100 protein-coding genes, 1 pseudogene and 2 riboswitches (2 of these 103 running past the window's edge) are annotated in these 111,325 nt (G+C 68.2%); of the genes and pseudogenes, 40 read left to right on the top strand and 61 right to left on the bottom strand.

Annotated elements, in window-relative coordinates:
- The 6 genes from ABIA71_RS04160 to pncA all read left to right on the top strand — a co-directional run.
- Positions 1-410 carry the final stretch of a nicotinate phosphoribosyltransferase gene (locus ABIA71_RS04160; protein WP_354283359.1) on the top strand. 1,033 nt of this gene lie to the left of the window's left edge, so 410 of the gene's 1,443 nt are visible here — the last part of the coding sequence; its start codon lies off the left edge, out of view; its stop codon occupies positions 408-410.
- 165 nt (positions 411-575) lie between these two features.
- Positions 576-857: a type II toxin-antitoxin system RelE/ParE family toxin gene (locus ABIA71_RS04155; protein ID WP_354283357.1), complete on the top strand. Its 282-nt coding sequence runs from the start codon at positions 576-578 to the stop codon at positions 855-857.
- Between the two features lie 12 nt (positions 858-869).
- On the top strand, positions 870-1,166 hold the full coding sequence (locus tag ABIA71_RS04150) for a HigA family addiction module antitoxin (RefSeq protein ID WP_354283355.1): 297 nt from the start codon (positions 870-872) through the stop codon (positions 1,164-1,166).
- Between the two features lie 155 nt (positions 1,167-1,321).
- Positions 1,322-1,553, top strand: a riboswitch (cobalamin riboswitch).
- Positions 1,554-1,767: 214 nt separating this feature from the next.
- On the top strand, positions 1,768-4,065 hold the full coding sequence (metE, locus tag ABIA71_RS04145) for a 5-methyltetrahydropteroyltriglutamate--homocysteine S-methyltransferase (protein ID WP_354283353.1): 2,298 nt from the start codon (positions 1,768-1,770) through the stop codon (positions 4,063-4,065).
- A gap of 69 nt (positions 4,066-4,134) precedes the next feature.
- Positions 4,135-4,821: an epoxyqueuosine reductase QueH gene (locus ABIA71_RS04140; RefSeq protein ID WP_354283351.1), complete on the top strand. Its 687-nt coding sequence runs from the start codon at positions 4,135-4,137 to the stop codon at positions 4,819-4,821.
- A gap of 57 nt (positions 4,822-4,878) precedes the next feature.
- Positions 4,879-5,508 (top strand): bifunctional nicotinamidase/pyrazinamidase, encoded by a 630-nt coding sequence (pncA, locus tag ABIA71_RS04135; protein ID WP_354283349.1) that lies wholly within the window; start codon positions 4,879-4,881, stop codon positions 5,506-5,508.
- Positions 5,509-5,598: 90 nt separating this feature from the next.
- Here the strand turns inward: pncA and purU are convergent, their stop codons facing one another.
- From purU to aceE, 4 genes are all read right to left on the bottom strand, one after another.
- Positions 5,599-6,450, bottom strand: a complete 852-nt coding sequence (gene purU, locus ABIA71_RS04130) for a formyltetrahydrofolate deformylase (protein WP_354283347.1) — start codon at positions 6,448-6,450, stop codon at positions 5,599-5,601.
- Between the two features lie 91 nt (positions 6,451-6,541).
- Positions 6,542-7,402: a hypothetical protein gene (locus ABIA71_RS04125; RefSeq protein WP_354283345.1), complete on the bottom strand. Its 861-nt coding sequence runs from the start codon at positions 7,400-7,402 to the stop codon at positions 6,542-6,544.
- 22 nt (positions 7,403-7,424) lie between these two features.
- Positions 7,425-7,940 (bottom strand): hypothetical protein, encoded by a 516-nt coding sequence (locus ABIA71_RS04120; protein ID WP_354283343.1) that lies wholly within the window; start codon positions 7,938-7,940, stop codon positions 7,425-7,427.
- 167 nt (positions 7,941-8,107) lie between these two features.
- A complete protein-coding gene (gene aceE, locus ABIA71_RS04115; protein WP_354283341.1) occupies positions 8,108-10,780 on the bottom strand; it encodes a pyruvate dehydrogenase (acetyl-transferring), homodimeric type in 2,673 nt (890 codons plus the stop codon).
- Positions 10,781-10,960: 180 nt separating this feature from the next.
- On the opposite strand from aceE, the gene ABIA71_RS04110 reads away from it, so the two are divergent.
- Complete coding sequence (locus ABIA71_RS04110) at positions 10,961-11,893, top strand: LysR family transcriptional regulator (RefSeq protein WP_181393875.1); 933 nt, start codon at positions 10,961-10,963, stop codon at positions 11,891-11,893.
- 43 nt (positions 11,894-11,936) lie between these two features.
- On the opposite strand, the gene ABIA71_RS04105 is transcribed toward ABIA71_RS04110, so the two are convergent.
- From ABIA71_RS04105 to ABIA71_RS04085, 5 genes are all read right to left on the bottom strand, one after another.
- Positions 11,937-13,046 (bottom strand): NADH:flavin oxidoreductase/NADH oxidase, encoded by a 1,110-nt coding sequence (locus ABIA71_RS04105; protein ID WP_128095501.1) that lies wholly within the window; start codon positions 13,044-13,046, stop codon positions 11,937-11,939.
- Between the two features lie 99 nt (positions 13,047-13,145).
- On the bottom strand, positions 13,146-13,967 hold the full coding sequence (locus ABIA71_RS04100; RefSeq protein ID WP_354283339.1) for an NAD-dependent protein deacetylase: 822 nt from the start codon (positions 13,965-13,967) through the stop codon (positions 13,146-13,148).
- 41 nt (positions 13,968-14,008) lie between these two features.
- On the bottom strand, positions 14,009-14,422 hold the full coding sequence (locus ABIA71_RS04095; protein ID WP_354283337.1) for an acyl-CoA thioesterase: 414 nt from the start codon (positions 14,420-14,422) through the stop codon (positions 14,009-14,011).
- A 252-nt stretch (positions 14,423-14,674) separates the two neighbouring features.
- The gene (locus ABIA71_RS04090; protein ID WP_128095433.1) at positions 14,675-15,694 is read right to left on the bottom strand and encodes a ribonucleotide-diphosphate reductase subunit beta; all 1,020 of its coding nucleotides are present in this window, start codon (positions 15,692-15,694) and stop codon (positions 14,675-14,677) included.
- 239 nt (positions 15,695-15,933) lie between these two features.
- A complete protein-coding gene (locus tag ABIA71_RS04085; protein ID WP_128095432.1) occupies positions 15,934-18,345 on the bottom strand; it encodes a ribonucleoside-diphosphate reductase subunit alpha in 2,412 nt (803 codons plus the stop codon).
- 582 nt (positions 18,346-18,927) lie between these two features.
- On the opposite strand from ABIA71_RS04085, the gene ABIA71_RS04080 reads away from it, so the two are divergent.
- Entirely contained in the window at positions 18,928-19,746 is an 819-nt protein-coding gene (locus ABIA71_RS04080; protein WP_354283334.1) for a DUF2884 family protein, read from the top strand.
- Positions 19,747-19,926: 180 nt separating this feature from the next.
- Here ABIA71_RS04080 and ABIA71_RS04075 read toward each other — a convergent pair whose 3' ends face one another.
- The 3 genes from ABIA71_RS04075 to ABIA71_RS04065 all read right to left on the bottom strand — a co-directional run bounded on the left by ABIA71_RS04075 (position 19,927) and on the right by ABIA71_RS04065 (position 22,086).
- Positions 19,927-20,187, bottom strand: coding sequence for a hypothetical protein (locus tag ABIA71_RS04075; RefSeq protein ID WP_354283332.1), 261 nt, complete (start codon positions 20,185-20,187; stop codon positions 19,927-19,929).
- Between the two features lie 127 nt (positions 20,188-20,314).
- The gene (zapE, locus tag ABIA71_RS04070; protein WP_128095430.1) at positions 20,315-21,415 is read right to left on the bottom strand and encodes a cell division protein ZapE; all 1,101 of its coding nucleotides are present in this window, start codon (positions 21,413-21,415) and stop codon (positions 20,315-20,317) included.
- Complete coding sequence (locus ABIA71_RS04065) at positions 21,412-22,086, bottom strand: alpha/beta hydrolase (protein ID WP_128095429.1); 675 nt, start codon at positions 22,084-22,086, stop codon at positions 21,412-21,414. The genes zapE and ABIA71_RS04065 overlap by 4 nt, the downstream gene beginning before the upstream one ends.
- A gap of 55 nt (positions 22,087-22,141) precedes the next feature.
- Here ABIA71_RS04065 and ABIA71_RS04060 point away from each other — a divergent pair, with 55 nt between their 5' ends.
- Positions 22,142-23,011 (top strand): EamA family transporter, encoded by an 870-nt coding sequence (locus ABIA71_RS04060; RefSeq protein ID WP_354283330.1) that lies wholly within the window; start codon positions 22,142-22,144, stop codon positions 23,009-23,011.
- A 42-nt stretch (positions 23,012-23,053) separates the two neighbouring features.
- Here ABIA71_RS04060 and ABIA71_RS04055 read toward each other — a convergent pair whose 3' ends face one another.
- The 3 genes from ABIA71_RS04055 to ABIA71_RS04045 form a co-directional block, all read right to left on the bottom strand.
- Positions 23,054-24,499, bottom strand: coding sequence for an ExeM/NucH family extracellular endonuclease (locus ABIA71_RS04055; protein ID WP_354283328.1), 1,446 nt, complete (start codon positions 24,497-24,499; stop codon positions 23,054-23,056).
- A 234-nt stretch (positions 24,500-24,733) separates the two neighbouring features.
- Positions 24,734-25,252 (bottom strand): c-type cytochrome, encoded by a 519-nt coding sequence (locus ABIA71_RS04050; protein WP_128096000.1) that lies wholly within the window; start codon positions 25,250-25,252, stop codon positions 24,734-24,736.
- A 114-nt stretch (positions 25,253-25,366) separates the two neighbouring features.
- A complete protein-coding gene (locus ABIA71_RS04045) occupies positions 25,367-25,972 on the bottom strand; it encodes a TetR/AcrR family transcriptional regulator (RefSeq protein ID WP_038691163.1) in 606 nt (201 codons plus the stop codon).
- 139 nt (positions 25,973-26,111) lie between these two features.
- Here ABIA71_RS04045 and ABIA71_RS04040 point away from each other — a divergent pair, with 139 nt between their 5' ends.
- The 3 genes from ABIA71_RS04040 (at position 26,112) to ABIA71_RS04030 (ending at position 30,941) form a co-directional block, all read left to right on the top strand.
- Complete coding sequence (locus tag ABIA71_RS04040; RefSeq protein ID WP_354283325.1) at positions 26,112-27,275, top strand: isovaleryl-CoA dehydrogenase; 1,164 nt, start codon at positions 26,112-26,114, stop codon at positions 27,273-27,275.
- Positions 27,276-27,284: 9 nt separating this feature from the next.
- Complete coding sequence (locus tag ABIA71_RS04035) at positions 27,285-28,895, top strand: carboxyl transferase domain-containing protein (protein WP_354283323.1); 1,611 nt, start codon at positions 27,285-27,287, stop codon at positions 28,893-28,895.
- 63 nt (positions 28,896-28,958) lie between these two features.
- Complete coding sequence (locus tag ABIA71_RS04030) at positions 28,959-30,941, top strand: acetyl/propionyl/methylcrotonyl-CoA carboxylase subunit alpha (protein WP_354283321.1); 1,983 nt, start codon at positions 28,959-28,961, stop codon at positions 30,939-30,941.
- 30 nt (positions 30,942-30,971) lie between these two features.
- Here ABIA71_RS04030 and ABIA71_RS04025 read toward each other — a convergent pair whose 3' ends face one another.
- Positions 30,972-32,138, bottom strand: coding sequence for a putative peptide maturation dehydrogenase (locus ABIA71_RS04025; RefSeq protein WP_354283319.1), 1,167 nt, complete (start codon positions 32,136-32,138; stop codon positions 30,972-30,974).
- A gap of 198 nt (positions 32,139-32,336) precedes the next feature.
- Between ABIA71_RS04025 and ABIA71_RS04020 the strand changes: the two genes are divergently transcribed.
- Entirely contained in the window at positions 32,337-32,639 is a 303-nt protein-coding gene (locus tag ABIA71_RS04020; protein WP_354283317.1) for an NHLP-related RiPP peptide, read from the top strand.
- Between the two features lie 13 nt (positions 32,640-32,652).
- Here the strand turns inward: ABIA71_RS04020 and ABIA71_RS04015 are convergent, their stop codons facing one another.
- From ABIA71_RS04015 to aceB, 4 genes are all read right to left on the bottom strand, one after another.
- Entirely contained in the window at positions 32,653-35,148 is a 2,496-nt protein-coding gene (locus ABIA71_RS04015; protein WP_354283315.1) for a putative peptide modification system cyclase, read from the bottom strand.
- 16 nt (positions 35,149-35,164) lie between these two features.
- On the bottom strand, positions 35,165-36,208 hold the full coding sequence (locus ABIA71_RS04010; RefSeq protein WP_354283313.1) for a GGDEF domain-containing protein: 1,044 nt from the start codon (positions 36,206-36,208) through the stop codon (positions 35,165-35,167).
- A gap of 260 nt (positions 36,209-36,468) precedes the next feature.
- On the bottom strand, positions 36,469-37,761 hold the full coding sequence (gene aceA, locus ABIA71_RS04005) for an isocitrate lyase (protein WP_128095993.1): 1,293 nt from the start codon (positions 37,759-37,761) through the stop codon (positions 36,469-36,471).
- Between the two features lie 52 nt (positions 37,762-37,813).
- Complete coding sequence (gene aceB / locus ABIA71_RS04000) at positions 37,814-39,463, bottom strand: malate synthase A (RefSeq protein WP_354283311.1); 1,650 nt, start codon at positions 39,461-39,463, stop codon at positions 37,814-37,816.
- A gap of 106 nt (positions 39,464-39,569) precedes the next feature.
- On the opposite strand from aceB, the gene ABIA71_RS03995 reads away from it, so the two are divergent.
- Complete coding sequence (locus ABIA71_RS03995) at positions 39,570-40,535, top strand: LysR family transcriptional regulator (protein ID WP_038691179.1); 966 nt, start codon at positions 39,570-39,572, stop codon at positions 40,533-40,535.
- Between the two features lie 12 nt (positions 40,536-40,547).
- Positions 40,548-41,453: a LysR family transcriptional regulator gene (locus ABIA71_RS03990; protein ID WP_128095359.1), complete on the top strand. Its 906-nt coding sequence runs from the start codon at positions 40,548-40,550 to the stop codon at positions 41,451-41,453.
- A 35-nt stretch (positions 41,454-41,488) separates the two neighbouring features.
- On the opposite strand, the gene ABIA71_RS03985 is transcribed toward ABIA71_RS03990, so the two are convergent.
- Positions 41,489-42,760 (bottom strand): MFS transporter, encoded by a 1,272-nt coding sequence (locus ABIA71_RS03985; RefSeq protein ID WP_354283309.1) that lies wholly within the window; start codon positions 42,758-42,760, stop codon positions 41,489-41,491.
- 132 nt (positions 42,761-42,892) lie between these two features.
- The gene (lepB, locus tag ABIA71_RS03980; RefSeq protein ID WP_354283307.1) at positions 42,893-43,528 is read right to left on the bottom strand and encodes a signal peptidase I; all 636 of its coding nucleotides are present in this window, start codon (positions 43,526-43,528) and stop codon (positions 42,893-42,895) included.
- 179 nt (positions 43,529-43,707) lie between these two features.
- Between lepB and ABIA71_RS03975 the strand changes: the two genes are divergently transcribed.
- Both ABIA71_RS03975 and ABIA71_RS03970 read left to right on the top strand, forming a co-directional pair.
- Positions 43,708-44,115: a hypothetical protein gene (locus ABIA71_RS03975; RefSeq protein WP_354283305.1), complete on the top strand. Its 408-nt coding sequence runs from the start codon at positions 43,708-43,710 to the stop codon at positions 44,113-44,115.
- 3 nt (positions 44,116-44,118) lie between these two features.
- Complete coding sequence (locus tag ABIA71_RS03970) at positions 44,119-44,568, top strand: 3-dehydroquinate dehydratase (RefSeq protein ID WP_128095356.1); 450 nt, start codon at positions 44,119-44,121, stop codon at positions 44,566-44,568.
- A gap of 364 nt (positions 44,569-44,932) precedes the next feature.
- Here ABIA71_RS03970 and dcp read toward each other — a convergent pair whose 3' ends face one another.
- The 3 genes from dcp to arfB all read right to left on the bottom strand — a co-directional run bounded on the left by dcp (position 44,933) and on the right by arfB (position 48,271).
- Positions 44,933-47,089 (bottom strand): peptidyl-dipeptidase Dcp, encoded by a 2,157-nt coding sequence (dcp, locus tag ABIA71_RS03965; protein ID WP_354283303.1) that lies wholly within the window; start codon positions 47,087-47,089, stop codon positions 44,933-44,935.
- A gap of 143 nt (positions 47,090-47,232) precedes the next feature.
- The gene (locus ABIA71_RS03960) at positions 47,233-47,793 is read right to left on the bottom strand and encodes a lysophospholipid acyltransferase family protein (protein ID WP_258223604.1); all 561 of its coding nucleotides are present in this window, start codon (positions 47,791-47,793) and stop codon (positions 47,233-47,235) included.
- Positions 47,794-47,839: 46 nt separating this feature from the next.
- Positions 47,840-48,271, bottom strand: a complete 432-nt coding sequence (gene arfB / locus ABIA71_RS03955) for an alternative ribosome rescue aminoacyl-tRNA hydrolase ArfB (protein ID WP_128095353.1) — start codon at positions 48,269-48,271, stop codon at positions 47,840-47,842.
- Positions 48,272-48,410: 139 nt separating this feature from the next.
- On the opposite strand from arfB, the gene ABIA71_RS03950 reads away from it, so the two are divergent.
- Positions 48,411-48,977 carry a DUF2059 domain-containing protein gene (locus tag ABIA71_RS03950; protein ID WP_354283301.1) on the top strand — a complete coding sequence of 189 codons (567 nt, stop codon included), beginning with the start codon at positions 48,411-48,413 and terminating at the stop codon, positions 48,975-48,977.
- 164 nt (positions 48,978-49,141) lie between these two features.
- Here the strand turns inward: ABIA71_RS03950 and ABIA71_RS03945 are convergent, their stop codons facing one another.
- The 4 genes from ABIA71_RS03945 to ABIA71_RS03930 are packed head-to-tail and all read right to left on the bottom strand — an operon-like array spanning position 49,142 to position 52,805.
- Positions 49,142-49,876 (bottom strand): pseudouridine synthase, encoded by a 735-nt coding sequence (locus tag ABIA71_RS03945; RefSeq protein WP_502960878.1) that lies wholly within the window; start codon positions 49,874-49,876, stop codon positions 49,142-49,144.
- A 46-nt stretch (positions 49,877-49,922) separates the two neighbouring features.
- On the bottom strand, positions 49,923-50,507 hold the full coding sequence (locus ABIA71_RS03940) for an O-methyltransferase (protein WP_354283297.1): 585 nt from the start codon (positions 50,505-50,507) through the stop codon (positions 49,923-49,925).
- Position 50,508: 1 nt separating this feature from the next.
- Positions 50,509-52,167, bottom strand: coding sequence for a ubiquinone biosynthesis regulatory protein kinase UbiB (ubiB, locus tag ABIA71_RS03935; protein WP_128096985.1), 1,659 nt, complete (start codon positions 52,165-52,167; stop codon positions 50,509-50,511).
- Positions 52,164-52,805: a ubiquinone biosynthesis accessory factor UbiJ gene (locus tag ABIA71_RS03930; protein ID WP_128096984.1), complete on the bottom strand. Its 642-nt coding sequence runs from the start codon at positions 52,803-52,805 to the stop codon at positions 52,164-52,166. The genes ubiB and ABIA71_RS03930 overlap by 4 nt, the downstream gene beginning before the upstream one ends.
- 143 nt (positions 52,806-52,948) lie before the next feature.
- Here ABIA71_RS03930 and ddlA point away from each other — a divergent pair, with 143 nt between their 5' ends.
- Positions 52,949-54,055 carry a D-alanine--D-alanine ligase gene (ddlA, locus tag ABIA71_RS03925; RefSeq protein WP_354283294.1) on the top strand — a complete coding sequence of 369 codons (1,107 nt, stop codon included), beginning with the start codon at positions 52,949-52,951 and terminating at the stop codon, positions 54,053-54,055.
- Positions 54,056-54,136: 81 nt separating this feature from the next.
- On the opposite strand, the gene ABIA71_RS03920 is transcribed toward ddlA, so the two are convergent.
- The 3 genes from ABIA71_RS03920 to oleC form a co-directional block, all read right to left on the bottom strand.
- Positions 54,137-54,292, bottom strand: coding sequence for a DUF1328 domain-containing protein (locus ABIA71_RS03920; RefSeq protein ID WP_038691201.1), 156 nt, complete (start codon positions 54,290-54,292; stop codon positions 54,137-54,139).
- A 61-nt stretch (positions 54,293-54,353) separates the two neighbouring features.
- Complete coding sequence (oleD, locus tag ABIA71_RS03915; RefSeq protein WP_354283292.1) at positions 54,354-55,364, bottom strand: 2-alkyl-3-oxoalkanoate reductase; 1,011 nt, start codon at positions 55,362-55,364, stop codon at positions 54,354-54,356.
- Entirely contained in the window at positions 55,361-57,016 is a 1,656-nt protein-coding gene (gene oleC, locus ABIA71_RS03910) for an olefin beta-lactone synthetase (RefSeq protein ID WP_354283290.1), read from the bottom strand. Before oleC ends, oleD begins: the two co-directional genes overlap by 4 nt.
- 103 nt (positions 57,017-57,119) lie before the next feature.
- Here oleC and ABIA71_RS03905 point away from each other — a divergent pair, with 103 nt between their 5' ends.
- Positions 57,120-57,545, top strand: a complete 426-nt coding sequence (locus ABIA71_RS03905) for a YkgJ family cysteine cluster protein (protein ID WP_038691207.1) — start codon at positions 57,120-57,122, stop codon at positions 57,543-57,545.
- A gap of 65 nt (positions 57,546-57,610) precedes the next feature.
- Here the strand turns inward: ABIA71_RS03905 and ABIA71_RS03900 are convergent, their stop codons facing one another.
- From ABIA71_RS03900 to ABIA71_RS03885, 4 genes are all read right to left on the bottom strand, one after another.
- Positions 57,611-58,501, bottom strand: coding sequence for an alpha/beta fold hydrolase (locus ABIA71_RS03900; protein ID WP_354283288.1), 891 nt, complete (start codon positions 58,499-58,501; stop codon positions 57,611-57,613).
- A 62-nt stretch (positions 58,502-58,563) separates the two neighbouring features.
- Positions 58,564-59,580, bottom strand: a complete 1,017-nt coding sequence (locus ABIA71_RS03895) for a 3-oxoacyl-ACP synthase III (RefSeq protein ID WP_038691210.1) — start codon at positions 59,578-59,580, stop codon at positions 58,564-58,566.
- A gap of 114 nt (positions 59,581-59,694) precedes the next feature.
- Positions 59,695-60,012: a DUF4156 domain-containing protein gene (locus tag ABIA71_RS03890; RefSeq protein ID WP_128096979.1), complete on the bottom strand. Its 318-nt coding sequence runs from the start codon at positions 60,010-60,012 to the stop codon at positions 59,695-59,697.
- 171 nt (positions 60,013-60,183) lie between these two features.
- Positions 60,184-63,051, bottom strand: a complete 2,868-nt coding sequence (locus ABIA71_RS03885) for a M16 family metallopeptidase (RefSeq protein ID WP_354283285.1) — start codon at positions 63,049-63,051, stop codon at positions 60,184-60,186.
- A gap of 405 nt (positions 63,052-63,456) precedes the next feature.
- Between ABIA71_RS03885 and ABIA71_RS03880 the strand changes: the two genes are divergently transcribed.
- Both ABIA71_RS03880 and trmL read left to right on the top strand, forming a co-directional pair.
- A complete protein-coding gene (locus ABIA71_RS03880) occupies positions 63,457-63,924 on the top strand; it encodes an XAC0231 family protein (RefSeq protein WP_354283283.1) in 468 nt (155 codons plus the stop codon).
- 43 nt (positions 63,925-63,967) lie between these two features.
- Complete coding sequence (gene trmL, locus ABIA71_RS03875) at positions 63,968-64,444, top strand: tRNA (uridine(34)/cytosine(34)/5-carboxymethylaminomethyluridine(34)-2'-O)-methyltransferase TrmL (RefSeq protein WP_354283281.1); 477 nt, start codon at positions 63,968-63,970, stop codon at positions 64,442-64,444.
- A 75-nt stretch (positions 64,445-64,519) separates the two neighbouring features.
- Here trmL and ABIA71_RS03870 read toward each other — a convergent pair whose 3' ends face one another.
- Positions 64,520-65,683, bottom strand: a complete 1,164-nt coding sequence (locus ABIA71_RS03870; protein WP_137191342.1) for an acyl-CoA dehydrogenase family protein — start codon at positions 65,681-65,683, stop codon at positions 64,520-64,522.
- 116 nt (positions 65,684-65,799) lie between these two features.
- Between ABIA71_RS03870 and ABIA71_RS03865 the strand changes: the two genes are divergently transcribed.
- The 3 genes from ABIA71_RS03865 to ABIA71_RS03855 all read left to right on the top strand — a co-directional run bounded on the left by ABIA71_RS03865 (position 65,800) and on the right by ABIA71_RS03855 (position 68,681).
- Positions 65,800-66,300 carry a GNAT family N-acetyltransferase gene (locus tag ABIA71_RS03865; protein ID WP_354283280.1) on the top strand — a complete coding sequence of 167 codons (501 nt, stop codon included), beginning with the start codon at positions 65,800-65,802 and terminating at the stop codon, positions 66,298-66,300.
- A gap of 225 nt (positions 66,301-66,525) precedes the next feature.
- Positions 66,526-68,202 (top strand): electron transfer flavoprotein-ubiquinone oxidoreductase, encoded by a 1,677-nt coding sequence (locus ABIA71_RS03860; RefSeq protein ID WP_354283278.1) that lies wholly within the window; start codon positions 66,526-66,528, stop codon positions 68,200-68,202.
- A 92-nt stretch (positions 68,203-68,294) separates the two neighbouring features.
- Positions 68,295-68,681, top strand: a complete 387-nt coding sequence (locus ABIA71_RS03855; RefSeq protein ID WP_354283276.1) for a c-type cytochrome — start codon at positions 68,295-68,297, stop codon at positions 68,679-68,681.
- Between the two features lie 15 nt (positions 68,682-68,696).
- Here ABIA71_RS03855 and ABIA71_RS03850 read toward each other — a convergent pair whose 3' ends face one another.
- Positions 68,697-72,290 (bottom strand): ATP-binding protein, encoded by a 3,594-nt coding sequence (locus ABIA71_RS03850; protein ID WP_354283274.1) that lies wholly within the window; start codon positions 72,288-72,290, stop codon positions 68,697-68,699.
- Positions 72,291-72,368: 78 nt separating this feature from the next.
- On the opposite strand from ABIA71_RS03850, the gene ABIA71_RS03845 reads away from it, so the two are divergent.
- The 7 genes from ABIA71_RS03845 to ABIA71_RS03815 all read left to right on the top strand — a co-directional run bounded on the left by ABIA71_RS03845 (position 72,369) and on the right by ABIA71_RS03815 (position 78,726).
- Positions 72,369-73,007 (top strand): response regulator, encoded by a 639-nt coding sequence (locus ABIA71_RS03845; RefSeq protein WP_354283272.1) that lies wholly within the window; start codon positions 72,369-72,371, stop codon positions 73,005-73,007.
- Between the two features lie 164 nt (positions 73,008-73,171).
- Positions 73,172-73,576 (top strand): glycine zipper 2TM domain-containing protein, encoded by a 405-nt coding sequence (locus ABIA71_RS03840; RefSeq protein WP_038691231.1) that lies wholly within the window; start codon positions 73,172-73,174, stop codon positions 73,574-73,576.
- Between the two features lie 116 nt (positions 73,577-73,692).
- Positions 73,693-74,829 carry a phosphotransferase enzyme family protein gene (locus tag ABIA71_RS03835; RefSeq protein ID WP_354283269.1) on the top strand — a complete coding sequence of 379 codons (1,137 nt, stop codon included), beginning with the start codon at positions 73,693-73,695 and terminating at the stop codon, positions 74,827-74,829.
- Positions 74,830-74,868: 39 nt separating this feature from the next.
- Positions 74,869-74,965: riboswitch (TPP riboswitch) on the top strand.
- 65 nt (positions 74,966-75,030) lie between these two features.
- Positions 75,031-77,202: a TonB-dependent siderophore receptor gene (locus ABIA71_RS03830; RefSeq protein ID WP_354283267.1), complete on the top strand. Its 2,172-nt coding sequence runs from the start codon at positions 75,031-75,033 to the stop codon at positions 77,200-77,202.
- Positions 77,199-77,783 carry a nicotinamide riboside transporter PnuC gene (gene pnuC, locus ABIA71_RS03825; protein WP_128095597.1) on the top strand — a complete coding sequence of 195 codons (585 nt, stop codon included), beginning with the start codon at positions 77,199-77,201 and terminating at the stop codon, positions 77,781-77,783. The genes ABIA71_RS03830 and pnuC overlap by 4 nt, the downstream gene beginning before the upstream one ends.
- Before the next feature lie 54 nt (positions 77,784-77,837).
- On the top strand, positions 77,838-78,287 hold the full coding sequence (locus ABIA71_RS03820) for a helix-turn-helix transcriptional regulator (RefSeq protein WP_354283265.1): 450 nt from the start codon (positions 77,838-77,840) through the stop codon (positions 78,285-78,287).
- 22 nt (positions 78,288-78,309) lie between these two features.
- A complete protein-coding gene (locus ABIA71_RS03815; RefSeq protein WP_128095595.1) occupies positions 78,310-78,726 on the top strand; it encodes a VOC family protein in 417 nt (138 codons plus the stop codon).
- Between the two features lie 31 nt (positions 78,727-78,757).
- Here the strand turns inward: ABIA71_RS03815 and ABIA71_RS03810 are convergent, their stop codons facing one another.
- The 6 genes from ABIA71_RS03810 to ABIA71_RS03785 form a co-directional block, all read right to left on the bottom strand.
- Entirely contained in the window at positions 78,758-80,875 is a 2,118-nt protein-coding gene (locus tag ABIA71_RS03810) for a phosphocholine-specific phospholipase C (RefSeq protein ID WP_354283441.1), read from the bottom strand.
- 17 nt (positions 80,876-80,892) lie between these two features.
- A complete protein-coding gene (locus tag ABIA71_RS03805) occupies positions 80,893-83,253 on the bottom strand; it encodes a TonB-dependent receptor (protein ID WP_502960861.1) in 2,361 nt (786 codons plus the stop codon).
- A gap of 75 nt (positions 83,254-83,328) precedes the next feature.
- On the bottom strand, positions 83,329-84,078 hold the full coding sequence (locus tag ABIA71_RS03800) for a carboxylesterase family protein (RefSeq protein WP_354283263.1): 750 nt from the start codon (positions 84,076-84,078) through the stop codon (positions 83,329-83,331).
- 281 nt (positions 84,079-84,359) lie between these two features.
- Positions 84,360-87,437 carry an efflux RND transporter permease subunit gene (locus ABIA71_RS03795; RefSeq protein WP_354283261.1) on the bottom strand — a complete coding sequence of 1,026 codons (3,078 nt, stop codon included), beginning with the start codon at positions 87,435-87,437 and terminating at the stop codon, positions 84,360-84,362.
- Complete coding sequence (locus ABIA71_RS03790) at positions 87,434-88,534, bottom strand: efflux RND transporter periplasmic adaptor subunit (RefSeq protein ID WP_354283259.1); 1,101 nt, start codon at positions 88,532-88,534, stop codon at positions 87,434-87,436. Before ABIA71_RS03790 ends, ABIA71_RS03795 begins: the two co-directional genes overlap by 4 nt.
- 51 nt (positions 88,535-88,585) lie before the next feature.
- Entirely contained in the window at positions 88,586-89,218 is a 633-nt protein-coding gene (locus ABIA71_RS03785; protein ID WP_354283257.1) for a TetR/AcrR family transcriptional regulator C-terminal domain-containing protein, read from the bottom strand.
- 158 nt (positions 89,219-89,376) lie between these two features.
- Here ABIA71_RS03785 and ABIA71_RS03780 point away from each other — a divergent pair, with 158 nt between their 5' ends.
- The gene (locus tag ABIA71_RS03780; RefSeq protein WP_354283255.1) at positions 89,377-90,441 is read left to right on the top strand and encodes a hypothetical protein; all 1,065 of its coding nucleotides are present in this window, start codon (positions 89,377-89,379) and stop codon (positions 90,439-90,441) included.
- 92 nt (positions 90,442-90,533) lie between these two features.
- On the top strand, positions 90,534-91,298 hold the full coding sequence (locus ABIA71_RS03775) for an EAL domain-containing protein (protein WP_502960857.1): 765 nt from the start codon (positions 90,534-90,536) through the stop codon (positions 91,296-91,298).
- 43 nt (positions 91,299-91,341) lie between these two features.
- On the opposite strand, the gene ABIA71_RS03770 is transcribed toward ABIA71_RS03775, so the two are convergent.
- The gene (locus ABIA71_RS03770) at positions 91,342-91,740 is read right to left on the bottom strand and encodes a hypothetical protein (protein WP_354283253.1); all 399 of its coding nucleotides are present in this window, start codon (positions 91,738-91,740) and stop codon (positions 91,342-91,344) included.
- A gap of 245 nt (positions 91,741-91,985) precedes the next feature.
- The gene (locus ABIA71_RS03765; protein WP_354283251.1) at positions 91,986-92,897 is read right to left on the bottom strand and encodes a CPBP family intramembrane glutamic endopeptidase; all 912 of its coding nucleotides are present in this window, start codon (positions 92,895-92,897) and stop codon (positions 91,986-91,988) included.
- Positions 92,898-93,030: 133 nt separating this feature from the next.
- Here ABIA71_RS03765 and ABIA71_RS03760 point away from each other — a divergent pair.
- Positions 93,031-93,165: pseudogene (locus ABIA71_RS03760) on the top strand (IS30 family transposase); the annotation flags it as partial.
- Positions 93,166-93,297: 132 nt separating this feature from the next.
- Here ABIA71_RS03760 and ABIA71_RS03755 read toward each other — a convergent pair.
- The 5 genes from ABIA71_RS03755 to ABIA71_RS03735 form a co-directional block, all read right to left on the bottom strand.
- On the bottom strand, positions 93,298-94,035 hold the full coding sequence (locus ABIA71_RS03755) for a DUF6794 domain-containing protein (protein ID WP_354283249.1): 738 nt from the start codon (positions 94,033-94,035) through the stop codon (positions 93,298-93,300).
- 51 nt (positions 94,036-94,086) lie between these two features.
- On the bottom strand, positions 94,087-95,355 hold the full coding sequence (locus ABIA71_RS03750; protein WP_354283247.1) for a hypothetical protein: 1,269 nt from the start codon (positions 95,353-95,355) through the stop codon (positions 94,087-94,089).
- A 482-nt stretch (positions 95,356-95,837) separates the two neighbouring features.
- The gene (locus tag ABIA71_RS03745; RefSeq protein ID WP_354283245.1) at positions 95,838-96,380 is read right to left on the bottom strand and encodes a GNAT family N-acetyltransferase; all 543 of its coding nucleotides are present in this window, start codon (positions 96,378-96,380) and stop codon (positions 95,838-95,840) included.
- Positions 96,381-96,638: 258 nt separating this feature from the next.
- Positions 96,639-97,118 carry a lysozyme inhibitor LprI family protein gene (locus ABIA71_RS03740; RefSeq protein ID WP_354283243.1) on the bottom strand — a complete coding sequence of 160 codons (480 nt, stop codon included), beginning with the start codon at positions 97,116-97,118 and terminating at the stop codon, positions 96,639-96,641.
- 107 nt (positions 97,119-97,225) lie between these two features.
- The gene (locus ABIA71_RS03735) at positions 97,226-97,507 is read right to left on the bottom strand and encodes a hypothetical protein (protein WP_354283241.1); all 282 of its coding nucleotides are present in this window, start codon (positions 97,505-97,507) and stop codon (positions 97,226-97,228) included.
- A gap of 306 nt (positions 97,508-97,813) precedes the next feature.
- On the opposite strand from ABIA71_RS03735, the gene ABIA71_RS03730 reads away from it, so the two are divergent.
- Positions 97,814-98,386 (top strand): OmpO family porin, encoded by a 573-nt coding sequence (locus ABIA71_RS03730; protein ID WP_038692680.1) that lies wholly within the window; start codon positions 97,814-97,816, stop codon positions 98,384-98,386.
- Between the two features lie 314 nt (positions 98,387-98,700).
- Here ABIA71_RS03730 and ABIA71_RS03725 read toward each other — a convergent pair whose 3' ends face one another.
- The 5 genes from ABIA71_RS03725 to ABIA71_RS03705 all read right to left on the bottom strand — a co-directional run bounded on the left by ABIA71_RS03725 (position 98,701) and on the right by ABIA71_RS03705 (position 101,830).
- Positions 98,701-99,726: an NAD(P)H-dependent glycerol-3-phosphate dehydrogenase gene (locus ABIA71_RS03725; protein ID WP_354283239.1), complete on the bottom strand. Its 1,026-nt coding sequence runs from the start codon at positions 99,724-99,726 to the stop codon at positions 98,701-98,703.
- A 20-nt stretch (positions 99,727-99,746) separates the two neighbouring features.
- Positions 99,747-100,262 carry a protein-export chaperone SecB gene (secB, locus tag ABIA71_RS03720; protein ID WP_137191368.1) on the bottom strand — a complete coding sequence of 172 codons (516 nt, stop codon included), beginning with the start codon at positions 100,260-100,262 and terminating at the stop codon, positions 99,747-99,749.
- A gap of 106 nt (positions 100,263-100,368) precedes the next feature.
- On the bottom strand, positions 100,369-100,806 hold the full coding sequence (locus ABIA71_RS03715; protein ID WP_354283437.1) for a rhodanese-like domain-containing protein: 438 nt from the start codon (positions 100,804-100,806) through the stop codon (positions 100,369-100,371).
- Between the two features lie 88 nt (positions 100,807-100,894).
- Positions 100,895-101,329: a hypothetical protein gene (locus ABIA71_RS03710; protein WP_354283237.1), complete on the bottom strand. Its 435-nt coding sequence runs from the start codon at positions 101,327-101,329 to the stop codon at positions 100,895-100,897.
- 30 nt (positions 101,330-101,359) lie between these two features.
- The gene (locus tag ABIA71_RS03705; protein WP_354283235.1) at positions 101,360-101,830 is read right to left on the bottom strand and encodes a YiiD C-terminal domain-containing protein; all 471 of its coding nucleotides are present in this window, start codon (positions 101,828-101,830) and stop codon (positions 101,360-101,362) included.
- 43 nt (positions 101,831-101,873) lie between these two features.
- Here ABIA71_RS03705 and ABIA71_RS03700 point away from each other — a divergent pair, with 43 nt between their 5' ends.
- The 3 genes from ABIA71_RS03700 (at position 101,874) to ABIA71_RS03690 (ending at position 105,109) form a co-directional block, all read left to right on the top strand.
- Positions 101,874-102,650 (top strand): uroporphyrinogen-III synthase, encoded by a 777-nt coding sequence (locus tag ABIA71_RS03700; protein ID WP_354283233.1) that lies wholly within the window; start codon positions 101,874-101,876, stop codon positions 102,648-102,650.
- 108 nt (positions 102,651-102,758) lie between these two features.
- Entirely contained in the window at positions 102,759-103,742 is a 984-nt protein-coding gene (locus ABIA71_RS03695) for a uroporphyrinogen-III C-methyltransferase (RefSeq protein WP_354283231.1), read from the top strand.
- Complete coding sequence (locus ABIA71_RS03690) at positions 103,739-105,109, top strand: heme biosynthesis protein HemY (RefSeq protein ID WP_354283229.1); 1,371 nt, start codon at positions 103,739-103,741, stop codon at positions 105,107-105,109. The genes ABIA71_RS03695 and ABIA71_RS03690 overlap by 4 nt, the downstream gene beginning before the upstream one ends.
- A 329-nt stretch (positions 105,110-105,438) precedes the next feature.
- On the opposite strand, the gene ABIA71_RS03685 is transcribed toward ABIA71_RS03690, so the two are convergent.
- Complete coding sequence (locus ABIA71_RS03685; RefSeq protein WP_102100653.1) at positions 105,439-106,734, bottom strand: acetyl-CoA C-acetyltransferase; 1,296 nt, start codon at positions 106,732-106,734, stop codon at positions 105,439-105,441.
- Positions 106,735-106,826: 92 nt separating this feature from the next.
- Here ABIA71_RS03685 and ABIA71_RS03680 point away from each other — a divergent pair, with 92 nt between their 5' ends.
- Positions 106,827-107,714: a hypothetical protein gene (locus ABIA71_RS03680; protein ID WP_354283227.1), complete on the top strand. Its 888-nt coding sequence runs from the start codon at positions 106,827-106,829 to the stop codon at positions 107,712-107,714.
- 151 nt (positions 107,715-107,865) lie between these two features.
- On the opposite strand, the gene ABIA71_RS03675 is transcribed toward ABIA71_RS03680, so the two are convergent.
- The 4 genes from ABIA71_RS03675 to ABIA71_RS03660 form a co-directional block, all read right to left on the bottom strand.
- Positions 107,866-108,501 (bottom strand): superoxide dismutase family protein, encoded by a 636-nt coding sequence (locus ABIA71_RS03675; protein WP_354283225.1) that lies wholly within the window; start codon positions 108,499-108,501, stop codon positions 107,866-107,868.
- A 50-nt stretch (positions 108,502-108,551) separates the two neighbouring features.
- A complete protein-coding gene (locus tag ABIA71_RS03670) occupies positions 108,552-109,118 on the bottom strand; it encodes a superoxide dismutase family protein (protein WP_128095463.1) in 567 nt (188 codons plus the stop codon).
- 92 nt (positions 109,119-109,210) lie between these two features.
- Positions 109,211-110,659: a nitrogen regulation protein NR(I) gene (ntrC, locus tag ABIA71_RS03665; RefSeq protein ID WP_354283223.1), complete on the bottom strand. Its 1,449-nt coding sequence runs from the start codon at positions 110,657-110,659 to the stop codon at positions 109,211-109,213.
- Positions 110,649-111,325, bottom strand: the 3' portion of a protein-coding gene (locus ABIA71_RS03660) for a two-component system sensor histidine kinase NtrB (protein ID WP_354283221.1). The gene runs 382 nt beyond the window's last position; 677 of the gene's 1,059 nt are visible here — the last part of the coding sequence; the start codon falls outside the window, past its right edge; it ends in the stop codon at positions 110,649-110,651. Before ABIA71_RS03660 ends, ntrC begins: the two co-directional genes overlap by 11 nt.

Raw genomic sequence — 111,325 nt, 5'->3', positions numbered from 1 at the left:
TCCTGGCCAGTATCACCGACGCCGGCTACGCCGCCGACAACGTCGCCTTCGGCATGGGCGGTGCACTGCTGCAGCGGCTGGACCGCGACACCCAGAAGTTCGCGCTGAAGTGCTCGGCCGCGCGCGTGGACGGGAAGTGGATCGACGTCTACAAGGACCCGGTGACCGACAGCGGCAAGCAGAGCAAGCGCGGCCGCATGCGCCTGCTGCGCCATCGCGAGTACGGCCAGTTCCGCACGGTGTCGGTGCCGGCCGACGCGGAATCGCTGACGGCGGCCGGGCTGCCGCCGGGCTACGAGGATGCGATGGTCACGGTCTGGGAGAACGGCCAGCTGCTGCAGGACGATACGTTGGCCGCGATCCGCAGCCGGGCCGATGATGCGCGGTTGACCGACACATCGAATCGATGACCACCGTCTCGCGGGCGTGACCGCGTCCGCTTTCGCCTGCGCGAAATTCAGCGAGCATCACAGGCGAGGCCCGCTGATCGACTGCCCTGTGCATCAGCGGGCCGGATTGGTCCCGTTTGACGATACTACCGTCACGCGGTAGCATCGTCATTACAGGAAGCTGTCATGTCCATCGTGTCGTTCCGATGCATTACTACCAAGAGTTTGTTCATGGGTAGGCGCATCCGAAGGTTCCAGGATATCCAGCGGGTTGCGATACGGAAGCTCGCCATGCTGGATGCGGCCGTCCGGCTGGAAGACCTGCGCATTCCACCGGCCAACCGCCTGGAACCACTGCGCGCCAATCGTGCGGGTCAGCACAGCATCCGCGTCAACGACCAGTACCGATTGTGCGTCACATGGACCGATGCAGGTCCTGCAGACGTAGAGTTTTGCGACTATCACTGAGGGGCTGCCTACATGCGTTCGATTCCCTACCCGCACCCCGGTGAAATCCTGCAGGAGGAGTTCCTCACCCCTTTCGGGATGACCGCCTACCGCTTGGCCAAGTCCATCGACGTGAAGCAGACGCGTATCGGCGAGATCATCGCGGGCAGGCGCAGCATCACCGCCGACACGGCGTTGCGACTGGCGCGCTTCTTCGGCACCAGCGAGGCCTTCTGGCTCAACCTGCAGATGGCCCACGACGTGGCCAAGGCCAGGGACGAACTGGCCGACGTCCTGGCGCGCATCGAGCCATACCACCACGCGGCCTGAGCGGCCGCCATTCCCCTACCCCTTGCTTCCCGCAAACGCGTGGATGGCCTCCCGCACCCGGCACCCGGCGCGACGGACATTGCTGTCACGTGCGTTGCATCGTCCATGACCTCGTTCGTTGGCGCGACGCCCCTTGACCACCGCCCGCCTTCGGCCTACCTTGTGCGGGCCGAAGGTATCCATCTCTTCATGCAGATGAAGGGATGGGTTTAAACGGGAATCCGGTGAAGGCGCCTCGTGCGCCCATTCCGGAGCTGCCCCGCAGCGGTGAATGGAAACGAATCCTGCCAACAGCACTGGGCATTTGCCTGGGAAGCGGCAGGTACTAGGTGGGCGTTCGCGCCCGTGTCCATCAGCCCGAATACCGGCCCCGGCCGGGGGACACGACCGTCCCCTGATTCGACCTGGAACGTCCGCGGGGAGGTTGCCGGGGCCTGCCGCCATGCCGCCCGCGTGGCGCTGCCCCCGTGCGTCCGCTCCACGACATCCGGTTCGCCCGCGGGGGCGAAGGTCGCTGGCGGGGCGGACACGGCAGCCATGTCGTGCACGGCGCGCGGTTCCTTCGTTCCTCAATGCCGCTACTGCAATGAGGACACGTTCCATGACCACTGTTACCAACCTGGGGTTTCCCCGCATCGGCGCCAAGCGCGAACTCAAGCGTGCGCTGGAAGCGTTCTGGTCCGGCGAAAGCAGCGCTGCGTCGCTGCAGGACACCGCCAGCGGCCTGCGCGAGCGCCATTGGCAGCTGCAGCGCGAGGCCGGCGTCGATGTGCCGCCGAGCAACGACTTCAGCTTCTACGATCAGGTGCTCGACGCGGCTTTCCTGTTCGACGCGATCCCCGCGCGCTACCGCGCCCTGGCCGACGCCGAGCCGCTGGCCGGCTATTTCGCCATGGCCCGGGGCGTGCAGCGCGACGGCTATGACCTGCATGCGCTGGAAATGACCAAGTGGTTCGACACCAACTACCACTACCTGGTGCCCGAACTGCAGGCCGGCCAGGGCTTCGCGCTGCGCGGCGACAAGCCGCTGGCCGAATACCGCCAGGCCAAGGCGCTGGGCATCGAGACCCGTCCGGTGCTGCTCGGCCCGGTGACGTTCCTGCTGCTGTCCAAGACCACCGACGGCAGCCATGCGCTGGACCTGCTCGACGCCCTGCTGCCGGTGTACGTGCAGCTGCTGGGCCAGCTGAAGGAGGCCGGCGCGCAGTGGGTGCAGCTGGATGAGCCGGCACTGGTGCAGGACCTGGACGAGGCCACCCGCGCCGCGTTCACCCATGCCTACGCGGTGCTGGCCGCGGCGGCGCGGCCGAAGGTGCTGGTGGCCACCTACTTCGGCGCGCTGGACGACAACCTGCCGCTGGCCGCCTCGCTGCCGGTGGATGGCCTGCACGTGGACCTGGTGCGCGCGCCCGAGCAGCTGGACGCGGTGATCAAGGCGCTGCCGCCGGGCCGCGTGCTGTCGGCCGGCCTGGTCAACGGCCGCAACATCTGGCGCACCCACCTGGACAACGCGCTGGTGCTGGCCCGCTACGCGCACGGCCACGTGGGCGGCGACCTGCTGTGGCTGGCCCCGTCGTGTTCGCTGCTGCACAGCCCGGTCGACCTGGACCTGGAAAAGAAGCTGGATGAGGAACTGCACAGCTGGCTGGCGTTCTCCAAGCAGAAGCTGCAGGAGCTGCGCGTGCTGGCCGATGCCATCGACACCCCGGCCCGCGCCGAGGATGCCCTGGCGCACTCGCGCGCGTGCATCGAATCGCGCCGGCGCTCGCCGCGCGTGCACAAGGCCGAGGTGGCCGCGCGCCTGGCCGCCCTGACCGCCGCCGACGCGCAGCGCCACAGCCCGTACCCGCAGCGGCACCTGGCCCAGGCCGGCGCGCTGCAGCTGCCACGTTTCCCCACCACCACGATCGGTTCCTTCCCGCAGACCCTGGAAGTACGCGAGGCCCGCGCCAGCAACAAGTCCGGCAAGCTGTCCGACGCCGACTACGATGCGTTCCTGGCCACCCAGACCGAGCACTGCGTGCGCGTGCAGGAGCAGATCGGGCTGGACGTGCTGGTGCACGGCGAGTTCGAACGCAACGACATGGTGGAGTACTTCGGCGAGCAGCTCGACGGCTTCGCGTTCACCAAGAATGGCTGGGTGCAGAGCTACGGCTCGCGCTGCGTGAAGCCGCCGGTGATCTTCGGCGACGTGACCCGCCCACGGCCGATGACGGTGCGCTGGTCGCAGTACGCGCAATCGCTGACCGACCGCCCGATGAAGGGCATGCTGACCGGCCCGGTGACGGTGCTGCAGTGGTCGTTCGTGCGCGATGACCAGTCGCGCGCGGACACCTGCCGGCAGATCGCGCTGGCCCTGCGCGACGAGGTGCTGGACCTGGAAGCGGCCGGCATCGGCGTGATCCAGATCGACGAGCCCGCCATCCGCGAAGGCCTGCCGCTGCGCCGCGCGCAGTGGCGCGAGTACCTGGACTGGGCGGTGGAAGCGTTCCGGATCAGTGCCAGCGGTGTGCGCGATGCCACCCAGATCCACACCCACATGTGCTACTCCGAGTTCAACGACATCATCCACTCGGTGGCAGCCATGGACGCCGACGTGATCTCGATCGAGACCTCGCGCTCGCGCATGGAGCTGCTGGACGCGTTCGTGCGCTTCCAGTATCCCAACGAGATCGGCCCGGGCGTGTATGACATCCACTCCCCGCGCGTGCCCGACAAGGAAGAGATGCTGGCGCTGCTGCGCAAGGCCGCCGAAGTCCTCCGGCCGGAGCAGATCTGGGTCAACCCCGACTGCGGCCTGAAGACCCGCGGCTGGAAGGAAACCCGCGCCGCGCTGGAAGCACTGGTGGCCGCCGCGCGCCAACTGCGCGAGGAAACCGCCGACGCCAACGCCGCCTGACCCACCCTGTAAGGATGCCCCAAGGACCGCACCGCCGCCGTTGCCGGCGGTGCGGTCGACGAGACGTACATGACCACGCCCACTGTTACCCCGATCGACCGCCCCACCCTGTCCCTGCCCGACGGCCATACCCGGCTGCTGCTGCATTCGTGCTGCGCGCCGTGCTCGGGCGAAGTGATGGAGGCGATCACCGCCTCCGGCATCGACTACACGATCTTCTTCTACAACCCCAACATCCACCCGGCCAGGGAATACGACCTGCGCAAGCAGGAGAACATCCGCTTCGCCGAGAAGCACGGCGTGCCGTTCGTCGATGCCGACTACGACACCGACAACTGGTTCGCACGCGCCCGCGGCATGGAAGCCGAGCCCGAGCGTGGCATCCGCTGCACGATGTGCTTTGACATGCGCTTCGTGCGGACCGCGCTGTATGCGCACGAACATGGCTTTCCGGTAATCAGCAGTTCGCTGGGCATCTCGCGCTGGAAGGACATGAACCAGATCAACGACTGCGGCCACCGCGCCGCCGCGCATTACCCCGGCATCCAGTATTGGGATTACAACTGGCGCAAGGGCGGCGGTGCCGCGCGCATGGTGGAGATCAGCAAGCGCGAGCAGTTCTACCAGCAGGAGTACTGCGGCTGCGTGTACTCGCTGCGCGATGCCAACCGCCACCGCCGCGAAACCGGCCGCGAGCGCATCAAGATCGGCCTGTTGTATTACGGCCAGGACAACGACGCGCCCAAAGGCGATTGACGTTGGCACGCGGGGCCGCCACGCTGGTTGCCCCGCTTCCGTTGTGTTGGACCTGCCATGACCGCCGCCCTACCCGCCGATGTGGCCCTGCTGGTGATCGACCTGCAGCCGGACTTCATGCCCGGTGGCGCGCTGGCCTGCGAACAGGGCGACGCGCTGGTGGCCCCGATGGCCGCCTTGCTCGCGCAGCGCGGCTATCGGACGGTGGTGGCTACCCAGGACTGGCACCCGGCCGACCATGCCTCCTTCGCCAGCCAGCACCCGGGGCACCTGCCGTTCGAAGCGATCCTGCTGCATGCGCAGCCGCAGACCCTGTGGCCGGACCACTGCGTGCAGGGCAGCGCCGGCGCAGCGCTGCACCCGGGCGTGGACTGGACCGTGGCCGACCTGATCCTGCGCAAGGGCACCCGGCAGCAGGTGGACTCCTACAGCGCCTTCCGCGAAAACCACGGCCCCGATGGCACCCGCCCGGCCACCGGCCTGGCCGGTTGGCTGCACGAGCGCGGCATCCGCGAAGTGCACGTGTGCGGGCTGGCACGCGACTACTGCGTGCTGTGGAGCGCACAGGACGCGGTCAAATCCGGGTTCCGGGTGAAGTTCCTGTGGGACCTGACCCGGCCGGTGACCGAGGCCAATGACGGCATGGTGCGCGAGGCGTTGGCCAAGGCGAAGATCGCGGTTGTCTGACGGGCGACCTCCGGGGGCCGGCCGGAAAAGCGTACCGACCAACGGTCGGTACCCACGGCGTCGTACCCACCAACGGCGGGTACCTACCGGTCAGCGGAACACCACCGTGCGATGCCCGTTGCGCAGGATGCGGTGCTCCACGTGCCGGCGCACGGCGCGCGCCAGCACCTGCGATTCGGTATCACTGCCCAGCCGCACCAGGTCGCGCGGGGTCATGGCGTGGTCCACGCGGGCCACGTCCTGTTCGATGATCGGGCCTTCGTCCAGGTCTTCGGTGACGTAGTGCGCGGTGGCGCCAATGATTTTGACCCCGCGCGCGTGCGCCTGGTGGTACGGCTGCGCACCCTTGAAGCTGGGCAGGAAGCTGTGGTGGATGTTGATCGCGCGGCCCGCCAATGCCTTGCACAGGCGCGGCGACAGGATCTGCATGTAGCGCGCCAGCACCACCAGGTCGATCTGCTCGCGCTCGACCAGGTCGATGATCTGCTGCTCCTGCACGGCGCGGTTGTCGGCGTTGACCGGCAGGTGGTGGAACGGCACCCCGTACGAACCCGCCAGCGCGGCGAAGTCCTCGTGGTTGGACGCCACCGCCGCGATATCCACCTGCAGCTGGCGGCTGTGCGCACGGAACAGCAGGTCGTTCAGGCAATGCCCCTGCTTGCTCACCAGCACCAGCAGCCGCGCGCGGCGGCGCGCATCGTGCAGTTGCCAGTCCATCTGGAACTCGTCCGCCAGCGTACCCATGCGCGTTTCGATATCGGCCAGCGCCTGGCTGGCAGCGCGATCGAAATGCACGCGCAGGAAGAACCGGCCGCTCTCTTCGTCGCCGAACTGCTGGGCGTCCAGGATGTTGCAGCCCCGCTCGAACAGCAGGCCGGACACGCGGTAGACGATCCCGGTACGGTCCGGGCATGACAGGGTAAGGATGGAATCAGGGCGCATCCGGCCAGTTTAAGCGAGCACCGCCGGTGCGGGGACGATGCTCTCAGATGCAACCAAGCTGTACTCCTGCGGATCCTGGCAGCGCCTTGCCTCAATCGGATCGCTGGAGCTCTCTCCGCAGCGGCTCCAGCGCTTTGCCGTCTCCGCTCCAGCCCTTGGTGCTGATGATCAGTTCGCCATCACGTAGCAGATGAAATATGGGCGTCTCCAGCGTTTCCAGAGACGCCCAACCGGAGCCCATGTCTTGCACGTGCATGGGGTACTCAGGGTGTTGGGTAGACCATTCACGGATAGCGGCCTCCGGCCACACCGATTCCCGGGCAACCACAAGCTGGAGGTGCGGACGCAACCATGCATGCTCAGGATCGTTCAGAAGTGCGTCAAGTGCCCGCGTCGAGAAACCGCAGTATGGATGGACGATCGCGACGACCTGCACGCCGGTGGGTCCATTGATAGGGAGTGAGAGCGCTTGAAATTCATCCACCCCAGTCATCTTGATGACCCCCAGTCCTGCTCCGTTTGAGTCGGGCAACGTCGGCAAGATTGGAACATCGATCGCGTACCTGCGTTGAAGATCATTTGCATCGCCAAACCTGTGAACCGATACGAGCAGGCCATGCAGCAGCCTGTGATGTCGCCGAGCGGCCAAGCCACTTCGATTAAGCGCCCTGTACACGCACACCGTGCGGTCTACCCACTCATCATCTCTGCGATAAATGGCAACCAGTGCCGTCGCATCAAAGATGTCCTCAGCCGAATCGCGTCTGATGCTCTGGCATTCTCCGGACAGGCTGGCCGTATCAATCGATGCAAGGTACGTATCGGACAGCGCTTCCATTCGTTGCTGTGCCGACACGCCCATCAACGCGATCTCTTCTGCTTCCAGCTTCTCATGCAGACTCTCCGCAGATACGACTGCGGCCAACATGGCCACAATGGAGAGAAGCGACATTTGTAGAGCAGCGTGCATTGAATCAGCACCCTGTCATGCAGATATCCTGGCTTGACCTGGAGCAGGTGTGGGGCCCTGTGCATGCATAGTTGTAGTGATCATCATGAAAGGGGGGACCCTTGAGGGTGCGGATTCTTTCATCATCGAGGGTTTCGCTACGCAGGGGCGGCAGCGTTGCAAGTACCCTGGTCACGCCGAAGAGAGCGAGCACGCGATACGCTTCGCTGTAGCTCAGTTCCTCAACGATGTCTTGGTATCGAAGCGTGGTCACTCCGGCCTCATTGAAGCGAAGTGACGCAACGAAGCGCTGACGCGCCGGTACAGAGAAGTACCGCAGTGGTGAGTCCGGCGAGAGACTCTGTAGATGCTCCTGCAACCGTACAGCGCTGTTGATGGGTGCATTTTTCTGCGCGATCGCCAGCGTTTCAGCCTGAGAATCGATAGTGGGAACATCCTGCAGCCCATGGGCGGAGGACGGGAGTGTGCCCAACGAGGCAGCAAAGACGACGAATGACATCACGCCTGGACGTAGCTTCATGACCGAGTCCTTTGAGAGTTGGAGTTGCCGCACCCCGTGCGGCAACGCCAAGCTAGCCAATCACTTTCGTCCAGACCCTGCTTCCCGTCACGAGATAGGGAGAATCCCTCGATTCCTATCTGAAGTAATAGTTTCCTTATGATGAATCGGCCGGGCTGGCGTCTTCCCTACACCGCCGCCGGATCCACCTTGTCCACGTGGATGCCGTATTTTTCGATCGCCACCTGCAGCTGGCTGCGCGCGATACGTCCGTCATCGGCCAGTGCCTTCAACGCCGCCAGCACGATGAAGTGGCGGTCCACTTCAAAGAACGTACGCAGTGACTCGCGCGTGTCCGAGCGGCCGAAGCCGTCGGTGCCAAGCGCGGTGAAGCGGCGGCCATCGACGAACGGCCGAATCTGGTCGGCCACGATCTTCATGTAATCGGTGGCCACCACCAGCGGCCCGGCATGTGCGGCCAGACGCTGCTGCACGTAGGGCACGCGCGGCTCGGCGGCCGGGTGCAGCAGGTTCCAGCGCTCGGCGGCCAGGCCGTCGCGGCGCAGTTCGGTCAGGCTGGTGGCGCTCCAGACATCGCTGGCGATGCCGAAGTCCTGCTGCAGCAGCGCGGCGGCCGCTTCCACTTCGCGCAGGATCGCCCCGCTGCCCATCAGCTGCACGCGCAAGCCGGGGTCGCTGTCGGTCGCGGCCGGGTGCAGCAGGTACATGCCCTTGAGGATGCCCTCCTCGGCACCTTCCGGCATGGCCGGGTGCGGGTAGTTCTCGTTGAGTACGGTGATGTAGTAGTAGATGTCTTCCTGGTCCACATACATGCGGCGCAGACCGTCCTGGATGATCACCGCCAGTTCGAAGTTGTAGGTGGGGTCATAGGAGATGCAGCTGGGAATCACCGAGGACAGCACGTGGCTGTGGCCATCGTCGTGCTGCAGGCCCTCGCCCATCAGCGTGGTGCGGCCGGAGGTGGCGCCCAGCAGGAAGCCGCGGGTGCGGGCATCGGCCGCCGCCCAGGCCAGGTCGCCCACGCGCTGCAGGCCGAACATCGAATAGAAGATGTAGAACGGAATCGTGGCCAGGCCGTGGTTGCTGTAGGCGGTGCCGGCGGCGATCCACGAACAGATCGCGCCGGATTCGTTGATGCCTTCCTGCAGGATCTGGCCGTCCTTGGCTTCCTTGTAATAGCTCAGCTGGCCGGCGTCCTGCGGGGTGTAGAGCTGGCCCAGGTAGGAGTGGATGCCGATCTGGCGGAACAGGCCTTCCATGCCGAACGTGCGCGACTCGTCGGGCACGATCGGAATGACCAGCTTGCCCAGTGCCGGGTCCTTGAGCAGCGTGCCGAGGATGCGCACGAAGCCCATCGTGGTGGACTGGCCGCGCTCGCCACTGCCCTGCAGCTGGGTGGCAAAGGCCGACAGCGGCGGCACCGGCAGCGGCGCGACGTGGGTGACGCGTGCCGGCAGCTGGCCGCCCTGGGCCTGGCGACGCTGCGCGAAGTAGCGCTCTTCCGCGCTGCCCGGCGCGGGGCGCAGGTAGGGCATGTCCTCCAGCTCTGCGTCGCTCACCGGCAGATCGAAGCGGTCGCGGAAGGCGCGCACCGCATCCAGGCTCATCTTCTTGAGCTGGTGGTTGATGTTCTGCCCTTCGCCGGCCTCGCCCATGCCGAAGCCCTTGACCGTCTTGGCCAGGATCACGCTCGGGCGGCCGTTGCCGGCCACCGCCTGCGCGTAGGCGGCATACACCTTCTGCGGGTCGTGGCCGCCACGGGCCAGCGCCCAGATGTCGTCATCGCTCATGTCCGCGACCAGCGCGAGCAGTTCCGGCGAGGTGCCGAAGAAGTGCTCGCGCACGTACGCGCCGCTCTGCGACTTGAAGGTCTGGTAGTCGCCGTCCACGCATTCCATCATGCGCTGGCGCAGCAGGCCGCTGTGGTCCCTGGCCAGCAGGGCGTCCCAGCCGCCGCCCCAGATCACCTTGATGACGTTCCAGCCGGCGGCACGGAAGGTGCCTTCCAGTTCCTGGATGACCTTGGCATTGCCGCGCACCGGACCGTCCAGGCGCTGCAGGTTGCAGTTCACCACGAACACCAGGTTGTCCAGGCGCTCGCGCCCGGCCACGGAAATGGCGGCCAGCGATTCAGGCTGGTCCATTTCGCCATCGCCCAGGAACGCCCACACCTTGCGGCCCTGATGTTCCTTCAGGCCGCGGTATTCCAGGTAACGCATGTAGCGCGCCTGGTAGGCGGCGGTCAGCGGGCCCAGGCCCATCGACACGGTGGGGAACTGCCAGAAATCGGGCATCAGCCGCGGGTGCGGGTAGGACGACAGGCCGTCGCGATCGGATTCGCGGCGGAAGTTGTCCATGCGCTCGGGCGCGATGCGGCCTTCGACGAACGCGCGGCCGTAGATGCCCGGCGCCGAATGGCCCTGGATGTAGATCATGTCGCCGTCGAAGGTGTCGGTGCGGCCACGGAAGAAGTGGTCGAAGCCCACGTCGTACAGCACGGCGGCCGACTGGTAGGTGGCGATGTGGCCGCCCACGTTGGAGTGCTTGCCGGCGCGCAGCACCATCACCATCGCGTTCCAGCGGATCATCGCGTTGAGCCGGCGCTCGATCGCCAGGTCACCCGGGTAGGCCGGCTGGCGCTCCACCGGGATGCTGTTGACGTAGGCGGTCCAGGCGCGCGCATGCAGGTCGCCGTGGTGGGCCACGTCCTGGTCGCTCAGCTGGTCCAGCAGGTAGTGCGCACGCGGCCGCCCGGCCACCTGGGTGACCGCCTGCAGCGCTTCACGCCATTCCTGGGTTTCCTGGGGGTCGGTGTCGAGGGGGGCGAGCGCAGGGTTCATGGTCCATCTCCGGCAAAGGCGGCCAGACCCGGGGCGCTGCGCACGTCGGAGGGGGCGGCGCCGCCCCGGGGCTGGCGGGGACAAACACCTTAGGAGCGGGCCGGGGCGGCCGGTAGATCGGGCCCTGTTGGCTCTTTAGAAAGACAAACTTTGCAATCACAGGCGAGAATGGCGGTCACCATGAATATTCTCCAGTCAATCCGCAGCTTCATCCGCACCGCCGACGCCGGCAGCCTGGCCGCGGCGGCGCGCACGCTGGGCATCAGCGCGGCGGCGGTCGGGCAGAACATCGCCCGGCTGGAGGCGCACCTGGGCGTGCGCCTGTTCAACCGCACCACCCGCCAGCTGGCGCTGACCGAGCGTGGCGCGCTGTACCTGGCCCAGGTGCGCTACATCGAACGCGACCTGCAACGCGCGCAGGCGGCAGTGACCGACCTGGACGCCACCCCCGAGGGCCGGCTGCGGATCGCCTGCAGCACCTCGTTCGGGCGGCACAAGCTGGCCCCGCTGCTGCCGTCGCTGAAGGCGCGTTACCCGCGGCTGGCGATCGAACTGCTGCTGGCCGACCGCGCGGTGGACCACGCGCGCGAAGACGTGGACGTGAGCATCCGCATCGAACCGCAGCTGGAAGAAGGGCTGGTGGCGCGGCCGATCGCGCAGGTGCCGTTCGTGTTCTGTGCGGCGCCCTCGTACCTGGCGCGCACCGGCGTGCCGCGCACGCCCGAGGCGTTGCGTGAGCACCGCTGCCTGCTGTTCCGGCACCCCAAGGATGGCCGCCATCTGCGCTGGGGCTTCGTGCGCGACGGGCTGCGCTTCGATGCCGAAGTGAGTCCGGCGCTGGTCAGCGACGATATCGATGCACTGGCCGCGATGGCGCTGGCCGGCGGCGGCATCACCCGCCTGGCGGCATTCGTGGCTGCGCCCTACCTGGCACGCGGGGAACTGCAGGCCCTGTTCGAAGGCAATGAAGCCGGCGATGCGCAGGCGTTGCCCGAGCCGATGCGGCTGTTCCTGTGTGTCAGCGACCGCCGCGACCTGACCCCGAAGGTGCGCGCGTTGATGACGCACATCGTCGAGGGGCTGCCGGCCGAGTGGCGGGTGGACGTGGCCTGACGGCACACAGGCGATGGCACGGGGCCACCGCCTGCGGTTTGGGTCAGCGCGGCGGTGCGATGAACACGCCGCGGGCTTCGCGCGGTTCGCAGCGCAGGTACTGCGGCGCCGGTTCCAGCGAATCGCCCAGCGCGGCGGCGGCGTGCCACGGCCAGCGCGGGTCGTAGAGGATGCCGCGGGCCAGCGCGATGGCATCGGCATGGCTGTGCCGCAGAATCGACTCGGCCTGGGCCGGGTCGGTGATCAGGCCCACCGCAATCACCGGCATGCGCAGCTTCTGCGCCTTGATCGCCTCGGCGAACGGCACCTGGTAGCCCGGCGACAGCGGAATCTGCTGGCGCGGGTCGTTGCCGCCGCTGGACACATGCAGGAACTGGCAGCCACGGCCATCGAGCACGTGCGCCAGGGTGGTGGTCTGTTCGATATCCCAGCCGCCGGCCACCCAGTCGCTGGCCGAGATCCGCACGCCCACCGCGATACGGTCGCTGACCGCTTCGCGCACCGCGTCGAACACGCGCACCAGCAGGCGCATGCGGTTCTGCAGCGAGCCACCGTATTCGTCATCGCGCTTGTTGCTCAGCGGCGACAGGAACTGGTGCAGCAGGTAGCCATGCGCGGCGTGCAGTTCGATCAGGTCCAGGCCGATGCGTTCGGCGCGCTGGGCGGCCGCCACGAAGGCGTCCACGATCGCATCGATGCCGGCCGCGTCGAGCGCCTGCGGGGTCGGGTCGGCGGGGTGGAACGGAATCGCCGACGGTGCCAGCGTGGTCCAGGCGCGCGGGTCGGTGGCCGGCAGTGCGCCGCCGCCGTCCCACGGCCGGGCCGAGGATGCCTTGCGCCCGGCATGGCCCAGCTGGATGCCGATCGGCATGGGCGACCAGCGCTTCACCGCGTCGATCACCTTCTTGAGCGCCGCTTCGGTGTCATCGTTCCACAGGCCCAGGTCGGCCCAGCTGATGCGGCCTTCGGGCAGCACGGCGGTGGCTTCCAGGATCAGCAGGCCGGCGCCGGACTGCGACAGCTGGCCCAGGTGGATCTGGTGCCAGTCGTTGGCCAGGCCATCGGTGGAGGAGTACTGGCACATCGGAGCGATGACGATGCGGTTGGCCAGCGACAGCGGGCCAAAGGAAACGGAAGAAAAGAGCTGGCTCAAGTGGGGGACTCTGGCGGAAACGGGAAAACCGGGCGTTATTGCACTCCTGCTGCGCGCGCAAGGCAACCGTATCGGTGGATCAGTGTTTCGCGGCGGCGCTCAGGCGGTGCTGGCCGACGGCAGCAGGAAGGCCAGCGCGGCCGCGCACGGCTGCTCGATCTTCAGGCTGAGCAGGTCGTCGGCACGGGTGCGGCCGAGATTGAGCGCGGCCACCGGCACCCCGGCGTTCGCTGCGGCCTGGACGAAGCGGAAGCCCGAATAGACCATCAGCGAGGAGCCCACCACCAGCACGGCGTCGGCCCGGGCAAGGTGCGCGTGGACGGTGGCCACCCGCTCGCGGGGGACGTTTTCGCCGAAGAAGACCACATCCGGCTTGAGGATGCCGCCGCAGTGCGGGCATGCCGGCACCTGGAACGGACTGAAGTCCACCCCGTCCAGGTCGGCGTCGCCGTCCGGGGCCAGCGCCGCGTCGAGCTGGTCCCAGCCGGGGTTGTGGGCCAGCAGCACCTGCTGGAAATCCTCACGCGGGGTGCGGGCTTCGCAGCCCATGCAGCGCACCTGGTCCAGCCGGCCGTGCAGGTCGATAACGTCACGGCTGCCGGCGCGCTGGTGCAGCCGGTCCACGTTCTGGGTGAGCAGCACTTCCAGCTGGCCGCGGGCTTCCAGCGCCGCCAGCGCGGCGTGGGTGCCGTTCGGGCGGGCATGGCCGAAGCGCGGCCAGCCCAGCAGGCTGCGCGCCCAGTAACGCTGGCGGGTCGCCAGCTCGCCCATGAAGGCCTGGTAGGTCACCGGCGGGGTGCGCTTCCACTGGCCCTCGGCATCCCGGTAGTCCGGGATGCCCGAGTCGGTGCTGCAGCCGGCCCCGGTGAGCACGAACAGGCGCTGGGCGCGGTCGATGAAGTCGGCGAGCGGGCGGGTCATGGTCTATAGGTGGGGGCGTGCGGCGGGCAACGCAATCGCGGTTACGGCCCGGGAATGGCGTCGGGCAGCGGCGGCACGGCAATGGGGTGGCCATCGGCATCCAGCGCGATCATCACGAAGTGCCCGCGGGTGCAGAGCTTGCGCTCGCCGGTGTGCAGGTCTTCGGCGATCAGTTCCACTTCCACCTTCATCGAGCTGCGGCCCACTTCGACGATGCGACCGATGGTTTCCACCATCTGGCCGATGCGGATCGGCAGCTTGAAATCGACCTGGTCCGAACGCGCGGTGACCACGGTGCGGCGCGAGTAGCGGGCCGCGGCGAGGAAGGCCGCCTTGTCCATCCAGGCCAGCGCCTGGCCACCGAACAGGGTGCCCAGGTGGTTGGTGTGGTTGGGGAAGACGATCTCGGCCATGCTGATTTCAGTGGGCGGGATGGGGTCTGGGGTGGTGGACATGGGGGTGGCCGGTTGAATGTAGGGTCGGCGCGGATGATACGGCAGGGGGTGGAAGGAAGGTGTCGTAGTGGCGGCGTTTGGCCTGCCATCGCGTGGAGAAGATTGCGCATCTGCTGGTAGAGCCACCCCATGGGTGGCTGCGCGCGGTGCCGGTTTCAGGTGCAGCCACCCGTGGGGTGGCTCTACCGCCGGGCGGGAACGAAAAACCCCGGCGCTGGGCCGGGGTTTTCGTTGATGCGTGTGGCGCGAGAATCAGAACGACATGTCGAACGAGACTTCGCCCTTCACGCCCACCTGGTAGGCCGAGGAGCGGCGTTCGAAGAAGTTGGTCAGTTCCTGCACGTCCTGCAGTTCCATGAAGCTCAGCGGGTTGCGCACGTTGTACTTGCGCTCCATGCCCAGGCGGTGGAAATGGTTGTCGGCGCAGTGCTGCAGGTACTGGCGCATGTCGCGGGTGGAAATGCCCGCCACGCCGCCGGACAGCACGTCTTCGGCAAACTGCACTTCGCATTCGATGGCTTCGGCCAGCATGTCATAGACCTGCTGCTTCATTGCGTCGTCGAACAGGTCCGGCTCTTCCTCGCGGATCACGTCCACGCACTCGAAGGCGAACTCCATGTGCGCGCTTTCGTCGCGGAACACCCAGTTGGTGCCCGAGGCCAGGCCGTTGAGCAGGCCGCGCGAACGGAAGTAGTACACGTAGGCGAAGGCCGCGAAGAAGAACAGGCCTTCGATGCACGCGGCAAAGCAGATCTGGTTGAGCAGGAACTGGCGGCGCTCCTCACGGGTTTCGATGCGGCGCAGGTCTTGGATCGAGTCGATCCACTTGAAGCAGAAATCGGCCTTCTTCTTGATCGAGTCGATGTTCTCCACCGCGGCGAACGCTTTGACGCGCTCATCGGGATCGGGCAGGTAGTTGTCGAGCAGGGTCAGGTAGAACTGCACGTGCAGCGCTTCTTCGTACAGCTGGCGCGACAGGTACATGCGCGCTTCGGGCGCGTTCAAGTGCTGGTACAGGTTCAGCACCAGGTTGTTGGACACGATCGAATCGCCGGTGGCGAAGAACGCGACCAGGCGGTGGATCAGGTGGCGTTCGCCCGGCGACATCTTGCTGTGCAGGTCGCTGATGTCGATCTGGAAATTGATTTCCTCGACAGTCCAGGTGTTCTTGATCGCGTTGCGATACATGTCATAGAACTGCGGGTAGCGCATCGGGCGCAGGGTCAGTTCAAAACCTGGATCGAGCAACATCTGGCGCGGCGTGTCTGCCATGGGGGGTTCCTTGGTTCAGTTGGCGGCTTCCGGGTGGGGAAGCGTCGAAAGACCCGCGCGTGTGCGCGGCGGGCTTCCGGCACCGCGGGCAGAGGCAACGCCCGGCGGTGTCAGCGTGTTTGGGGTGGAGCGGTGAAGCCGCCGGGCGGGGCCCGGCGTTCAAGCGGTATGGATCATTTTCCGTACCCACCAACGGTGGGTACCTACCGGGGCGCCGGCCCATCGGGCCGGCACGCCTTTTATTGGCAGGCTTCGCAGCTTTCCGGGTTCTCCAGCGAGCAGGCGACGGCTTCGTCCGGGCTGAACACCTTTTCCGGCGCGGCATGCGAGCCCTGGCTGATCGTGGTCTTGGCAATCTTGGTGGCCGGACGCGAACGCAGGTAGTAGGTGGTCTTGATGCCCTGCTTCCAGGCGTACATGTACATGGAGGACATCGCGCCGATGCTCGGGCTTTCCATGAACAGGTTGAGCGAGGCGGACTGGTCGATGAACGCGCCGCGATCGGCGGCCATGTCGATCAGCGAACGCATCGGCAGTTCCCACGCGGTGCGGTAGATGTGGCGCAGGGTTTCCGGGATCTGGGTGATGCCCTGGATGGAGCCTTCGGCCATCTTGATCGCGTCGCGCATTTCCGGCGTCCAGTGGCCCAGCTTCTTCAGCTCGGTCACCAGGTAACGGTTGACCTGCAGGAAGTCGCCGGACAGGGTTTCGCGCTTGAACAGGTTGGACACCTGCGGCTCGACGCACTCGTAGCAACCGGCGATCGAGGCGATGGTCGCGGTCGGGGCGATGGCGATCAGCAGCGAGTTGCGCAGGCCATGTTCCTTGATGCGCTCACGCAGGGCATCCCAACGGGCGGTGTCTTCGGGCACCACGTTCCAGGCGTCGAACTGCAGCTCGCCACTGGCCGCACGGGTGTCGGCGAAGGACGGGTGCTTGCCGCGTTCCTGGGCCAGTTCGCACGAGGTTTCCAGGGCGTGGAAGTAGATCGCTTCGGCGATCTTCTTCGACAGCGCGCGGGCTTCGGCACTGTCGAAGGCCAGGCGCTTGCGGAAGAACACGTCCTGCAGGCCCATGCAGCCCAGGCCGACCGGACGCCAGCGCAGGTTGCCGCGGCGGGCGGTTTCGATCGGGTAGAAGTTCAGGTCGATCACGCGGTCGAGCTGGCGCACGGCCAGGCGCACGGTGTTGGCCAGCTTGTCGAAATCGAACTCGCCGTGGGCGTCGAAATGGTTGCCCAGGTTGATCGAGCCCAGGTTGCACACCGCGGTCTCTTCGGCCGAGGTGATTTCCAGGATTTCGGTGCACAAGTTGGACAGGTGGATCACGTTGCCCGGACGCAGGGTCTGGTTGCTGGCGCGGTTGCACTTGTCCTTGAAGGTCATCCAGCCGTTGCCGGTCTCGGCCAGGGTGCGCATCATCCGCGAGTACAGCTTGCGCGCGGGGATGGTGCGCTGGGCCTTGCCCTGGGCTTCGGCCTGCAGGTAGGCCTGCTCGAAGGCTTCACCGAACAGGTCGGTGAATTCGGGCACCACGCTGGGATCGAACAGCGACCATTCCTGGTCGGTCTCCACGCGCTGCATGAACAGGTCGGGGATCCAGTTGGCCAGGTTCAGGTTGTGCGCACGGCGCGACTCGTCACCGGTGTTGTCACGCAGTTCGAGGAAGTCCTCGATGTCGGCGTGCCAGGTTTCCAGGTACACGCAGGCCGCGCCCTTGCGCTTGCCGCCCTGGTTGACCGCAGCCACCGACGAATCCATGGTCTTCAGCCACGGCACGATGCCGTTGGAATGGCCGTTGGTCGACTTGATCAGCGAGCCACGCGAACGCACGCGGCTGTAGCTGACGCCGATGCCGCCGCTGAACTTGGACAGCTGGGCGATATCGCCGTACTTGGCGTAGATCGACTCCAGCGAGTCCTGCGGGGAGTCCAGCAGGAAGCACGAGGACAGCTGCTCGTGGGTGGTGCCGGAGTTGAACAGGGTCGGGCTGGACGGCAGGTAGTCCAGGTTGCCCATGCGCTTGTACAGCGCCAGGGTTTCCGGCACGTCTTCGCTCAGGGCGCTGGCGATGCGCAGGAAGAACTGCTGCGGGGTCTCGATCACCTTGCGGGTGTGCGGATGGCGCAGCAGGTAGCGGTCGTACAGGGTGCGCAGGCCGAAGTAATCGAAATGCAGGTCCAGCGACGGATCGATGGCGTCGTTGAGCTTGCGTGCGTTGATCTGCACGAAGTCCAGCAGGCGCGCGTTGATCAGGCCCACTTCGTGGCCACGGCCCACCGACTGCGAGAACGCGTGGATTTCCTGGCCGGACACTTCCTTGGCGATGAAGTTGGCCAGCAGGCGCGCGGCCAGGCGGCCGTACTCGGGCTCTTCACCGATCAGCAGGGCGGCGGTGCGGATGGACAGCTCGTCCAGCTCCTGCGTGGTGGCGCCGTTGTACAGGCCGGAGATGGTGCGGGTGGCCACGCGCATCGGGTCCACCGCGTGCAGGCCCTCGCAGCAACGCTGCACCGCGCGCACGATCTTGTTCAGATCCACCAGTTCGGTAGTGCCGTTGCGCTTGGTGACACTCATGGCGTTGGCCGTGGGCGGCGAGGTCAGAAGGAACTCGCTTTCCTGCTCGGTGGCTGCGCTGGTTTCGGTGCTCACGGCGTTTTCCTCTTGGCGTGATTTGGGGTGGCACAACGTTGCCTGCTGGGCAGGTGCTGGACCGGCGCTCGGACTCTCAGAGTGGACCTGGGGCGTCGCATGGGCCGCGACTGCGCAGGCTGGCCTGCGGGCGGTTCCCCTGCGTCACCGGTCCTCTCCCCTCAGAGTGGTGCGACCGATACCTCAACGCTGTACGTGTAGTGCGGTTGTCAGTAGGTTTTCAGGCCATCGGCGTGAAGGCGATTCACCCGTCGACTTGTGGTCGGCGGGACCGACGGCCACAAGATAGTGGGGGTACCGGGGATCGTCAACGCCAAATCTGGGGAAAATGAGCAATCCCTTGCGCCGCAACGATCCCCTTGGAAGGGCGTCCGACGAACGGTCCGGACCTGTCGAAACCGAGTGCGCAGTCAAGGCCGAAAGAGCCACGTCGGGTGAGAAACAGAATCCGAAAACAGACCCGTGGCGCTCACGCGAACGTAACAACCCGGACGCACCGCCGCCAGCCGGGGTGACTTCCGACCCGCGCCGGCACGGGCGGGGGGTGCGAGCCTGCAGACGTCCCCCTGCCGAGCCCGCCCCATGCGCCTGCCCCTGACTGGATGTCTACTGCTGGGCCTGGCCGTGGCCGCGCCCGCCCACGCCGATGAAAAGGACGCGGTGCCGGCCCTGTCCTCGCGCCAATGCGGGGTGAGCACGCCCTACAACGTGCTGGTGGACAGCGGCGGGATCTGGCTGCGCCACCCCGATCAGGTGCCGGCGGAGATCTTCTTCCACGACGGCGAGCTCAACATCGACCGCACCCCGGTGCCGGTGAGCGCCGCCGACGCCCAGCGCCTGCGCCAGCTGGAATGGGGCACCCGCCAGCTGGTGCCTGCGGTGGCCGGGCTGGCCAGCGAGGTGGTGGACATCACCTTCGATGCATTCGGTGCCACGGTGGAGATCCTCAGTGGCAGCAAGGGCAAGGCTCGCCAGGTGGCCCGGCTGCGTGGTGACGCCCACCAGTACGTGGACCGCACCCTCGGGCGCGGGATCTGGGAGCAGGCCGATTTCGGCGACGGCTTCGAGCAGCGCGTGGAGCAGGCGGCCGAATCCATGGCCGATTCCCTGGCCCGGGGCGTGATGTGGTCGATGTTCACTGGCGGTGCGCAGCGCATGGAGGCGCGTGCGAACAAGGTCGAGGCGCAGCTGGAGCGGACCATGGAAACCCGCGCCCAGGCACTGGAGGCCCATGCGCAGTCGCTGTGCACCCAGGTGCTGGCGCTGGACCAGCTGCAGCAGGCGCTGGAGGTGCGCTACCAGGGCAAGCCGTTGGGAATGCTGGTGGTGGACCGCGACGAGGACGCCCCGCCCCCGCGCGAACAGCCGCGCAGCAAGGCGATCGCCCTGCCCACCCCGTAGAGGCGGGCAGGCCCCGGCACCCTCACGCCTTGTGTGGGGTGCCCAGGTACTCGGCGCTCTGCGGGTCGATCAGGCGCGAGGCGGTGTGCTCGAACGCGCCTCGTACTCATGCTCTGCGCGAACCCGAATTCTCTGACAGCCCTGATGCCAGAAAATCCGGGGTCTCTACAGATGAGCAACCTACTCTTTGATCAGCCCCAGCACGTCGCCCAAGCTTTCCACAAACCTTGCCTGCTCATCTGAATACTCCATTGCGATGCTCTTAAACTGTGAGCACAAAGATGATCGGGACTCCAGGTCCATCATTTGCAATGTCGACGCCAGTTGTTCGAGCCGCTGGATTGCAGCATCAGGATCCACTACATCATCCGCCGAAAACTCTAGAAAGATGGCAAGCTCAACGATGGCTCGCGCAACGTGCTGGTCGATTTCCCTGCTCATCAGTAATTCTCTGAACTCTGTTTGCTTGAGCTTGTGCAGGCACTTCCCAGTGCGCAGGTGAATCACTCTGACTTAGCGCGTCAGGTGGAGACGAGCCCGCGCCCGGCTCTACAACCAGCGGCACCCCTCACGCCTTGTGCGGGGTGCCCAGGTACTCGGCGCTCTGCATTTCGATCAGGCGCGAGGCGGTGCGCTCGAACGCGCCCTGCAGACGCACGCCCGAGTACAGCGCCACCGGGGTATCGGTGGCGGTGCAGACCAGGTTGACGTGGCGGTCGTACAGCTCGTCGATCAGGTTGACGAAGCGGCGCGCGGCATCTTCGTTGAGGGTGTCGAAGTGCGGGATGTCGCCCAGCAGCACCGTGTTGAACTCGTGCGCGATCTCGATGTAGTCCGACGGGCCGCGCGGGCCTTCGCACAGCGCCTTGAAATCGAACCAGGCGATGCTCTTGCCGCGCGCCCGCACCGGGATCTTGCGGCCCTCGATCTCGATGTTGCCCGGCTTGGCCGGCTGGCCGCCGCTCAACTCGGCCCAGCGCGTACCCAGCCAGGCATCGCTGCCGGGGTCGCGCGGGGACTGGTACACCGGCGAGCGGGTCAGCGCGCGCATCCGGTAGTCCTCGGTGCCTTCGGCGTACAGCTCCACGCAGTAGGTCTGCAGCAGGCTGATGGCCGGCAGGAAGCTGTCGCGCTGCAGGCCGTTGAGGTACAGGTTCTCCACGGCCGTATTGGAGGTGGTCACCAGGGTCACGCCCTCGGCGAACAGCCGCTCCAGCAGCCGCGCCAGCAGCATGGCATCGCCGATGTCGGTGACGAAGAACTCGTCCAGCACCAGCACGCGCAACTTGGCCCGCCATTCCTGGGCGATGCGCGCCAGCGGGTCGCTCTGGCCCTGGTGCTCGCGCAGGCGCTCGTGGATGCCGCGCATGAAGCGGTGGAAGTGGGTGCGGTACTTCTGCTCGATCGGCAGCCCGTCGTAGAACAGGTCCACCAGGAAGGTCTTGCCGCGCCCCACCCCGCCCCAGAAATACAGGCCCTTGACCGGCTCGGGCTTCTTCCAGAATGCCGACAGGCGGTCCAGCCAGCCGTCCTGGGCGCTGTCCACCAGCGCCACATGGATGCGGTCCAGCTCGGCCAGCGCGGCATGCTGGGCCGGGTCGTTCTGCCATTCGCCCCGGGCCACGCCCTCGGCGTAGCGCTGCGACGGGGTCAGTGCACCGTCACTCATGCGCCCGTGGCGCCTGCGTCGGGCAGCCAATGCTTGACGCCGTGGGTGATGGCCCCGCGCAGGTCGATCAGCTTGCGGTGGAAGAAGTGGCTGGTGTCGGGCATGCGGACCAGTTCGTGCGGCGCCTGCAGGCTGCCGAGCCAGTCATAGACCGCCTGCGGGTCGACGATTTCGTCTTCTTCGCCCTGGATCACCAGCCACTGCGCGGGCGGCTGGATGCCGTCGAAGTCCCAGCGCCCGGCAGGCGGTGCGATCGAGATCTGCGCGTCTGGCTGCAGCGCAGCGGCCGCCTTGAGCGACACAAAGGCACCGAAGCTGAAGCCGGCCAGCCACAGGCGCTCGCCCGGGCGCTGCGCACGGACCCAGGCCACCACGGCCGCCAGGTCGTCCTGCTCGCCGTTGCCGTGGTCGAAGCTGCCGGCCGAGGTGCCGACGCTGCGGAAGTTGAAGCGCACCGTGGTGATGCCCAGCGCGCGCAGGCTGGTGGCGACCATGGTCACCACCTTGTTGTGCATGGTGCCGCCCTCGGTGGACAGCGGGTGGCAGATCACCGCCACGATCGGCTGGGCCGGCGCGTCACCGGTGGGCAGGTCGACGGCAACGTCCAGCGGCCCGACCGGGCCGTCCAGCACCAGGGCAGCGCTGGCTTGGGGGAAAGGGGGATTGTGCATGGCGTCATAATACCGCTCCTCCGCGGGCTGCACCGCCGCGCTTGCCGGGTTCGTCATGCTCTATCTGGTTTTCAGTGTGTGCTGCAGTGTGCTGGTGTCGGTGCTGCTGAAGCTGGCGCCGCGCCAGCGCCTGGACATGGCGCAGGTGGTGACCTGGAATTACCTGCTGGCCAGCGCGCTCAGCCTGGTGCTGCTGCGGCCGTCGCTGGCGTCGTTGCAGACCACGCATGCGCCGTGGCTGGCCCTGCTGGGCCTGGCGGTGACGCTGCCCACCATCTTCCTGGTGATGGCCCGCGCGGTCACCCGCGCCGGCATCGTGCGCAGCGACGTGGCCCAGCGGTTGTCGCTGCTGCTGTCGCTGCTGGCGGCCTTCCTGGTGTTTGGCGAGACCGCCAACGGCTGGAAGCTGGCCGGCCTGGGGCTGGGCCTGCTGGCGATCGTGGGCATCAGCGTGCGCCCGCGCGCCACCGCCGCCGCGCCCAGCGGCGAGCGCGCCTGGCCGTGGCTGCTGGGGGTATGGGTGGGCTACGCGCTGGTGGACATCATGCTCAAGCAGGTGGCGCTGTCGGGCACGCCGTCGATGGCCGCGCTGACGGCCAGCTTCGGCCTGGCCTTCGTGCTGATGCTGGCGCTGCAGCTGTGGCGGCATGCCAGCGGCGCGTCACCGCTGCAGTGGCGCAACGTGGGGGCCGGCGCGCTGCTCGGGCTGCTCAACTTCGGCAACATCCTGTTCTACGTGCGCGCGCACCAGCACCTGCCGGACAGCCCGGCGGTGGTGTTTGCCGGCATGAACATCGGCGTGGTGGTGGTGGGCGCCCTGGTGGGCGTGCTCGCGTTCGGCGAACGCACCAGCGTGTGGAACCGCGTTGGCCTTGGGCTGGCCGTGGTGGCGATCGGGTTGATCGCGTGGGGCACCGCCGGGTAGGTATCGACCGTTGGTCGATACCTCGGCAACCGGCCCCGTTGATCAGCGATCAAAGCCCAGCAGCAGCGGGTCGTGGTCCGAGCTGCGCCAGGGGCCCGGTTCGTTGCGGCCCTGGTAGCCGACGTCCTCGGCCTCGTCGGCATTGATGTGCCATTCGGCGGCGCCCTGCAGGCGCTGGGCCATGGACGGGCTGAGCAGGGCGTGGTCGAGGCGGCCACTCAGCCCGTTGTAGACATAGCTGTAGGGGCGCTCGACCTTGGCCGCGGCGAAGGCGTCGCGCCAGCCGGCGTCGTGCAGCGTGCGGATCGGGTCTTCCATCGCGTAGGCGTTGAAGTCGCCGAGCAGCACCACGTCCTTTACCTTCAGGCGGGCCGCTTCGCCCTGCACCCAGGCGTTCAACTGCCGGGCCGATTCCACGCGGGTGGCATTCCAGCAGCCCTGGCCATCGTTCTGGTCGGCGTCGGCACCGGTGGTGTCGCGGCAGCCTTTGGACTTGAAGTGGTTGGCCACCACCATGAACGGCTGGCCCATGCCCTGGAAGGCCTGCGCCAGCGGCGCGCGGCTGTGTTCGGCGAACGGGCCGTCGAGCTTGGTCACCGGCCGGCCGAGCGGCTTGAACCCGCCCTTGCGGTAAATGATGCCGACCCGGATCGGGTTGCTGCCGGGACCCTGCCCGGCATCCACGAAGGCCCAGGCATCCTTGGGGTCGAGCGGGGCGTTGAGGGCGTCCACCAGTTCGGCGATGGCCGAGTGCGGCCCATAGCCGTCGTTCTCCAGTTCCATCAGCGCGGCGATATGCGCATCCAGCCCGTTGATGGTGGCCACCAGCTTGGCGGTCTGTGCCTGGTGTTCGGCCAGCGTGCGCGCGCCGCGCAACGTGGGGTACGCGCCGCCCTGGCCATCGCCGTTGAAGTAGTTTTCCAGGTTGAAGGCGGCGATATGCAGCGACCCGGCCACCTTCGGCACGGCCGGGCGCTCCACCGCCGGCACCTGCAGCGGCGCGGTCACCTGCAGGCGCGGGGTGCCCTTGGCGTCGATGCGGACGATGCCTTCCACGTTGCGCAGCAGCATGCCGGTACGCAGATCGGCATTGGCCGGCAGGTAGGCCACCGGGCCGGGATCGCGTGCGTCGCTGCCGTCATCGAGCAGCAGACGGCGGTGTGCGTTGTCGGCGGTGACCTGGGCATGGCCGGCGCTGTGCGGTGCGGCCACTTCGCTGGGCTGCCAGAGGCGTCCGTCGAAGGCCACGCTGAGTTCGCCGAAGCGGGCCAGCCCGTCGGTGCCGGCCAGGGTCAGCGGCGCGGCGATGCGCACCTTCTGGCCGTCCAGGGTGCGCCAGTCGGTGGGCGGCGCGGTCAGGGTGATGCTGGCCGACGCGGTGGCTGCGGCAGGGCGCGCCTGGGGCGCGGTAGCGGGCTGCGGCTGGGCGGCGTGGGCTACGCCGGACAAGGCCAGCGCAAGGGCGAACACAAGCGGGGAACGACGCATCGGTGGGGCGACTCCGGAAAGGGGCAAGATCAAGTGTGGGGGCGAAAGATGACCCGCCAGCGACCGGCGACGATGGTAGCAACGCAACGCCGCTACCGCCCGGGGGCGGTGGGGGTGTGGGTGTGCGGATGCGGGATTGGCGGACGCCGTGGAGGGGCGGACGCGGTGAACGGGTGGACGCCGGTAGAGCCGACCGTTGGTCGGCTGCTCCGGATAGCCGACCAACGGTCGGCTCTACCGGAGGTTGGCGAGCATCCAGTCGACGGTGGCGTGGATCTGCTCTTCGGTGAGCGCCGGGTTGCCGCCCTTGGGCGGCATGATGCCGCCGTCCGGACCGGTGTAGCCCTCCAGCGCATGCTTGTAGAGGGTGTCCTTGCCCTGGGCGATGCGCGCATCCCAGTGGCTGTGGTCCAGGGTGGGGGCATTGCCCACGCCGTTGGTGTGGCAGGCGGTGCAGAGGTTGTCGAAGATCACCTTGCCATCGGTGGTGCCGCCGTAGGCGACCTGCGAGGCTGCCTTGGCCAGCGCCGCAGCCTTGGCGGCGGCCTGCGCTGCCACGCCGGTGCTGCCCGCATAGACCGCGCCGGCCGGGGCGATGCGCTGTTCGGTGCGCTTGGCCGCCATGGGCGAGACCTCAGCGGGAATGCTGGTGTGCAGGTATGCGGCGAAGACGATCAGGCCGAGCGTGATGGCCACCAGTAAGGCAATGACCATGGAAAAGCGTTTCAGGAACTCGAGGTCGTAATTCCGCACTCTCTTTACCCCTGGCTGGTAGTCGTTGGACCACGGCTTGTCGGCCGAGTATGACCAGCGTCAGCGGCGCTCTGCAAGCCGCCGCGTTCTATCGCAATGCAGCATGGGCCGGGCTCAGGCGCCGGCGGCACGCAGGCAGAAAACGCAGATCGACTCCACCAGCAGGTCTTCGTCGCCGTGCGCGTCGCGGCTGGGCGCGGTCGGCCCGACCAGCGCCTCGGTGAACGCACCGACGATGCAGGCCGCCGCGACGTGGGTGTCCTGCGGCGGGAATGTCCCCGCTTCGATGCCCTCGGCGACGATGCGACGAAACACCTCGCCGAACAGACGGCGGCAGCGGATGCGCTCGGCCTCCACCTCCGGGTCGACCGGTTCGGCGATGAACGCATAGGCCAGCCCGGGGCCGGCCAGCGCGCGCCGCACGAAGGCGGTGATGGCCCGGCGCAAGCGCTCCGGCGCCGGCAGCGGCTCGGCGGCAATCGCCTCGAAGATGCGTAGCTCGTGCTCGACCGCGGCGGTGAGCACCTCCACGAACAGCTCGGCCTTGGACGGGAAGTGGCGGTAGATCAGCCCGGTGGACACCCCGGCCTCGGCCGCCACGGCGGTCACCGGCGCATTGCGGTAGCCGCCGGCGGCCACCAGCGCACGGGTGGCCAGCAGGATCCGTTCACGGGCGCCTGCCAGGCGTTCTTCCATCAGTGCTGAGCGTTTGTAGGCCATTTGTTGATTCTATGTTCAATTTTTGAATTTGTGTTCACTTCTTCCACGAACCCCGCTACGCTGGGCCATATCGCCCGCGGGACGGCTGGTGCCGTCCACCCCAACCGGCGCGCCCATCCAGCAGTTGCGGAGTCGCCCCATGCACGTCCCCACCATGAATTTCGATCTCGGCGAAGAGATCGACCTGCTGCGCCAGAGCGTGGCCCATTTTGCCTCGGTCGAGATCGCACCGTTGGCCGCCCAGGCCGATGAAGAGAATCTGTTCCCGCATGCGCTGTGGCGCAAGCTCGGCGAGCAGGGCCTGCTCGGGCTGACCGTGGAAGAGGACTACGGCGGCAGCGGCATGGGCTACCTGGCCCACGTGGTGGCGATGGAAGAGATTTCGCGCGCCTCCGGCGGCATCGGCCTGTCCTACGGCGCGCACTCCAACCTGTGCGTGAACCAGCTGCGCAAGAACGGCAACGAAGCGCAGAAGCAGCGCTTCCTGCCCGGCCTGTGCAGCGGCGAGAAGGTCGGCGCACTGGCCATGAGCGAACCGGGCGCCGGCTCGGACGTGGTGTCGATGAAGCTGCGCGCCGACAAGCGCGGCGACCACTACGTGCTCAACGGCAACAAGATGTGGATCACCAACGGCCCCGACGCCGACGTGCTGGTGGTCTACGCCAAGACCGACGTGGAGGCCGGCGCCAAGGGCATCACCGCGTTCCTGGTCGAGAAGGGCATGAAGGGCTTCTCCACCGCGCAGAAGCTGGACAAGCTGGGCATGCGCGGCTCCAACACCTGCGAACTGGTGTTCGAAGACTGCGAAGTGCCCGCTGAGAACGTGCTGGGCGCGGTCGGCGGCGGCGTGAACGTGCTGATGTCCGGCCTGGACTTCGAGCGCGTGGTGCTGTCCGGTGGGCCGCTTGGCCTGATGGCCGCGGCCATGGACGTGGTGATGCCCTACGTGCACGAGCGCAAGCAGTTCGGCCAGGCCATCGGCACCTTCCAGCTGATGCAGGCCAAGCTGGCCGACATGTACGTGGGCCTCAACGCCTGCCGCGCCTATGTGTATGCGGTGGCCCGCGCCTGCGACCAGGGCCGCACCACCCGCCAGGACGCCGCCGGTGCGATCCTCTACTCGGCCGAGAAGGCCACCTGGCTGACCGGCCAGGCGATCCAGGTACTGGGCGGCAACGGCTACATCAACGAGTACCCGACCGGGCGGCTGTGGCGCGATGCCAAGCTGTATGAAATCGGCGCGGGCACCTCGGAAATCCGCCGCATGCTGATCGGTCGCGAACTGTTCCAGCGCACCAAGTAAGGGAAGGCCATGAGCGTATTGAGCAGCCAGCTGCAACCGGGCAGTGATGTTTTCGAGGCCAACCGCACTGCCCTGCAGGCGGTGGTCGATGACCTGCGTGCCACCCTGGCGAAGACCGCGCTGGGCGGCAGCGAGGCCGCCCGCGCCAAGCACACCGCGCGTGGCAAGCTGCTGGTGCGTGATCGCATCGACGCGTTGCTGGATGCAGGCAGCGCGTTCCTGGAGATCGCGCCGCTGGCCGCGCACGGCATGTACGGCGACCCCATCCCGAGCGCGGGCGTGGTGGCCGGCATCGGCCGGGTGTCGGGCGTGGAATGCGTGATCGTGGCCAACGACGCCACCGTCAAGGGCGGCACCTACTACCCGATGACGGTCAAGAAGCACCTGCGCGCGCAGGAAGTGGCCGAACAGAACCGCCTGCCCTGCATCTACCTGGTGGATTCGGGCGGCGCGTTCCTGCCGCTGCAGGACGAGGTATTCCCGGACCGCGATCATTTCGGCCGGATCTTCTACAACCAGGCCAACCTGTCCGCGCAGGGCATCCCGCAGATCGCCTGCGTGATGGGCAGCTGCACCGCCGGCGGCGCGTATGTGCCGGCCATGAGCGATGAAACGGTGATCGTGCGCGAGCAGGGCACCATCTTCCTCGGTGGCCCGCCGCTGGTGAAGGCCGCCACCGGCGAAGTGGTGACCGCCGAAGAACTGGGCGGTGCCGACGTGCACACGCGCATCTCCGGGGTGGCCGACCACATGGCCGACAACGACCTGCAGGCGCTGGCCCGGGTCCGCGCGATCATCGCCCAGCTCAACTGGCGCAAGCCCGAGCCGGCCCTGGCCGTGCAGGCCGCGGTGGAACCGCGCTACCCGGCCAACGAGCTGTATGGCGTGATTCCCGCCGACACGCGCAAGCCGTACGACGTGCGCGAAGTGATCATGCGCATCGTCGACGACTCGCGGTTCGACGAGTTCAAGCCGCGCTACGGCAACACCCTGGTCACCGGCTTCGCGCACCTGCACGGCTATCCGGTGGGCATCATCGCCAACAACGGCATCCTGTTCTCCGAGTCCGCGCTGAAGGGCGCGCACTTCATCGAACTGTGCACGCAGCGCGGCATTCCGCTGGTGTTCCTGCAGAACATCACCGGGTTCATGGTGGGCCGCAAGTACGAACACGGCGGCATCGCCAAGGACGGGGCCAAGCTGGTGATGGCGGTGGCCTGCGCCAAGGTGCCCAAGTTCACCGTGGTCATCGGCGGTTCGTTCGGCGCCGGCAACTACGGCATGTGCGGCCGCGCCTATTCGCCCAACTTCCTGTGGATGTGGCCGAACGCGCGCATCGGCGTGATGGGTGGCGAGCAGGCCGCCAGCGTGCTGGCCACGGTCAAGCGCGACGGCATCGAGGCCAAGGGCGGGCAGTGGTCGGCCGACGAAGAGGACGGCTTCAAGGCGCCGATCCGCGACCAGTTCGAACAGCAGGGCCACCCCTACTACGCCAGCGCGCGGTTGTGGGATGACGGCGTGATCGATCCGGCCGACACCCGCCGCGTGCTGGGCCTGGCGTTGTCGGCCAGCCTCAACGCACCGGCGCGGAAAACCGACTTCGGCGTGTTCCGCATGTAAGGCACGCGCGGCACCGCTGGGTGCCGCCCCTTCTTCGCCATTGGCCCGCGCAACGAGACCCCCATGTTCACCAAGATCCTGATTGCCAACCGCGGCGAAATCGCCTGCCGCGTCATCGCTACCTGCCAGCGCCTGGGCATCGCCACCGTGGCGGTGTATTCGGACGCCGACCGCAACGCGCGCCACGTGCGCCTGGCAGACGAGGCCATCGCGATCGGCCCGGCGCCGGCCCGCGAGAGCTACCTGCGCGGCGACGCGATCCTGGACGCCGCACGCCGCACCGGCGCGCAGGCCATCCACCCCGGTTACGGCTTCCTGTCCGAGAACGCCGGCTTCGCCCAGGCCTGCGCCGAGGCGGGCATCGTGTTCATCGGCCCGTCGGCCGATGCGATCCGCGCGATGGGCGACAAGAGTGCCGCCAAGGCGCTGATGCAGCAGGCGGGCGTGCCGTTGACCCCGGGTTACCACGGTGATGACCAGGCGCCGCAGTTCCTGCGCACCCAGGCCGATGCGATCAGCTACCCGGTATTGATCAAGGCCAGCGCCGGTGGCGGTGGCAAGGGCATGCGCCGCGTGGACGACAGCGCCGACTTCATCGAGGCCCTGGCCAGCTGCCAGCGCGAGGCGCAGGCCGCGTTCGGCAACGCGCACGTGCTGGTGGAGAAGTATGTCGAGCGCCCGCGCCATATCGAGATCCAGGTGTTCGGCGACAGCCACGGCAACGTGGTGTACCTGTTCGAGCGCGACTGCTCGGTGCAGCGCCGCCACCAGAAGGTGCTGGAAGAAGCGCCCGCGCCCGGCATGACCGCCGAGCGCCGCGCCGCGATGGGCAAGGCCGCGGTGGAGGCCGCGCGCGCGGTGAGCTACGTGGGTGCCGGCACGGTGGAATTCATTGCCGCCCCCAACGGCGAGTTCTTCTTCATGGAAATGAACACCCGCCTGCAGGTGGAGCACCCGGTGACCGAGTGCATCACCGGCACCGACCTGGTGGAGTGGCAGCTGCGCGTGGCCAGCGGGGAACCGCTGCCGCTGCAGCAGGACCAGCTGCAGATCCGCGGCCATGCGCTGGAAGCGCGCCTGTACGCCGAAGACGCCGACCGGGGCTTCCTGCCGTCCACCGGCACCCTGCGCCACCTGCGCCTGCCGGCCAACACCGCGCACGTGCGCGTGGACGCGGGCGTGGAACAGGGCGATGCGATCACCCCGTTCTACGACCCGATGATTGCCAAGCTGATCGTGTGGGACGTGGACCGCGACGCCGCGCTGCGCCGCATGCAGCAGGCGCTGGCCGAGTGCGAGGTGGTGGGCGTGACCACCAATGCGGCGTTCCTGCGCCGGCTGGTGATGACCGATTCATTCGCCCACGCGGACCTGGACACGGCGCTGATCGAGCGCGAGCAGGCCGCGCTGGCACCCAGCGCCGAAAGCAGCGACCCCACGGTGTGGGCGCTGGCGGCCATTGCCGCGGTCGGCAGCCAGGCGCCCGCCAGCGTGGACGCACGCGACCCGCATTCGCCGTGGCAGCGGCAGGATGGCTGGCGGCTGGGTGCGCGCGCGCCGCATGCGCTTAGTCTTGAGTACCGCGGCACCGCGCAGGCGGTGACCGCGCTGGAACACGACGGCACCTGGTCGGTGACCGTCGGTGATGCGCGGGTGCTCGCTTACGGCGGGCTCGACGGCGACAGGCTGCGCGTGCAGGCCGGCGATGCCCTGCACCGTGCCCGCGTGGTCCGCGATGGCAACGAGGTATACCTGTTCGGCAGCGATGGCGCGCAGCGCTTCACCCTGCACGACCCGGTCAGCGAGGCCGACCAGGCCGTGGCCGATGCCGGCAGCCTGCTGGCACCGATGCCTGGCCGCATCGTCGCCACGGTGGTGGCGCCGGGCACGAAGGTCACGCGCGGTGCACCGCTGCTGGTGCTGGAGGCGATGAAGATGGAACACACCCTGCAGGCACCCGCCGATGGCGTGGTGCAGGGCTACCGGGTCAAGGCCGGAGACCAGGTGGGCGATGGGGCGGTGCTGGTGGATTTCGAGGCGGAGTGAGCAGGCCGGGACGGGCCTGCGGCCACCCGCTCAATCTGCAGGCCAGACCCGGTGCGCCGGATCAAACTCGGCGGTGTGCATCTGCGCACCGCGCCAGCCAAACCCGCACACCGCCAAGGGGCTCTGCTGCATCGCGTCCATGCCGAGTGCCTGCTCGATGTCCTGCTCATTGATGGCCGCGGTGACGAACGCGCCCAGGCCCTGCTCGGTTGCGCACAGCAGCAGCAGTTGTGACAGGTGGCCCACGTCCAGGGTGATGGCGCGGTAGGCCTTGGGATGATCGCGGTACTTCCAGAAGCTGCGTGCGTAGCGTGGGGCCAGGATCAGTAACACCGGCGCATCGGCGAACCAGTGCTGGCCGGCGGTGATGGTCCGGGCCCAGTCGCTGCCGCTTCCGGGCGGATCAGGCAACCGGGTCAGGTCATGCTGCTGTGGATCGTAGTGGTACAGGCCTGGCTCCAACCCCGATACGCGCTGCACGAGCACGTACACCTCGGTGGGATGCAGGCCACCGGCAGAGGGAGCGTTCTTCTTCAGAAACACGCTGTCCGGGGCCGATTGGTAGGTGCCGGTGGCCGCAAACGTCCGCTGCATCACCTGGGCGAAGCACGCCAGGGTGAGCGCGCGGCCCGGATCGAAATTGCGGCAGGTACTGCGACCCTGCAGTAACGTATCAAAGGCACTGCCAGGCGGGCGTGGCAGCGGCGTCCTGGGGCCGTCCAGACGCTGGACCGCCACGGGCGGTGGGCCCAACTGCCGGCGCAGGCCCTCGGCATTCTGCAGGCCTGCCGCGTACAGCGCCGATACGCTGTCGCGCCCCTGCCAGCGGGACATCCAGTGCATCACCGCGGCCGGTTGCCACCACTTCACCTCGCGCAGCGCCGCGTCGCGCTGGGACGGCACACTGTGTGCACCCTCGACGAACACCAGATGCAGGTCGATCAACTGCTGCAGGTGCGCGTCATCGTCGGCGCACGGGGGCGCTTGCCAGCCCTCGGGCTGGATCTGGCCGAGCATGGCGACCAACACCGGCACCACCTCCACCGGCGCGTCGAGATGGGGGGCCAATGCGCGCCAGGCGTGGCTGGCGTGCAGCCCATTGCCGCCCGCAAGCAGCGCGCCCAGCTGGAAATCCAGGTGGTGGTGCGGCTCCAGCAGAAGCAGGCGACAACGACGGATCAAACGCGGTGGGGTCATGCGGTCAGGCTCACTGGGGCGTAGGTGGTGCGGCCACGTATCCGACGATGGGGGGTCGGTGGCGGCGATGGAACGGGACGCACAGCATGCGTTCCGGTGTTCAAGCCCACGGCCAACGTGCCGCTATCGGATCAGAATATTTGAATTCCGTCACGTTTTAGCACCACTCTCTCGTTCTCATTCCAGGAACCTCCCGACATGCTGCCTTCCACTTTGACCTCCGAAGATGCCATCCGGCTGCTCGACCTGTTGAGCACGGACGACACCTACCGCGCCCTGTTCGAGAAGGACCCTGCCCAGGCCCTGGGCAGGATCAGCGCGCATGCAGGCGCGCTGGCGACCGATTGCGCCGCCGCCGGCCCGCTGGCCAGCAAGGAGGCCTTCACCGCCGCGCGTGCCCAGCTGCTGGAGCATCTGTCGCAGAACGCGGTCTTCCACCCGCCGCACTGCTTCGTCGCCGACCAGACCGGCACGGCACCGGATCGCACCCCCAAGCCTTGAGCGTGCGTTGGGATCAGCCGTTGCAATGGCGCTCGGCACATCCCAGCCGCGCATTGCGGCTGTCGTGCACGTTCATCGCCTGCAGGGTGTAACTGCCGGCCGCCTCGGCGTAGGCCAGGCCGCGGTTCGCGGCCAGCCAGCGCACCTGGCGCTGCGCATCGGCGCCCTTGCCGGCGGCGGCCAGGCTGTCGCGCAGGGCGACATGGACCTGGAACAACTCGTGGCCATCCAGGAGGCCTTCGAGCATCGCCACGGCCTTGTCCGGATCACCGCCGATCCGCGCCTGGCCGGCGAGGATGATCTGCAGCAGCTGCGATGCCCGGGGGTCGTTGATTTCAGCAGCGGCCTGCTGCAGATCGGGCAGCCAGCGCTTGACCACGCCCTGCGCGTTCGCGCGCTGGGCCGAGTAAGCCATGGCCATGGCGTGGAACAGCCACTCGCCGCGATCCTCGGCACCTTGCCTGGCAATCGTCGCCAGGGTGCTGCCGATGGCTTTGTTGTAGTCGCCGTTGGGCATTCCACGTGCCGACAAGGCCGCCACCGTCACCCGCTGCGCCTGGAAGATGCTGCACACCATGGGGCTGTCGCCACATATCCGCAGGGCCTCGTCGTTGGCGAGCAGGGCACCGGGCAGGTCGCCCTGGTCCACCCGCAATGCGGTCCGCTCAAGCCACATGGCGGCCTGGTTGCGCGGCAGCACGTCCAGCATCGCCTGCGCGCCCTTGGCATCGCCGGTCGCCGCCAGCGCGGCGGCCATCTGGCGGTTGCCCTTCCAGTGGCCTATCTCACCGGCGCGGCGGAACGTTTCAATGGCCTGCGGCATGTGGTTCTGCGCCAGCTGGGCGCGGGCCACGTGCTGGATCGCAAGCATCTGCAGCGGGTTCTGCGATACCGCCGCCTTGGTAGCCGCGCGCTCGGCCCCGGCGTAGTCGCCCAGGGTAAACAAGGCCGCCGCGTAGTTGGCGTGCGCGCCGTGGTAATCCGGATAGAGATCGCCCAGAAGCTTCCACTTCTGGGCAGCCGCCTCCAGCCCGGCACCGTTGAGCTCGGCATCCCAGGCATCCAGGTACAGCGCATCGCGCGCTGCCATGCGTGATTTCAGCTTGGACGCCCGAGCCAGCATGGCACGCGCCCGGTCCAGGTCGCCCCGGGTGAAGAACACCCGCAGCTGGCCGATGTAGGCAAACGCGAAGTCCGGATCAAAGCGGCTGGCCTGCTGAAAGTAGCCCATGGCGTCGTTGTAGCGGGCACGGCCATAGGCGGTTTCGCCATTGGCATAGGCATGCAGCGCGTCCATGTTGGCCGTGGCTACCTGCGGCAGCGGCGACGAATTGCGGCTGACGTCCTGAAGCGCTTCGCCCAGCCGCGTGCGCAGCTGTGCCACCACCTGGTCGGTGGATGCCAGCACCGAGTCCAAGCCACGCCCGTCGGCATATTCGGAGTACACCGTATTGCCACTGGCCGGGTCCACGACTTCCACGGCCACGCGCAGCTTGCCGTGCACTTCCATCACCGAGGGAAGTACCACTGCGCGCGCGCCGTCACGCACGGCTACCTCGATGGCGGTGGCACGGTCGATGCGGCTTTCTTCCGGCCGCTTCATGCGCTGCAGCGTGTCGCTGACCTTCAGATCACTGAGTACATTGACGTACCGCGACTGCTCCAGGCTGATCCGGAACGCCTGCTCCATGCTGTCGTCCAGCAACGCGTTGCCGGTCAGGTTGCGCATGTCGGCGAGCACGATCCAATCGCGCTCGCCGAACGCGATGGCCGGGGTCGGCCGCAGGAAGGCCCAAACGCCCACGCTCACGGCCACCACCAGCAGCACCTCGGCAGTGAGCGCGATCGGCTGCCGCCACAGGGGAACGTCGCGACGTGCCTTGGCACTGCCGCGCGGCATGCGCAACGGCGCAAAGCCGATCTCGCCCACTTCGTGCACTTCCTGGCTGGTCGGTACGCCCTTGAAGCGCCAGCGCCCATGCGATTTCCACAGCAGTTGCGCGCCCCGCTCGCCAAGTTCGGAGGTGGCCCGGTGGGTCAACGACTCGGCCACGGCCGACAGCAGGATCTGGCCCGGCCGTGCCAGCGTCATCAGGCGGGCAGCCATCGGCTTGGCCAGGCCTTCCACCTCGACCGACTTCGCCCCCACCTTCACCGCCTCGGCACTGTTCTCCCAAGTCAGCACTTCACCCACGTGCAGGCCGGCGCGGGCGCGCAACGTGATGTCGCGCTGCCTGCCCAGTTCCTGCAGGCCGCGCTGGTAATCCAGGGCGAACCCCAGTGCATCGATGGCGCGCTCGAACAGCAGGAACAATCCGTCGGAACGGTCGATCAGCTGCCCCTTCCAGCGTTGCTGCAAGACCAGCACCAGGCGGTCGTGGTGCTGGAACAGTTCGGCAGCCGCAGCGTCGCCGATGCGCTCCACCAGGATCAACGAATCGCACAGGTCGGTGAACAACAATGCCCGCAACTGCGGTGCCTGGGTCGACGTTCCGATGTCGCCGTTCATGCCGATCTTCCCCCGATCAGGGTGAGGCGGTCGCGGCACGCGACCAGTGCAGCCGGTTGCCGCCCAGGCGTTTGGCCTGGTACAGCGCGTTGTCGGCGCGAGCGTACCACTCGCTCCAGTCGGTATGGGACTCCAGCAGGCGCACCCCGATGCTGACCGGGCAGACGTGCGGCACGCCGTGGGCGCGGTCCATCAAACCGTGCACCGCGCTGAGGATGAATTCGGCCGCGTGCTGCAGGCTGTCGGCGTTGGCCGTGCGCAGCAGCAGGCAGAACTCGTCGCCCCCCAGCCGGCAGGCCAGGTCGGCTTCGGTGGCCACCGAGCGCAGGATGTTGGCCACGCTCTGCAGGACCCGGTCGCCGGCCTGGTGCCCGTGCTCGTCGTTGACCTGCTTGAAGTGGTCGCAGTCGATCAGCAACAGGCCCTGCGGCGCGCCCTCAGCATGGCTGCGGCACTCCTGCAGGTACAGCGCAAGGCCGCGCCGGTTGTGCAGGCCGGTGAGCTCGTCGGTGCGCACCAGTTCGCGGGTATGGGTGAGCTGGTGGGTGGTGACGTACAGGTTGTCCAGCGCTGTTTCCAGGTCGTGGTTGCGCCGCCGCAGCTGGCGGATCAGGACCTGTTCGTTGCTGACCACGCGCATGATGGTACGGCGCAGGAAATAGGCCACCAGGCCCGGGTCACGGTCGACCAGGCGCTGGAAATCGGCATTGCCCAGTTCCAGCACCACGCTGTCGGTGATCGCGCGTGCATCTGCGCTGCGCGGATGGTCGCCGATCAACAGGCCCAGTTCGCCGAAGAATTCGTTGGGACCGAGCGACTTCACCACCAGGTCGTCGCCGAAATCCAGCTCGATGCCGCCGCTCACGACCACATACATGGTGTCGCCAGCATGCCCGCGCTGGAACAGCAGGTCACCCTTGGCCAAGTGCTGCTGCCTGCCGAATTCGGCGAACAGCGCGAACTCGGCGTTGCTCAGGATGGCGTGCACAATCTCAGCCATCGCAGTCTCGGCGATGCCTGGTTCCTGTTCGCACACAATCGCCGCAACCTTGCCGGTCATCCCGTGCACCCGCTTCCCAGCGTTCCCCCGGTGAGCCGAGGAGAATAGCACCCCTAAAAAGTGTGCGCCTCATCCCATTTCCGCGCCTGGGCGCCGAAATTTCCCGGCCGGCCCGGCACATCCCCCTTCATCACGCGATCCGGGCCTGTCAACGGCCAGCCCGGCCCACATCCGCGTGCTGCCGCGCAGCGCACACAAGACGACGGGCGGTCCCCCGACCGCCCGTCGCCCCGGCCTTCCCTGGCCGCCCTTGGTAATCGTCAGGCCGCCCGTTCGGCGTTGAACTGCTCTTCCTCGGTGGACCCGCTCAGGGCGGTGGTCGAGGACTGGCCCTGCTGGATGGCCTGGGTGACCGCGTCGAAGTAGCCGGTGCCCACTTCGCGCTGGTGCTTGACCGCCGTGAAGCCGCGGTCGGCGGCGGCGAATTCGGCCTCCTGCAGCTCCACGAAGGCGCTCATCTGGCGGCGGGCGTAGCCGTGGGCCAGGTTGAACATGGAGTAGTTCAGGGCGTGGAAACCGGCCAGGGTGATGAACTGGAACTTGTAGCCGTACTTGGCAATTTCCTTCTGGAAGGTCGCGATGGTCGCGTCGTCGAGGTTCTTCTTCCAGTTGAAGCTGGGCGAGCAGTTGTAGGCCAGCAGCTTGCCCGGGAATTTGGCATGGATGGCCTCGGCGAACTGGCGGGCGAACTCCAGGTCCGGCTTGCCGGTTTCACACCAGATCAGGTCGGCGTAGGGGGCGTAGGCCAGGCCGCGGCTGATCGCCTGGTCCAGGCCGTTGCGGGTCTTGTAGAAGCCTTCCACGGTCCGCTCGCCGGTGGTGAACGGCTGGTCGTTGGCATCCACGTCGCTGGTCAGCAGGTCGGCGGCTTCGGCATCGGTACGCGCCACCAGCAGGGTGGGCACGCCCATCACGTCGGCGGCCAGGCGCGCGGCGTTGAGCTTCTCGATGGCCTCGCGGGTGGGCACCAGCACCTTGCCGCCCATGTGGCCGCACTTCTTCACCGAGGCCAGCTGGTCCTCGAAGTGCACGCCGGCCGCGCCGGCTTCGATCATCGCCTTCATCAGCTCGAAGGCGTTGAGCACGCCGCCGAAGCCGGCTTCGGCATCGGCCACGATCGGCTGCAGGAAGTCGATGTCGTCCTTGCCTTCGGCATGGTGCAGCTGATCGGCACGCAGCAGCGTGTTGTTGATGCGCTTGACCACCGCCGGCACCGAGTCGGCCGGGTACAGCGACTGGTCCGGGTACATCTGGCCGGCCAGGTTGGCGTCGGCGGCGACCTGCCAGCCGGACAGGTAGATGGCATTCAAACCGGCCTTTACCTGCTGCATGGCCTGGTTGCCGGTCAGCGCGCCGAGTGCGTTGACGAAGTCCTTTTCCTGCAGGTAGGTCCACAGCTTCTCGGCACCCAGCCGCGCCAGCGAGTGCTCCACGTGCACGGTACCGCGCAGGCGCACCACGTCGGCGGCGGTGTAGTTACGGGTGATCCCGGCCCAGCGCGGGTCGGTGTTCCAAGCGTGCTGGATCTGTTCGGCGGTCTGCAGGGTGCTCATGTCGAATCTCCAAAAGGAACGGATGCGGTAACAGCAGGTGGATGGGGCGGAATCAGGCCAGGCGGTCGTAGGCCGGCAGGGTCAGGAAGTCGGTCAGGGTGTCGCGGCGGCTGAGCTCGGCCAGCAGCGCGATGGACTCGGGCAGGCGGGCGCTGCCGGGCAGCGCGCGGGTGTCGCCGAGCCGGGTGGGCAGCTGCGCCAGGGTGGCGTCGAGCAGCGCCAGGTCGATGGCGGTGCCGTCGTCCAGGTGCTGGCCGGGGGTATGCAGCCACTGCCACAGCTGGCTGCGGCTGATCTCGGCGGTGGCGGCGTCTTCCATCAGGTGGTGGATGGGCACGCAGCCGTTGCCGTCCAGCCAGGCGGCCAGGTAGCGCACGCAGACCTCGACGTTGCCCTCGAAGCCGGCGCGGGTGATGGTGCCGGTGGGCGCGGCGATCAGCGCGTCGCGGTCCACCTGCACGTCATTGCGCAGCACGTGGTGCTGGTTCGGCGTGGGCATGTGCGCGTCGAAGATCGCCTGGGCAATCGGAATCAGCGCCGGGTGCGCCACCCAGGTGCCGTCATGCCCGGCGGTCACTTCGCGCAGCTTGTCGGCACGCACCCGCGCCATCGCCTGTTCGTTGGCGGCGGCATCGTGGTTGATCGGGATCTGCGCCGCCATGCCGCCCATGGCGTGCGCGCCACGGCGGTGGCAGGTGCGGATCAGCAGTTCCGAATAGGCCTTCAGGAACGGCTGGGTCATGGTCACCTGGCCGCGCTCGGGCAGCACTTTGTCGGCGTGCCGGCGGAAGGTCTTGATGTAGGAAAAGATGTAGTCCCAGCGGCCGCAGTTGAGGCCGACGATGCGGTCGCGCAATGCGTGCAGGATTTCATCCATTTCGAATGCGGCCGGCAGCGTCTCGATCAGCACGGTGACCTTGATCTGGCCATGCGGCAGGCCGAGCATGCCTTCGATGTGCGACAGCGCGGTTTCCCAGAGTGCCGCTTCCTCCATCGACTGCAGCTTGGGCAGGTAGAAGTACGGGCCGCGCTGCTTGCACATCAGTGTGCGGGCGTTGTGGAAGGCGAACACGGCCGCGTCGAACAGCCCGCCGGCGATGGCCTGGCCGTCGATGCGCACGTGCTTTTCGTCCAGGTGCCAGCCACGCGGCCGCACGATCAGCACCGCCTGTTCGTTGAACGGGCGCAGCGTGTACTGCTTGCCCGGCTTGCCCTCCACCGACGGGCCGGTATGGGTGAGGTCGCCGCGCACCGCGCCGATCAGCGCCTGCTGGCCGGCCAGCAGGTTGGCCCAGGCCGGGGCGGTGGAATCCTCGAAGTCGGCCATGAAGACCTTGGCGCCGGAGTTCAGTGCGTTGATGACCATCTTCGGGTCGGTCGGCCCGGTGATCTCCACGCGGCGGTCCAGCAGCGCGTCGGGCAGCGGCGCCACGCGCCAGTCTTCGCTGCGGATGTGCGCGGTGTCGGCGCGGAAGTCCGGCACCCCGCCGCCATCGAAGAAGGCCTGGCGGGCCACCCGGGCCTGCAGCCGGCGCTGGCGCTCGGGCTCCACGGCGCGGTGCAGCGACACCAGCAAGGCCAGTACCCCCGCCGGCAGCAGCGCGGACTGGCCGGCGAGCTGGGTGGTCAGCGCGATCCCGGGCGTGGCCGGGGCATCGGCAGGGGTGGGCTGGGCAGTGGCGTAAGCGGCGACGGCGGACATGGCGGGCTCCTGCATTGCGGTAGGCCCCACCGTGCGCCGCCGTACCGTATATGACAAAACAGTTATAGCAATGCTTTACATAAGTTGTGCTTATACTCGTGACGCCATGCCCACACCGCCCGCGCCAAGTCCCCGTTTTTCCTACAAGTCTGACCGGCTCAAGCCGCTGCGGGCGTTCTGCCAGACAGTGCGTCTGGGGTCGGTCTCACGGGCGGCTGAGGCACTTTTTGTGAGCCAGCCGGCCATCAGCCAGCAGCTGCAGGCGCTGGAGCGCGAGCTGGGGGTGGACCTGTTCGAGCGCAGCGGGCGCCGCCTGGTGCCGAGCCGCGAGGGCCAGCTGCTGTTCGAGATGGCCTTGCCGCTGGTGGAAAACCTCGATGGGCTGGAGGCCAGCTTCCGCGACAAGGTGAAGGGGCTGGATGCCGGCGAGCTCAACATCGCCGCCAACAGCTCGACCATCCTGTACCTGCTGCCGCGCATCGTGGAGCGCTTCCGCCAGCGCCACCCGGACGTGCGCCTGACCCTGCACAACGCGATCAGCGCCGACGGCACCGACCTGCTGCGCAGCGACGCGGCCGACCTGGCGGTGGGTTCGATGACCGACGTGCCGGCCGACCTCAGCTACGCCCCGGCCTACCGCTTCGAGCAGGTGTTGATCGCCCCGCCCGGGCACGCGCTGGCGCGCGGCGAGCTCAGCCTGGAGGCGATCTCGCAGCATCCGCTGGTGCTGCCGCCGAAGCGCCAGATCACCTACCGGCTGGTCGACCAGGTGTTCCAGCGCCACCGCCTGCCGTACACCGTGGCGCTGGAAGTGGGCGGCTGGGAAGTGATCAAGCAATACGTAGCGATGGGCATGGGCATCTCGATCGTGCCTGCGCTGTGCCTCAACGACGCCGACCGCGACCGGCTGGTGACGCGCTCGATGAGTGCCTGGTTCCCCGAGCGCAGCTACGGGGTGATCGTGCGCCGCGGGCGCTTCCTGTCGCCGCAGGCGCGCGCCTTCATCGAGCTGATCCAGCCGGACCTGTTCAGTCCGCGCAGCTATGATGAAAGCGGTCATTCCGAGCGCTGACGCCTGCCTGCCATGTCGATCGAACTGCGCCACCTGCGTTACTTCCTGGCCGTCGCCGATACCCTGCATTTCGGCCGCGCGGCCGAACGCCTGGGGATGTCGCAGCCGCCGCTCAGCCAGCAGATCCGTCAGCTGGAAACGCTGCTGGGCGCCCGCTTGTTCCTGCGCGCCAACCGCCGCGTGGAGCTGACCGAAGCCGGGCGGGTGCTGCAGGAACAGGCCACGGCGGTGCTCGAACGCATGGACAAGGCGGTGGACCTCACCCAGCGCGCGCAGCGCGGCGAAACCGGCGAGCTGCGCATCGGGCTGACCCGCGCCACGCCGCTGTCCACGCAGATTCCGCGCGCGATCTTCGCCTACCGCCAGCAGTTTCCGCAGGTGCAGTTGAAGCTGCGCGAGATGAACACCCTGCAGCAGATCGATGCGTTGATGGCCGGCGAGCTCGACGTCGGGCTGATCCGCAAGCGCGCCCTGCCCGCGCCATTGATGTCGCGCAAATTGTTCAGCGATCCGCTGGCCCTGGTAGTGCACGACCAGCATCCGCTGGTGCGGGCGCTACCGGCTGACGCGTCGGTGGCGCTGCGGCTGTTCGCGCACGAACCGTTCGTGGGCTTCCTGCGCGAGGTCGGTGCCGGTATCCACGATCACTTCATCGCATTGTGCCGCAGCGCGGGCTTCACCCCGCGCATCATCCAGGAGGCTGGCGAGGCCTCGACGCTGATCAGCCTGGCGGCCTCGGGGCTCGGGGTAACGGTGCTGCCCGCCTCGTGCAGCCATATCCAGGTGGACGGCGCGCGCTTCGTGGCACTCAGCGACCGCGCCGCCAGTTCGGAAGTGCACGTGGCCTGCCGGCGCGGCACCGCCTCGCCGCTGATCGCCCATTTCACCCAGTTGCTGCAGGGCCAGGCCAACGGCTGAGCACGGGCGGGGCCAGCAGCGGAAGGACGCTGCCGTCAGCGGCCGAGCGCAAGCGCGGCGCCCGCCGGTTGTACGCGCCGCCCCAGCCGCCAGGCGATCACGCCGCCGGCCACGGTCAGCACACCGACGAAACCGCACACGCCCAGCCAGTCCCAGTGGGTGTAGAACACGCCGCCGATGACGCCGGCCACGCTGGAGCCCAGGTAGTAGGCGAACAGGTACAGCGCCGACGCTTCGGCGCGCAGCGTGCCGGCCCGGCTGCCAACCCAGCTGCTGGCCACCGAGTGCCCGCCGAAGAAGCCGAAGGTGACCAGCGCGATGCCGGCCGCCATGCAGCCCAGCCACGGCAGCGCCAGCAGCACGATGCCCAGCGCGATCAGCCCGTAGCAGATGGCCAGCACGCGGCTGCGCCCATGCCGGGTGGCCTGCTGCCCCATCCACGCCGAGCTGAAGGTGCCAACCAGGTACACGCTGAAGATGAGGCCGACTACGGTCTGGCTCAGCCGGTATGGCGGGGCGAGCAGGTGGTAGCCGAGGTAGTTGTAGAGGGTGACGAACACGCCCATCAGCACGAAGGCGGTGGCGAACAGCCAGGGCAGGCCGGGGTCGGCGAACAGGCGGCCCCAGCGCGCCGGCAGTTCGCGCAGGCCGCTGCGGCGCTGCTGGAAGTGGCGCGACGGGGGCAGCTGGATCCACAGCAGCACGGTGCTGAGCAGCGCGATCAACGAGACCACGCCGATGCCCCAGCGCCAGCCCCAGTGGTCGGCCACGATGCCGGCGATGAGCCGGCCGCTCATGCCGCCGATGGCGTTGCCGCCGATGTACAGCCCCATCGCCAGACCCAGCGCGCGGCTGTCCATTTCTTCGGCCAGGTAGGTCATGCCCACCGCCGGCACGCCGCTCAGCGCGATACCCAACAGCGTGCGCAGCACCAGCAGCGTGGACCAGTCGTCGACCATCGCGGTGGCCACGGACAACACGCTGGAGGCCAGCAACGCGGCCACCATCACGCTGCGGCGGCCGATGCGGTCGGAGATCAGCCCGGCGATCAGCATCGAGACCGCCAGCAGGCCGGTGCTCAGCGACAGGGTCAGCGCGCTGTTGGCCGCCGACACGCCGAAGTGCCGGCTGAACTCGGGCAGCAGCGGCTGCACCGTGTAGAGCAGGCCGAAGGTGGAGAACCCGGCCAGGAACAGCGCGGCCGCCGTGCGCCGGAACGCGGGCGTGCCCTGCTGGATCTGGTCTGCCGCCGCCGGGGCGGGAGCTGGGGGGCTGCGGTCGGGAACCGCGGCGGTGTCGCCATTCATGGGGATGGAGCCCGCCTGCGCGGGCCCGGACGGGAAGTCAGCGCTCAGGATAGGCAGCGCCGGCAGGTCGATCCATAACCTGGAATGTCTGCATCGAGACGTTCTACGTATCGATGCAGATCGCGACCGTGGTTACAGCGGCTGCCAGGTCAGGCCGTCCCCACGCCGGTAGTAGACGTGCGAGGCCTTGCCGTACAACGCGCTGGCCTGGACGAGCCCGAAGAAGCGGCCGTCGGCGCTGTTGCCGCGATGGTCGCCGAGCATCAGCACCTTGCCGTCCGGGACGGTCAGGCCGGTGATGTCCGGCCCGCCGCCCTGGCCAAGATCGAGCTGGGCCACATGCTGTCCGAAGTCTTCGACCTCGCCCTGGCTGGCGTCGGCCAGCGGCTGGCCATTGATGCTGAGGTGGCCGTCATGCAGCTCGACCCGGTCGCCGCCCACCGCGGCAATCCGCTTGATCAGGCGGATGCCGTCCACCGGCGAGTCGAACACCGCCACGTCGCCGCGCTGCGGCTGGCCGGTAGGCAGCAGTTCCACCGAGGTGAAGGGCAGACGCAGGCCATAGGCCCGCATGTCCACCACCACCCGGTCGCCCGGCATCAGGGTGTGCTGCATCGAGCCGCTGGGCACCTGGTAGTGGTTGGCCAGCGAGTCGCGGGCGGCCAAGAGCAGGCCGAGCATCACCGCCAGTGGCAGTGCTTCCTTCTTCAGCCAGTGCACGATGCGGTTGGAGGGGGCGGACGCGGGTTCGGTAGCGGGCATATCCATGGCCAGGCTCTCTCGGGGTGTGGGGCTATGACCGTGGCGGTGCCTGCCAAGTTCCCCGGCCGCGCGCCCAGAAGCTACGCGGAATTTATGCGGCGCAGGCACCGGGGGCATGGTGGTTTTACGCGGTCCGGTCGCATCGTGGCACCACCGCGCCGCAAGGCGCTTGAACGAGGTGTTGCATGACCATCCTGATGATCCGGCACTCGCCGCCTGGCGCGGCACCGGACACCCTGCCGCTGCCTGCCCAGGTCGCCGGGCACCGCGTGGCCTGCCGCGACTGCGATTCCCTGCCGGCGCTGGTGCGCTGCCTGCAGCGGGCACAACGCAGCCGCCCGGCGCTGGTGCTGATTGCCACCACGGCGGTCGATGCGCCGCAATGGGCGCGCTATGGGCAGGCGCTGCGCACGGCGCTGGAGGCGCTGCCGGCGCCCTACATCGAGATGGCCAGCAACGACGACGACGCGCTGGACGAGCACCTGCATCCGCAGCACGCGCCGACCGCGCGGGTGGTGTGCAGCAGCGGCCGCGCCGATGCGTGCCGGCTGTCGCTGGCGATTGCGGCGCGTCGCCTGGCGGCGGAGGCCTGAGCCATGTCGATTTTCATCATTCGTGGCCCGGAGGCGGCCGGCCAGCTGATCCGCACTGCACAGCCGTTGCCGGCGCCGGTGTTGAAGTCGCTGGTGCACCGTGCGATCGACGCGGGCACCACGGTGGCGATCCGCGCGTGTGGGTCCGAACAGGAACTGCTGGATGCGCTGCGCGTGGCCGACCACAGCCGGGGCGAGGTGACCTTGCTGGACCCGGGTGCGTGTGTGGGCAGCCTGCGCCTGCAGCAGCTGCTGCCGTACCTGCGCAATGCCTACGTGGAAGTGCATGACGATGACACCCGCAGCCCCGAAGCGTGCCTGCCGCCGGACATCGGCCAGCGCATCGGCGTGGCACACGGGTACTGCGCGCAGAGCTACATGCATGCGCTGGAGATCGCACTGGACCACCTGGGGTGCAGCGAGATCGTGGACGGGGTGCATGTGGGGACGTGAGGGACACTGCTGCCCGTGGGCGCTCGGTCGGTGGGTCGGGCGCTGCGGTCCCATACCCTTTCCGGCGAATGTCCTCCGGCGTCGGCCTGCGGCCGCCCCCTCCCCCTTTACTTCGCCTCCAAGGGTAGGGGACCGCAGCACCCGACCCACCGACCAGCGCCAAACAGGCCTGGCTTCTACCTGCTTGCCGCACGCCGAGCCCCGTAGCGGGCGGTAGGCTCCTGGGCAAAGTAAAGGAGGAGGCCGCCACGCGGCCGGGGGACATTTGCGCCAGGGGCCTACCGGTCGCTACGGGGCCCTCACGCGTGCGACAAGCAAAAAAAAACGGCAGGGTTTCCCCTGCCGTTGTTGTACCGGGCCGCGGTTACTTCAGGCCGCGGTTGACCAGCAGCGGTTCCACCGACGGGTCCTTGCCGCGGAAATCGCGGTACAGGTCCGACAGCTCCACGCTGTTGCCGCGCGAGAGGATCTTGTCGCGGAACACCTGGCCGTTCTGCGCGGTCAGGCCACCGTTTTCCTTGAACCACTCGAAGGCGTCATGGTCGAGCACTTCGGCCCAGAAGTAGGCGTAGTAGCCGGCCGAATAGCCGCCGCCCCAGATGTGGTCGAAGTAGGTGGTGCGGTAACGCGGCGGCACCTGCGGCAGGTCGACCTTGAACTTCTTCAGTGCGCCCGCTTCGAAGCTGGCCACGTCCTGCAGCGGCGCGTCGGCCGGCTGGGTGTGCCAGGCCAGGTCAAGCAACGCGGCCGACAGGTACTCGGTGGTCGCATAGCCCTGGTTGAAGGTGCGCGCCTTGAGGATCTTGTCGACCAGTGCCTGCGGCATCGGCTCGCCGGTCTTGTAGTTCTTGGCGTAGTTGGCGAACACCTTCGGGTCCAGCGCCCAGTGTTCGTTGAACTGCGAGGGGAACTCGACGAAATCGCGCGAGGTGCTGGTACCGGCGATGGACGGGTACTTCACCTTCGAGAACATGCCATGCAGCGCGTGGCCGAATTCATGGAACATCGTGGTCACGTCATCGAAGCTGAGCAGCGCGGGCTGGCCGGCGGCGGGCTTGGTGAAGTTGCACACGTTGTAGACCACCGGCTTGGCACCGGTCAGGCCGTCCTGCTCGACGAACACGTCCATCCAGGCGCCACCGGACTTGCTGTCACGCTTGAAGTAGTCGGTGTAGAACAGGGCCAGCGAGGTGCCGTCCTTGTCGAACACTTCGTAGACCTTCATGTCCGCGTGGTAGGTCGGGATGTCGGTGCGCGGCTTGAAGGTGATGCCGTACAGCTGGGTGGCGGCGTAGAAGACGCCGTTCTGCAGCACGTTGTCCATCTCGAAGTACGGCTTGATCTGCGACTCGTCCAGGTCGTACTGCGCCTTGCGCACCTGTTCGGCGTAGAAGTCCCAGTCGGACGCGGCCAGCTTGAAACCGCCCTTCTGGGCGTCGATCACCTTCTGCATCTCGCCGATCTCGCCGCGCGCCTTGGCGGTGGCCGCCGGCACGGTGTCGGTGAGCAGCTTCAGCGCGGCTGCCGGAGTCTTGGCCATCTGGTCGGCCAGGCTGTAGGCGGCGTAGTTCTCAAAGCCCAGCAGCTTGGCCTTCTGCGCACGCAGCTGGGCCAGGCGCTGTACGGTCTGGCGGGTGTCGTTGGCATCGCCCTTTTCGGCGCGCGTTTCCGACGCCTTGAGCACGGCGGCGCGCTGCTCACGGTCGCTCAGCGAACCGAGCACCGGCTGCTGGGTGGTGTTCTGCAGCGGCAGCAGGTACTTGCCGTCCAGCTTGCGGTCCTTGGCATCGGCCGCGGCGGTGTTGATCGCGTCCTCGTCCAGGCCGGCCAGCTTGGCCTTGTCGTCCACCACCACGGCGCCAGCGGCGGTGGCGGCCACCAGGCGGGTGTGGAACTGGGTGGCCAGCGTGGTTTCTTCCACGTTGAGCTTGCGCAGCGAGGCCTTGTCGGCATCGTTGAGCTGCGCGCCGGCGCGCACGAACTCCTGGTAGTCACGCTCGACCAGGCGCAGCTGCACCGGGTCCAGGCCCAGCGACTGGCGCTGGTCGTAGATGCTCTTGATGCGGGCGAACAGCTTCGGGTCGAGGTTGATCTCGTCCTGGTGGTCGGCCAGCTTCGGCGCCACTTCTTCCTGGATCTTCTGGCGCGCGTCGTTGGTATCGGCCTGGACCAGGCCGAAGAAGATGCGCGACACGCGGGTCAGGGTCTCGCCGCTGCGCTCCAGCGCTTCGATGGTGTTGTCGAAGGTGGCCGGCTCGGGGTTGTCGGCGATCTTGCGGATTTCGGCCAGGTGCTGCTTCATGCCTTCGTTGAAGGCCGGCAGGTAGTCACTGTCCTTGATCTTGTCGAACGGCGGCGCCTGGAACGGCAGCGTGCTGGCGCTCAACAGGGGGTTGGTGGAGGCATCGGCCGGCTGCTGCGCGGCGGGGGTCTGGGTATCGGACACGGGGGTGGACTCCTTGCCGGAACAGGCCGCCAGCGCCAGGCTGATGGCAGCGGCCAAAACTACGGTACGCGACATGAAACGGGCTCCTTGGAATGGGATGCGGCTGCGGAAAAACCGCAGCCGATCACCCTACTCCGATTGCCCGGGACCGGCATGTGCCGGACGTGGCGTATGGTTGTGCAGGCCCCGGCGCCAGTGGCGACGGGGCCTGGCGTCGCTCAGACGGTGCCGCGGTTCTTGCCCTGCCAGGGCCGGTAGTAGTCGCGGATGGCAGCCATGTCGGCGGCATCGTCGCCCGTGGAGTAGAACAGCGGGCCGATCCCGATGGTCTTCTCGGGGTAGTGGAAGTAGGCCGCCAGCACCGGCACGTCGGCCATCCGCGCGATCTTCAGGAACCCGGCCTTCCAGTGGGTCACCGCCTTGCGGGTGCCTTCGGGGGTGAGCGCGTACCACATGCGTTCGGAGCCCCGGATCAGGCTGACCGCCTGCTCGACGGTGCCCTGCGGCGAGCTGCGGTCCAGCGGAATCACGCCCAGCGCGCGCAGCAGCGGCGACAGCGGCCACCAGAACAGCGAGGCCTTGCCCAGCACCTTGACCTGCATGCCCAGCGCGATCTTGGCGGCCATGCCCCAGAACCCGTCCCAGTTGGACGAGTGCGGGGCAATGATGAAGACCAGCTTGGGCACGTCGGGGAAGGTGCCCACCACTTTCCAGCCGCCCAGGCGCAGCGTGCAGCGGGCCAGCCAGCGAAGGAAGCGGTTTGGTTTGACCTGCGGCATGTTGGGCGGAACGGCCGGCAACAGCGGACTTCGGTTGTTCAAGCAATCACTCCCAATTGCGTGTGGTGCGTCCGCGCTTGATCTGCGCGCGGCCTTTTTTCTCGTCCAGGCGGCGCAGCTTGGCGCCATACGAGGGCTTGGTGGCCACGCGCGGCTTGGGCACGCTGAGGCTTTCCTGGATGAAGGCGGCCAGGCGCTCGCGGGCGTCGTCGCGGTTGCGGTCCTGGGTGCGGAAGCGCTGGGCGTCGATGACCAGCACGCCCTCGCCGGTCATGCGCCGGTCGCGCCGGGCCAGCAGGCGCGAGCGCAGCGCTTCGGGCAGCGACGGCGAGCCGGCCACGTCGAAGCGCAGTTCCACGGCAGTGGAGACCTTGTTGACGTTCTGGCCGCCGGCGCCGCTGGCGCGCACGAAACGTTCGACGAGTTCCGCATCGGGAATCGACAGGTGCGCGCTGATGGTGACGGGTCCGGAAGCCATGGGCGGCATTGTAAGGGCAGGACCGTGTCCAGGGGTGGGGCAAACATCCCCGATGACGCCGATAACGTCCGCAAACTACGGTCTGCTGACGCCTTCGCAGGTATCCTCGGGGTTCCATGCCACGCAGGATGCCCCGCACATGCTTTTGATCCGCTCCCTGGCCCTTGCCGCCACTCCCCGCCGTGCACTGACCCGTGTCGGCCTTGTACTGGCGCTTGGCCTGGCCTCGATCGCGCCGGCGCTGGCCGCCCCGCCGTCCGATGCCGACATCAACCGGCTGCTGGCCGCCTCGCGTGCGCAGACCATGCTGGACAGCATGCTGCCGCAGATCGAGGCGATGCAGCGCCAGCAGTTCCAGCAGGTGGCCCAGCAGCGCCAGCTGGATGCGCAGCAGCAGGAACAGATGAAGCGGATGGAGGCCCGCACCAGCCAGACCATCCGCCAGGCGCTGTCCTGGCAGCAGCTGCGTCCCATGTACGTGGACCTGTACAAGAAGAGCTTCAGCAAGGAAGACGTGCTGGCGATGGCCGAATTCTACGAGAGCTCGGCCGGCCAGAGCCTGCTCGACAAGACCCCGGCGCTGATGCAGAACGTGATGGTGGCCATCCAGGAAAAGATGCAGCCGCTGTTCGTGGACCTGCAGAAGGACCTGGAGGCGATCATGAACGAAGCCCCGGCCCCGGCCCCGGCCCCGGCAAAGAAGTAACCGGCCCCCGGCGTAGAGCCGACCGTTGGTCGGCTGCGTGCATGACCCCGGCGCCGCGCGTGGAACAGCCGACCAACGGTCGGCTCTACCCGGTTGGGGCCGGGGTACGTACGGTTGGATCCGGGGCAGGTCCGGTCGGATCGCCGCAGATCCCGATCATCCCCTCAAATTCCGTTCCACCCCAACACATCCATCGCCTTGCGGAACTCCCCGTCCACCGGGGCGCTGACATCCATCGCTGAGCCATCGGGGTGCGGGAAGCGCAGGCGTTCGGCGTGCAGCAGCATGCGGTGGATGCCCTGCATGCGGAAACTGCGGTTGTGCCGGCCATCGCCGTGGCTGGTGTCGCCGATCAGGTGATGGGAGAGGTGCTTGAGGTGGCGGCGGATCTGGCGGAAGCGGCCGGTCTGCGGCTGGCAACGCAGCAACGCATAGCGCGAGGTTTCGAACTCGCCGACGGGCACGGCGATCTCGCCCACGGCCACGCGCTGGAAATGGGTAATGGCCTGCTTCTTGACCGGCTTGCCAGGACCACCGTCGAGGTCGTGGTCGACGGTAAAGGCCTCCTCGGCCGGCCAGCCACGGCAGATGGCCAGATAGTCCTTGGTGACGTCGCCGCCCATCAACGCCTTGCCCAGCACGCTGGCGCTTTCGCGGTCGAAGGCCAGCAGCAGGCAGCCACTGGTGGCGCGGTCCAGGCGGTGTACCAGGAAGATCGGCTTGCCGAGCTGCTCGCGCAGGCGGTCGGCGAGGAAGTCGTCTTCGCCACGGGCCAGTTTGCTGTCGTGGACCATCAGCCCGGCGGGCTTGTTGACCACGGCCAGGCGGTCGTCCACGTGCAGCAGCTGCAGCGGGGCCGCGTCGGCGGTGGCGGGGAATGCGGTGTCGGTGTCGTTCACCGACCGATTATCCCCGCCGCGCGCGGGCAGCGCCATCGGCGATGATTCAGGCGGCGCTGCGTACCGCGATCAGTTCGCCGTTGCCGATCGGCACCAGCACGCACTCGAACTGCGGATCGGCGCGCACGCAGGCATCGAACGCCGCCATCTGTTCGGCGTGCGACACCGCGTTGTCGACCACCAGCAGGCCACCGGGCCGCAGCACGCGGCGCAGCTGCGGCCACCAGTCCAGGTACTGGCTGCGTTCGGAGTCCAGAAACAGCAGGTCGATGCTGTCGTCGGCCGCTGCATGCAACCATGCGCCGGCCTCGGCGTGGACCAGCGCGATACGCGCGCCCAGCCCGCTGCGCTCGAAGGTGCGGCGCGCCAGCGCGACCTTGTCGGCGGCGTATTCCAGCGTGGTGACATGGCCACCCACCGCGGCGGCGGCTTCGGCCAGCCACAGCGTGGAATAGCCGTTGGAGGTGCCGATTTCCAGTACCCGGCGTGCGACGGTGGCACGCACCAGGACCCCCAGCAACGCACCGGTGTCGGGGGTGATGTTGAGCATGCGCTGGGCACGCGCGGTGTGGGTGGCGTCGTTCTCGGCGCCGAAGCGGGCCAGCTCCTCCTTGAGCGCCTGCAGCGTCATGTCAGCGCCGCCACCACGCGCTGGCCAGCGAGAACAGGCCGGCCGCGCCGCTCACCCAGCTCCACACCGGCGCATCGCCGAAGTACCAGCCGCCCGGCTGCATGCCGTACAGCACCGCCGCCACGATCAGCAGGCCAACGCCGGCGATCGCCGCCACCGCACGCTTCTGCAGCTTCTGCAGGTTCGTGTTGAGCGCCACCAGGTCCTGCGAGCGCATCGACAGCTCGTGCCCGCCTTCCACCTGCTGCTTCAACCAGGCGTGCACCAGGCGCGGCATGTCCGGGGTGTGGGTCATGATTTCCGGCAGCCGCTTGCGCAGCTCCTTCAGCACCCGGCGCGGGCTGTAGCGTTCGCGCAGGATGCGTTCCAGCACCGGCCGCGCCACCGCCCAGATGTCCAGCTCCGGGTCGAGCTGGCGGCCCACGCCTTCGATGTTGAGCAGGGTCTTCTGCAGCAGGATCAGCTGCGGCTGCAGGGTCAGTTCGTAGCGCTGGGCCACGCGGAACAGCTTGATCAGCACTTCGGCCAGCGAGATCTGCGACAGCGGGCGGGTGAAGTACGGTTCGCAGACCGACCGCGCCGCCGCTTCCAGCTCGTCGATGCGCACGTTGTTGGGCATCCAGCCCGCTTCAACGTGGAGCTCGGCCATGCGCCGGTAGTCCTTGTTGAAGATGGCCATGAAGTTTTCGGCGAGGTAGTACTGGTCCTGCTCGGACAGCTGGCCCATGATGCCGAAATCCAGCGCGATGAAGCGCGGGTTGTCACGCCGTGCCGGGTCGATGTCGACCCAGATGTTGCCGGCGTGCGCATCGGCGTGGAAGAAGTTGTCGCGGAACACCTGGGTGTAAAACACCCGCACGCCCTTGGCGGCCAGTGCCTTGCGGTCGATGCCGGCCTTGTCCAGCGCGGCGATGTCGTCCGACGGAATTCCCCACACCCGTTCCAGGGTGAGCGCGCGCTCGGCGGTGTGGCTCCAGATCACTTCTGGTACGTACAGGTCGTCCGAGTCGACCCAGTTGCGGCGCAGCACGCTGGCATTGGCGCCTTCGCGCTGCAGGTCCAGTTCGGCGGCCAGGGTGTTCTCCACTTCGGCCACCACTTCGCGTGGGCGGATCTTGTCCGCGCGCGGGTGGGTGCGCTCGACCAGCGCGGCCGCCGAGTTGAGCAGCGCGATATCGGCGCCGATCTGCTTTTCGATGTCCGGGCGCAGCACCTTGACCACCACCTGGCGGCCATCGGCCAGGGTGGCCGCATGCACCTGCGCGATCGAGGCCGAAGCCAGTGGCTGCAGGTCGAAGCTGGCGAACGCTTCACTGACCGGGCGGCCCAGCGCCTGCTCGACGATGCGCTGCGCGGTGGCACCGTCAAACGGCTTCACCCGGTCCTGCAGCAGGGTGAGTTCGTTGGCGATGTCGGCCGGGATCAGGTCGCGGCGGGTGGACAGGATCTGCCCGAACTTGACGAAGATCGGGCCGAGGTCCTGCAGCGCCAGGCGCAGGCGCGCGCCGCGCGACTGGACCGCGATGTCGGCCGACGCGCGCGGCACGAACGGCTTGGCCAGGCGCAGCCAACGCTCGGCCACGGTGCCTTCCAGCAGGTCGTCCAGGCGGTAACGCAGGATCACGCGGCCAATGCGGGTGGCACGGAACATCGCCTTCATGCGCGCACCTGGCGCAGGCGCTGCACGCGCACGGCAATGCGTTCCACATCGTCACGCATCACATCCACGTCGTCGTGGAAGGCTTCCAGTTCTGCTCGCGGTACCACGTCGCGGGACTCCTCGGTGACAAATTCAGCGGCGCTGTGCGCCAGGTCGGACGCGCCGCGGCGCGCATGCTGCAGGGCCGAACGCAGGCTGTTGGCCACCTGCACCCCCAGCACCTCGCCGAACACACGCACGAACGGCTGCTGCCAGTCCGGATCGAAACGGCTCGCCAGCTGCTGCAGCCGGCGCGCCAGCTCGGCATCGCCGGAGACCTTGACCCGCCCGGCTGGGGCGCTGCCGCCACGGCGTGCATGGGCCAGGAACGGCAGTTGCGCCAACACCCCACCCAGCGTGCTGCGCACCGCCAGGTCCGGTTCCTGCTGCGGGTCCACCGGGCCCACCGTCAGCCGCTCCCCGTCCACCCCGATGCGCATCGCCAGCGCGGGCGATTCCAGGGTGAGGGCGATGTGGCGGCCATCCAGCGCGGCCAGTGCGCCCCGGGTGTCCGGGTCCAGCGCCAGCGCGCGGTTGAGCGCCAGCTGCAGCGCATTGCCGGCCAGCGGCTTGAGGGAACTGAGGAGGGAACGGGCCATCGGTGCATTCTAACCGGCCCGTGGCAGGCCGGGACCGTCGCCACGGTGCCCAGCCTGACGCGTGGATGAAGGCCGTGTGCGCCATGGCGCGCGGACCGGTTCATGCTACGAGCCCACATACACACCAAGGAGCAGCAGCAGGCATGGGCAAGACGCGGGTAGGCATCATTTTCGGTGGCCGTTCGGCCGAGCATGAAGTGTCGTTGCAGTCGGCGAAGAACATCGTCGATGCGCTGGACAAGGATCGGTTCGACGTCACCCTGATCGGCATCGACAAGCAGGGCCAGTGGCATGTGAGCGACCCGCAGGCGTTCCTGCTCAATGCCGAGGACCCGGCGCGGATCGCGCTGAACCCCTCAGGCAATGCGGTGGCCGTGCATCCGGGCGTGGCGCGCCAGCAGCTGGTGCCCACCGACCCGGCCACCGCGCTGGAACAGATCGACGTGGTCTTCCCGATCGTGCACGGCACGCTGGGTGAGGACGGCTCGCTGCAGGGCCTGCTGCGCATGGCCAACCTGCCCTTCGTGGGCGCCGGCGTGCTGGGATCGGCGGTGGCGATGGACAAGGACGTGGCCAAGCGCCTGCTGCGCGATGCCGGCCTGGCCGTGGCCCCGTTTGCCTGCTTCAACCGCGCCAGCGCGGCCACCGCCGATTACCCCGCGCTGGTGGCGCAGCTGGGTGCGCCGCTGTTCGTCAAACCGGCCAACCAGGGCTCGTCGGTGGGCGTGAGCAAGGTGCACAACGCGCAGCAGTTCCATGAGGCCCTGGCGCTGGCGCTGTCCTACGACCACAAGGCGCTGGTGGAAACGGCCATCGACGGCCGCGAGATCGAGTGCGCGGTGCTGGGCAATGAAACGCCCGAGGCCAGCGTCTGCGGCGAGGTGGTGGTGCACGACGAATTCTATTCGTATGACACCAAGTACATCCGCGAGCACGGGGCCGACGTGGTGGTGCCGGCGGCAATCAGCGACGCCGACCAGCAGCGCATCCGCGCCATCGCCGTGCGTGCCTACCAGGCCCTGGACTGCGCCGGGCTGGCGCGGGTGGACGTGTTCCTGGGCCGCGATGGCCAGGTGGTGATCAACGAGATCAACACCCTGCCCGGCTTCACCCGGATCAGCATGTACCCCAAGCTGTGGGCGGCCAGCGGGCTGGGCTACACCGCCTTGATCACCCGCCTGCTGGAACTGGCGCTGGAGCGGCATGCCGGCGAGCGTGCGCTGCAGAGCTCCATTACGACGACGGCCTGACCCCCTTTCGAGGATCAGGCCGTCGTCAGGCGCCGCTGGGCACCCCGCGCTGGAGAGAGGTAGCGCGGGCTGCCCGGCGAACTACCCTCGCTTGCGGAACATCGACACCACCGCCAGGATCAGGAACACGACGAACAGGATCCAGGCGATGTTACTGGCAGCGCCGGCGATGCCGGAGAAGCCGAGCACCGCCGCGATGATGGCGATGACGAAAAAGATTACGGCGTAATGCAGCATGTCGATCCTCGCGTAATGCGTGCCGGATTGGCGTGCTGCAATCTTCACCAAACCGCGGTGTTCAGGAAGTGATGGCGCCCTCTGCGCGCGATGAAGACTTCAGCCTCGTGAGGCCTTCGTCAATGCTCACCTGTGGCACGTAGCCGAAGTCGCGGCGCGCCGGTTCCATGCTGTACCAGTGCGGCGTGCACAGCTGCTCGGCGAGGAAGCGGGTCATCGGCGGTTCGCCGCGCAGGCGCAGCAGCGGCCACAGGCGCTCGGCCACCGCGCCGATGCGGTAGGCGGTCTTGAAACTGATCGACTTCTCCACCGCCGGGGCGCCCACGGCCGCCATCAGCTTGTTGAGCAGCTCGCGCATCGGCAACGGTTCGCCGTTGGAGATGAAGTACGCCTTGCCCGCGCACGCCGCACCCGGGGCGAGGTGTTCGAAGGCCAGGAAATGGGCCAGCGCGGCATTGTCGATGTAGGTCGTATCGACCAGGTTGGTGCCGTCGCCGACGAAGCGCAGCCGGCCCGCGCGCGCGCGTTCGGCAAGGCGCGGCACCAGCTGCTGGTCACCCGGGCCCCAGATCAGCCGCGGGCGCAGCGCCACGGTGGCCAGGGTGGCATCGTTGGCGGCCAGCACGCGCTGTTCGGCGAGGGTCTTGGTGGCCGCATAGGGCGCCTGGAAGTCTTCGCCGTAAGGCACCTCGTCGGCCCCCAGCCCTTCCACCGGATGGGTGGCGCGGTGGGTCACGCTGGGCGTGGAGGTGTAGACCAGTTTGCCCACGCCGTGTTCGCGGCAGGCGGCAATCACGTTGTCGGTGCCCACCACGTTGGCCTGGAAGTAGCTGTCATAGCTGCCCCATGCGCCGGCCTTGGCCCCGTTGTGGAACACCGCATCGACCCCGGCCACCGCGTGCCGCACGGCATCGGCATCGGCCAGGTCGCCGCGGATCTGGCCCACGCCCAACGCGGCCAGCGGCGGGTAATCGCCCCGGTTGAAGCTGAGCACCTGGTGGCCACGCTGCACCAGCCCGCGGCACAGCGCCTGCCCGAGGAAGCCACCACCACCGGTCACCAGGATTTTCATGCGTGCGTTTCCACTTGGGTTGCGGCCCAGAGGGCCAGCTTCTCGCGGCCGATCTTGGCGTTGTGGCGGATGTCCACCGGGAAGCCCGGGTGCATCAGGAACTGTTCGATGCCGGTGGTGTGCGCATGCGCGTCGGCCTCGTGGCGCAGGCGCTCGCGCAGCGCGGGGGTATCGGCCGCGCCGGGCTGCAGCTCCACGCACAGCACCGGCCGTTGCCGGCCAGCCGCGCCAACGCCGACCAGCGCGGTGCGGGCGATGCCGTCCAGTGCATTGAACACCGGCTCCACCTGTTCGGTGTACAGCGGGCCGTGCGCGGTTTCCAGCCGCTGGGTCTTGCGCCCGCAGAACCACAAGCGGCCCTGCGCGTCGAAGTAGCCCACATCGCCCATGCGGTGCACCACCTGGGTGCGGCCATCGGCCAGCGTTTCGCTGATCTTGGCCGCGGCGGTGGCCTGCGGGCGGTTGAAGTAGCTGTCGGTGGCGGTCGGGCCGGCCACCGTGATCTCGCCCACCTCGCCCACCGCCAGTTCGCGCACCTGCGACCACTGCGGCAGCGGCGCGTCGTCGATGGCGATGATGCGCACCTGGTTGGGTGCCACCACGCGGCCCACGCAGGTGCCGGCACCGGCCTCGGTGGCCTGGCGCGTGCTGTCCAGCTCGCGGCCTTCGATGACCGCCACCGGCAGGCACTCGGTGGCGCCGTACGGGGTCCAGAACTGGGCATCGTCGGGCAGCAGCCGGCGGATCCGCGCCACCACGTCCGGCGGCACCGGGGCACCGGCCGAGGTAACCCGGCGCACGCCGTGCAGCGGCTGGCCATGGTCGGCCAGCACGCGCATCAGCGCCGGCGAACCGAACAGCTGGGTGATGCCGAAGCGGGCGATGGCGTCGTGCAGCTTGCGCGGGTCGGCCTTGGCCGGGCGGGTGGGGTCCATGTCCGGGATCACCGAGGTCAGGCCCAGCGCCGGGTCGAACAGGGCAAACGGCGGGAAGGTCGGCAGGTCGACGCCGCCGGCCTCCATGCCGAAGGCGGCGCGCAGCAGCTCGACCTGGCCCACGAAGTGGCGGTGGCGGTAGACCACGCCCTTGGGCACCCCGGTGGAGCCGCTGGTGAACAGGATCGCGGCGACATCCTCGCCGTCGGTGGCGGCCATCGGCTGCGGTGCACGCGCGCCACCGGCCTCGATGCGGGCCAGCGTGGTGCCGCCCCAGCCCCAGCGCCGGCCCACGGTCACCAGCGTCTTCACCCCCGGGCACCAGCGCAGCACCAGCCGCGCCACGTGGGCCAGGCCGATGCCGATGAAGGCCTGCGGCTGGGCCTCTTCCAGGCACTGCTTGAGCGCGCGCTTGTCGATGCCGGGGTCGACCAGCACCGGCACCGCGCCGTTCTTGAACAGCGCGAACATCAGCAGGAAGAATTCCGGGGAGGGCCGCACCATCACCACCGCGCGCACGCCACGGCCGATGCCATGGGCGGCCAGGCCGGCGGCCAGGGCGTCGCTGCGCGCGTTGAGGGTGCGGTAATCCAGGGTGACGTCATAGGCCGCCATGCCGCCGGGGCCGGGCGTTCCCGGGCAGCGGATGGCAATCTGGTCGGGGCGCTCACGGGCCAGCTCGGGCAGGCGGGCGGCAATGTTGACGGGGCTGTTCATCCGTTCATTGTCGCCGCTGCAGAAAAATCTTGCGCGACGGCCAGCGGCGTGGAAAATTCGCGCCCTTCCCTCCTGCTCGATTGCCGCCCAAGGCCGGTACCCCATGTCCCATCCCTGCCTCACCTGCGGCGCCTGCTGCACCCAGTACCGTGTGGCGTTCCACTGGATGGAATCGGACGAGGTCACCCCCGGTGGTGTGCCGCATGAACTGACCCAGGTGCTGGACCCGCACCGGCTGTGCATGCGCGGCACCCTGTCCAAGCCGGTGTACTGCGTGGCGCTGGATGCGGAGATCGGGGTGTATTCCCGCTGCACCATCCACCCCAACCGGCCCAGCGTGTGCCGCGAGGTGGACGCCTCGTGGGAGTACGGCAAGGCCAGCCCGCAGTGCGACAAGGCGCGGGTGGCGCACGGCATGCCGGCCCTGACCCTGGCCGATTGGCGCTGGCGGGACGCGGCGGACAACGACGATGACCATCCCGACGACAACGGCAGTTCGCCGGCCCCGCAGGCCCCGATCGCGGCATGAGGTGGGGTGCCGATCCGACCGCGCGTTGATCGGCAGGTGACGACCGTGGGTCGTCACACCATCGGTCAGATCGGGTTGGCGTCCAGGAACGCCCGGATCTTCGGCACCAGCACCTCGTGCTTGTCTTCCAGCACGTAGTGCCCGGCATCCTCGAAGGCATGCACCTGGGCCTGCGGCAGCGCGGCCTGGAAACCGGCCAGGAAGTGGTGGTCGAACACGAAGTCGCGCAGGCCCCAGCCGATGAAGGCCGGGCGGTCGGCGAACGACGGCAGCGCCTGACCGGCACGCTCCAGCAGCGACCAGGCCTTGTCGGCCGGCGACAGCGGGATGTCCTGCATGAAGCGGATGGTGCTGATGCGGTTGGCGTAGCTGTTGTACGGCGAAACGTAGGCACGGCGCACGTCGGCTGGCATCTTGCGCTCCACGCCCAGCCAGGAGGCGCCGGAGGAGAACGCGTTGAACGTGCGGATGATCCACTCGCCCACCGTCCAGTGCCGGCCCAGCGCGATCTGCCAGGGCATCTTCTTGGCCGCCGGCATCGGGAACGCGGCGGTGTTGAGCACCACCAGCCGCTTCACCTGCGCATGGTGCGACAGCGCCCAGCCGAAGCCGATCATGCCGCCCCAGTCGTGCACGGCCAGGGTGACCGGGCCGGTGATGCCCAGGTGCCGCAGCAGCGCGTCCAGGTCGTCCACGCGCGACTGCAGCGTGTAGTCGTAGTGCGCGTCATCGGGCTTGTCCGACAGCCCCATGCCGATGTGGTCGGGCACGATGCAGCGGTATTTATCCGAGAGCCCGGCCACCAGCGTGCGCCAGTAATAGCTCCACGACGGGTTGCCATGGACCATCACCACCACCTCGCCATCGCGCGGGCCTTCGTCGAGGTAGTTCATCGACAGGCCAGGGCGGACCTCGAAACGCTGCGGGTGGGCGGGGTAACCGGGAAGCTGGGGCATGCAATCGCACCTGTAAAAAGGGCCGGTAGTACCGGCCCTTGGAAATCAACGCAGCGGTCTGCTTACCAGACCACTTCGGCCATCGAGCAGTTCAGGCCCGAACCGATGCCCAGCAGCGCGATGCGGTCGCCCTTCTTCAGGCGGCCCAGCTCCTTGAGCTTGCTCAGCACGATCGGCACCGAAGCCGGACCGATGTTGCCGTGCTCGCCGAAGATGGTCATGACCTTCTTCGGGTCGATGCCGAAGTTCTTGATGAACGCGGCGGTGTGCGGCTGGCTGACCTGGTGGATGACGAACTGGTCCAGTTCGTCCACCGCCCAGCCCAGCGCTTCGCGCGCGGCCACGAAGGTCTTCTGCGCCAGCTTGATGCCTTCGATCAGCAGCATGCGGGTGTCGGTGACCATGCGGTCCAGGTTGCCGCGGCACAGCTGGTTCCACTCGGTGGCCGAGCGGGTCACGCCACCGCGGTAACGCGGCGCGTCGGGCACCAGTTCGGTACGCGCCATCACCATGGCCGCGGCACCGCAGCCCAGGGTCAGGGCGGCCATCTCGTTGCGGAAGTCGTCGGCGGTCACGCCCGGCAGGGCCATGCGCTCGAGGGTCTTCTCGTAGACCAGGTTGGCGGTTTCGCCATCGACGATCAGGGCGTAGTCGATCTCGCCACGCTCCAGCATCCGCGCGGCGATATCCATGCCGTTGATGAAGGCCAGGCAGGCATTGGCGACGTCGAAGGTCATGCATTCGTCGCCCACGCCCAGGTTGCCCGAGACGATGCTGGCCGTGGACGGCTCCAGGTAGTCGCGGCTGACCGAGGTGTTGACCAGCAGGCCGATCTTGTCGGCGCCGATGCCGGCGTCTTCCAGCGCCTTGCGGGCCGCCAGGGTGGCCGCGTCGGAGGCGAGCATGTCCGCGTCCCACAGGCGACGGGCATGGATGCCGGCGATGTCGCCGAGCACGTCGGTACGGATGCCCAGACGATCCAGCGTCGGCTGCAGACGTTCGTTGATTTCCTTGGACGTCAGCGTGTGCGGCGCGTCGATGTGCGCCAGGCCGGCGATAGAGACATTCTTGAAGAGCATCAGTTAGCGCCAAGGCTCAGGCAAAGGGGGCGCTATTGTAAGCCGGCGCTGCCTTCACCGCACCTTTACGAATTCACGCCCGGGCGTATGGTGCGGCCGGGCGCCCTGAAGGGTTCAGCGCGGCGGGCACTGGAAGGCCAGGAAGCGCTGGCTGCCGTCGGTTGGCTGGCCGGCCGCCTGGACGGCATTGGCCCCGGCGCTGGGGGCTTCATTGCGGGCCAGGGTTTCCAGTTCTTCCTGCACGCGCAAGGGGTTGCGGTTGTAGAAGCCCACCTTGCTCTTGACCGTCACCACCACCTCGCCCTTGGTCTGGCAGCCGCTGGGCACCTGCCCGGCCGGCAGCACGCGCACGGTCTTGCCCACCGGTTCGATCGGCACCCAGGTGCAGGCGGTGGCGCTGAGGGTGAGCAGGGAAAGCAGAAGAACGCGCATGTGGGAAACCTGGCTGGGCGACGAGAAAGGAGTGTGCGGGAAACGGCTGAATCGGGGGTGATGGGGTGCCGGGCCGAAGCCGGGCCCCCTGCGGTGCAGATCGGCATGGAGCCGGCCAGCGGCCGGCATTGCCTTGCGTTGGGATCGCGTGGAGCCGGCCAGCGGCCGGCACTACCGGGCGGCGGGGGTGCCTGCGGGGACCACTTCTTTTCCGTCGGCGTCGATCACGTGGACCTCGCCGATGTTCAGCGCCCGGACTTCCTTCTCGGTCTGCTTCAGGTCGCCGACCACCACCCAGGTGAGGGTGTTGGGGTCCAGCGTGGCGGCCGCCTGCTGCACCTGCGCCGGGGTCATCGCCTCGATCTCGGCCTTGCGCTTGAACACATAGTCGTCCGGGCGCTGGTAGCGCACGATGCTGCTGATGGTGCCCAGCACCGCGCTGGCGGTTTCATAGGCACCGGGCAGGCTGAGCGTCTGGATGTTGCGGATGCGCGCCACTTCCGCAGGCGTGGCCGGCTTGGCACCGCTGGCGAACTCGCGGATGTCCTTCTGCAGTTCCTGCATCGACTCGGCGGTCTTGTCGATCTGCACCGGTGCACGCGCGCCCCACGGACGCTGGCCCAGGGTGGCCGGGGCGCTGCTGCCCGCCCCGTAGGACCAGTGCTTTTCCTCGCGCAGGTTCATGTTCAGGCGCGAGGTGAAGTCGCCGCCGAGCACGCCGTTGGCGATATCGAAGCGGGTGCTGCCCGGGTCCATCGCCGAGGGCACCAGCTGGCTGGCGAACAGATTGGCCTGCACCGCGCCGGGCTGGTCGATCAGGTACACACGCGCATGGGTGGGACGGGCCACGTCGGCCGGTGCCTTGACCTGCGGCGCGGTGCCGGTGCTCTTCCAGTCGCCGAACTGGCGCTCCAGCAGCGGCACGATGTCCTTCAGGGTGGTGTCACCCACCACGATCAGGGTGCCCTGTTCGGGGCGCAGCGCGTCACGGTGGAAGGCCACCAGGTCCTCGCGGGTGAGCGACTGGATGTCCGCTTCATTGCCGCTGCCGGTGAACGGGATCGCATACGGATGCCCGGCGCCGTAGAGCAGGGTCGGCATCACCCGCATCGCAGCCGCGCTGGGGTTGACCTTTTCCTGCTGGATGCCGGCGATCCAGGTCGCCTTGACCCGGTCGATCTCGCCCTGCTCGAAACGCGGCTGGCGCAGCATGTCGGCATACAGGGCCAGCGACGGCGCCAGGTTTTCCTTCAAGGCCGACAGGTAGACGCTGGCACTGTCCAGCGACGCCGAGGCGCCCAGGTTGGCACCCAGTGCATCGGCGGCGTTGGCGAAGGGCAGCGCGCCGAGCTTGCCGGCGCCTTCGCCCATCAGGTCCATGGTGAAGTTGGCGGTGCCCTGCTTGCGGCCCTGGTCGGCGGTGAAGCCACCGGGGAATTCATAGCTGAACTGCACCACCGGAATGTCGTGGCGTTCGGCCAGGATCACCTTGGTGCCGTTCTTCAACGTGGCGCGGTGCAGCTGCGGGAACTTCAGCTCCGGGAAGGTCTTGGTCTGCGGTACGCCGGTGCTGCGGTCGACCTGCTTGGGCAGGGTGGTGTACTTGGCATCCACGGCCGGCACGGTGAACGGCTTGGGCGACTGCGACGGCAGTTCGGCCAGCGCCACGCGGGCGCCCGGTTCCACCACGATGGTGTGGTCGCCCACGCCCAGCCACTTGGCGCCCACGGCGCGCACGTCGGCGGCGCTGGCGGCATCGATGGTGGCCAGCGACCTGCGGAAGCAGCCCGGGTCGCCTTCGAACACGGTGCACTCGGCCAGCGCGTCGGCCTTGCCGCCGAACCCGCCGATGCGCTCGATGCCGCGGATGAAGCCGGCGCGGAACGCGGTCTTGCCCCGGCTCAGTTCGTCGGCGGTCGGGCCGTCCTTGGCCAGGCGCTTGATCTCTTCATCGATGATCGCCTCCACCTTGGCCGGGTCCACGCCCTGCTTGACCGTGGCCATCACCACGAAGTTGGAGCCCAGCTGCGAGGTGTAGGCGCCGGCGCTGATGTTGTCCACCAGCTTGTCCTGGTGCAGCAGGCGCTGGTCCAGGCGCGAGGACTTGGCCCCGCCCAGCACCTGGGCAAACAGCTGCAGCTGGTCGATGTCGGTGGTGCCGACCTCGGCCACGTTCCAGGCGCGGTAGATGCGCGCCTGCGGCACCTTGTCGGTCATCACCTCACGGGTGCTCTTCTCGCGCTTGGCCACGTCCACCTTGGGCTGGGCCATGGTCGGGCCGGCCGGAATGTCACCGAAGTAGCGCGCCACCTTCTCCTTGGCGGTGGCCAGGTCGATGTCGCCGGCCAGCACCAGCACCGCGTTGTTGGGGCCGTACCAGGTGCGGAACCAGGTTTTGACGTCATCCAGCGAGGCGGCGTTGAGGTCGTTCATCGAGCCGATCACGCCGTGGTGGTACGGGTGGCCCACCGGGTACATGGCGCGGGTCAGCTTGTCCCACACCTGGCCATAGGGCTGGTTCTCGCCCTGGCGCTTTTCGTTCTGGACCACGCCGCGCTGTTCGTCGAGCGCGGCCTGGTCGATCGCACCGACCAGGTGGCCCATGCGGTCGGACTCCATCCACAGCGCCATGTCCAGCGCGGTGGTGGGCACGTTCTCGAAGTAGTTGGTGCGATCGGTATTGGTGGTGCCGTTCTGGCCGGTCACGCCGACCTGCTTGAAGGGCTCGAAGTATTCGCCGTCGTGGTTTTCGCTGCCCTGGAACATCAGGTGTTCAAACAGGTGCGCAAAGCCGGTGCGACCGGCCGGTTCGTCCTTGCTGCCCACGTGGTACCAGACGTTGACCGCCACGATCGGCGCCTTGCGGTCGGTGTGCACCACCACGCGCAGGCCATTGGGAAGGGTGAACTGCTCGAACGGAATGTCGACCTTGGCCGGCGTGGCGGGCTTGGCCAGCGCAGGGGCCGGCACGACGCTGCCCAGGGCGGCGGAGAGCGCTACAGCCAGCAGCGCGGCACGCGGGCGAAATTGGACGGTCATTCCGGTTCCTTGGTCATGAAAGTGAAGGGCCGATCCTAGCGCGTGCCGGGCACCTGCGGCATCGGCCAACAGTCACTGCGGCTGCCGTGCCCGTTGGCGGGGTTGAAGGCCCGGGGAGGGGGCGGTTCGGCGCTGCCTGTACGCGATGGGGCGGACACCTGCGCGCTGCGATCGGACAGGTGTCCGGACAGCGGACACCGCCTGAGCGGCGAAAAACCCTTACGAATCAACGGGAAAAAGTTGGCACGGTGCCTGCTTGGTACTGGCTGTGGCAAAGGTAGGAACAGATCCAACATGACTGCCCGCTGAACCGAAACGACAAAGTTGAAATTGTTCTTGCATGCCCCGAATCGGTGTACTACCTTACTACCACACCACTGCCCACCAACACTAAACAGGCCCGCCATGAACACCAAGACCCTCGCCATTGCCATCGCCCTCGCCGCCGGCTCCGCGTTTGCTTCGAACGTGCAGGCCGCCACCATCACCACCCTGGACACCGTGCAGGTGCGCCCGTCGGCCGACCAGATCGCCCAGGCCGCCGTGGAACGCACCAGCGCCATTCCGACCCTGGCCCTGGTGGAAGTCCGCCCGACCGCCGGCCTGATCGCCGACTACCGCGCCGAGCTGGCCGGCAGCCGCCACGTGACCACGCTGGCCGCCGTCCAAGTCCGTCCCACCGCCGAGCAGTACCAGGCGCTGGCGTCCGAGCAGGTGACCCACCGCGATTACGTGGCCACGCTGACCGCCGCCGCCACCGCCGTTGCCCGCGACGTGATCGTCAACCTGCCGGCCCTGCAGGTGCGCCCGTCGTCTGCCGATCTGCAGGCCCTGGCGCTGGAAACCGCTGCCCAGGTGCTGGTCCGTCCGTAACCGGTTGCTGCGGTAACACGCAGCAGCCGCGTAAACTGCGGCCATGACCGCGCCCACGTTCCACGTCATCCTGTTCCAACCCGAAATTCCGCCGAACACCGGCAATGTGATCCGCCTCTGCGCCAACACCGGCGCGCGGCTGCACCTGATCGAGCCGCTCGGTTTCGACCTGAGCGACAAGCAGCTCAAGCGCGCCGGCCTGGACTATCACGAATACGCTCGACTGCAGGTCCATCCCGACCTGGACACCGCCCTGCAGGCCATTGCACCCAAGCGTCTGTTTGCCCTGAGTACCCGCGGCAGCGTGCGTTACGACACCCCGCAGTTCGACGATGGCGATGCCTTCCTGTTCGGCCCGGAAACCCGCGGCCTGCCCCAGGACCTGCTCGACGCGCTCCCCGATGGCCGGCGCCTGCGCCTGCCGATGCAGCCGGACAACCGCAGCCTCAACCTGTCCAACACGGTCGCCGTGGTGATGTACGAGGCATGGCGGCAGAACGAGTTTGCCGGCGGGGTTTAACCCAAGGTACGCAGCACCTGACCGTTGGTCAGGTGGCCCTTGATGTCAGGCGGCGCGTGGCGCGTCCGGTGCCGCTCAGAACGCGTTGATGCCCGTCAACTCCCGCCCGATCACCAGCTGGTGCACGGTTTCGGTGCCCTCGTAGGTGATCACCGATTCCAGGTTCAACGCGTGGCGGATCGCCATGTGTTCGGTGGTGATGCCCGCGCCGCCGAGCAGGTCGCGGCATTCGCGGGCGATGTCGATGGCCATGCGGCAGTTGTTCCACTTGGCCAGGCTGACCTGCTGCGGCTGCAGCTGGCCGGCGTCCTTCAACCGCCCCAGCTGCAGGGCCAGCAGCTGCGCGGTGGTGATGCGCCGGGCCATGTCGGCCAGCTTGATCTGCGCGCTCTGCGTGGCCGCCACCGGCCGGCCGAACAGCACGCGCTGCTTGGTGTAGTTCAGCGCTTCGTCCAGGCAGGCCACCGCCGCGCCGATCGGGCCCCAGCTGATGCCGTAGCGGGCCTGGTTCAAGCAGCCCAGCGGCCCTTTCAGGCCCTGCACGTTGGGCAGGCGGTTGCGCTCGGGCACGCGCACGTTGTCGAAGAACAGCGCACCGGTGAGCGAGGCGCGCAGGCTCATCTTGTGCTTGATTTCCTGCGTGGTGAAGCCGGCCATGCCCTTTTCCAGCACGAAGCCCTGGATGCCGTCCTCGGTGTGTGCCCAGACGATGGCGATGTCGGCCACCGGGCCGCTGGTGATCCACATCTTGCTGCCGTTGACCAGCCAGTCGCCGCCGTCGCGCACCGCGCGCGTCTTCATCGCCGCCGGGTCCGAGCCGCCGTGTGCTTCGGTCAGCCCGAAGCAGCCGATGACCTTGCCGGCGGCCATGTCGGGCAGCCAGCGCGTGCGCTGCTCTTCACTGCCGTAGGCATGGATGGGGTACATGCACAGCGAGCTCTGCACCGACACGAAGCTACGCAGGCCCGAATCGCCGCGTTCCAGTTCCTGGCAGATCAACCCGTAGCTGACCGCGTTGAGCCCGCCGCCGCCGTACTGCTCGGGCAGGCTGCAGCCGAGCAGGCCCAGCGCGGCGATCTCCGGGATCAACTCGTCCGGGAAGCGCCCCTGGTCGAAGGCGTCACCGATGATCGGCAGCACGCGCTCGTCGGTGAAGCGCGCCACCGTGGCCTGCACGGCGCGCTCCTCGTCGCTGAGCAGGGAGCGGACATCAAACAGGTCATACGGATTCAGTGACATGGCTACCCGGGTGTGAAGGCGATCAAACAGAGGGCCATTGTGGTCGCTGCGCCGCGCCGGGCCAAGGCACGCCGCAGCACGGCCTACACTGCGGGTTCCCCGTACAGGAGCCGGACATGCAGATCCGCGATGAACGCCCCGCCGACCGGGATGCCATCCATGCCCTCACCCGCGCGGCCTTCGCCGACGCCCCGCACAGCGGCCACACCGAGCAGTTCATCGTCGATGCGCTGCGCGATGCGGGCGCGCTGGCGGTGTCGCTGGTGGCCGAAGATGACGACGGCATCGTCGGTCACTTGGCCTTGTCACCGGTACAGCTCAGCGACGGCAGCCCCCACTGGTACGGGCTGGGCCCGATCTCGGTGGCACCGGAGAAGCAGGGCCGCGGCATCGGCAGCACCTTGATGCACGCCGCGATCGAGGCGTTGCAACAGCGCCAGGCGGCCGGCTGCGTGGTGCTGGGCGATCCCGGTTACTACGGGCGGTTCGGCTTCGAAGCCGACCCGCGCCTGCGCCTGCCGGGCATCCCGGCCGAATTCTTCCAGGCACGCCGGCTGCGTGGGGACAGCCCCGATGCCGATGTGCGGTACCACGCTGGCTTTGAAGCCAGCGCCTGACACGGCCACCCCTCTGCGGTGCGCAGGCACACATTGATGCGGTGCAGCAAAACACCTGCGAACGGCGCGCAGACGTGATGCCAACGTCGGCGATCTAGGCGTAAACGCCGCGTCCCGGTACCCTGCTCATCTGATCCAGTAGTTGCGCCGTGTGTCCCGCGCGCGATTCCCAGGCAACCGCCGCAGGCCCCTGGCCGGTGGCACTACCCAAGAGTTACGCCCCCCATGAGCGAAGAGACCACCGCCCTGCCCCCGCGTGAAGCCATGGAATTCGACGTGGTGATCGTCGGCGCCGGCCCCGCCGGCCTGGCCACCGCGATCCGCCTGCGCCAGCGCGCCATCGAGGCCGGCCGCGAGCTGTCCGTCTGCATCCTGGAGAAGGGCTCCGAACCCGGCGCGCATATCCTGTCCGGTGCGATCATGGACCCGCGCGCGCTCACCGAACTGTTGCCGGACTGGGCCGAGCGCGGCGCGCCGCTGAAGCAGAAGGTCACCCGCGACGAGTTCCTGTTCCTCAGCGAAACCGGCGCCCGCGGCACCCCGCACGCACTGCTGCCCGAATGCTTCCACAACGACGGCAACTACATCGTCAGCCTGGGCGAGGTGACCCGCTGGCTGGCCCAGCAGGCCGAAGCGCTGGAAGTGTCGATCTTCCCCGGCTTCCCCGCCGCCGAAGTGCTGTACACCGCCGACGGCGCGGTGATGGGCGTGGCCACCGGCGACATGGGCATCGAGAAGAACGGCCAGCCCGGCCCGAATTTCGAGCGCGGCATGGAACTGCATGCCAAGTACACGATCTTCGCCGAAGGCTCGCGCGGCCACCTCGGCCGCCAGCTGATCGCGCGCTACCAGCTCGACGCCGGCAAGGACCCGCAGGCCTACGGCATCGGCATCAAGGAGCTGTGGCAGATCGACCCGGCCAAGCATGAGCCGGGCCTGGTGGTGCACGCCGCCGGTTGGCCGCTGGACAACGCCACCTACGGCGGCGCGTTCCTGTACCACGCCGACGGCGGCAAGGTGTCCATCGGCTACGTGGTCGGCCTGGACTACAAGAATCCATGGCTGAGCCCGTTCGAAGAGTTCCAGCGCTTCAAGACCCATCCGTCGATCCGCAAGCACCTCGAAGGTGGCAAGCGCATCGGTTACGGCGCCCGCGCGATCACCGCCGGCGGCCTGATGTCGCTGCCCAAGACCGTGTTCCCCGGTGGCGCGCTGGTCGGCTGCGAAGCCGGCTTCCTCAACGTCAGCCGCATCAAGGGCAGCCACGCGGCGATCAAGACCGGCATGCTGGCCGCCGATGCCGCCTTCGATGCGCTGGCCGCCGACCGCCAGCACGACGAACTGAGCGCCTACCCGGCCGCGTTCGAAAGCAGCTGGCTGCATGACGAGCTCAAGCAGTCCAAGAATTTCAAACAGTGGTTCAAGAAGGGCCAGACGGTGGCCACGCTGATGACCGGCATCGAGCAGTGGCTGCTGCCCAAGCTGGGCGTGCGCAACCCGCCGTGGACGCTGCGCCACAGCACCCCGGACCATGCCTGCCTGGAACCGGCCGACAAGCACGCCCGGATCGTCTATCCCAAGCCCGATGGCGTGCTCACCTTCGACCGGCTCAGCTCGGTGTTCCTGAGCAGCACCAACCACGCCGAAGACCAGCCCAGCCACCTGACGCTGAAGGACGCCAGCGTGCCGGTGAAGGTCAACCTGGCCGAGTATGCCGGCCCGGAAGCGCGTTACTGCCCCGCCGGCGTCTACGAGTTCGTGGGTGCACAGGGCAGCGAACAGCTGCAGATCAACGCGCAGAACTGCGTGCACTGCAAAACCTGCGACATCAAGGATCCCACCCAGAACATCGTGTGGGTTACCCCGCAGGGCGGAGGCGGCCCGAACTACACCGGCATGTGATGCATCCGGCCTGCGACCCTGCGTCGCAGGCCGTAGCGGCGCGGCCGGCGCTGGCTATCATCTGCGCTCGCCCCGACCCGACGATTCCGATGATGCCGTTGCTGCGTTTGTGCTGTGTTGTTGTTGCCTGCCTGGGGCTGGCCGCCTGCGCGCGTGCGCCGCAGACGCCCGAACAACAGCACCAGCAGCAGTTGCAGCGCGCGTTCGCGATCTGCGCCGGCTGCCACACCGTCACCCCCGGGGGCGTGCACCGCTTCGGCCCCAACCTGCACGGGGTGATCGGGCGGCGTGCCGGCAGCCTGGCTGACTACCCCTATTCCAACGCCATGCGCCAGGCCGACATCACCTGGAACGAACAGACCCTGGACGCGTTCCTGCGCGCGCCGGCCAGCGTGGTGCCCGGGTCGCGCATGCTCAACGCCACCGCCGATCCGGAGCGGCGCAGGCAGGTGATCGAGTACCTGCACCAGGCGCGCTGAGCCGCGCGCTCACCGTCACGTGGCCTGCAGCGACGCCAGATAGGCGCGCAATGCCTGTTCGAAGGCCTCGATGTCGGCGTGGCAGTGCTCCACGCCCGCCCCATCGATCTGCTCCATCAGCCCGCGCGCCTGGTCGACCAGGCCCATGGCACCGAGCGTGCCCAGCCCGCCTGCGATGCGGTGCAGGACCTCGACGGCCACCTCACTGTCGCCGTCGACGCGCGCGGCCTGGCCGCGCTGCAGGTCGTCCTCGGTGGTGCTGCGCATGCTGTCGATCATCACGCTGGCCACGTGCTCGGAGCCGAAGCGCCGCACGATCGCGGCGCGGTCGGGGGCCGGGGCAGCGCCCGGGCCAGCGGCCGATGGCACGACGTCGACCGCGCCACCGGTGTGGCCGGGCAACCAGCGCAACAGCACCTGGCGCAGCGTGGCCAGCGCCACCGGCTTGGCCAGCAGGTCATCCATGCCCGCCTCGCGGCAGCGCTGCAGGTCTTCGGCCAGGGCGCTGGCGGTAAGGGCAATCACCGGTACCCGCGGCGCGCCCGTTTCCCGCTCGCGCTCGCGCAGCCGCCGGGTCAGGGTGTAGCCGTCCATCACCGGCATCCGGCAATCGGTGATGACCAGGTCGAAACGGGTCTGCGCCAGCAGGTCCAGTGCGGCCTGTCCCTGCGCGGCCACGTCGTGGGCCAGGCCAAGCTGCTGCAGCCGCCAGCGCATCAGCGCCTGGTTGGTGGGATGGTCCTCCACCACCAGCACGCGCAACGTCTGCAGCGCCGCCGGGAGGGCGGCCACGTGGTCCGGATCCGATGGAACGGCATCGCCCGGTTCCCCTGCCGGCACCACCGGCAACGGCAGCCGCACCACCACCTCGGTGCCCTCGCCCGGCGTGCTGTGCAGGTCCAGCTGGCCGCCCATCAACGCCACCAGCCGCTGGCAGATGCTCAGGCCCAGGCCGGTGCCGCCGTACTGCCGCGTGGTGGCGATGTCGGCCTGGGCGAACGGCTTGAACAGGCGGTCGCGCTGCTCGGCGGAAATGCCGATGCCGGTATCGACCACGCGCAGGCGGAGCTGCTGCGCGCCGTCGACCTCTGCGTCTGCGTCCACGCCCAGGTCGATGGATACATCGCCGTGCTCGGTGAACTTGATCGCATTGCTGAGCAGGTTGAACACGATCTGGCGCAGGCGCATGCCGTCGCCCAGGTGCATCGGGGCCACCGCCGGGTCGACGTGCAACTGCAGCGTCAGGCCCTTCGACGAGGCCTGCGGCGACAGCAGCTGCTGCACGTTGTCGAGCAACCTGCGCAGCGCCACCGGCTGCAGCTCCAGTGGCAGCGCACCGGCTTCGATCCGCGAGTAGTCCAGGATATCGTCGAGGATGTGGCGCAGCATCTGCGCGGAGTCCTCGATCACGGCGATGATGCGCCGCTGCTCGCCGTCCAGCGGGGTATGCGACAGTACCTCCACCATGCCCAGCACGCCGCTCATCGGCGTGCGGATTTCATGGCTCATGGTGGCCAGGAACTCGGACTTGGCCGCCGTGGCGCGCTCGGCGGCGGCCTTGGCGGCCACCAGCGCATCGGCCTGTGCGCGGGCCTCGGTGACATCCACCCAGTAGCCGCTCCACAACGTGGCACCGTCGTCGACCGCGTACGGCAGCGCGCGCGACCGTATCCAGCGCACCTCCCCGTGGGGGCGGGTGCGGAACTCCATGTCCAGCACGGCGAAATCGCGCACGGCCTGCTCAAGCGTCTGCCGCACCCGCTCGCGGTCGTGCACGTCGATGCATTCCATCACCCGGCCTTCGTCGGCCCTGGCATCGGCTGCGCTGATCCCGAACAGGGCCTCCATGTCACCGGCGATGTACGGGAACGAGAACTGGCCATCGGTATCGCGCCGCGCCTGGTAGACGGTGGCCGGCAGGTTGTCGGTCACCTCGGCCAGACGCTGTTCAAGATACCGGCGCATGGCGACTTCGCGCCGCAGACGCCAGTGGCCCCACCCGTGCATCAGGATGGCGGTCAGCAGCACCAGCGACAACGGCACGGCCCAGCGCGCGATCGCGCGCCAGTCCACGTTGCTGCGGTATTCCGCCGACAGCCAGTCGCCGCGGATGGCTTCATGCTCGCGCGGGCTCAGGTTGAGCAGCACCCGGTCGAAGGTGGTGGCCAGGGGCGCGTACTCGCGCTTGACCGCCAGCGACAGGCGGTCGCTGAAACCGGCCGGTGCGGCAACGTGCAGCTGCGCGGGGTAGCGGTCGCGGACGATGCGGTCGACCGTGGCCAGGTTGCCCACGTAGGCATCGGCATCGCCGTGGGCCAGTCGCTCCAGCGCCTGCGCGGTGCTGCGCGCCGGCACGATGCGCGCCTTCGGCGCGTGCTGCAGGATGTAGCCGCGCAACCGCTCCGGGTCGGACAGCAGAATGCTGCGCCCGTCCAGGTCGGCCAGGGCCAGCACCGAGGGGCTGTCGCTGCCCACCACGATCACGTTGGGCACGGTGATGAAGGGTTGGCTGAACACCCAGTCCGGGCCCAGATAGGCCGAGTCGTTGGGAATGCCCATGATCGCGTCGACCTCACCGCGGCGCACCTGCTCGCGCACCTCGAACCAGTCATGCGCCGGCACCTGCACCAGGTGCGCACCGACCATGCGCAGCTGGCGCAGGTAGTCGCCGGCCACGCCGCTGGGCCGGTCGGCCTGGTCAACGAACGCCAGCGGCGCCGCGTTCGGTGCAAAGCCCATCCGCAGCGGCGTGGACAGCACGCGCTTCTCGGCGTTGCCCAGGATCAGCCGCGACTGGGTGGACCAGTGCAGCGGGCCCAGCCAGCGCTGGGCGATGCCGTCGCGTTCGGCGCGGGTCAGCTGCGCCAGCCCGTTGTCCAACGCCTCGGCCAGCGGCTGCTTGGCGTTGGGTACGCCGAAATGCAGGCGCTCCGACGGTAGGTCGCTGGGCCTGAGCAGGGTGATCCGGTCCATCGCGTGCTGCTGGATCAGGGTGCTGGCCACGTGCGCGTTGCCGATGTACACGTCGGCTTCGTTGCCGCTGACCATCTTCAGCGCGGTCAATGTATCGGCCGCGGTGATCCTCAGCGCCCCGGGAAAACGTGCGCGCACCTGGTCGCTGGTGACGAACTCGCGCTCGGTCACCACGCGCAGGCCGTGCAGGTCAGGATCGGTCGAGGTGCGGGTATCGTCCAGCCGCCCGACCACGGCCAACGCGGCCGAGGCGTAGCCGCGGGTGTACACCATGCAGCGGGTGCGGTCGGGAGTCAGGGTGACGTTCATCACCACATCGACCTCGCCACGGCAGGCCGCGTCCAGTACTTCGGCCCAGTCGCGGTAGACGCGCACCTCCACGCGTACGCCCAGGCGCTGCGCAAGCAGGCTCAGGTAGTCGTACCCCAGGCCCTGCGGTCTGCCGGCGTGCAGCGACTCGAACGGCGGCCAGCCGCTGTCGTACAGGCCAAGGATGATGGTAGGGTGCCGACCAAGCCACTCGGTCTGGCGAGGTGAAAGCGTCGGGCCGGGGGCGGGCGCATCAGCACCTGCGGCCAGCATCGGCACGCAGGACAGGACGATCAGCAGCAGCCAGCGGACAACCGGAGTACGCATGCAGTCCCATCTCCGTAGAATGATGTCTCCACCACGGCCCAGCCCGTGCGCCATCCGCCCCGGCAACCATACCAGCCCATGACACTTCGCATCATCATCGCCGACGACCACCCGGTAGTGCGGATCGGCACCAAGGCGGTGATCGAATCCAGCGGCGTGGGCGTGGTAGTGGCCGAGGCCAGCAGCGCCGACGAATTGATGGCCGCGCTGACCACCGCGCCCTGCGATGTGCTGGTAACAGACTACTCGATGCCCGGCAGCCAGCAGGCCGACGGGTTCACCATGATCGGCATGATCCGGCGCCGCTTTCCCGACCTGCCGGTGCTGATGTTGAGCGTGTCCAACAACCTGGCCATCCTGCGCATGGTGGCCTCCACCGGCGTGCTGGGGCTGGTCGACAAGACCTCCTCGATGGAAGAGTTGCCGCTGGCGATCCAGACCGTGCAGCGCGGACTGCCCTATGTGAGCCGCACGTTGAAGGAACGCATTGACGCAATCGGCACCAACACCGTCGATGACGTCGGCACCAAACCGCTGTCGCCGCGTGAAATCGAAGTGCTGCGCCTGCTCGGCAGCGGCCAGACGGTGAAGGAGATCGCCCTGCAGCTGCACAAGAGCGTCAGCACGATCAGCCGCCAGAAGGGCGATGCGATGCTCAAGCTTGGCCTGAAGGGCGACGCCGAGCTGTTCGATTACCTGCGCGACGGCGAGATCTGACCCACGCGCCGGACCTTGCTGGACCCTGAGTGGGCGCGGGCGCTTTCAGCCTCGCTTCATCCGCATTGCCGCTAGATGAATACGCAGACCCACCCGGGCCGCGCGGCAATGTTCCGACAATGTTGGAACCCCAGCGTGGCCTGTACCCGACTGGAGAACCGAACATGCTCAACATTTCCGCACTCAGCCTTCGTGGCCTGGCCGTGGCCCTGGCCCTGACGGTCGGTCTGGCCGCCGTGGGCGACGCCAGCGCGATGTCCCGCAAGGACAAGCGCACCGTGGTCGGCGCAGTGGTGGGCGGCGTGGCCGGTCACCTGCTCTCCAACGGTGATACCGCCGCCACCGTGGGCGGCGCGGTTGCCGGCGGCGCCATCGGCAACCTGACCACCCGCGACAAGCGCGACCACCGTTACGACCGTGGCTACGACAACCGCCGCTACGACGACCGCCGCCATGACCGTCGTTACGGCTACGACCGCGGTTACGACCGTCGCAACGACCGCGGTCGCTGGGAGCGCGAGCAGCGTGATCGCCGCAACTGGGACCGCCAGCACGGCCGCGGCTGGTAAGCACTGCCCCCACCGCCGTTTGCAGCGCCTTCAACGGGCGGGTCCATGACCCGCCCGTTGTGCGTTCGGCTACCCTGTCTGCCCCGCACCCCGACGCACGTTGTGCCTGCTCGCCGATGACCCACACCGCCCACCTCGTGCAAGGCCTGGACAACGATGCCGTGGCCGCCGACTGGCCTGCCATCGATGCGCGCGAAGTGGCCTGGCTGCGTGGCCGATACCCGCAGCTGGGCGCGGATGTCGCCGTGGCCTGGCACAGCCCACGCCCCCTGTCGGCGGCCGCCCTCCTGGACAGCAGGCACGGGCGGGTGTTCGTCAAACGGCACCACGGCAGCGTGCGCGACGCGGCAACGCTGGGCGAAGAACACCGCTTCATCGCCCACCTGGCGGCCGCCGGCGTGCCCGTGGTGCAGGTGCTGCGCGATGCCGACGGTGCGACCGCCCCCGAGCACGCCGGCTGGACCTACGAACTGCACAGCGTGGGCGACGGCCAGGACCTGTACCGCGATGCGCCGTCCTGGACACCGCTGGCCGACCCGGCCGCCGCGCGCGAGGCCGGGCGCATGCTGGCCACCCTGCACCAGGCCTCGGCCCACTACCACGCACCCCAGCGCAGCACCCACCTGCTGGTGGCACGCGACGACCTGATCCGCGCCGCCGACCCGCTGGCGATGCTGCAGGCCGGCCTGGACGAGCGCCCCGGCCTGGCCGCCTACCTGGCCCGGCAGCGCTGGCAGGACGACCTGCAGCGCGCGGTGCTGCCCTGGCACGCCGGCCTGGCCCGGCGCCTGCACGCCGAGCCGCGGCTGTGGGCCCACAACGACTGGCACGTGTCCAACCTGCTCTGGCGCGCGGACAGCAACGCCCCGCAGGTGCAGACCGTGTTCGACTTCGGCCTGGCCTCGCCCACCAGTGCGCTGTTCGACCTGGCCACGGCGATCGAGCGCAATGCCATCGCGTGGCTGGCGCTGGAGCAGCAGACCGATGCGGCGCGCATCGCCATCGCGCTGGCCCTGGTCGAGGGCTACCGGCAGGTGCTGCCGTTGTCGGCCGCGCGGGTTCAGCTGCTGGCCGACCTGCTGCCGGTAGTGCACCTGGACTTTGCACTGTCCGAAGTGGAGTACTTCAACGGCATCACCGCCTCACCGGCCAATGCGGACGTGGCCTATCACACCTTCCTGCTGGGCCATGCCCTGTGGTTCAAGGGCCGCCACGGCCAGGCCCTGCTCCAGGCGCTGCACGCCGCCGCCTGAGCCATGGCGGGCAGGGCGGGGCCGTTTGTGGTGAAATGGGCACCGAAGCGGGGGTGCCTGGGCAAAGCCAGGCTGAGAGAGTCCCTTGGAACCTGATCCGGTTGATACCGGCGTAGGGAGCTTTGTGCAGTGGGCGCAACGACCGGATGGGTCGGTGCGTGCGCGCCGTCGCTTCGTCTCTTCTGGCTGATGACGAATCGAATGAACCGCTGCTATCGCCCTGCCCTGCTCACCGTCGCCCTGTGCGCCGCCCTGCCGCTGCATGCCAGCGACGCCGCCCCGGACGCGCCCGACCGCTCCCCGACCGAGCTTGCCGCCGTGCGCGTGCAGGCCCGCCAGCCGGTGGCCGACACCGTCCAGACCAACAGTTTCGGCAGCGGCGACTGGAAAGACACCCCGGCGGCATTGACCGTGCTCGACCGCGACCTGCTCGACAGCCGCCAGGTGCGCAGCCTGTCCGAACTGGCCCGCAACGACGCCTCGCTCGGCGACAGCTACGCCCCGGTGGGCTACTACCAGAACATCGCGATCCGTGGATTCCCGCTGGACACCGGCACCGGTTACCGCTTCAACGGGCTGAGCACCACCGGCGAGCAGCGGCTGGCGCTGGAGAACGTGCAGCAGGTGGAAATCCTGAAGGGCGAAGCCGGCCTTGCCGCCGGCGTGATGGCGCCCGGCGGCATCATCAACTACGTCGGCAAGCGCCCGACCGAGGTCCGCAACGTCACCCTGGGCACCGATTCGGAAGGCTCGCGCTATGCCGCGGTGGATGTCGGCCACTGGCTGACCCCGCGCCTGGGCGTGCGCATGAACGCAGCGTGGGACGGCAGCGAGTCGTACATCGCGCATGCCGAAGGCCGCCGCAACTTCTACTCGCTGGCCACCGACTGGCTGATCAGCGACCACAGCAAGCTGGAAGTGGATGCCAACTACCAGACCAGCTCGCAGCGCTCGGCCTCCGGCTACCAGCTGCTGGGCGCGCGCGAACTGCCACGCGGGGTGGACCGCGAGCACATGCTGGGCTACCAGCCGTGGCAGCGGCCGGTAGGCATCGACAGCACCAACATCACCGCCCTGCACACCTACCAGTTCAATGCGCAGTGGCAGTCGCGCGTGTCGGCCGGCTACAGCCGCTCGGTGATCGATGACAACGTGGCCTTCGCCTACGGCTGCTACTACGCCGTGCAGTGTGCCGATGGCAGCGTGCCGGGCAACTACTTCGCGCCCAACGGCGACTACGACATCTACGATTACCGCAGCCCCGACGACACCCGCCGCAACCTGGAGGCGCGCGCCGAACTGCGCGGCAGCTTCAGCACCGGGCGCGTCGGCCACGAACTCACCGTGGGCGCAGACCGCTTCGAGCGCACCATCGACAAGCGCCGCAACGTCAACGAGTACGTCGGCACGGCCAACATCCACGACGCGCAGGTGCCGGTGTTCGCGCCGTCGCCGCTGCAGCCCGGCCCCTCGGTGCGCCGCCTGGACAGCGCGCAGACGGCCGTGTTCGCGATGGACCGCATGCAGTTCGGCGATGCCTGGCAGTGGCTGGCCGGTGGCCGCTTCGTGCGCCTGGATGAGCGCGCGTTCGACAAGCGTGGCACCCCCGAGCGCCACAGCACGCTGTCGCGCTTCCTGCCGCAGACCGCGCTGGTCTGGAAGGCGACCGAGCAGGTGAATGTCTACGCCAGCTACGTGCGCGGCATTTCGCTGGGCCAGGAAGCCCCGTTCTGGACGTCCAACGACGGCGCGTTCCTGGCGCCGGTGCTGTCGCGGCAGACCGAAGTGGGCGTCAAGTACGCCGCCGCCGATGCGCTGACCCTGGGCGCGGCGCTGTTCCGCACCTCGCAGCCCTTCCAGTACGCCAAGCCGGACAGCAGCGACGCCGGCTACACCTTCGTGGCCGAAGGCCAGCAGACCCATACCGGGCTGGAACTGACCGCCAATGGGCGTGTTGCCGAAGGCCTGGTGCTCAACGCCAGCGTCAGCGCGCTGCAGGCGCGCGCGCGCAGCAGTGGCACCGCGCTGTATGAGGGCCACCAGCTGGTCAACGTGCCCAAGCTGCGCGCCAGCGTGCATGCCGACTACGCGCTGCCGTTCGCCAGCGGGCTGTCGGTCACCGGCGGCTGGCGCTACGCCTCGGCCAACGCCGCCACGGTGGACGGCAGCGTGCGCGCACCGGCCTACCACGTGGTCGACCTGGGCCTGCGCTTCAAGCACGCGCTGGCCGACCATCCGGTGACCTGGAACCTGTCGGTGGACAACGTGTTCGACCGCTTCTACTGGCGCGATACCGGCAGCACCGCGGGCGACTACTACCTGTTTGCCGGTGCGCCGCGCCAGGCCCGGTTGTCGGTGACGTTCGGGCTATGAGCGCGGCCCTTCTCGAATGGTCGGCGGTGGCCGCCAGCATCCTCGGCGTGTGGTTGATGGCGCGCCGGCACATGCTGGCCTGGCCCGTGGGGCTGGTGGCGGTAGCGCTGTATGCGGTGGTGTTCATCGAGGCCCGGCTGTATTCGGACACGCTGCTGCAGGTCGTGTTCGGCGGCTTCCTGCTGTACGGCTGGCTGAGCTGGCGTCGGCACGCGCAACAGGACGGGGCGATCGTGATCGCGCCGCTGCCGCGCCGGCAGCTGCTGCGCGATCTGGGCATCGGCGTGGTGTTCGGCGTCGCGCTGGGGGCGGCGATGCACACCTGGACCGATGCCGCGCTGCCCTGGCTGGATGCCATGCTCGCCGCGCTGAGCCTGGTGGCGCAGTGGTGGCAGGCGCGCCGCCACATCGCCACGTGGTGGCTGTGGATCGTCGTCGACGTGGTCTACGTGGGCATGTACCTGGTCAAGTCGCTGGACGTCACCGCCGGGCTGTACCTGGTGTTCGTCGGGCTGGCGGTGATGGGGCTGCGCGCCTGGACGGCGGCGGACGAGGCACCCGGCGCCGTGCAGCGCCGCTGACGCGCCTTGCTGGCGGGCGCGCCCGGTCGTAGCATCGCCGGGCGGAGGACGCCGATGACCCAGAGCCCTGCCCTGTTGCGACGCCTGCTGCGGGCCAAGGACCGGATGGACCAGGCGCCGCACGAGGCCTGGCCGGTCCGGCGCCTGGCCGAGGTGAGCGCCACCTCCGAGGCCTACTTCGCGCGCCAGTTCCGGCTGGCCTTCGGCCTGCCGCCGCACCGCTACCTGCTGAGCCGCCGCATCGAACGGGCGGTGGCGCTGTGCCGCGACACCGACCTGCCCATCACCGAGATCGCCTACCAGACCGGCTGGAGCAGCCTGGGCACGTTCGGCCGGGTGTTCCGCGACATCACCGGGCAGTGTCCGGGCGACCTGCGCGGCACGCCACCGGCGGACGCGTCACCGGGCAGTACCCCCGAGTGCATCCTGCGCGCCGCCCGGCGTCCGGACCTCACCACCTCAGTTTCGGAGAAGCGCCAGCGCAGGGGGGCGGGTACAACGTAGCCTCCAACACCGGAGGTTCTCCATGACACAAGGTATCGAGGTGGTCGGCGTGTACGTGCGCGACCAGGACGAAGCCGTGGCGTTCTACGTCGACGCGCTGGGCTTCAGGATCCACACCGACGTGCGCAATGGCCCGTACCGCTGGCTGACCGTCCAGCACCCGGACCAGCCCACGTTCCAGCTGGGCCTGTTCGTGCCGGGTCCGCCCGTGCACGACCCCGCCACCGCGCAGGCCCTGGCGGCGCTGGTGGCCAAGGGCGCCATGCCGGCGCTGGTGCTGGCCGTGGACGACTGCCGCGCGGCTTACACGCGGCTGAGCGCGGCCGGCGTGGAATTCACCCAGCCGCCGGTAGAGCGCTACGGCACCGTGGATGCGGGTTTCCGCGATCCGTCCGGCAACGGCTGGAAGATGATCGAATCGGCCGCCCGTCCCGCCTGACCGCGCCCGTCGCAACGCGCCGGCGCGGCGGTCAGTCCAGCAGCAGGCGCATCGCCTCGGTGCCCATGGCCGGGTCGGTGCTGCCGGGGCGGCCGTCTTCCACGCGCCCGGCCAGGCGCTGCGAGGCCCCGGGCTGCTCGACATGCAGGTCGTACCAGCCGCCACTGGCGGTGGCGTCCCAGTGCAGTGCGGTGCGCGCACCGGGCGCCAGCTGCAGCTGCCTGTCCGGGGCGGCCTCGACATAGGCGCCCGGACGCACGCTGACCGCCAGCGCCGTCTTGCCCGGGTTGTGCAGCCACAGCTGCAGGCGGTCGCCGTCACGGTCGATGCGCGCCTGCAGCGGCGCGGCGGTGCCGGGCTGGCCGCGGTAGTGCCGGTGGAAGCCATTGGGCCCAAGCAGCCACAGGTCGTAGCCACGCCGGTCATCCATGGCCCAGCGCGCGTGCTGCGGCATGCCCGGGGCCAGCGTGTAGCGGCGCGGGATCGCCCCCAGCTGCAGGCGGTCGTAAACGTGCAGTACCGCGGCCGCGCCATCGCAGGCGAGGTCGAGGCGTACGTGGTCGTCGTGCAGCGCGATATCGGCCTGCGGGCGATACGGCAATGCCCGCGCCGGGCGCACCCCGGGTTCCTGCCGCGCCGGCTGCAGCCCCTCGGGCAGCACCGGCACGGTGCGGCCCGGCAAGGCCGCCGCGCGTGCGGCTGCTGCGGCCGTGGCCGGCAGCGCGGCCACGAAGGGCCGCGTGTCGCGCTGCGAGAAATCGAATGCGCCGGTCAGGTCGCCACACACCGCGCGGCGCCACGGCGACAGCACCGGCGCGGCCACGCCAAAGCGGCGTTCGATCAGGCGGATCACCGAGGTGTGGTCGTACACCTGCGAGTCGACCCAGCCGCCCCGGCTCCACGGCGAGATCACATACAGCGGCACGCGCGGCCCCAGCCCGTACGGGCGGCCGCGCAGGTCCAGCGGATCGGCCTTCTCGTTACCCGGCGACGGGTGCTGGTGGTATTCGCCGTCGGTGGACACCGACGATGCACCGGCCCAGCCACCGGCCGCCGCGTCGTCGCGCGACGGCGGTGCCGGGGGCGGCATGTGGTCGAAGAAGCCGTCGTTCTCGTCGAACATCAGCAGCAGCGCGGTGCGGCTCCACACCGCCGGGTCGGCGGTGAGCGCGTCCAGCACGCGCGCGGTGTAGGCCGCGCCCTGCGCAGGGCTGGAGGGGCCGGGATGCTCGCTGCCGGCGGCATCGGCAATGATGAAGCTGACCTGCGGCAACTGTCCCTTCAGCACGTCCTCGCGCAGCTGGGCCAGCCCGCGCGTGCTCACCCCGCGCGCGCGCAGCGCTGCATCATGCCCCGGCGCGCCGCGCCAGGCCTGGCGGAACGACGCGAAGCCGGCCAGCGGGTTGTCGGTGAAGTTGTCGGCCATGTCCTGGTAGATCTGCCAGCGCACGCCGGCCTGCTGCAGGCGTTCAACGTAGGTGGTCCAGGTGTACGACGCCGGGTGGCCGCCCAGCTCGGGAAAGTTGTCGTGCGAGTTGGCCACGGCCGGGCCGCCCGCGCGGGCATGCGGGTCGTTGTGGCCGGTCCACAGGAACAAGCGGTTGGGATTGGTGCCGGCCTGCATCGCGCAGTGGTAGGCGTCGCACACGGTGAACGCTTCGGCCAGCGCGAACTGGAACGGCATGTCATCGCGGCGGAAGTAGCCCATCGCGTGGTCCTGCTTGGCGGCCGGCCAGTGCGCCATGCGCCCGTGGTCCCAGGCGCGCTGCGCGTCGGGCCAGGTGTGCGGCGTGCCCTCCACGCGCATCAGGCCGAACTGCGCGGCAGTATCCAGCGCGAACGGCGTGATGCCGCGCGTGCCGGCGGCATTGGGCTGCAACCACAGCGTGCGCGGCGGCTGCCCGGGCGCCAGTGGTGGGGCGGGCGCGACGAAGCGGTCGCCGAACCCGCGCACACCGGGCAACGTGCCGAAGTAGTGGTCGAACGACCGGTTCTCCTGCATGAACACCACGATGTGCTGCACATCCTCCAGGTTGCCGCTGCCTGCATGCGGGGCGATCGCTGCCGCCCGCGCGATGCTGGGCAGCAGCGCGGCCACGCCAGCCCCCAGGCCACCCTGCAGCAGGCGGCGGCGTACCGGATCGGTCAGCGGCGGCCGTGCTGCACTCACAGGTCGACCCGTACCGAGACGCCCACGGTGCGCGGCGCGCCGATGAAGGCCGAATTGCTGCCGTCCACGCCGGCCAGGTACTTGCGGTCGGTGAGGTTGCTGACCACCAGGCTGGCGCCCACGCCCTTGAGCTTCGGCGACAGGCTCTGCAGGTCGAAACCGATGTTGGCATTGAACACCGTGGCCGACGGCAGCTTGGCGGTGTTGGACGCATCCAGGTAGCGCTCACCCAGGTAGCGCCCGGAAATGCCGGCGTTCCAGCTGTCGCCCTGCCAGTCGGCCGACACCACCAGCACGTGCTTGGGCTGGCCGATCACCTGGGCACCGTCGACGATGCCCAGCTCGGTGTCGCGCGCGGCGTTGCCGCTGCCCAGGTACTTGGAGCGGTTGTAGGTGTAGGCCCCATTGAGGCGCCAGCCGTTGTCCCAGCCGTAACCGAGCGCCGCTTCCAGACCGGTGCTTTCCACGCCCCCAAAGTTCTCGTAGACCCCATCGGTTTCGTCCAGGTAGTCGATGCCGTCGGCCAGCCGCGCGGGCAGGTAGACAATGCGGTTGTCGAATTTGATGTTGTACAGGGTCAACGAGCCGGTCAAGGGCCAGCGGCTCACGCGCAGGCCCAGCTCGATGTTGTCGGCGGTTTCCGGCTCGACCCGGGCAAAGCGCTGCGCATCGGTTTCACCGAGCACGCCGGACGGAATGGCAGCGAAGTTCTGCGAGTATCCGCCGAACAGTTCCAGGCCGTCGACCGGCAGCGTCCAGGTAGCACCGGCCGACAGCAGCGGGTCGGACCTGGAATCGGAGCGCACGCTTTCGGCGTTGCCGATCACCCGGTTGCGCTTCTGGTCGACGAAGAACTGCTTGACGCCCACGCGCGCACTGAACGGGCCGAAGCGCGCCACGTCTTCCACGTAGTACATCTGCTCGCTGGTCTTGTAGCGGTCTTCGAACTGCACCCAGTACGGCTGGTGGTCGAAGCCGATGTCGGTGCCCACGTTGAGCAGGCGGTGCCAGTCGCGGCGCACGCTGCGGTCGTACTGCTCCACCCACACGCCGCCGCGCACGGTGTTGTCCACGCTGCCCAGGGTCTGCTTCCATTCCACGTCGGCGGTGGCACCGGCGCGGTCGTTGTCGTAGTGCGAATGGCGGTAGGACTGCACGCCCTGCACGCCGGCGGCGTAGCAGTTGGGATCGTACTCGGCACTGAAGCCGGCGCGCGGCACGCAACCGGCGCGCATCTGCGCGGCGCTGCCATCGGGATTGACGAAGTAGAACTGGCCCAGCGCGCTGCCGCCATACACGGTGCTGCCGCCCAGGTACTCCGATTCCGGCCGGCCGGCGCCATCGTTGCGCGCCTGTACCAGGTACGGCGGCAGCCAGTCGCCGCGGCCTTCCATCTTGTGCGCGTAGCCGGTCAGCGTGGCCTTGAAGCCGTTGCCACTGTCGAACGCCCCGCGCAGGTAGCCGAAGGTGTTTTCACGCAGCGCGCGCGAGCCGGAGCGGAAGTTCTGGTCCAGGTAGGGAATGCCGGTGAGGGTGCCGGTGAGGCCGTCGCGGTCGGGGTTGGTCGCAAACGCCGCCGGGGTGACGCTGGTGTACTCCGGTTCGTCGGCGTCGTTGTAGGACGCGTAGCCACTGAGCGTCCAGCGGTCCAGCTCGGTCACGAACTTCGCCGCCAGGTTGTCGTTGCTCACATGGCCGGTGCCGTCGATCCAGTCATTCACGCGCGCCGAGGAGGCGCTCACCCACGCGCGGGTGTGCCCACCCAGCAGGCCGGTGTCGTAGCGCACGTAGTACTTGCGCGCGTCGTGGTCGCCGCCACCGACCACCATGCGCAGCCGCTGTTCGGCCAGCGGGTCGCTGGTGAGGAAGTTCAAGGTGCCGCCCAGCGCTTCGTTGGAACGCGAGGAGATGTCGGCCGTGCCCTGGCTGACCTCGACGGTCTCCAGGTCCAGCGTGTCGATGTAGCGGTTGGCCAGCGAGCCGCCGCCGTAGCCGGAGCCACCGTTGGGCAGGCCGTCGATGGTGGTGCCGATCTGCTGCGTGTCGCGGTTGGTCACAAAGCCGCGCATGCTGATCTGGGTGCCCCACACCGACGAGCCGGTGGCGTCGGCTTCGCTCACCACCACGCCCGGCAGTTCATTGAGCGCGTTGTTGACGCTGCTGATGACCTGCTGGCGGTTGAGGGTTTCCTGGCTCACCGTGGTCTTGGCGTAGCTGGTGGCCTGGCCGATCACCTGTATCTGGTCCAGCGTGCGTGCGTCGTCGGCCGGTGCGGGTTCTGCGGCCATGGCCTGTACGGCAGCGGTGAGCAACACAGCAAGCAGGGAAACACGAGGGGCGTGGCCGGAAGCGCGCATGGGTCGACGGGGGTAGTGGAGGACCGGCGGAGTATTGGTGCCCGCAGTGACTTCCCCATGACATTGCGCTTGCAGTTAGTGCGGCGGCGTTTGTTTCTGCTGGAACAACCAGTCGCGCCACCACGTGCCGGGCACGATGTCGGCAGGGGGTTGATGCGCCAGGCCGTGGTACTCGCGCAGCACGGCGTGGCCACCGCGTGCGCGGAGCGCGCGCACGAAACGCCGGTCGGCCGTGATCGGATTCTCTTCGTCGGTATCGCCGTGCATCGCCAGCACCGGCACCTGGATGTACGCCGATGCGGCACTGTCGGGTGGGGCGATGCCGGCGATGGACACGATCGCCGCGAACTGGTCCGGTGCCAGCGTCGGCGACAGCCACGCCGCCGAGCCACCCATCGAGAAGCCTACGGCGTAGATGCGCGAGCTGTCGACCGGATGCGTTGCCGCCACGTGCCGCGCCAAGGCCAGGGCCGCGTGCAGGGTCGGTGCCGCCGTGGCGGCCTGGTCTGCGGCGGCAGGGCCGTAGTGGGCGCTGCGCCCGGCGAACTGCGGCACCAGGACGTACGCGGGGTAGCGGTCGCGCGTGGCAGGCATCGCCCAGCTTCTGGCAAGGCGGTCCAGTTGTGCGGTGTTGTCGGTGCCGATGCCACCCGAGCTGTGCAGCTGCAGTACCAGGGGATAGCGCTGGCCCGCGCGCACGTGGCGAGGCGGCAGGATGCGGTAGGGAAGCACCGTGCCGTCGGCAGCGGTGAAGCTGCCGCGTGCGAACGCCGCGGTATCCACCGTGGCCACGGCATCGGCCGCCAGTGGGCCGACGCCCGTCACCGGTGCATTCGTCGCCGATGCTGGCGCACAGGCGGCGAGCGCCAGACATATCAGCAGGGCAACAGGGGGACGCAGAGGCATGGCGGGCAACTGATCGGAACGTGCACGCAGTGTATCGGCGCGGAAGTGGCGGGCGCGCTGCGCCCGCCACGGTATTTCCGCATGCCACCTATGCATTGTGCTCATACCACCGCCGCCGGGTGGCCGCGCTTACTCGCCTGGGCTGCATCGGCATGACCGGGGTGATCGAAGCGGACCGCGCAGCCACCCATGGGGTGGCTCTACTCCGTGTGCCCGGCCACCGCATGCGTCGAGCGGCGACGGAACTTCCGCGACAGCCATTCGCCCAGGTCGTCCATCACCGTGAACGCGGCCGGGATCACGATCAGGCTGAGCAGCGTGGAAGTGATGAGGCCGCCGATGACCGCAATGGCCATCGGTGCGCGGAAGCTGGAATCGCCGGCAAAGCCCAGCGCGATCGGCATCATGCCGGCGCCCATCGCCAGGGTGGTCATGATGATAGGCTGGGCCCGCTTGCGGCACGCATCGATCAGCGCATCGTGCTGGCTCATGCCATGCTCGTCTTCGGCGATCACCGCGTAATCGACCAGCAGGATCGAGTTCTTGGTGGCAATGCCGATCAGCATCAACAAGCCGATCAGCGCCGGCAGCGACAGCATGTTCTGGGTGATCAGCAGCGCGCCGAACGCACCACCGGCACACAGCGGCACCGCGGCCAGGATGGTGACCGGCATCAGCGCATGGTTGAACAGCAGCAACAGCACCATGTAGATGCAGATCAAGCCGGCGGCCATGGCCAGCATGAAGCCGATGAAGAGTTCGACGAACACCTCGGCATCGCCGGTGTTGAGGAAACTCACCCCCGGCGGCAGTTGCTTCACGCTGGGCAGCGCCTGCACCTGGGTCATCACCTCGCCCAGCGGCCTGCCGTTGAGTTCGGCGGTGAGGGTAACGTTGCGCTGGCGCTGGTACCGCGAAATCTGCGACGGCCCGCTGCCCTGCTGGATGTCGGCGACCGCCGCCAGCGGCACCGGCCCGTTGCGGCCGGGCACGCGCAGCTGCCCGATCAGCGCCGGGTTGGCCAGCGTGGCCTCGGCAAAGCCCACCCGGATCGGTACCTGGCGGTCGGGCAGGTTGAGCTTGGCCAGGCGCTGTTCGTAGTCGCCGGCGGTGGCGATGCGCGCCGCTTCGGCGATGTCGGCCGTGGCCACGCCGAGGTCGGCCGCGCGCGCCGCGTTGGGCACGATCTGCACTTCCGGGCGCAGCAGCGAGGCGGTGGAGGTGACGCTGCCCAGCCCCTGGATGCCGCGCAGATCGCGCTCCAGTGCGGTGGATGCGTCCTGCAGGCGCTGCGGATCGTCCCCGGACAGCACCAGCTGCAGCAGGTTGCCCGGTTCGGAGCTCACGTAGCTCACGCGTACGCCGGGCAGGTTGGCCAGGCGCGCGCGCGCGTCGCGTTCCAGCACGCGCTGGTCGCGGTCGCGGGTGTCGGTGGTGCCCCAGTCGAGCACCAGCGTGGCCTTGCGTGCCTCGCCCACACCGGTCGCGCTGGGATCGCCGAGGTCGAGCACGCTGCCCACGGCGGTGTACACCTGCTTCAGCTCGGGCATGTCCTTGAGCAGCGCGCGCGCCTGTTCGGCCACCGCCACGGTGTCCTGCAGGCGCGTGCCCGGCGGCAGTTCCAGGCTCAGGTTGCTGCGGCCCAGGTCGGACTGCGGAATGAAGGTCGCCGGGATGAACGGCACCAGCGCCAGCGACGCCACGAACAGGCCGGTGGCCAGCCACAGCGTGCGGCCGCGATGGCGCAGGGCCGCGTCCACCCAGCCCAGGTACCAGACCATCAGCTTCGAATCGGGCTTCTCTTCGCCATGGGGCTTGAGCAGGTAGGCCGCCATCATCGGGGTGAGCAGGCGCGCCACCAGCAGCGAGAACAGCACCGCGGTGGCGGCAGTCCAGCCGAATTCGCGGAAGAACTTGCCGGCGATGCCGGGCATGAACGCCACCGGCACGAACACTGCCGCCAGGGTCAGCGAGGTGGCGATCACCGCATTGCCGATCTCGCCGGCGGCCTCGCGCGCCGCTTCCAGCGGCGGCTTGCCCATGCGCAGGTGGCGCACGATGTTCTCGATTTCCACGATCGCATCGTCGACCAGGATGCCGACCACCACTGACAGTGCCAGCAGCGTGATCATGTTGAGGGTGAAGCCGAAGAAGTACATCACCGCGAAGGTGGGGATGATCGACAGCGGCAACGCCAGCGCGGCCACCCAGGTGGCGCGCCAGTCGCGCAGGAACAGCCACACCACCAGCAGCGCCAGCAGCGCGCCTTCGTAGAGCATGGTCATCGACGAATCGTAGGACCGGTGGGTCTCGTCGATGGCGGTGGTGACCAGGCGGAAGTCGATGCCCGGATGGGCGGCCTTGATGGTATCGAGCGCGGCATGCACGCCCGCCTCCACCTTCACTTCGCTGGAGCCGCGTGTGCGCGACATCGAGAACGCCACCACCTCGCCACCATCGAGCAGCGCCGCTTCGGTGGGATCGGCCGCAGCATCGGTGACCGTGGCCAGCGTCGACAGGCGCACCGCGCGGCCGTCCGGCAGCGCGATGGAGTAGTCGCGCAGGGCCTGCGCGTTGCCCACGGTGCCGAGCGTGCGGATGGTCTGCTGCGCGCCTTCGATCTCGGCCTTGCCGCCGGCGCGCTCGACCTGGATGCGGGCCAGCTGCTGTGAGACGTCACCGGCCGTGATGCCCATGGCAATCAACGCATTGGGGTCCAGGTCCACCCGCACCTGGCGCTGCACGCCGCCCACGCGGGTCACCCGGGCCACGCCCGGTACGCCGTACATGGCGCGCGACACGTCGCGGTCGACGAACCAGCTGGCCTCGTCGGGGGTCATGTGCGGGGCCACCAGGGCGTAGGTCATCAGCGAGCCGCCGATGTCCACCTTGGAGATCACCGGTTCCTGGATGTCCTGCGGCAGGTCGGTGCGGATGCGGGTGACCGCATCGCGCGTGTCGTCCAACGCGGTGGCCAGGTCGGCTTCGAGCTGGAATTCGATGGTGGTGGTGCTGACGCCTTCGCTGACCGAGGAGATCACGCGCTTGACGTTGTTGACCGTCGCCACCGAGTCCTCGACCTTGCGGGTGACTTCCGCTTCCAGCTGGCTGGGCGACGCGCCGGGCTGGGTGACGGTAACGGTGGTCATCGGGAAGGCGATGTCCGGGAAGCGCGCCACGGGCAGCTGGTAGAAGCCCCACAGGCCGGCCACGCACAGCACGAAGAAGATCAGCAGCGCCGGCAGCGGGCGTTTGATCGCCCAGGCGGAAATATTCATCGGGCGGCGGCCTTGTTGTTGGCCACCACACGCACGCGGTCGCCCTCGCCGAGGAAGCCGGCGCCGTCCACCACCACGCGATCGCCGGCCTTGAGGCCTTCCAGGATCGCGGTGTGGCCGTTGACGGCCTGCCCGGTGCGCACGCGGTGGCGGGTGGCCTGCTGTTTGTCGTTCACGCTGAAGACGTAGCTGTGGCCATCGCGCTGCACGATCGCCGCGGTCGGAATGGTGAGCACCTGGCCGTCGCCGGTGACGATGCGGCCTTCCACGTAGATGCCCGGCTTGAGCGGCTCCGGCGTGGGCAGGTCGGCGTACAGGGTGCCGGTGCGGGTCTGCGCATCGACGCCGGGGCTGACCGCACGGATGCGGCCGCGCACCACCTGCCCGGCATACGGCAGCTCGACGGTGTTGCCCACCACCACGTCGGCCAGCTGGTTCTCGGGCAGTTCGGCGCGCCATTCCAGGCGTCCGTCGCGGATCAGCCGCAGCAGCTCGGTGCCGGCCGAGACCACCTGGCCGGGCTGCACCAGGCGCTTGGAGATCAGCCCGTCGGCCGGCGCGCGCAGGTCGGCGAAGTCCCGCCGCAGCTGGGCGGCATCGCGCGACGCACGCGCGGTGGCGGTCTGCGCCTCGGCGTTGATGCGGGCCGCACGCAGTTCGTCCAGGCTGCTGGCGCTGATCAGCTGCTGCGCCGCCAGTTTCTCGCTGCGCTGGTAGTTCAGCCGCGCCAGCTCCTGCGACGCCTGCGCCTGGCGCAGCGACGCGTCGGCCTGGGCCAGTTCGCTGTCCAGGGTGCGATGATCCAGCTGCAGCAGCACCTGGCCCTTCTTGACCCACTGGCCCACGTCCACCGGCAACGCGGTGACGCGCTGGCCGCTGATTTCCACGCCCAGCTGCATCTCTTCGTAAGCGCTGACCGGACCGGACACCAGCACCGTGCGGGCCATGGTCTGCTGCTGGGCGGTGGCCAGCGACACCGGCAACGCGGAGGTCTCGGCGGTGGCCTCGGCGGACGGGGTGTCGTCCTTGCCGCCACAGGCGCTGAGCAGCGCGGCAACCAGGATCAGGGAGGAGCAGCGGAGAATTCGGTCACGCATCGGTGGGGCTTCCGTGTCGGAGCAGCGGGAACAGCAGGGGAAATGGCGGGATCAGGGGGTAGCGGCCAGGCGCAGTGCGATGCCATCCAGCATCAGCCCCAGCCCCTGTTCGAAGCGCGTGTCGAAATCGACCTCGCTCCACACCTCGCGGGCGTCCCAGCAGTGCGGGAAACGTTGTTCGGCCAGTGCCATGAATGTCTCACCGAGCGCTTCCATGCTGCCGTCGCCCGGCCAGGACTGTTCTTCGATCACAAAGCCCATCGTGTAGTACACCAGGTCCATCGCGGTGGTCGCGGCGAAGCGCACCGGCAGCCCGGCGCCGATCAGCGCGGCCAGGCTGGCCTCGCCCACCCGCAGCACGTTCTCGGTGGCCAGGAAGGTGCCGGCATACACCCGCGCCCCGTCGCGACGGGCCTTGAAGGCCAGGCGGAACTCCCGCGCGATCTGCAGCAGGGTCTGACGCCAGGGCTGGCCGGCCGGGATGTCACGGGCGACGTCGCAGATCATCGCGTCGGCCATGGCGTCGATCAGCGCCTGCTTGCTCTTGAAGTGCCAGTACAGCGACGGCGCACGGATACCCAGCGAGCAGGCCACCTTGCGCAGCGTGATGCCTTCCAGGCCGGCTTCGTCGAGGATCCGGAAGGCGGCCTCGACGATGTTCTCGCGGGCGATGGGTTGGCGCACGGGGGACCTGGACTAACGGCGTTAGGGGGCGAATCTAACAGCGTTAGGGAGTGCGCCGCAAGGCCCTCGCCCCGCGCCGACTCAAGTTTTCCGCCAAGGTGCCGCTAGAGCGGCGCAGATGGCGCATGAGGCGCCTGAATATTCATGGAGATATACCGATGACCCTTCGCGTTGCCGCGTTCGTTCTTTGCCTGGCCCTTTCAGCGACCGCGCTGGCCGATTCCGCGCCGGGCGTGGCCGCGCCTGACGCAGCGGGGCCCGCCCCATCGTCGGCCACGGCACTGCAGCAACAGGCACGGGTGCGCCTTTTTGGCAGCAACCTGGTGCGGCTGTCGTTGCGCGCCAATGCCCTCGAGCAGGGCGGCAAGGCCGAGATGGTCAGCGTGGAGGGCAGGAGCGCTGGTAGCGTCACGCCGATCGGCGCCCTGTTTTCGATGGCGCGCAAGAACGACAACGTGACCATCGGCATGCCGGCCTCATTCGCCACCCGCACCTTGAACGAGAACACCCGCTTCGGTGCCAAGCCGTTCTACCACGAGGTCGCGGTGGAACCTGGCCAACACGTGACGATCTCGGCCAATTTCGATGGCCCCAACCGACGCTGCATTCCGGTGGCCGCCGCTGGTCAGTCGCGCGATGCGCTGCGCTACATCGGTGGCCCCTCGATGTCCTTCACGGCAGAACCGGGTACGGACTATGAAGTGTCCTTCGGCACCGACGGTCAAGGCTGCGGCATTACCGCCCGGCAGCTTCTGGCCGACGGCGGCTCCACCCCGCTGCGCAGCGAACGGCAACGGCAGCGCTCGCCGCAGACCGGCAAGGTCGACGGTGCGCACCTGTATACGTTCCTGTTCCGGCCCGGCAGCGTGTACTACCGGGTGACCGGCGAGTCCGCCAACCTCGAACTGCAGACCGACGACGCCGCGCACGCCGATGCCTTCGAAAGCGCGATGCGCGAGATCGCCACGCGCCCGGGCACGCAGATGTGCATCGTCGCCCCGGGGTTCGGCTACACAAGCCCGTTGTTCGACCGGCTCAAACGCGTCCTCGACGAGCAGGCCAAGGACTTCCCGGCCATCGTCGAGCCGATCGACAGCATGCGCACGGCGCAACAGACCGAAGAGCACGTGCCGACCACGTTCATGGCCGCGGCGGAGTACTGCCAGGTGGCCGCGCTGGTGGCGTTCCTGCGCAAGGAGCCGGGTACGGCGGAGGGGCTGTAGGGCCCGGAGAACGCGGCGATGCAGGCGACGTCCACATGGCCGTGATGGGCGTCGATTATCCTTTTCCTCACTCCGAACACGGGATCAGGCGCATGCCGTCCACCCATATGCGCGCTGGCTGTGCCCTGTGCCGCGATGCCGCTCCGCTGCCGTTCGACTTCAGTTACGCGTTCCAGCCCATCGTCGATGTGCATGCGCGCGAGGTGTTCGCGCATGAAGCGCTGGTACGCGGTCCGGCCGGCGAACCCGCGAGCTGGGTGCTGTCACGTGTCACGGTGGACAACCGCTACTCGTTCGACCAGGCCTGCCGTGAGAAGGCGATCCGGATCGCTGCGTCGTTGGATCTGCGATCCCATCTGTCCATCAATTTTCTGCCCAATGCGATCTACCGGCCCGAGGTGTGCATACGCTCCACGCTTCAGGCAGCGGAACGGTATGGCTTTCCCGTTGAGCGGATCATCTTCGAGACCGTCGAAGGGGAGCAGGTCAGCGACGGAAAGTGGCTGGCGGAGATCCTGAGCGAGTACAAACGCATCGGCTTCAAGACGGCCATTGATGATTTCGGTGCCGGTTTTGCCGGCCTGAATCTGCTGGCCGACTTCCAGCCGGACATGGTCAAGCTGGATATGGCGTTGATCCGGGGAATCGACCAGAGCCCGCCACGTCGGGCCATCGTGGCCGGCGTGGTGTCCATGTGTGAGCAACTGTCTATTGACGTCATTGCCGAAGGCATAGAGACCCGCGATGAGGCGCACTGCCTGTCCGATCTCGGCATCCGCCTGATGCAGGGCTACTGGTTCGGCCGGCCGCAGTTCGAGAGCGCCACGCGCGAGGCCGACATACCCTGGTCCGGCTGATCGGCGCATGGCGCGTGCGCGTTTGGCCAGACGCGGGCGTTGCTCAAAGATCCGCAGCGTCTTCGTCGAGCGCGCACTCCTTCATGTCCTCAATCACCCGCGCCTTGACGAACTCGAACACGTCTTCGTAGACGTCGCAGACGATGTTCCATGTCCTGGGCGATGGCTGGCTGCTATCGGCAAACACTGGATGGAAGTACACAACCCGATCTGTGATGCCGCCATCGACGATCAACAGACCCGCGAAGTCGTCGCGATCTTGCCGGCGGGCAAACACAAAGACTTCTCCGCCGCTTGCGTCCTCGCGCTGGAAAGCGCGGGAAGCGAATGCAAAATCAGAGGCGTCGGACAAAAAATGCCACGGCGTGAACCGGGTCAATCCCTGACTGAGAAACCAACGAAGGGCATTCGGCCACGCCGGATCGATCTTGCCGGGTTCCATGAAGTTACGCGTCCGTACGTGCGTTTTGGGTCGGAAGCGGACACTACCACGAGCGCAACGACCGGCCCAGCGAGGCGTCCGCTTCCGGCCAGAAGCAGTCGTCGCGAAGGCGGTCTCGGTTCCAGCCGGTAGTGGCGCTCGCATCCCCAACCTGAGCTGCCTCTAGTTGGCTGAATATCTGGAGCGGAATCCGCACCAGTAGCAAATTGCAAAACGAGCACCCGCTGCTTCCGGATGAGGTTGCGTTAACTGCTGGTCGGCGAGAAGTTCTGTGCTCCGCGCGTCTTTCGCCACTGGATCCATGCGATCGCGGCGACGAGGAAGACGCTGCACAGGTAGCTGCCTTCCGGTCCTTCCGCACCACCGGTCAGGGCGTCGGGACCATACGGGCGCAGCGCCACCAGTAGCGCCGGCAAGTGCGAATCCATGCCGGTGACGGGTAATTCGAAGCCGGTCGCGAGCAACCAGTTCCACCCCGCGTGCCAGCCCATCACGCCCCAGATATTGCCGGTCCGCAGCACCCAGGCGCAGGCGAACAGCGAGAACAGGAACGAACCAAGCGTAACCAAGGGCGGCTGGTGCGGACTGAAATGCAGGAAGCAGAAAACGAGCGACACCAGCAGCACTGCCACCGTGACATTAGTCTTGCGCGCCACCACCGACAGCATCCAGCCGCGGAAGATGGCTTCCTCCACGCTCGCCTGGAAAATGAAACCCAATAGCAGCAGACCGATGTGCAGCAGACTGACGGGCGACCGCCAGGCCGGCCCCAGGTCCGCCGCCTGCATGCCGCCAGCCATCCAGATCGCGGCGACGACCAGCGCGATCGTGCAGAATCCAACGGCCAGTCCGTGCAGGAAGGTTTTCAGTGGCGACGGACCGGTCAGCCCGATACTCGCCAGCGAGCGCCCTTCGACGAAGCGTACCCAGGCGAGCACGGCCGCCAGCGTCGGCGCGAAGCCAATCCACAGCAGCGCATTCAAGCCAGCGAGGCCGATCGGATCGCCCCGCGGCGTCGACCAATGCTGCGACTGCATCCACCCGTCCAGCACGATCACCGGTACCGCGTTGAACAGGATCATCAGGATCGGCGTCAGCCAGGCCCAAGGCAGCCAGCCGCGGGCCGGGTCGGGCGAATACAGGGCAACGGGGGTCATGCGGGGCTCCAGGTCGACGTGATCGCCGCTGCAAGTTGCCACCCGCGCCGGGGCGCGGCAACCCGTTTGCGACCAAGCCACGGAAGCCGCCGATGAATCACCCGGATTGCCGACGAGTTGGCGCTGAGTCGAGATCCGCACCGCGCGCCGACTGCCCAGCGAGCTCTACAAATCCCTGACGTGGGACCGGGCAAAGGAGATGGCCGACCATCGCCGCTTCACTCTCGCCACGGACATCCAGGTCTACTTCTGCGACCCGCAGCATCCTGGGTAGCGCGGCTAGAACGGAGACACGAACGTCGCTGCGTCAGGACATTACCAGCGGTCGGCGCCTCCGCCCTCATCGAACGTCCGCTTCCGGCCAGAAGCAGACCTTGGCACACGCGCCATGCGTCCCATGTCAGCCGGTGGACGCCTTGGGCTCGGGCGCAAAGTGCATCGGACGCTCGGGCCACGCGCAGGCCTGGTTGAACCTGAACTCCAGCTCGGGCGGTGCATGCCGAGGGGTAAGCGCGTTTCGGAACCCGAACCACATCAGCACGACGTCCAGCGGCTCCTCACGCTCGAACTCCGCACGCACGAAGCAGCGGCGGTTCACCTCGCCCACCGGCACGATGCGCACCTGCGCCGGACAGCCTGGTGCGGCCGCGTCGGCCACCTGGCGATCGATCTGCGCCTGCATGGCATCCAGCATGTCTCCCACGGTGAGCAGGTACCAACCCGTGGTATCGATTCGGATGTTGTGCACCGTTGCGAACTGGCATTGCAGGGACGCACGCAAGGCAGGATCGGTCTGCGCCTGCACGCTGTCCCACATCCCATTGAGGATGACGCCCGAACACGTCTCCGGATTGTCAGTTCCGCAGGACGTGAGCAGGGCTTGGTTGCCACCCCACAGGCCAAACGCATTGCGCACGCCGGTACCGTATCCCTGGTAGAGCTGGCTGAAGACGGCGTCCTTTGGGTTTCGCCGCATCCAATCGACGTCATCGGCGGGCAGTTCACCCAGAAGTCGGTCGACGGCTTCGTCAACGGTGCCAGGCAACGAGTCGCTGGACGACGGATCGGGCGCGCGCGGCGCGCATGCGACAAGCGCCAGCGAAATCAGCGCGATCGTCCGGAGCCACGTCTTGCGCATGCCGTTCATCCTTGTGTTGGCCGGGTGCCGAGCGTGGAAAGCGGCCACCCGCTAGAGGGCGACATCCGCCCCAAGCTTGGTGGACGGAGACAGTTCCGGCGCCACCACGGCAAGGTCGTAGCCGCGGATGAGCTCGCGCCACTCCGGCGTCAGGTCGTCCATATTCTTGCTGCGCAGACGGCGCAGATCAACCAGGATCCAGTCGCCGGGCGCCATGCCCGAGGGGCGGGCCAACATCACGTCCTTGCGCCAGTCGCTGTCCTTGCCGGTGGTCGCATCGAAGTCGTACACCTTCATCGGGCGACCGACCCCGTTGTAGCCGGCGTTCACGCCTTTCGCGCCGCCGACCATCAGGCTCACGGACGTCACGCCCTGCCCGTCGGCATGTTCAGCGACGAAATTACCCACGTCGCGCTGGCCCAGTGGGTTGTAGCCCTTGTAGAGATGATAGGCGCCGAATTTCATCAGCACGCGCGCCTGCGGCGCCTCGGCCAAATGGGCCGCGAGCGTCCGCTTCATCAGCCGCGCCCTGCGCCCGTTCGAATCGCCACGACCAGACTGCGAGGACTGATAGATGGCGCGTGTTTCACGCAGGGCGGCGAACAGTGCCTTTGCCCGGTCGCCACCGTCCTGGTTGATGGCGTTCCCCGCCGCATCCAGCGTCGCATCGGTGACCTTCAACAGGAACAGGTCCATGGGCGAACCGGAGGCGAGCGCGGCCTGCACGGCCGTCTGCTCCTGCTTCGCCAGGGCCTCGATCTGGGCGCGGGCGAGCGGCCCCGGGCCGGACGCCAGCATCTGGTTGAACAGATAGCCGCTTACCCCCAGGAACTCCTGATCCAGGCCCCACAAGGTGAAACCCGGCCCGGCCACAGCGGCGCAGTCGGCCACCGTCTGACCTTCGGCGCGGCTGTTGAGGAACGCCATGACGTCGGGATAGGCGGTCATGAAATCGGAAATCTGCTGTTCCCGGTCCGGCGCCCTCATCCGTGCATTGACTGCCCCGGCGGCCTCCGGCCCGGTCTCGACAGCCATGGCGGTCAGGCCGCCGGGCGCCATCAACCGGCAGATGTTGGTGGTGAAGGCGGGGATCTCGCGCGAAAAATGGCTCTCGCCGATGAGGACGTATCGGCTGGCGCCTACAGCCTCCGAGAGGATGGCGGCGCCCGGACCCGAAAAGCCGTCCGGCCGGACGGTCAGCGGCGACCCTGCCTGCGCCAGGCGATCTGCGAAGGTGAGCGGTGCAGCGGTCTGCGCATACGCGGACGCCACGCACAGGCATGCGAGCGACAGTGCCGCCCCAATCGACTTCAGACGCATATCGCTTATCCCCTTGGATGAATCGACGTTACGGAAACCCCTGAAACACCGCGGATCAGATCGCGCGCACAGCCCCCTGCACTGCCTGAAACCCGCTCAACGCCTTCTGGACAGTCCGCCCAACGCAGCCCCGTGGACGAACTGCGGGCCAGTGTAGAGCAGGCGCTCGCCGCTTTTCCACAGCCTTCGGCGCGTCTCCGGTCAGGCACTACGATCCGCTGTCTGGCCCTGGGTTCTGTGCGCCAGTGCCAAGGGAATCGGGCGGGGTCTGCACCAGCCTCCGCACGCCGTTTGTGATGAAGCCCATCGCCGCGTCACGTTCAGGGCGCGGGATCAGGTTCCCAGCGGCGGTAGACAACGTGCCGAAGCGGGAATAGCGGGCCTGCCGGGCGTCCGCTTCCGGCCAGAAGCAGACATGTGCCGCAGGCCGCCGACCTCGCCGTACACGAACACCTTGACCTCCTTTCAAGACCCCGGCACCTCTAAGGCAGGCATGCGACTTCCCACTTTCCGTACGGCGCCAGCTCGAGAGATTCTGCAAGACCATTCGACGCCACATTGTCGAACTGACAGCGGTACTGCGCTTCATACCCGTGCTTGCCGGCGTACTCGATCATCGCGCGTACCAACGACCTGGCGATGCCCTTGCCGCGCGCGCGTGGCATGGTCAGCACGCCCATATCGGCAATGGCCGCGCCACCCCATGGGTAGAGACTGGAGACAGCCAACAGTTCCGATTCCGCGAACGCGCCAAAGGCCGCCCAGTGCCCGAGCTCCACGGACGCATCGTCCTGGTCGTCTGGTGATATCTGTGCCATGAATCCATCGAACAGCGCTGCATCGTCAGGCGCCAACGGACGTACCTCACACCTGGTGCTGCTCTGCGTTGCGGAGACTCCGGCAGCTGCCACGTAGTAGATGACATCGGGCGCATGCATCTCAATGCCGGCGGTGTGAAGTGCCTCGCGCAGCCATGGCAGTGAGACTGGAAGACCGTCCGACGCGATTCCCAGCGCGGAGGCCACGCATGAAGACACGGCGCACGCGTGCATCCATCGTTTGCCACCATGACCATTGCCCGCCGCTCAGCGCCAAGGTGCGGGTTGATCACCAGGCTGAAATCATCTGCAGTCGGCACGCAGATACCAGAGTCGAAGAGTCCATCCCAGTAGGCGTCAACGGCGGAATTCCACTGCTGCATTGTTACCCCCCCGCCTGGCTTGGCAACACCGATTCTAGAGGCGGGGCGCTCAGCTGTCTGCTTCCAGTCGAGCGCGGACGCTCTACTGTCCGCTCATGGGATAGGAGCCCGCGCAGACGTCGCCTTCCTCCGTCCCGGCTATCCACGCATTGAGCTGTTTGATCCGATCACGCGTCAGCTGCTCGTACTCTCCGCTTTCACACATCGGCAGGACGCTCCCGTAATCGGCGGGGCTCGGGTATCGCGCCGCGATCTGCGCATCGCGAAACACCAGCCAGGCACGTTGTGCGGCCTTGAACTTCTCCAGGAAGGCGGTGTCGCTTGCATTGGCGGCCAGCACGTTTGCGTAGATCCGGTTGAGCTCGGCGTCCGCGCCTTTGGCGCTGTTACTTGCACACTGATTGAGGCCGGCCTGCGACTGGTTGGGGCTGTCACAGGCCATGCCATCGGAGGTGTGCGGTGCCGCCGCAGGTGTTGCGCCGCTCTTCTTGTCCGCGGCGTGGGCAGGGGTCCCCACGGAGAGGGCGCACGTAAAAAGAATTGCCACGACAAGCACTTTCATTCGAGTCAGTCCTTCAGGGGCGTGCATGGCGGGCCAACAGACGGGCGACCGTTGAGCGCGTCCGTATCGGCGATCCGTTGTTGGTGTCCGGTTCGTCTGCGTCCAGCTCAGCCGTTATAGCCGCGTAGGCGCATGCACTTTTTTATGAGATCCGATTTTTCCATGCCGCGGACCACGCCATCCCCGACTGCATCGCCGGTGGTTTTTGGCGCTTTTCCATCCCCGGTCGTCGCTTTGGAGGCGTCGTAATCGCATTCGGCTAGATCGCGCTGCTTCTGCGCTTCGTCCGCACCGGGCTTGCTCCATGCCTTGATCTGGGTCGTGCCACAACCAACCAGCATCATTGCACCAGTGAGCAGGGCGGACGCGCCAATCAACGTGGTTCGCATGAGAGCTCCCGTCACTCCGAAGCGGCCCGGTCGGCCACGGCCAATTAACGACGCAAATCGGTGAAAAAGCTGTGATCGGGGGTATGCGCATGCCGGGCGTGGGTGGAGCGCATGACGTCTTCGCCCCTGCCACGAAGCCGCCCCCAAGTTCCCTGAACGGTCGCTTCATTCATGTACCGGTCAGTTCAATATTCAGGAGCGATTGGGACGACAAATGAATAATTAACACCTGTCGACCGCCCCTTCTCTCCCCCTCCCAAGGGGGGCGGTTCGGCAAAACCAAAAATAATTAAAGGTGTCCCGATGATGAAGTCTTCCTTGCTTGCCCTGGGTCTGCTCGCTGCTCTGCCGTTCGCTGCGTCCGCAACCGATGGCCTGTCGTACAACTATGTTGAAGGCGGCTACGTGAACACCGATGCCAAGGGTGGCGACGCTGACGGTTGGGCCGCAAAGGGCTCGGTCGCCGTGGCGCCGAACTTCCACGTCTTTGGCGATTACAACTCGCAGGAAACCAAGCGTGGCAGCAACGACGTTGACCAGTGGCGCGTCGGCGTGGGCTACAACTACGGCATCGCCCCGACCACCGACCTGGTGGCGCGCGTTGCCTACCAGAAGCTGGATATCAAGCACGGCCTGGACTTCAACGGCTATGCCACCGAAGTGGGCGTGCGCACCGCATTCACCCCGAACTTCGAAGGCTACGCGCTGGCCGGCTATGAAGACTTCGGCAAGAAGCACGGCATCAACCCGGACGGCGAGTTCTACGGCCGCGTCGGCGCCCAGGCCAAGCTCAACCAGAACTGGGGCCTGGCTGGCGAAGTGAAGCTGGCCAAGGGCGGCGACAAGGAATGGTTCGTCGGTCCGCGCTTCACCTGGTAAGACCGTTTCACCGCGGTACGTTGTTGGATGGCGCGGTCTCTCTCCCCTGCGCCATGAAGCCCGGCTTATGCCGGGCTTCACTTTTACAGCAGCCGACCAACGGTCGGCTCTACCGGTATGGCCATCGCGGTTTTTACCTGCACGGCCATCGCGGTTTTTGCATGCACGGCCGTCGCGGCTTTTTGCGCTTGGCATGGCGACACCTCGTCGGTACGCCACGAAAAAACCCGGCCTTGTGCCGGGTTTTTTCGTTTGCGGGGGCGGTGTAGCCGCGCCTACAAAAAACCCCGGCGGTTGCCGGGGTTTTTCGTGGGTCACTTGAACAGCGTGTCCGGGTATTCCGGCTTCTGTTCGCGCGCCAGCAGCGCACGCAGGCCTTCTTCCGGGGTCTGCTCGCCGTGCAGCACCGCGCGCACCCGATCGGAGATCGGCAGGTCGATGCCGTGGCGACGGGCCTGGCGCATCACTTCGTCGGCGGTCTGCACCGACTCCACCACCTGGCCGATGTCACGCACAGCGTCCTGCAGGGTCTGGCCGCGTCCCAGCGCCAGGCCGAGACGACGGTTGCGCGACAGGTCGCCGGTGCAGGTGAGCACCAGGTCGCCCAGGCCAGCCAGGCCCATCAGGGTTTCCGGCTTGGCCCCGATCGCCGCGGCCAGCCGCAGCATCTCGTTGAGGCCGCGGGTGATCAGGCCGGCACGGGCGTTCAGGCCCAGCTGCATGCCATCGGCCACGCCGGTGGCCACCGCCAGGACGTTCTTCATTGCCCCGCCCAGTTCGGCGCCGACCATGTCGTCACCGGTGTAGGCACGGAATGCCGGGCCGTGCATCGCGTCGGCCACCTGCTGGGCGAATGCCGGCGCGTCACCGTGCACGGTGATCGCGGTGGGCAGGCCCTCGGTGACTTCCTTGGCGAACGACGGACCGGTCACCACCGCCAGCGGCACGTCCGGCCCGAGGACCTCGCGCGCTACTTCGTGCAGGAAACGGCCCGACCCGGGCTCGAAGCCCTTGGTCGCCCAGGCCACGCCGGCGTTGGCCGGACGCAGCGGCGCCAGTGCGCGCACGGTTTCACCGAAGGCGTGCGACGGCACCACCACCAGGACCCAGGTGGCGTCGCTCACGGCAGCGGCCAGGTCGGTGGTGGCACGCAACGTGGCCGGCAACGGAATGCCGGGCAGGTAGCGGGTGTTCTCGTGGCGCTGGTCGATGGCCTCGACCATGGCCGCATCACGCCCCCACAGCACGGTCGAATGACCGTGCCGGGCAAGCAGACTGGCCAGTGCCGTGCCCCAGGAGCCGGCGCCGAGAACCGCGATCTTTTCTGCGTGGGTGCTCATCGCAACGACAGCAGCGCCGATCAGGCGTTGCCGGCCGGCTCGGAGTCGGCCAGCGAGGTTTCACCCTGCTCCTGGCGCTGACGCAGCGTTTCGGCGTACAGACCTTCGAAGTTGATCGGCTGCAGGAAGAACGGTGGGAAGCCGCCGGCCTGGATCAGCTCGCTCACCAGCGAACGCACGTACGGGAACAGGATGTTCGGGCACTGGGTGCCGAGCAGCACGTCGATGGACTGCGGGTCCAGGCCCACCAGGCCGAACACGCCGGCCTGCTGCACTTCGGCCACGTAGGCGGTCTTGTCGCCGGCCTTGCAGGTCAGGGTGACGGCCAGCACGACTTCAAAGGCGTTCTCGCCCAGGCGCTGCACGCGCTGGTTGAGGTTGAGCTGCAGTTCCGGCTGCACGGCTTCGTTGAACACGGCCGGCGCATTGGGCGACTCGAACGAAACGTCCTTGACGTAGATCTTCTCGACGGTGAACGCGGGGCCGGTGGCGGCGTCGGCCGGCGCGACGGCGCCGTTGGTGGTCTCTTCGGACATTTCCTGTAGCTCCCAGAAATTAAGTGCAATAAGTTGGATTGTTACATGCCCTGCTATGCGGGCGTGTGGCGCCGCGCACAAGGCATGCAGCGCAATCGCGCGGAAATCAGTTGCGGCCCTTGACCAGCGGCAACTCGGCCTGCTGCCATGCAGGAATGCCGCCGTCGAGCACGCTGACCTGCTCGAAGCCGGCCTTCTTCAGCGCCTTGGCGGCGGTTTCCGAGGCATTGCCGGTGCGGCATACCAGCACCACCGGGCTCTGCTTGGCGTTGGCCACCAGCTTGTGCTCCGGGCCGAATGCGCTGGGCTGCACGTTGCGGCTGCCGGCGATGTGGCCCTTCTCGAAATCGCTGCTGGAGGACAGATCGACCACGATCGCGCCACCGGCATTCATCAGGTGGGTCAGTTCGGCCGGCTTGAGCGACTTGAAGCCGCGGAACAGGCGGCGGACTTCGGTGACGATGATGGCCACGGTCAGGCCGACCAGGGCCATCGACAACATCGGGTTTCGGCCGGCAAAGGCCAGCAGCTCTTCGTAATTCACTAAGATCACGGGTCGATAATCGGGCGCCGATTGTCGCACATGCGGGCGAATCGGCGTCCAGCCCCCGTCCGGGCGGGGCCCGGCGGGCTCAGAGTTCCTGCCAGAGGTCCGGCAGGCCGTTGGCCTGGAGCCAGCGCTTGCCGTCGGCGTCCCAGCGCCAGATTTCCTTCACGCGCATGGTGCGCTCGGCCTGGGTGTTGTTGTTGATCACCCGCACCTCGGCGTTGCGCCCCACCCGGCCATCGGGCAGCGGCACGTTGTCGCCGGCCCGATAGCTGGAAATCTTCACCTGCTCGTAGCGGCGCAGTTCCAGGTCGGTCAGCGGGTGGACCTTGGCGTATTCCGGGTCCAGGTACGGCAGGGCGTCCTCGACGGTGCCCCAGCGCATGGTGGAGTCGTACTTGACCTGGGTCTCTTCCAATTCCTTGCGCTGCTTCTTGGTGGTTTTCGGCTCGGCGGCCAGCGCGCTCACGCTGGTCAGCGCGAACAAGGTCAGCAGCAGGATCTGAAACATACGGCGCATGCGAATTCCCCAATCGGCAAGGCGCCCATCCTACCGCCTTGCGAAGGCCACGAAACGCCCGGTCAGTTCAGCCGCCGGCTTGCCCGCGGTGCCGGGCTGGCGGGCCACCAGCCCGATCCTCGCCTTGCCGCGCTGGGCGAAGGTGGTCAGGAAGCCGTCCCAGTCGGCCGGGTCGGCGGCCTGGGCCTGGGCATGCAGGTCTTCATAGACCGGGGCCAGGTAGCGCACGTGGCTGTCGGCCACGTAAACGTCGGCATCGAACCCGGCCAGGCGCAGGCGCAGGGTCACCAGCGCCCACCCGGACAGGGTGAGGGCCGAGGCCAGGCTGCCCCCGAATGCATTGCCCTTGTCGTTGACGTTGGCCGCCAGCGGCGCGCCCAGGTCGAGCATGCCATCGCGGTAGGACACCACGCGGATCTGCATGGCCGCCACCGGGGGCATGCGGTCGAGCACGTGCTGCAGTTCGGCCAGGTGCGCGGACAGGGATTCAGGATTGGACATCGATACGACAACGTAACGGCAAAGGGCTCGCATAATGCCCGCAATGAACAGCGATGCACATGTGCCGGAATGGACCCTGATTTCACTGCGCCCGCGTGGCCAGCATGCGCCGTTGCGGCGTGCTGTGCAGGCTGCGGGCGCTACGGTGCTGGCGCTGTCGCCGTGGGCGCTGCAGGTGCGCGACGACGACGCCACCCGCGCCCGGCTGGCGCGTGCGCTGGCCGCGCAGCGGGTGGTGTTCAGCAGCCCGGCCGCAGTGCACGCGGCGGCGCGCCTGCTGCCCCTGAACGCGCCCCGTGCCGGTATCTGGCTGGCGGTGGGCGCGGGTACCGCCGCGGCATTGCATGCCCATGCGGCCGGCCCGGTGCTGGCGCCCACGCGCATGGATAGCGAGGGTCTGCTGGCCCTGCCTGAGCTGGCCGCCCTGGACGGGCTGGACGCGGGCCTGGTCACCGCCCCGGGGGGCCGCGGCATCATCGCCGCCACCCTGGTCGCGCGCGGCGCCACGCTGCACCGCGCCGATGTCTACCAGCGGGTGCCCTTGCCCCTGCCACCCCGCGCCCTGCAGCGGCTGCGCCGCCGCGCCGCGCCATGGGTGGTGGCACTCAGCAGTGGCGAAGCGCTGGAGCTGCTGCTGGCCAAGGTGCCACAGGACCTCCTGCCCCGACTGCGCGCCTCCCTCGTGGTGGCGGCCAGCGCGCGGCTGGCGGACCAGGCCCACGCGGCCGGCTTCGCCCGGGTCTGCGTCGCCGAGGGCCCCCTACCACGCCAGCTGGTGCAGGCCGCACACGCGGCGATCATCACTTCCGCATCTTCCTGAACAGGCGACGTTCGCGGCCTTGCGGGCCGCGCGCACGGCGGGTGATGCTGTGCACCACGTCGCGCGCCAGCTTGTGGACACCCCGGCGCGCGCGACAAGGATGCCCGCATGACTGACGACGTTTCACCACCGCCTGCCCCCCGTTCCCTGCGCTGGATCGTGCCGCTCGCGGTCGTGCTGCTGATCGGCGTGGGCGTGGCCTGGGGCTGGACCCGCTGGCAGGCCGAACAGGCGCGGGTCGCGCAGGCACAGGCCGATGCCGGGCTGCAGCTGCAGGGCCTGGTGGACAGCGTGGAAGCGCTGCGCCGCGACCAGCGTTCGACCTCGCAGCGGGTGCAGGACGCCGCGGCCACCAACCGCGTGCTGCGCGATGAAATGCTGGGCCTGAGCCAGCGCAACGCGCTGCTGGAAGACAACCTGGCCAAACTGGCCGACAGCACCCGGCATGGCGCGCAGGCGCTGCAGCTGGAAGAGACCGAACTGCTGCTCGGCCAAGCCGCACAGCGCCTGGCCTACGCCGACGACGTGGACGGTGCCAAGCGCCTGTATGCGTTGGCGGCCGCCACCCTGGCCGATGTGCAGGGCAACGACTATCTCAACCTGCGCCAGGCACTGATGCAGGAGCGCAATGCCGTGGACGCGCTGGGCCCGGGCGTGCGGGCCACCACCGGCGCGCAGCTGGCCGCGTTCGCCACCGCCCTGGAACAGGTACCCGAGCAGGTGGATGCCGGCGCCGGTGCAGCCGCCGGCACGCCGTGGTGGCATCAGGTCTTGGCCCCCTTCGTGACCATCACCCCGACCCGCACGCAGGGCCCGTTGACCGACGCCGACCGCGTGTCCGGCTGGGATTCCCTGCAGCTGGAACTGACCCTGGCCCGCGCTGCGGTGGAGCGTGGCGACCAGGAGGGCTTCACCCGCGCGGTGGACCGCGTGGCAGCCTGGCTGCCGCGCCTGTGGCCGGATTCACCCGCCCTGCGCGAGCGTCGTGCTGAACTGCAGCAACTGCGTACGCGCGTGCTGCATCCTGCGGTACCCGAACTGGGCAGCACCTTGCAGCAACTGCGCGCGATGCGCGATGGAGATGACCGATGAAACCCTTCCAATCCCTGGTGGTGCTGTTGTTGGCGGTAGCCCTTGGCGTGATCGCCTCACAGTTCCTGGGCACCGAACAACTGCGTCAGTTCGGCGAGGTGATTTACCGCTACGGCGGCAACGACTACCGGTCCACGGTGCCGCAGGTGGCCTTGATGGTGCTGGTGGGCCTGCTGGTGCTGTGGCTGCTGTGGAGCCTGCTGGCCTCGCCGTTCCGCGCGTGGGGCCGGTATCGCCGCAAGCAGGGCCGCGCCCGCCTGATCGACGGCATCCAGGCGCACGAACAGGGCCAGTGGCAGCGCGCTGAAAAGCTGCTGGAAAGCGCCGCCGAAGACAAGGAAGTGACCGCCGTTGCGATGGTCACTGCGGTCCGCAGCGCGCAGGCGCGCGACGACCAGGCGGCCGTGAACCAGTACCTGCAGCGCCTGGCCGGGGAAGACGCCACCCTGCATGCCCTGCTGCAGGCCGAGCGCCTGCTGGTGCAGGAGCGCCCGGTGGATGCGATCAACCTGCTGGACACCGCCACCATTCAACCGCTGCCGCCGCGCGGCCTGTGGCTGCGTACCGAAGCGCTGGCCCGCGCCGAGCGCGCGCATGAGGCGTACGGCCAGTTGGGCGCGCTGCGCAAACAGAAGGTCCTGCCCGATGAGGCCGTGGCCGAACTGGAAACCCGCCTGGCGGCGCAGTCGCTGCTGGAAGCGGGCGACGTCAATGCGCTGGCCGCGCAATGGGAGGCCACGCCGAAGGCGCTGCGCAGCGATCCGGACGTGGTGTCGGCTTATGCACTGCGTGCGGTCGCGCTGGACTGGGACGAACCGGCCCTGCTCAACATCGAGCAGGCGCTGGACACGCGCTGGGACGAGTCGCTGGTGACGTTGTACGGGCAGATGCCGGTGGACAAGCTGGCCACGCGCCAGGCCAACCTGCAGCGTTGGTTGGCCAACCAGCCGGCCAGCCCGGCATTGCTGCTGGCGCTGGGCCGTATTGCGACCCGCCAGCGCCAGCACAGCCAGGCCGAGGACTACCTGCACCGCGCCATTGCCGCCGGTGCCGGTCCGGCCGCGTGGGAAGCGTTGGGCCAGCTGTTCGTGGAGCGTGGCGAACCGGCGCTGGCCGCGCAGTGCTTCGCCAATGCACTGCGCCAGCAGCGCGGCGACGACAGCATCGCGCTGGCGCGGGCCGACGCGGTTGTCACGCCGCTGGGCCCGGTGGTTCCCGAACGCGCCACGGTGGAAGAGCAGTCGCTGATGTCGCAGCCGCTGCCGGTGCAGCCGGTGCGCCCGGTTGACCGCATCGATCCGGTGGACCCGGTCGACCCGCTCGTGCGCGATGACCGCGACGCATTCGGCAACCCGCGCCTGCCCTGATTGCGGGCGCCGGCCCGGCACACGGTAGTGCCGGCCGCTGGCCGGCTCCACGCACACGACCCGCCACCCGGTAGTGCCGGCCGCTGGCCGGCTCCACGCACACGGTCCGCCACCCGGTAGTGCCGGCCGCTGGCCGGCTCCACGCACACGGCCCAACACCCGGTAGTCCCGGCCGCTGGCCGGCTCCATGCACACCCGTCCAAGGTTCATGAAGAGCCGGCCAGCGGCCGGCACTACCGGTGTCGTGCAGCCACCCATGGGGTGGCTCTACCCCCCCAATGAAAAAGGCCGCCCTTGGGCGGCCTTTTCGGTTTGCGCATCCGGCCGGATCAGCGTTCGACGATCGCCACCACGCCCATGCCGCCGGCGGTGCAGATCGAGACCAGCGCGCGGCCACCGCCGCGTTCGGCCAGCTGCTTGGCCGCCGTGGCGATCACGCGCGCGCCAGTGGCGGCGAACGGGTGGCCGGTGGCCAGCGACGAACCCAGCGGGTTGATCTTGGCCGGGTCGATCCGGCCCAGCGGCGCGTCCAGGCCCAGGCGGTTGCGGCAGTAGTCTTCGCTTTCCCACGCCCGCAGCGTGCACAGCACCTGCGCGGCGAACGCTTCGTGGATTTCGTAGATGTCGAAATCCTGCAGGGTCAGGCCGTTGCGCTTGAGCATTTCCGGCACCGCGATGGTGGGCGCCATCAGCAGGCCTTCGCCGTGCACGAAATCCACCGCGGCCACCTGCGAATCGCGCAGGTAGGCCAGTGGCTCGTGGCCGTGCGCACGCGCCCATTCTTCGCTGGCCAGCAGCACCGCCGAGGCGCCGTCGGTAAGCGGGGTCGAGTTGGCGGCGGTCAGCGTGCCGCGCCCGGAGACCTTGTCGAAGGCCGGCTTGAGCGTGGCCAGTTTTTCCAGCGAGGTGTCGGCGCGCAGGATGTTGTCGCGCTCCACGCCACGGAACGGGGCGATCAGGTCGTTGAAGAACCCGCGCTCATAGGCGGCGGCCAGCTTCTTGTGCGAGGACACCGCCCATTCGTCCTGCGAGTCGCGCGAGATGTTCCATTCCTTGGCCATGTCCTCGCAATGGTCGCCCATGCTCTTGCCGGTACGCGGCTCGGCCACGCCGGGGAACTCGGGCTTGAGCTCGCTGAGCTTGAAGCCGCGGGTCAGTGCCTTGAGCTTGTCGCCGGTGCTCTTGGCGCGGTTGGCCGCCAGCAGGCGAGCGCGCAGCTTCTTGCCGTACACGATCGGCACGTCGGAGGTGGTGTCCGAGCCGCCGCCGATGCCCGAGTCGATCTGGCCCAGCGCGATCTTGTTGGCCACCGCGATGATGGTGTCCAGCGAGGTGCCGCAGGCGCGCTGCATTGTGATGCCGGGCGTGAGCGGGGACAGGCCCGAGGACAGCGTGGCTTCGCGGCCCAGGTTCCAGTCGCTGGAATGCTTGATCACCGCGCCCATCGCCACTTCGCCCAGCTGCTGGCCATGCAGGCCGAAGCGCTCGACCAGCGCACCGAGCGTGCGTACCGACATGCCGAGGTTGCCGACGTCCGAATAGGCCGTGTTCTGGCGGCAGAACGGGATGCGGACGCCACCGAGGATGGCGACGGGACGGGCGTTGGGCATGGAGATACCTGGCATGGGAGGGGTGTCTGCAACATGGCCTGCACGAAGGAGCAGGCATAATGGGGGCAAGTGTAGCTGCCGCCCTGTGATGGGCCAACCGTGAAACCATGAGCAAACCCGACCCCGGCATGAATGCCCTTGGCGTCTTGGCATTGGAACTGGCCGGTGGCGACGCGCCGCGCCATGCCGCGCTGTCTTCCGAACAGGCCGGCGAACTGGCCGAACGCGTCGGCCGTGACCTGGCCAAACTGGTCCCCGGCGTAAGCGGGCTGGACTTCGTGTTCGCCGGCGCGCATTTCGACCCGGCCGAAGTGTTGCGCCCGGGCTGGCCCGTGCACCGCCGGCTGGAAGAACTGCAGATGCGCGCCCCCGGCCGCAACGAAGGCCCGCGCCTGCTGGCCTTTGGCGCTGGTGCCGACGGCGACGTGCCGCTGCCCTTCCAGGCCGAGGCCACGCTGACCGGCGGCGGCCTGCGCGTGGTGCCGTTCCTGCTGACCGGGACCGACGTGGCGCAGACCCAGGCCGTGGCCGAGGCACTGGAAGAGGTGCTGCTGGCCCAGGGCATGGCCCAACCGGACACCGCACTGCTGGCGCAAACGGCTTTCGGCGCGCAGATCGAACACGCACGCTTCTTCACGGTGAACGACCTCGCCGCGATGATGTCGATGCAGTACGACAACCAGGGCCTGGCCGCACTGTGGCCGGTGATCGAAACCGCGTTGATGGCCCCGCGTTCGGAAGAATGGCTGGACGCGGCGCCGGAACCGCTGCTTCGATACGCCGATGGCGAAGTGCGTATGGCGCTGTTCGATCCCGCCGGCTGGTGCGCGTTCTACAACCACGGCACCGGCGACTGCGAGCGCCTGCAGGGCATCTACGACCAGTTCCTGATGCGCCAGCGGCAGATGGCCGCCGTGCTGGAAGCGCATGGCCTGCCGGTATTGTTCGTGCATTGCGAAGCCGGGCAGGACGCGCGCGAGCTGCTGACCCGGTAGACGGTGGTTGATGCACTCCGGTCGTGCTGGCCGCTGGCCGGCTCCCCGGGACGTCAATAGCGATCATGGCAGCCACGCATGGCGTGGCTCTACCCACGTTCCAAAAAAAACGCCGGCATCTGCCGGCGTTTTTCGTTCTGCATCGGGTCGGTTACGGCGCGGCCTTGATCACTGCACAGGCCAGGCGGGCACCGGCGTTGCCGGTCGGCTGGGTTTTGTAGTCGTCCGCGTCGGCGTGGACGATCAGGCCGCGGCCGATGATGTCGAAATCATCGCCCTTGCCGATGTTGACGTTGGTGGACACATCCGCGTCGACCACGGCGTTGCCCTGGGCGTCGGCCTTGATGTTGGGCATGTCGCCGCCGTGGTGCGGGGTGGCCGCCACGCTGCCGTGGTCTTCCTTGCCCGGGTTGAAGTGGCCGCCGGCGCTGGCGCCGTCCGGCGCGCTGCAGTCGCCCTTCTCATGGATGTGGAAGCCATGCTCGGAATTCGGCTTCAGGCCGCTGACCGCGCCCTTCACGTGCACCTTGCCGTCCACCACGCTGAAGGTGACGTTGCCCTTGACGGTGCTGTCCTTGGTGGGGGCCAGTTCGGCGGCGGCGGCCTGGTTGGCGTGCGCTTCGCTGGTCATGGCCGGCGGCGCGTCCGGGGTGGATTCGGCGGTCGGCTGGGCGGCCGTGGCTTCAGCGGCCGGGGTTGCTTCCGGAGTGGTATCGGCCGGCTTGTTGCAGGCGGTCAGGCCGAGCGCGGCGATGGCGGCGAACAGCGAGGTGTGGATCAGGCGCATGTGGAACTCCTTGCGGGTAGCGATGGAAAAAGCGGCGTCGGGCGGCGCGATCAGCGTGTTACCCGGATGACGCCGCAGGCGATTCTGGCGCCGGCATTGCCGGCGGGCTGACTGCGATAGTCGTCTGCATTGGCATGTACCACCAGTGCACGTCCTGCGATATCGGTGGCTGCACCGCCGCCAAGGGTAACCGCTGGCAAGCGCACATCCACGTTGACGCGACCCTGCGCATCGGCGCGCAGGTTGTCCATGTCGCCGGCATGGTGCGCACCGGCGCTGTTGCGGCCATGCGGCTGCGCGCCCGGATTGAAGTGCCCGCCCGCGCTGCTGGCGTCCACCGCGCTGCAATCACCGCGCTCGTGCACGTGGAACGCCGCCGTCTGCAGTGGCTGCAGGCCGCCGATGACGCCTGTGATGTGCACGCCCCGCGCATCGGGCACCAACGCCAGGCGCCCACTGACCAGGCTGGCCGACGCCGGCGACAGATTGGCTTCGGCCATTTTTGCCGTGCTCACCAACGGTACGGGCGGTGCGGTGGGGCGCGCTGGCGGGGTGCTGCCGCAGGCCGCAAGGCCGAAGGCAACCACTGCACCGAGGACGAGAGAGGAACTGCGCATGGAAAACTCCTTGGTTGCAAACTAACGACGTGCTCGTCCACGCACCATGAAAGCGGCGCGGACGCCGTGCACACATGCCGTGGACATCCGGTTCATCCGCCGCGACGGCGCCCGGCGCCGAGCTTGCGGGTCAGGGTGTTGCGGCCCATGCCCAGCCGCGCGGCCGCTTCGGCACGACGCCCGTGGGTGATCTGCAGGGCCGCTTCAAGCAATGCCTGGTCCACCCGGTCGCGCACCTGCGCGTGCAGGCCCTCGGCCCCTTCGGCCAGGCGCTGGCGTGCCCATGCCGACAGCAGGGTTTCCCACTGGCCCGGATCGCCCGCCGCGCGGGTACGCGGACCACCGCCGCGATGCAGCGCGCTGTCCACGTCGGCCACCCCGATGGTGTCCGAGGCGGCCAAGGCCGCCATGCGCCAGCACACGTTCTCCAGCTCGCGCACGTTGCCGGGCCAGTCATGTTCGCGCAGCGCCTGCAGTGCGGCCGCGGTGAGCCGTTTGGGCGGGGTGTCGAGCTTGCGTGCGGCGGCTGCCAGGAAGGTGTCGGTGAGCTGGGCGATGTCGTCGCGCCGTTCGCGCAGCGGCGGCAGCCGCAACCGCACCACGTCCAGCCGGTGCAGCAGGTCGGCGCGGAAGCGGCCCTGTGCCACCAGCGATTCCAGGTCCTGGTGGGTCGCGGCGATCACGCGCACGTCCACCCGGATCAGCTCGCGGCCGCCCACGCGGAAGAACTCGCCCTCGGCCAGCACGCGCAGCAGCCGCGTCTGCAGCGGCAGCGGCATGTCGCCGATCTCATCGAGGAACAAGGTGCCGCCGTTGGCCTGCTCGAAGCGGCCGACGTGGCGCCGTTGTGCCCCGGTGAACGCGCCGGCCTCGTGGCCGAACAGTTCGCTTTCCAGCAGCTCGGAAGGAATGGCCGCCGTGTTGAGCGCGACGAACGGCCCCTGCACACGCGGTGATTCGTGGTGCAGGGCATGCGCGACCAGTTCCTTGCCGGTGCCGGTTTCGCCGTTGATCAGCACCGACAACGGTGCCTGCGCCAACCGCCCGATCGCACGGAACAGCGCGCGCATGGCCGGGGTGTCGCCCACCAGCTGCGGGCGCTGGTCCGGCGTGGGTTCCACGGCCGCGGGCACCGGTGCATCCACCAGCGCGTCCTGCTCGGGCAATACGCGCTGGGCGAGCGCCACCGCATCGTCGAGATCGAACGGCTTGGACAGGAATTCCTGTGCACCGCCGCGGAAGGCGCCGGCGGTGCTGGCCACGTCGGTATAGGCCGACATCACGATCACCGGCAACTGCGGATGCGCCGCCTTGAGCTTGTCCAGCAACACCAGGCCATCGTCGCCGGGCATGCGCACGTCGGTGAACAACAGGTCCGGTGGCGGTTGGGTGTCGAGCATGGCCAGCGCCGAGGCAGCGCCGTCGAAACCTTCCACGCGATAACCGGCGTCGCGCAGCGCGGTGCACAGCACGAAGCGGACCGCGCGGTCGTCATCGACCACCCAGACGCGCTGGGCGGTGCTGTCGGTGTCATCCGCCATGGGCGGCCTCCTCGGCGGGCGTGCCATGCCCGATCGGCAGCAGCACGGTGAAGACGGTATGCCCCGGACGGGAACGGTAGGTCAGCGTGCCGCGGTGTTCGCGCGCCACCTGCTGGGCCAGCGCCAGGCCCAGCCCGGTGCCTTCGGCGCGGCCGCTGACCAGCGGCAGGAACAGGTGCTCGGCCAGCTGCTCGGGCACGCCGCGGCCGTCGTCGGCAATCTCCAGGCGCAACGCCAGCGGGTGCAGCTGGTCGCCGATGCGCACGCCGTGTTCCACCCGGGTGCGCAGGGTGACGCTGCCGGCACCGGCCTGGATCGCGTTGCGCACCAGGTTCCACACCGCCTGGGTGAGGCGATCGGCATCGCCATCGAATTCGGGAATGCTGGGGTCGTAATCGCGCTGCAGCCGCACCGCCCAGCCGCCTTCGCTTTCAGCCAGGCGCAGCACGCGCTCCAGCGAGGCGTGGATGTTGAGCGGTGCGTGCGGCGCGGCCGGGGCCGGCGACAGCAGTTGTTCGAGCAGGCCGTTGAGGCGTTCGATCTCCGAGCCGATCAGCTCGATCAGCTCGCGCTCGTCCGGATCACGCTGGGCGTTGCGCCGGGCCAGCAGCTGCGCCGCTCCCTTGAGGCCGGCCAGCGGATTGCGCAGCTCGTGGGCCAGGCCCT

The sequence above is a fragment of the Stenotrophomonas sp. 2619 genome, assembly GCF_040548725.1.
In the GTDB taxonomy this organism is placed as follows: Bacteria; Pseudomonadota; Gammaproteobacteria; order Xanthomonadales; family Xanthomonadaceae; genus Stenotrophomonas; species Stenotrophomonas maltophilia_AP.
This window is presented reverse-complemented; position numbering and strand designations above follow the sequence as displayed.

Excerpts from the sequence above, each read along its gene's own strand:
- pnuC (WP_128095597.1), top strand. The coding sequence starts at position 77,199 with ATGAGCGCGGCCCTTCTCGAATGGTCGGCGGTGGCCGCCAGCATCCTC.
- ABIA71_RS03920 (WP_038691201.1), bottom strand. The coding sequence starts at position 54,292 with ATGCTGCATTACGCCGTAATCTTTTTCGTCATCGCCATCATCGCGGCG.
- ABIA71_RS03685 (WP_102100653.1), bottom strand. The coding sequence starts at position 106,734 with ATGCCAGGTATCTCCATGCCCAACGCCCGTCCCGTCGCCATCCTCGGT.
- ABIA71_RS04155 (WP_354283357.1), top strand. The coding sequence starts at position 576 with ATGTCCATCGTGTCGTTCCGATGCATTACTACCAAGAGTTTGTTCATG.
- ABIA71_RS04140 (WP_354283351.1), top strand. The coding sequence starts at position 4,135 with ATGACCACGCCCACTGTTACCCCGATCGACCGCCCCACCCTGTCCCTG.
- ABIA71_RS03845 (WP_354283272.1), top strand. The coding sequence starts at position 72,369 with ATGACACTTCGCATCATCATCGCCGACGACCACCCGGTAGTGCGGATC.
- ABIA71_RS03985 (WP_354283309.1), bottom strand. The coding sequence starts at position 42,760 with ATGAATGGCGACACCGCCGCGGTTCCCGACCGCAGCCCCCCAGCTCCC.
- ABIA71_RS03675 (WP_354283225.1), bottom strand. The coding sequence starts at position 108,501 with ATGCGCCTGATCCACACCTCGCTGTTCGCCGCCATCGCCGCGCTCGGC.
- ABIA71_RS04120 (WP_354283343.1), bottom strand. The coding sequence starts at position 7,940 with ATGAAGCTACGTCCAGGCGTGATGTCATTCGTCGTCTTTGCTGCCTCG.
- secB (WP_137191368.1), bottom strand. The coding sequence starts at position 100,262 with ATGTCCGAAGAGACCACCAACGGCGCCGTCGCGCCGGCCGACGCCGCC.
- ABIA71_RS03960 (WP_258223604.1), bottom strand. The coding sequence starts at position 47,793 with ATGCCGCAGGTCAAACCAAACCGCTTCCTTCGCTGGCTGGCCCGCTGC.
- ABIA71_RS04065 (WP_128095429.1), bottom strand. The coding sequence starts at position 22,086 with ATGCACAATCCCCCTTTCCCCCAAGCCAGCGCTGCCCTGGTGCTGGAC.
- ABIA71_RS04075 (WP_354283332.1), bottom strand. The coding sequence starts at position 20,187 with ATGAGCAGGGAAATCGACCAGCACGTTGCGCGAGCCATCGTTGAGCTT.
- ABIA71_RS03840 (WP_038691231.1), top strand. The coding sequence starts at position 73,172 with ATGCTCAACATTTCCGCACTCAGCCTTCGTGGCCTGGCCGTGGCCCTG.
- ABIA71_RS03695 (WP_354283231.1), top strand. The coding sequence starts at position 102,759 with ATGACTGACGACGTTTCACCACCGCCTGCCCCCCGTTCCCTGCGCTGG.
- aceE (WP_354283341.1), bottom strand. The coding sequence starts at position 10,780 with ATGAACCCTGCGCTCGCCCCCCTCGACACCGACCCCCAGGAAACCCAG.
- ABIA71_RS03930 (WP_128096984.1), bottom strand. The coding sequence starts at position 52,805 with ATGGCCCGTTCCCTCCTCAGTTCCCTCAAGCCGCTGGCCGGCAATGCG.
- ABIA71_RS03805 (WP_502960861.1), bottom strand. The coding sequence starts at position 83,253 with ATGCGCGCTTCCGGCCACGCCCCTCGTGTTTCCCTGCTTGCTGTGTTG.
- ABIA71_RS03740 (WP_354283243.1), bottom strand. The coding sequence starts at position 97,118 with ATGAAAGTGCTTGTCGTGGCAATTCTTTTTACGTGCGCCCTCTCCGTG.
- ABIA71_RS03780 (WP_354283255.1), top strand. The coding sequence starts at position 89,377 with ATGACCCTTCGCGTTGCCGCGTTCGTTCTTTGCCTGGCCCTTTCAGCG.
- ABIA71_RS03850 (WP_354283274.1), bottom strand. The coding sequence starts at position 72,290 with ATGCGTACTCCGGTTGTCCGCTGGCTGCTGCTGATCGTCCTGTCCTGC.
- ABIA71_RS03880 (WP_354283283.1), top strand. The coding sequence starts at position 63,457 with ATGAACACCAAGACCCTCGCCATTGCCATCGCCCTCGCCGCCGGCTCC.
- ABIA71_RS04035 (WP_354283323.1), top strand. The coding sequence starts at position 27,285 with ATGAGCGTATTGAGCAGCCAGCTGCAACCGGGCAGTGATGTTTTCGAG.
- ABIA71_RS03995 (WP_038691179.1), top strand. The coding sequence starts at position 39,570 with ATGCCCACACCGCCCGCGCCAAGTCCCCGTTTTTCCTACAAGTCTGAC.
- ABIA71_RS03775 (WP_502960857.1), top strand. The coding sequence starts at position 90,534 with ATGCCGTCCACCCATATGCGCGCTGGCTGTGCCCTGTGCCGCGATGCC.
- ABIA71_RS04060 (WP_354283330.1), top strand. The coding sequence starts at position 22,142 with ATGCTCTATCTGGTTTTCAGTGTGTGCTGCAGTGTGCTGGTGTCGGTG.
- ABIA71_RS04030 (WP_354283321.1), top strand. The coding sequence starts at position 28,959 with ATGTTCACCAAGATCCTGATTGCCAACCGCGGCGAAATCGCCTGCCGC.
- ABIA71_RS04100 (WP_354283339.1), bottom strand. The coding sequence starts at position 13,967 with ATGACCCGCCCGCTCGCCGACTTCATCGACCGCGCCCAGCGCCTGTTC.
- ABIA71_RS03750 (WP_354283247.1), bottom strand. The coding sequence starts at position 95,355 with ATGCGTCTGAAGTCGATTGGGGCGGCACTGTCGCTCGCATGCCTGTGC.
- ABIA71_RS03725 (WP_354283239.1), bottom strand. The coding sequence starts at position 99,726 with ATGAGCACCCACGCAGAAAAGATCGCGGTTCTCGGCGCCGGCTCCTGG.
- ddlA (WP_354283294.1), top strand. The coding sequence starts at position 52,949 with ATGGGCAAGACGCGGGTAGGCATCATTTTCGGTGGCCGTTCGGCCGAG.
- ABIA71_RS04010 (WP_354283313.1), bottom strand. The coding sequence starts at position 36,208 with ATGACCGGCAAGGTTGCGGCGATTGTGTGCGAACAGGAACCAGGCATC.
- ABIA71_RS03735 (WP_354283241.1), bottom strand. The coding sequence starts at position 97,507 with ATGCGAACCACGTTGATTGGCGCGTCCGCCCTGCTCACTGGTGCAATG.
- dcp (WP_354283303.1), bottom strand. The coding sequence starts at position 47,089 with ATGTCGCGTACCGTAGTTTTGGCCGCTGCCATCAGCCTGGCGCTGGCG.
- ABIA71_RS03865 (WP_354283280.1), top strand. The coding sequence starts at position 65,800 with ATGCAGATCCGCGATGAACGCCCCGCCGACCGGGATGCCATCCATGCC.
- ABIA71_RS03870 (WP_137191342.1), bottom strand. The coding sequence starts at position 65,683 with ATGTCACTGAATCCGTATGACCTGTTTGATGTCCGCTCCCTGCTCAGC.
- ABIA71_RS03885 (WP_354283285.1), bottom strand. The coding sequence starts at position 63,051 with ATGACCGTCCAATTTCGCCCGCGTGCCGCGCTGCTGGCTGTAGCGCTC.
- ABIA71_RS04015 (WP_354283315.1), bottom strand. The coding sequence starts at position 35,148 with ATGAACGGCGACATCGGAACGTCGACCCAGGCACCGCAGTTGCGGGCA.
- ABIA71_RS04110 (WP_181393875.1), top strand. The coding sequence starts at position 10,961 with ATGAATATTCTCCAGTCAATCCGCAGCTTCATCCGCACCGCCGACGCC.
- ABIA71_RS03860 (WP_354283278.1), top strand. The coding sequence starts at position 66,526 with ATGAGCGAAGAGACCACCGCCCTGCCCCCGCGTGAAGCCATGGAATTC.
- zapE (WP_128095430.1), bottom strand. The coding sequence starts at position 21,415 with ATGAGTGACGGTGCACTGACCCCGTCGCAGCGCTACGCCGAGGGCGTG.
- metE (WP_354283353.1), top strand. The coding sequence starts at position 1,768 with ATGACCACTGTTACCAACCTGGGGTTTCCCCGCATCGGCGCCAAGCGC.
- ABIA71_RS04020 (WP_354283317.1), top strand. The coding sequence starts at position 32,337 with ATGCTGCCTTCCACTTTGACCTCCGAAGATGCCATCCGGCTGCTCGAC.
- ABIA71_RS03765 (WP_354283251.1), bottom strand. The coding sequence starts at position 92,897 with ATGACCCCCGTTGCCCTGTATTCGCCCGACCCGGCCCGCGGCTGGCTG.
- ABIA71_RS04040 (WP_354283325.1), top strand. The coding sequence starts at position 26,112 with ATGCACGTCCCCACCATGAATTTCGATCTCGGCGAAGAGATCGACCTG.
- ntrC (WP_354283223.1), bottom strand. The coding sequence starts at position 110,659 with ATGGCGGATGACACCGACAGCACCGCCCAGCGCGTCTGGGTGGTCGAT.
- ABIA71_RS03855 (WP_354283276.1), top strand. The coding sequence starts at position 68,295 with ATGCCGTTGCTGCGTTTGTGCTGTGTTGTTGTTGCCTGCCTGGGGCTG.
- ABIA71_RS03950 (WP_354283301.1), top strand. The coding sequence starts at position 48,411 with ATGCTTTTGATCCGCTCCCTGGCCCTTGCCGCCACTCCCCGCCGTGCA.
- lepB (WP_354283307.1), bottom strand. The coding sequence starts at position 43,528 with ATGGATATGCCCGCTACCGAACCCGCGTCCGCCCCCTCCAACCGCATC.
- ABIA71_RS04095 (WP_354283337.1), bottom strand. The coding sequence starts at position 14,422 with ATGTCCACCACCCCAGACCCCATCCCGCCCACTGAAATCAGCATGGCC.
- ABIA71_RS03975 (WP_354283305.1), top strand. The coding sequence starts at position 43,708 with ATGACCATCCTGATGATCCGGCACTCGCCGCCTGGCGCGGCACCGGAC.
- ABIA71_RS03820 (WP_354283265.1), top strand. The coding sequence starts at position 77,838 with ATGACCCAGAGCCCTGCCCTGTTGCGACGCCTGCTGCGGGCCAAGGAC.
- ABIA71_RS03795 (WP_354283261.1), bottom strand. The coding sequence starts at position 87,437 with ATGAATATTTCCGCCTGGGCGATCAAACGCCCGCTGCCGGCGCTGCTG.
- arfB (WP_128095353.1), bottom strand. The coding sequence starts at position 48,271 with ATGGCTTCCGGACCCGTCACCATCAGCGCGCACCTGTCGATTCCCGAT.
- ABIA71_RS03690 (WP_354283229.1), top strand. The coding sequence starts at position 103,739 with ATGAAACCCTTCCAATCCCTGGTGGTGCTGTTGTTGGCGGTAGCCCTT.
- ABIA71_RS04025 (WP_354283319.1), bottom strand. The coding sequence starts at position 32,138 with ATGACCCCACCGCGTTTGATCCGTCGTTGTCGCCTGCTTCTGCTGGAG.
- ABIA71_RS03680 (WP_354283227.1), top strand. The coding sequence starts at position 106,827 with ATGAGCAAACCCGACCCCGGCATGAATGCCCTTGGCGTCTTGGCATTG.
- oleD (WP_354283292.1), bottom strand. The coding sequence starts at position 55,364 with ATGAAAATCCTGGTGACCGGTGGTGGTGGCTTCCTCGGGCAGGCGCTG.
- ABIA71_RS03905 (WP_038691207.1), top strand. The coding sequence starts at position 57,120 with ATGTCCCATCCCTGCCTCACCTGCGGCGCCTGCTGCACCCAGTACCGT.
- aceA (WP_128095993.1), bottom strand. The coding sequence starts at position 37,761 with ATGAGCACCCTGCAGACCGCCGAACAGATCCAGCACGCTTGGAACACC.
- ABIA71_RS03970 (WP_128095356.1), top strand. The coding sequence starts at position 44,119 with ATGTCGATTTTCATCATTCGTGGCCCGGAGGCGGCCGGCCAGCTGATC.
- purU (WP_354283347.1), bottom strand. The coding sequence starts at position 6,450 with ATGCGCCCTGATTCCATCCTTACCCTGTCATGCCCGGACCGTACCGGG.
- ABIA71_RS03700 (WP_354283233.1), top strand. The coding sequence starts at position 101,874 with ATGAACAGCGATGCACATGTGCCGGAATGGACCCTGATTTCACTGCGC.
- ABIA71_RS03730 (WP_038692680.1), top strand. The coding sequence starts at position 97,814 with ATGAAGTCTTCCTTGCTTGCCCTGGGTCTGCTCGCTGCTCTGCCGTTC.
- ABIA71_RS03830 (WP_354283267.1), top strand. The coding sequence starts at position 75,031 with ATGAACCGCTGCTATCGCCCTGCCCTGCTCACCGTCGCCCTGTGCGCC.
- ABIA71_RS03770 (WP_354283253.1), bottom strand. The coding sequence starts at position 91,740 with ATGGAACCCGGCAAGATCGATCCGGCGTGGCCGAATGCCCTTCGTTGG.
- ABIA71_RS04055 (WP_354283328.1), bottom strand. The coding sequence starts at position 24,499 with ATGCGTCGTTCCCCGCTTGTGTTCGCCCTTGCGCTGGCCTTGTCCGGC.
- ABIA71_RS03670 (WP_128095463.1), bottom strand. The coding sequence starts at position 109,118 with ATGCGCAGTTCCTCTCTCGTCCTCGGTGCAGTGGTTGCCTTCGGCCTT.
- ABIA71_RS03895 (WP_038691210.1), bottom strand. The coding sequence starts at position 59,580 with ATGCTCTTCAAGAATGTCTCTATCGCCGGCCTGGCGCACATCGACGCG.
- oleC (WP_354283290.1), bottom strand. The coding sequence starts at position 57,016 with ATGAACAGCCCCGTCAACATTGCCGCCCGCCTGCCCGAGCTGGCCCGT.
- ubiB (WP_128096985.1), bottom strand. The coding sequence starts at position 52,167 with ATGAAGGCGATGTTCCGTGCCACCCGCATTGGCCGCGTGATCCTGCGT.
- ABIA71_RS04090 (WP_128095433.1), bottom strand. The coding sequence starts at position 15,694 with ATGGCAGACACGCCGCGCCAGATGTTGCTCGATCCAGGTTTTGAACTG.
- ABIA71_RS03790 (WP_354283259.1), bottom strand. The coding sequence starts at position 88,534 with ATGCGTGACCGAATTCTCCGCTGCTCCTCCCTGATCCTGGTTGCCGCG.
- ABIA71_RS04080 (WP_354283334.1), top strand. The coding sequence starts at position 18,928 with ATGCGCCTGCCCCTGACTGGATGTCTACTGCTGGGCCTGGCCGTGGCC.
- ABIA71_RS03940 (WP_354283297.1), bottom strand. The coding sequence starts at position 50,507 with ATGACGCTGCAGGCGCTCAAGGAGGAGCTGGCCCGCTTCGGCGCCGAG.
- ABIA71_RS04045 (WP_038691163.1), bottom strand. The coding sequence starts at position 25,972 with ATGGCCTACAAACGCTCAGCACTGATGGAAGAACGCCTGGCAGGCGCC.
- ABIA71_RS04125 (WP_354283345.1), bottom strand. The coding sequence starts at position 7,402 with ATGTCGCTTCTCTCCATTGTGGCCATGTTGGCCGCAGTCGTATCTGCG.
- ABIA71_RS04150 (WP_354283355.1), top strand. The coding sequence starts at position 870 with ATGCGTTCGATTCCCTACCCGCACCCCGGTGAAATCCTGCAGGAGGAG.
- pncA (WP_354283349.1), top strand. The coding sequence starts at position 4,879 with ATGACCGCCGCCCTACCCGCCGATGTGGCCCTGCTGGTGATCGACCTG.
- ABIA71_RS03755 (WP_354283249.1), bottom strand. The coding sequence starts at position 94,035 with ATGCGCAAGACGTGGCTCCGGACGATCGCGCTGATTTCGCTGGCGCTT.
- ABIA71_RS03815 (WP_128095595.1), top strand. The coding sequence starts at position 78,310 with ATGACACAAGGTATCGAGGTGGTCGGCGTGTACGTGCGCGACCAGGAC.
- ABIA71_RS03710 (WP_354283237.1), bottom strand. The coding sequence starts at position 101,329 with ATGCGCCGTATGTTTCAGATCCTGCTGCTGACCTTGTTCGCGCTGACC.
- ABIA71_RS03900 (WP_354283288.1), bottom strand. The coding sequence starts at position 58,501 with ATGCCCCAGCTTCCCGGTTACCCCGCCCACCCGCAGCGTTTCGAGGTC.
- ABIA71_RS03835 (WP_354283269.1), top strand. The coding sequence starts at position 73,693 with ATGACCCACACCGCCCACCTCGTGCAAGGCCTGGACAACGATGCCGTG.
- trmL (WP_354283281.1), top strand. The coding sequence starts at position 63,968 with ATGACCGCGCCCACGTTCCACGTCATCCTGTTCCAACCCGAAATTCCG.
- aceB (WP_354283311.1), bottom strand. The coding sequence starts at position 39,463 with ATGTCCGCCGTCGCCGCTTACGCCACTGCCCAGCCCACCCCTGCCGAT.
- ABIA71_RS03890 (WP_128096979.1), bottom strand. The coding sequence starts at position 60,012 with ATGCGCGTTCTTCTGCTTTCCCTGCTCACCCTCAGCGCCACCGCCTGC.
- ABIA71_RS03990 (WP_128095359.1), top strand. The coding sequence starts at position 40,548 with ATGTCGATCGAACTGCGCCACCTGCGTTACTTCCTGGCCGTCGCCGAT.
- ABIA71_RS03705 (WP_354283235.1), bottom strand. The coding sequence starts at position 101,830 with ATGTCCAATCCTGAATCCCTGTCCGCGCACCTGGCCGAACTGCAGCAC.